85 protein-coding genes, 1 tRNA gene and 2 pseudogenes (1 of these 88 only partly in view) are annotated in these 97,460 nt (G+C 73.0%); 43 read left to right on the top strand and 45 right to left on the bottom strand.

Annotation, left to right across the window (positions count from 1 at the left end; translation table 11 throughout):
• Positions 1–387: 387 nt before the first annotated feature.
• Entirely contained in the window at positions 388–906 is a 519-nt protein-coding gene (locus ACIRG6_RS33385) for an NUDIX hydrolase (RefSeq protein WP_318217879.1), read from the bottom strand.
• Between the two features lie 28 nt (positions 907–934).
• Positions 935–1,828 carry a DMT family transporter gene (locus ACIRG6_RS33380; RefSeq protein ID WP_364676863.1) on the bottom strand — a complete coding sequence of 298 codons (894 nt, stop codon included), beginning with the start codon at positions 1,826–1,828 and terminating at the stop codon, positions 935–937.
• 278 nt (positions 1,829–2,106) lie between these two features.
• Between ACIRG6_RS33380 and ACIRG6_RS33375 the strand changes: the two genes are divergently transcribed.
• Both ACIRG6_RS33375 and ACIRG6_RS33370 read left to right on the top strand, forming a co-directional pair.
• On the top strand, positions 2,107–3,057 hold the full coding sequence (locus ACIRG6_RS33375; protein ID WP_364676861.1) for a hypothetical protein: 951 nt from the start codon (positions 2,107–2,109) through the stop codon (positions 3,055–3,057).
• A 33-nt stretch (positions 3,058–3,090) separates the two neighbouring features.
• Positions 3,091–4,635, top strand: coding sequence for an APC family permease (locus ACIRG6_RS33370; protein WP_364676859.1), 1,545 nt, complete (start codon positions 3,091–3,093; stop codon positions 4,633–4,635).
• An 83-nt stretch (positions 4,636–4,718) separates the two neighbouring features.
• On the opposite strand, the gene ACIRG6_RS33365 is transcribed toward ACIRG6_RS33370, so the two are convergent.
• Together ACIRG6_RS33365 and ACIRG6_RS33360 are read right to left on the bottom strand one after the other, a co-directional pair.
• The gene (locus ACIRG6_RS33365) at positions 4,719–6,116 is read right to left on the bottom strand and encodes a GntP family permease (RefSeq protein ID WP_239769880.1); all 1,398 of its coding nucleotides are present in this window, start codon (positions 6,114–6,116) and stop codon (positions 4,719–4,721) included.
• A gap of 112 nt (positions 6,117–6,228) precedes the next feature.
• Positions 6,229–6,756: a gluconokinase gene (locus ACIRG6_RS33360; protein ID WP_364676857.1), complete on the bottom strand. Its 528-nt coding sequence runs from the start codon at positions 6,754–6,756 to the stop codon at positions 6,229–6,231.
• A gap of 137 nt (positions 6,757–6,893) precedes the next feature.
• On the opposite strand from ACIRG6_RS33360, the gene ACIRG6_RS33355 reads away from it, so the two are divergent.
• On the top strand, positions 6,894–7,595 hold the full coding sequence (locus ACIRG6_RS33355) for a FadR/GntR family transcriptional regulator (RefSeq protein ID WP_318217874.1): 702 nt from the start codon (positions 6,894–6,896) through the stop codon (positions 7,593–7,595).
• A 21-nt stretch (positions 7,596–7,616) separates the two neighbouring features.
• On the opposite strand, the gene ACIRG6_RS33350 is transcribed toward ACIRG6_RS33355, so the two are convergent.
• The gene (locus ACIRG6_RS33350) at positions 7,617–7,991 is read right to left on the bottom strand and encodes a YchJ family protein (protein WP_364819781.1); all 375 of its coding nucleotides are present in this window, start codon (positions 7,989–7,991) and stop codon (positions 7,617–7,619) included.
• Between the two features lie 71 nt (positions 7,992–8,062).
• Positions 8,063–8,150, bottom strand: a tRNA-Leu gene (locus ACIRG6_RS33345).
• Positions 8,151–8,336: 186 nt separating this feature from the next.
• On the opposite strand from ACIRG6_RS33345, the gene ACIRG6_RS33340 reads away from it, so the two are divergent.
• From ACIRG6_RS33340 to ACIRG6_RS33330, 3 genes are all read left to right on the top strand, one after another.
• Complete coding sequence (locus tag ACIRG6_RS33340) at positions 8,337–9,662, top strand: M20/M25/M40 family metallo-hydrolase (RefSeq protein WP_239769886.1); 1,326 nt, start codon at positions 8,337–8,339, stop codon at positions 9,660–9,662.
• 168 nt (positions 9,663–9,830) lie between these two features.
• On the top strand, positions 9,831–10,064 hold the full coding sequence (gene chpH / locus ACIRG6_RS33335) for a chaplin ChpH (protein WP_239769888.1): 234 nt from the start codon (positions 9,831–9,833) through the stop codon (positions 10,062–10,064).
• A 162-nt stretch (positions 10,065–10,226) separates the two neighbouring features.
• Positions 10,227–11,063: a chaplin gene (locus ACIRG6_RS33330; protein WP_403325388.1), complete on the top strand. Its 837-nt coding sequence runs from the start codon at positions 10,227–10,229 to the stop codon at positions 11,061–11,063.
• 92 nt (positions 11,064–11,155) lie between these two features.
• On the opposite strand, the gene ACIRG6_RS33325 is transcribed toward ACIRG6_RS33330, so the two are convergent.
• Positions 11,156–11,344 carry a DUF5703 family protein gene (locus ACIRG6_RS33325; RefSeq protein WP_161163089.1) on the bottom strand — a complete coding sequence of 63 codons (189 nt, stop codon included), beginning with the start codon at positions 11,342–11,344 and terminating at the stop codon, positions 11,156–11,158.
• 47 nt (positions 11,345–11,391) lie between these two features.
• Between ACIRG6_RS33325 and ACIRG6_RS33320 the strand changes: the two genes are divergently transcribed.
• Entirely contained in the window at positions 11,392–12,132 is a 741-nt protein-coding gene (locus ACIRG6_RS33320) for a hypothetical protein (RefSeq protein ID WP_364676852.1), read from the top strand.
• Between the two features lie 90 nt (positions 12,133–12,222).
• On the opposite strand, the gene ACIRG6_RS33315 is transcribed toward ACIRG6_RS33320, so the two are convergent.
• Positions 12,223–14,478 carry a helix-hairpin-helix domain-containing protein gene (locus ACIRG6_RS33315; RefSeq protein ID WP_450152417.1) on the bottom strand — a complete coding sequence of 752 codons (2,256 nt, stop codon included), beginning with the start codon at positions 14,476–14,478 and terminating at the stop codon, positions 12,223–12,225.
• Between the two features lie 95 nt (positions 14,479–14,573).
• The gene (locus tag ACIRG6_RS33310) at positions 14,574–15,560 is read right to left on the bottom strand and encodes an aldo/keto reductase (RefSeq protein WP_364819807.1); all 987 of its coding nucleotides are present in this window, start codon (positions 15,558–15,560) and stop codon (positions 14,574–14,576) included.
• Positions 15,561–15,672: 112 nt separating this feature from the next.
• Here ACIRG6_RS33310 and ACIRG6_RS33305 point away from each other — a divergent pair, with 112 nt between their 5' ends.
• A complete protein-coding gene (locus ACIRG6_RS33305; RefSeq protein ID WP_239769896.1) occupies positions 15,673–16,728 on the top strand; it encodes an LLM class F420-dependent oxidoreductase in 1,056 nt (351 codons plus the stop codon).
• 244 nt (positions 16,729–16,972) lie between these two features.
• Positions 16,973–17,761 (top strand): ferritin-like domain-containing protein, encoded by a 789-nt coding sequence (locus ACIRG6_RS33300; protein WP_403325380.1) that lies wholly within the window; start codon positions 16,973–16,975, stop codon positions 17,759–17,761.
• Positions 17,762–17,902: 141 nt separating this feature from the next.
• Here the strand turns inward: ACIRG6_RS33300 and corA are convergent, their stop codons facing one another.
• The gene (gene corA, locus ACIRG6_RS33295; RefSeq protein ID WP_350718993.1) at positions 17,903–18,898 is read right to left on the bottom strand and encodes a magnesium/cobalt transporter CorA; all 996 of its coding nucleotides are present in this window, start codon (positions 18,896–18,898) and stop codon (positions 17,903–17,905) included.
• Between the two features lie 63 nt (positions 18,899–18,961).
• On the opposite strand from corA, the gene ACIRG6_RS33290 reads away from it, so the two are divergent.
• The 4 genes from ACIRG6_RS33290 to mshC all read left to right on the top strand — a co-directional run bounded on the left by ACIRG6_RS33290 (position 18,962) and on the right by mshC (position 22,447).
• Entirely contained in the window at positions 18,962–19,648 is a 687-nt protein-coding gene (locus ACIRG6_RS33290; protein WP_318217866.1) for a histidine phosphatase family protein, read from the top strand.
• An 81-nt stretch (positions 19,649–19,729) separates the two neighbouring features.
• The gene (locus tag ACIRG6_RS33285; protein WP_364676842.1) at positions 19,730–20,320 is read left to right on the top strand and encodes a DUF3090 domain-containing protein; all 591 of its coding nucleotides are present in this window, start codon (positions 19,730–19,732) and stop codon (positions 20,318–20,320) included.
• On the top strand, positions 20,284–21,114 hold the full coding sequence (locus ACIRG6_RS33280) for an SCO1664 family protein (protein ID WP_364676841.1): 831 nt from the start codon (positions 20,284–20,286) through the stop codon (positions 21,112–21,114). Before ACIRG6_RS33285 ends, ACIRG6_RS33280 begins: the two co-directional genes overlap by 37 nt.
• A 103-nt stretch (positions 21,115–21,217) precedes the next feature.
• Positions 21,218–22,447, top strand: coding sequence for a cysteine--1-D-myo-inosityl 2-amino-2-deoxy-alpha-D-glucopyranoside ligase (mshC, locus tag ACIRG6_RS33275; protein ID WP_318217863.1), 1,230 nt, complete (start codon positions 21,218–21,220; stop codon positions 22,445–22,447).
• Positions 22,448–22,510: 63 nt separating this feature from the next.
• Here the strand turns inward: mshC and ACIRG6_RS33270 are convergent, their stop codons facing one another.
• From ACIRG6_RS33270 to ACIRG6_RS33245, 6 genes are all read right to left on the bottom strand, one after another.
• Complete coding sequence (locus ACIRG6_RS33270; RefSeq protein WP_403325375.1) at positions 22,511–23,497, bottom strand: PAC2 family protein; 987 nt, start codon at positions 23,495–23,497, stop codon at positions 22,511–22,513.
• 142 nt (positions 23,498–23,639) lie between these two features.
• On the bottom strand, positions 23,640–24,311 hold the full coding sequence (locus tag ACIRG6_RS33265) for a FadR/GntR family transcriptional regulator (RefSeq protein WP_403325372.1): 672 nt from the start codon (positions 24,309–24,311) through the stop codon (positions 23,640–23,642).
• Positions 24,312–24,453: 142 nt separating this feature from the next.
• Positions 24,454–26,070 (bottom strand): glycerol-3-phosphate dehydrogenase/oxidase, encoded by a 1,617-nt coding sequence (locus tag ACIRG6_RS33260; RefSeq protein WP_318217861.1) that lies wholly within the window; start codon positions 26,068–26,070, stop codon positions 24,454–24,456.
• Between the two features lie 8 nt (positions 26,071–26,078).
• The gene (gene glpK, locus ACIRG6_RS33255) at positions 26,079–27,617 is read right to left on the bottom strand and encodes a glycerol kinase GlpK (RefSeq protein ID WP_318217860.1); all 1,539 of its coding nucleotides are present in this window, start codon (positions 27,615–27,617) and stop codon (positions 26,079–26,081) included.
• 84 nt (positions 27,618–27,701) lie between these two features.
• Positions 27,702–28,496 (bottom strand): MIP/aquaporin family protein, encoded by a 795-nt coding sequence (locus ACIRG6_RS33250; protein ID WP_364676836.1) that lies wholly within the window; start codon positions 28,494–28,496, stop codon positions 27,702–27,704.
• 343 nt (positions 28,497–28,839) lie between these two features.
• Positions 28,840–29,613: an IclR family transcriptional regulator gene (locus ACIRG6_RS33245; RefSeq protein ID WP_318217858.1), complete on the bottom strand. Its 774-nt coding sequence runs from the start codon at positions 29,611–29,613 to the stop codon at positions 28,840–28,842.
• A gap of 390 nt (positions 29,614–30,003) precedes the next feature.
• On the opposite strand from ACIRG6_RS33245, the gene metH reads away from it, so the two are divergent.
• The 3 genes from metH to ACIRG6_RS33230 all read left to right on the top strand — a co-directional run bounded on the left by metH (position 30,004) and on the right by ACIRG6_RS33230 (position 36,352).
• On the top strand, positions 30,004–33,516 hold the full coding sequence (gene metH / locus ACIRG6_RS33240) for a methionine synthase (RefSeq protein WP_318217857.1): 3,513 nt from the start codon (positions 30,004–30,006) through the stop codon (positions 33,514–33,516).
• Between the two features lie 139 nt (positions 33,517–33,655).
• The gene (locus tag ACIRG6_RS33235; RefSeq protein ID WP_364676834.1) at positions 33,656–34,357 is read left to right on the top strand and encodes an HAD family hydrolase; all 702 of its coding nucleotides are present in this window, start codon (positions 33,656–33,658) and stop codon (positions 34,355–34,357) included.
• A gap of 390 nt (positions 34,358–34,747) precedes the next feature.
• On the top strand, positions 34,748–36,352 hold the full coding sequence (locus tag ACIRG6_RS33230) for an ABC transporter substrate-binding protein (RefSeq protein WP_350719008.1): 1,605 nt from the start codon (positions 34,748–34,750) through the stop codon (positions 36,350–36,352).
• Between the two features lie 123 nt (positions 36,353–36,475).
• Here the strand turns inward: ACIRG6_RS33230 and ACIRG6_RS33225 are convergent, their stop codons facing one another.
• Entirely contained in the window at positions 36,476–37,147 is a 672-nt protein-coding gene (locus tag ACIRG6_RS33225) for a response regulator (protein ID WP_003977171.1), read from the bottom strand.
• Positions 37,148–37,163: 16 nt separating this feature from the next.
• Positions 37,164–38,153, bottom strand: coding sequence for a RecB family exonuclease (locus ACIRG6_RS33220; RefSeq protein ID WP_364676832.1), 990 nt, complete (start codon positions 38,151–38,153; stop codon positions 37,164–37,166).
• Between the two features lie 172 nt (positions 38,154–38,325).
• On the opposite strand from ACIRG6_RS33220, the gene ACIRG6_RS33215 reads away from it, so the two are divergent.
• Positions 38,326–39,927 carry a site-2 protease family protein gene (locus tag ACIRG6_RS33215; protein WP_364676830.1) on the top strand — a complete coding sequence of 534 codons (1,602 nt, stop codon included), beginning with the start codon at positions 38,326–38,328 and terminating at the stop codon, positions 39,925–39,927.
• Positions 39,928–40,037: 110 nt separating this feature from the next.
• Entirely contained in the window at positions 40,038–40,940 is a 903-nt protein-coding gene (locus ACIRG6_RS33210; RefSeq protein WP_318217852.1) for a tRNA (adenine-N1)-methyltransferase, read from the top strand.
• A 113-nt stretch (positions 40,941–41,053) separates the two neighbouring features.
• On the opposite strand, the gene ACIRG6_RS33205 is transcribed toward ACIRG6_RS33210, so the two are convergent.
• The 5 genes from ACIRG6_RS33205 to ACIRG6_RS33185 all read right to left on the bottom strand — a co-directional run bounded on the left by ACIRG6_RS33205 (position 41,054) and on the right by ACIRG6_RS33185 (position 47,745).
• Positions 41,054–43,183, bottom strand: coding sequence for a 3-hydroxyacyl-CoA dehydrogenase NAD-binding domain-containing protein (locus tag ACIRG6_RS33205; RefSeq protein WP_365021284.1), 2,130 nt, complete (start codon positions 43,181–43,183; stop codon positions 41,054–41,056).
• The gene (locus ACIRG6_RS33200; protein WP_318214869.1) at positions 43,180–44,397 is read right to left on the bottom strand and encodes a thiolase family protein; all 1,218 of its coding nucleotides are present in this window, start codon (positions 44,395–44,397) and stop codon (positions 43,180–43,182) included. The genes ACIRG6_RS33205 and ACIRG6_RS33200 overlap by 4 nt, the downstream gene beginning before the upstream one ends.
• Positions 44,398–44,638: 241 nt before the next feature.
• A complete protein-coding gene (locus ACIRG6_RS33195) occupies positions 44,639–45,931 on the bottom strand; it encodes an HRDC domain-containing protein (RefSeq protein WP_403325363.1) in 1,293 nt (430 codons plus the stop codon).
• A 149-nt stretch (positions 45,932–46,080) separates the two neighbouring features.
• Positions 46,081–46,743, bottom strand: a complete 663-nt coding sequence (locus tag ACIRG6_RS33190) for a response regulator transcription factor (protein WP_077797935.1) — start codon at positions 46,741–46,743, stop codon at positions 46,081–46,083.
• Between the two features lie 324 nt (positions 46,744–47,067).
• Complete coding sequence (locus tag ACIRG6_RS33185; RefSeq protein ID WP_403325360.1) at positions 47,068–47,745, bottom strand: DUF3000 domain-containing protein; 678 nt, start codon at positions 47,743–47,745, stop codon at positions 47,068–47,070.
• A gap of 184 nt (positions 47,746–47,929) precedes the next feature.
• Here ACIRG6_RS33185 and hemE point away from each other — a divergent pair, with 184 nt between their 5' ends.
• Positions 47,930–48,997: a uroporphyrinogen decarboxylase gene (hemE, locus tag ACIRG6_RS33180; protein WP_403325357.1), complete on the top strand. Its 1,068-nt coding sequence runs from the start codon at positions 47,930–47,932 to the stop codon at positions 48,995–48,997.
• 95 nt (positions 48,998–49,092) lie between these two features.
• Here the strand turns inward: hemE and ACIRG6_RS33175 are convergent, their stop codons facing one another.
• Both ACIRG6_RS33175 and ACIRG6_RS33170 read right to left on the bottom strand, forming a co-directional pair.
• Entirely contained in the window at positions 49,093–49,515 is a 423-nt protein-coding gene (locus tag ACIRG6_RS33175) for a hypothetical protein (protein ID WP_364682772.1), read from the bottom strand.
• Positions 49,516–50,174: 659 nt separating this feature from the next.
• A complete protein-coding gene (locus ACIRG6_RS33170) occupies positions 50,175–50,993 on the bottom strand; it encodes a rhomboid family intramembrane serine protease (RefSeq protein WP_350715800.1) in 819 nt (272 codons plus the stop codon).
• A 134-nt stretch (positions 50,994–51,127) separates the two neighbouring features.
• Between ACIRG6_RS33170 and ACIRG6_RS33165 the strand changes: the two genes are divergently transcribed.
• Positions 51,128–51,484: a hypothetical protein gene (locus ACIRG6_RS33165; protein ID WP_239763999.1), complete on the top strand. Its 357-nt coding sequence runs from the start codon at positions 51,128–51,130 to the stop codon at positions 51,482–51,484.
• A 6-nt stretch (positions 51,485–51,490) separates the two neighbouring features.
• On the opposite strand, the gene ACIRG6_RS33160 is transcribed toward ACIRG6_RS33165, so the two are convergent.
• Entirely contained in the window at positions 51,491–52,897 is a 1,407-nt protein-coding gene (locus ACIRG6_RS33160) for an FAD-dependent oxidoreductase (RefSeq protein ID WP_403325352.1), read from the bottom strand.
• A 27-nt stretch (positions 52,898–52,924) separates the two neighbouring features.
• Complete coding sequence (locus ACIRG6_RS33155) at positions 52,925–53,899, bottom strand: DUF4349 domain-containing protein (RefSeq protein WP_403325349.1); 975 nt, start codon at positions 53,897–53,899, stop codon at positions 52,925–52,927.
• 164 nt (positions 53,900–54,063) lie between these two features.
• Here ACIRG6_RS33155 and hemG point away from each other — a divergent pair, with 164 nt between their 5' ends.
• Positions 54,064–55,542 (top strand): protoporphyrinogen oxidase, encoded by a 1,479-nt coding sequence (gene hemG / locus ACIRG6_RS33150; protein WP_403325346.1) that lies wholly within the window; start codon positions 54,064–54,066, stop codon positions 55,540–55,542.
• Positions 55,543–55,546: 4 nt separating this feature from the next.
• Entirely contained in the window at positions 55,547–56,278 is a 732-nt protein-coding gene (gene hemQ / locus ACIRG6_RS33145; protein WP_318214878.1) for a hydrogen peroxide-dependent heme synthase, read from the top strand.
• Between the two features lie 213 nt (positions 56,279–56,491).
• Here hemQ and ACIRG6_RS33140 read toward each other — a convergent pair whose 3' ends face one another.
• From ACIRG6_RS33140 to zapE, 12 genes and pseudogenes are all read right to left on the bottom strand, one after another.
• The gene (locus tag ACIRG6_RS33140; RefSeq protein WP_403325344.1) at positions 56,492–57,286 is read right to left on the bottom strand and encodes a TIGR04222 domain-containing membrane protein; all 795 of its coding nucleotides are present in this window, start codon (positions 57,284–57,286) and stop codon (positions 56,492–56,494) included.
• Positions 57,287–57,330: 44 nt separating this feature from the next.
• Positions 57,331–58,695, bottom strand: a complete 1,365-nt coding sequence (locus tag ACIRG6_RS33135; protein ID WP_403325342.1) for a DUF692 domain-containing protein — start codon at positions 58,693–58,695, stop codon at positions 57,331–57,333.
• Positions 58,696–58,811: 116 nt separating this feature from the next.
• Entirely contained in the window at positions 58,812–59,531 is a 720-nt protein-coding gene (locus tag ACIRG6_RS33130) for a peptidyl-tRNA hydrolase (RefSeq protein ID WP_350715788.1), read from the bottom strand.
• 75 nt (positions 59,532–59,606) lie between these two features.
• Positions 59,607–59,793 (bottom strand): annotated as a pseudogene (locus ACIRG6_RS33125) (hypothetical protein).
• A gap of 18 nt (positions 59,794–59,811) precedes the next feature.
• A complete protein-coding gene (locus tag ACIRG6_RS33120; protein ID WP_364682757.1) occupies positions 59,812–60,666 on the bottom strand; it encodes a polysaccharide deacetylase family protein in 855 nt (284 codons plus the stop codon).
• Between the two features lie 122 nt (positions 60,667–60,788).
• Positions 60,789–62,306 carry an FAD-dependent oxidoreductase gene (locus tag ACIRG6_RS33115; protein ID WP_403325339.1) on the bottom strand — a complete coding sequence of 506 codons (1,518 nt, stop codon included), beginning with the start codon at positions 62,304–62,306 and terminating at the stop codon, positions 60,789–60,791.
• A 32-nt stretch (positions 62,307–62,338) separates the two neighbouring features.
• Entirely contained in the window at positions 62,339–63,706 is a 1,368-nt protein-coding gene (locus tag ACIRG6_RS33110; protein WP_403325337.1) for a PhoX family protein, read from the bottom strand.
• Between the two features lie 99 nt (positions 63,707–63,805).
• Positions 63,806–64,582 (bottom strand): slipin family protein, encoded by a 777-nt coding sequence (locus tag ACIRG6_RS33105; RefSeq protein ID WP_318214885.1) that lies wholly within the window; start codon positions 64,580–64,582, stop codon positions 63,806–63,808.
• 136 nt (positions 64,583–64,718) lie between these two features.
• Positions 64,719–66,194 carry a SulP family inorganic anion transporter gene (locus tag ACIRG6_RS33100; RefSeq protein ID WP_403325335.1) on the bottom strand — a complete coding sequence of 492 codons (1,476 nt, stop codon included), beginning with the start codon at positions 66,192–66,194 and terminating at the stop codon, positions 64,719–64,721.
• Between the two features lie 8 nt (positions 66,195–66,202).
• On the bottom strand, positions 66,203–66,784 hold the full coding sequence (locus tag ACIRG6_RS33095; protein ID WP_364682749.1) for a carbonic anhydrase: 582 nt from the start codon (positions 66,782–66,784) through the stop codon (positions 66,203–66,205).
• A 76-nt stretch (positions 66,785–66,860) separates the two neighbouring features.
• Positions 66,861–67,259: a hypothetical protein gene (locus tag ACIRG6_RS33090; protein WP_364819961.1), complete on the bottom strand. Its 399-nt coding sequence runs from the start codon at positions 67,257–67,259 to the stop codon at positions 66,861–66,863.
• A 165-nt stretch (positions 67,260–67,424) separates the two neighbouring features.
• Positions 67,425–68,546, bottom strand: a complete 1,122-nt coding sequence (zapE, locus tag ACIRG6_RS33085; RefSeq protein WP_350715775.1) for a cell division protein ZapE — start codon at positions 68,544–68,546, stop codon at positions 67,425–67,427.
• A gap of 328 nt (positions 68,547–68,874) precedes the next feature.
• Here zapE and ACIRG6_RS33080 point away from each other — a divergent pair, with 328 nt between their 5' ends.
• From ACIRG6_RS33080 to ACIRG6_RS33040, 9 genes and pseudogenes are all read left to right on the top strand, one after another.
• Complete coding sequence (locus tag ACIRG6_RS33080; protein ID WP_364682743.1) at positions 68,875–69,660, top strand: pyrimidine reductase family protein; 786 nt, start codon at positions 68,875–68,877, stop codon at positions 69,658–69,660.
• Positions 69,661–69,862: 202 nt separating this feature from the next.
• Complete coding sequence (locus ACIRG6_RS33075; protein WP_318214891.1) at positions 69,863–70,336, top strand: indole-3-glycerol phosphate synthase; 474 nt, start codon at positions 69,863–69,865, stop codon at positions 70,334–70,336.
• A 76-nt stretch (positions 70,337–70,412) separates the two neighbouring features.
• Complete coding sequence (murC, locus tag ACIRG6_RS33070) at positions 70,413–71,810, top strand: UDP-N-acetylmuramate--L-alanine ligase (protein ID WP_403325331.1); 1,398 nt, start codon at positions 70,413–70,415, stop codon at positions 71,808–71,810.
• Positions 71,811–71,824: 14 nt separating this feature from the next.
• A complete protein-coding gene (msrB, locus tag ACIRG6_RS33065) occupies positions 71,825–72,232 on the top strand; it encodes a peptide-methionine (R)-S-oxide reductase MsrB (RefSeq protein WP_318214893.1) in 408 nt (135 codons plus the stop codon).
• Positions 72,233–72,476: 244 nt separating this feature from the next.
• A pseudogene (locus ACIRG6_RS33060) lies at positions 72,477–72,840 on the top strand (serine hydrolase); the annotation flags it as partial.
• Between the two features lie 220 nt (positions 72,841–73,060).
• Entirely contained in the window at positions 73,061–74,185 is a 1,125-nt protein-coding gene (locus ACIRG6_RS33055) for an ABC transporter ATP-binding protein (RefSeq protein ID WP_364682741.1), read from the top strand.
• A complete protein-coding gene (locus ACIRG6_RS33050) occupies positions 74,182–74,892 on the top strand; it encodes an ABC transporter permease (RefSeq protein WP_318214897.1) in 711 nt (236 codons plus the stop codon). The genes ACIRG6_RS33055 and ACIRG6_RS33050 overlap by 4 nt, the downstream gene beginning before the upstream one ends.
• Complete coding sequence (locus tag ACIRG6_RS33045) at positions 74,889–75,554, top strand: ABC transporter permease (RefSeq protein ID WP_364819956.1); 666 nt, start codon at positions 74,889–74,891, stop codon at positions 75,552–75,554. Before ACIRG6_RS33050 ends, ACIRG6_RS33045 begins: the two co-directional genes overlap by 4 nt.
• Positions 75,555–75,632: 78 nt before the next feature.
• Positions 75,633–76,592 carry an ABC transporter substrate-binding protein gene (locus tag ACIRG6_RS33040; protein WP_350715761.1) on the top strand — a complete coding sequence of 320 codons (960 nt, stop codon included), beginning with the start codon at positions 75,633–75,635 and terminating at the stop codon, positions 76,590–76,592.
• Between the two features lie 60 nt (positions 76,593–76,652).
• Here the strand turns inward: ACIRG6_RS33040 and ACIRG6_RS33035 are convergent, their stop codons facing one another.
• Positions 76,653–77,111, bottom strand: coding sequence for a DUF6114 domain-containing protein (locus ACIRG6_RS33035; RefSeq protein WP_356298121.1), 459 nt, complete (start codon positions 77,109–77,111; stop codon positions 76,653–76,655).
• Complete coding sequence (locus ACIRG6_RS33030; RefSeq protein WP_350715756.1) at positions 77,111–77,806, bottom strand: DUF6230 family protein; 696 nt, start codon at positions 77,804–77,806, stop codon at positions 77,111–77,113. The genes ACIRG6_RS33035 and ACIRG6_RS33030 overlap by 1 nt, the downstream gene beginning before the upstream one ends.
• A 458-nt stretch (positions 77,807–78,264) precedes the next feature.
• On the opposite strand from ACIRG6_RS33030, the gene ACIRG6_RS33025 reads away from it, so the two are divergent.
• The 4 genes from ACIRG6_RS33025 (at position 78,265) to cyc2 (ending at position 83,690) form a co-directional block, all read left to right on the top strand.
• Positions 78,265–78,918 carry a Tat pathway signal sequence domain protein gene (locus ACIRG6_RS33025; protein ID WP_364819953.1) on the top strand — a complete coding sequence of 218 codons (654 nt, stop codon included), beginning with the start codon at positions 78,265–78,267 and terminating at the stop codon, positions 78,916–78,918.
• A gap of 187 nt (positions 78,919–79,105) precedes the next feature.
• A complete protein-coding gene (locus tag ACIRG6_RS33020; RefSeq protein ID WP_318214903.1) occupies positions 79,106–79,753 on the top strand; it encodes a ScbR family autoregulator-binding transcription factor in 648 nt (215 codons plus the stop codon).
• 379 nt (positions 79,754–80,132) lie between these two features.
• Positions 80,133–81,329 (top strand): damage-control phosphatase ARMT1 family protein, encoded by a 1,197-nt coding sequence (locus tag ACIRG6_RS33015; protein WP_403325326.1) that lies wholly within the window; start codon positions 80,133–80,135, stop codon positions 81,327–81,329.
• A gap of 144 nt (positions 81,330–81,473) precedes the next feature.
• Positions 81,474–83,690: a germacradienol/geosmin synthase Cyc2 gene (cyc2, locus tag ACIRG6_RS33010; RefSeq protein ID WP_403325324.1), complete on the top strand. Its 2,217-nt coding sequence runs from the start codon at positions 81,474–81,476 to the stop codon at positions 83,688–83,690.
• An 18-nt stretch (positions 83,691–83,708) separates the two neighbouring features.
• On the opposite strand, the gene ACIRG6_RS33005 is transcribed toward cyc2, so the two are convergent.
• Positions 83,709–84,035 (bottom strand): hypothetical protein, encoded by a 327-nt coding sequence (locus ACIRG6_RS33005; protein ID WP_403325322.1) that lies wholly within the window; start codon positions 84,033–84,035, stop codon positions 83,709–83,711.
• A gap of 153 nt (positions 84,036–84,188) precedes the next feature.
• Here ACIRG6_RS33005 and ACIRG6_RS33000 point away from each other — a divergent pair, with 153 nt between their 5' ends.
• The 3 genes from ACIRG6_RS33000 (at position 84,189) to ACIRG6_RS32990 (ending at position 87,056) form a co-directional block, all read left to right on the top strand.
• On the top strand, positions 84,189–84,773 hold the full coding sequence (locus tag ACIRG6_RS33000; RefSeq protein ID WP_364682728.1) for a PDZ domain-containing protein: 585 nt from the start codon (positions 84,189–84,191) through the stop codon (positions 84,771–84,773).
• 163 nt (positions 84,774–84,936) lie between these two features.
• Positions 84,937–86,067, top strand: coding sequence for an aminopeptidase P family protein (locus tag ACIRG6_RS32995; RefSeq protein ID WP_364682726.1), 1,131 nt, complete (start codon positions 84,937–84,939; stop codon positions 86,065–86,067).
• A gap of 47 nt (positions 86,068–86,114) precedes the next feature.
• Complete coding sequence (locus tag ACIRG6_RS32990) at positions 86,115–87,056, top strand: aminoglycoside phosphotransferase family protein (RefSeq protein WP_403325320.1); 942 nt, start codon at positions 86,115–86,117, stop codon at positions 87,054–87,056.
• A 26-nt stretch (positions 87,057–87,082) separates the two neighbouring features.
• Here ACIRG6_RS32990 and treZ read toward each other — a convergent pair whose 3' ends face one another.
• Positions 87,083–88,828, bottom strand: a complete 1,746-nt coding sequence (gene treZ, locus ACIRG6_RS32985; protein WP_403325318.1) for a malto-oligosyltrehalose trehalohydrolase — start codon at positions 88,826–88,828, stop codon at positions 87,083–87,085.
• 174 nt (positions 88,829–89,002) lie between these two features.
• Between treZ and ACIRG6_RS32980 the strand changes: the two genes are divergently transcribed.
• From ACIRG6_RS32980 to ACIRG6_RS32970, 3 genes are all read left to right on the top strand, one after another.
• The gene (locus ACIRG6_RS32980; protein ID WP_239764072.1) at positions 89,003–89,554 is read left to right on the top strand and encodes a DUF1707 and FHA domain-containing protein; all 552 of its coding nucleotides are present in this window, start codon (positions 89,003–89,005) and stop codon (positions 89,552–89,554) included.
• 191 nt (positions 89,555–89,745) lie between these two features.
• Complete coding sequence (locus ACIRG6_RS32975) at positions 89,746–91,071, top strand: M14 family zinc carboxypeptidase (RefSeq protein WP_364682720.1); 1,326 nt, start codon at positions 89,746–89,748, stop codon at positions 91,069–91,071.
• Positions 91,068–91,496, top strand: a complete 429-nt coding sequence (locus ACIRG6_RS32970) for an SSI family serine proteinase inhibitor (protein ID WP_403325315.1) — start codon at positions 91,068–91,070, stop codon at positions 91,494–91,496. The genes ACIRG6_RS32975 and ACIRG6_RS32970 overlap by 4 nt, the downstream gene beginning before the upstream one ends.
• A 33-nt stretch (positions 91,497–91,529) precedes the next feature.
• Here the strand turns inward: ACIRG6_RS32970 and lpdA are convergent, their stop codons facing one another.
• The gene (gene lpdA / locus ACIRG6_RS32965) at positions 91,530–92,933 is read right to left on the bottom strand and encodes a dihydrolipoyl dehydrogenase (RefSeq protein WP_403325313.1); all 1,404 of its coding nucleotides are present in this window, start codon (positions 92,931–92,933) and stop codon (positions 91,530–91,532) included.
• Between the two features lie 130 nt (positions 92,934–93,063).
• On the opposite strand from lpdA, the gene ACIRG6_RS32960 reads away from it, so the two are divergent.
• Positions 93,064–94,011 carry a LysR family transcriptional regulator gene (locus ACIRG6_RS32960; protein ID WP_403325311.1) on the top strand — a complete coding sequence of 316 codons (948 nt, stop codon included), beginning with the start codon at positions 93,064–93,066 and terminating at the stop codon, positions 94,009–94,011.
• Positions 94,012–94,352: 341 nt separating this feature from the next.
• Here the strand turns inward: ACIRG6_RS32960 and treY are convergent, their stop codons facing one another.
• Entirely contained in the window at positions 94,353–96,752 is a 2,400-nt protein-coding gene (gene treY / locus ACIRG6_RS32955; RefSeq protein WP_403325309.1) for a malto-oligosyltrehalose synthase, read from the bottom strand.
• An 81-nt stretch (positions 96,753–96,833) separates the two neighbouring features.
• Between treY and ACIRG6_RS32950 the strand changes: the two genes are divergently transcribed.
• Positions 96,834–97,460, top strand: partial view of an MFS transporter gene (locus ACIRG6_RS32950; RefSeq protein WP_403325307.1) — the start only. The gene runs 681 nt beyond the window's last position; 627 of the gene's 1,308 nt are visible here — the first part of the coding sequence; its start codon is at positions 96,834–96,836; its stop codon lies beyond the right edge, outside the window.

Raw genomic sequence — 97,460 nt, 5'->3', positions numbered from 1 at the left:
GGCGCGGAATCGGTCGGCCACAGAAGTGCCCGGCGCGGACGCGCCAACCGCTGCGGGCGGACACCCCCCGACACGTCCCCTTCCCGCCGTACGCGTCTGACGGCCCGTCCGCCCCAGCTGCGGGCAGTCGTGCCGCTGGGGCGGCACGGGTGGGCGCCGGGCACCCCGGCAGCGCCGGACCCCGCGACCCGCCTCTGCCTCCGCACGCGCGCCGGGCACCCCGGCAGCGCCGGACCCCGCGACCCGCCTCTGCCTCCGCACGCGCGCCGGGCACCCCGGCAGCGCCGGGTCCCGCGACCCGCCTCTGCCTCCGCACGCGCGCCGGGCTCCGCGACCCGCCCCCGGCCCACAGCAACACCGTGCACCCCCCACCCGCGCCGCGTCACCTCACGCACCCTCCCCCCGCCAGGCCCGCAGCCGCGCATACGCCGCCACCCCGTCCGGCACCCACTCCCACTCCGAAAGCCGCCGCTCCACCTCCGCCTCCTCCAGGAAGGCCCACCACGCCACTTCCTCCACCTGCGGGGCCACCCGCGACGAGACGCGCACCTCGTACACCGCCGACCACCACGTCCGCCCGCCCCCGTCGTCGTACAGGAACTTGAACAGGAACTCCGGCCGCGCCAGCCCCCGCACCCCCAGCTCCTCCTCCGCCTCCCGCAACGCCGCGTCGTCGTAGGACTCGCCCGCGCCCACCACCCCGCCGACGAACATGTCGTACAGGGAGGGGAACACCAGCTTCGTCGGCGTGCGGCGGTGGACGAAGACGCGGCCGCGCGCGTCCCGGGCCCGCACGAACACGCAGCGGTGACGCAGCCCCCGCGCGTACGCGTCACCCCGCCGGGCCTGCCCGGTCACCCGGTCGTTCTCGTCGACGATGTCGAGGATCTCGTCAGCAGCGCTCATGCCCCCATCCAAGCAGCGGCCGACGAGGTCAGCGCCGTTGCAGGTCTCGCGCCGGCCCCCGCTCGCCCGTCCCCTGCGGCATCGCCGGATGCATCCCGAGCAGCACGATGCCCGTCACCACCGCCGCGAGACCACCCGCCTCCCACGCCAGCGCCCCGGCGTCGGTCCGCAGCCGGTCGCCGAGGAAACCGACCCCGCAGGCGATGCCCGCGAGCGGCTGAGCCGCCGTCAGGGCGGGCAGCGACCTGCGCAGCGGCGCCGTCTCGAACGCGCTCTGCACCAGGACGAGGCCGGTGACGCCGAGCACCAGCACCGCGTACGGCTGCCAGCCGGTCAGCAGTTCCGTCGCTCCGCCCGCCGAGAAGCGCTGCCCGCTGACCCGCGTCAGCGCGTCCTGCACCCCGTACACCAGCCCCGCGGCCAGCGCCAGCAGGGCCGGACCCCAGGTCAGCCGCGCCCGCCCGGCGCACGCCGTGAGCAGCAGGGCGAGGCCCAGCACCGCGCCGAAGATCACCCAGTGCCGCACGGGATCGGTCACCGCGCTGCCGCCGCGCGGCTCGCCCGCCACGATGAACGCGCTGACCCCGCCGGCCAGCAGCGCGAGTCCCGCCCAGCCCTGACGGCCCAGCGGCTGCCGGGTCTGTGCGCGGGAGAGGGCCAGGGCGAAGAGCAGGTTCGTCGCGAGCAGCGGCTCGACCAGGGTGATCTCACCACCGGCCAGCGCGATGGCGCCCATCACCATCCCGGCCACCATCAGCCCCGTGCCGCCCAGCCAGCGCGGCACCCGCACCAGGTCGAGCAGCAGCCGTGGGGAGAGGAAGTCACCCAGCGGGGCGCGCTGGGCGGCGTTTTGCTGGAGGACGAAACCGAAGCCCAGGCAGCACGCGGCACTCACGGCGAGAACCAGAACCAGAACCGACACGCTGCGTACCTCGATCGTCAGGCCGGGCCACGGGGTGCGTGAGAAACCGACTCTAGTGCGGGCGGGTCCGGTGTGCCGGGCGAGTGCCCGCATCCGGGTGGCCGGGGGCCTTGGTGCGGCGGTCAGTGCCACAAGTACCGCTGCAATAACGCGAGTTGACGCGTGTAACGACCCGGCGGGCCTTGACGCCAAGCCTTGGCTGCCGCTTTGCTGTGCGTGATCAGTTCATGGCAAACCGGCTACGACGACCTACCGGGTCGCGTGAGGAAGTTCCCGCGGTGCCCCCACCCCCGCCTCCCCTCGGCCGCGGCCGCAGACGCGCGGCACAGTCCTGCGACGAGGCCCTCGACGATGCCGAACTCGTCACCGCGCGGACCGCGTTGGCCCAGGGGCGCTGGCAGTCCGCCCGTTCCCTGCTCGTCCACACGGGTGACGACTGGGACCGTCGCGGTCACCGGGTCACCGTCCTTGCCAAGGAGCCCTACTGCGCCGCCTGGGCTCGCGAGTGGCTGCTCGCCGAGCCCGACTCCGCCGACGCCTCCGTCCTGCTCTCCCTCGCCCTCGTCCACCGCGCCCTGCGCGGAAAGGAGAAGCCCGGCAGGGCGCGGGAGGCCTGCCGGGACGCCGCCGCACTCGTGCCCGCCGATCCCACGCCCTGGCTCGGGCTGCTCCTGCTGGAGCGCGCGCTCGGCGCGGACGAGGAGGTCGTCCGGACCTTCGAGCAGGTGCGGGGCCGGTACGCCGACCACCACCACGCCCATCATCTGATGGTCGCCCGGCTCGCCGAACGCCGCGGCGACGGCGGCCCCGACCCGCTCCACGAGGTCTACGACTTCGCCAACTGGGCCGCCGAACAGGCCCCCGCCGACTCCCCGCTGGCGGTCCTGCCGGTGGTCGCGCACGCCGAGCGCTACCGGGTGCTGGCCGCAGCCGGGCACGAGTCCCCCGACCCGCAGGCGTCCGGCCACTGGGCCGGCCGCCGGGCCCGGCTGGTGATGAAGGCGGCCTTCGACTGGTGGCTTGAGTGGGAGCAGGACGACCACCCGCGCCGCCTGGTCGACCTCAACTTCCTCGCGCACGCCAAGTCCTGCGAGGGCCGCGGCGCCGAGGCCGCCGCCCTGTTCCACCGCATCGGCGAGCACCCCACGCCCGCTCCCTGGTCGTACCCGGACCGCGACCCGTACTCCGCCTTCCGCACCGCCCGCGCCGGCGCGCTGGGCACGACCTGACACCCCGACACCCACAGTGAGGACGGTCCCCCCATGGCCACGGGCAGTTCACGCACGAGCAGATCCACCGGCGACGGCGGCATCAGCACCTTCAAGGGGGAGGAGCGGGCGCTGCGCGCGGACCGGCTGGGCACCGGGGGCCTGCTCCTGTCCGTCCTCGCCGCCACCGCGCCCCTCATGGTGGTCGCCGGGGTCATGCCCACCACGTACGCGGTGATGGGCATCGTCGGGCAGCCGCTGCTCTTCGTGATCCTGGGCGTGGTGCTGATCCTCTTCAGCGTCGGGTACGCCGAGATGAGCCGCCACGTCCACAACGCGGGCGCCTTCTACGCGTACATCTCCCGCGGCCTCGGCGGCACCGCCGGCGCGGGCGCCGCCCTCGTCGCGCTGGTCGCCTACAACGCACTCCAGGTCGGCATCTACGGCATCTTCGGCTTCGAGGTCTCCGGCCTCCTCGCCACCTACGCCGATCTCGAGGTCGCCTGGTGGATCCCCGCGCTGCTGGCCGTGCTCGCGGTCGGCACGCTGGGCTGGCTGAAGATCGACGTCAACGCGCGCGTGCTGGGTGTGCTGCTGCTCATCGAGGTCGTGCTCGTCGTGGTGTTCGACATCGCCGCCGTCGCCGACCCGGGCGCCCAGGGACTGTCGCTGCACGCCTTCGACCCGGACACGCTGACCGGGGCCGGTGTCGGGACCGCGCTGTGCTTCTGCATCGCCGCCTTCCTCGGCTTCGAGCAGGCGCCCGTGTACGCCGAGGAGACCAGCCGCCCGCACGTCCTGGTGCCGCGTGTGATGTTCCTCGCCGTCGGCGGAGTCGCCGTCTTCTTCGCGCTAAGCAGCTGGGCTCTGACCGTCGCCACCGGACCCGACAGGATCGTCGGCACCGCGCAGGAACAGAGCGCGGGACTGCTCTTCTTCCTCACCGAGTCCCGGCTCGGCGGCACCTTCACCGACGTCCTGCACGTGCTCTTCGTGACCGGCATGTTCGCGGCCCTGCTCAGCTTCCACAACGTCGTCGCCCGGTACGCCTTCGCCATGGGCCGGGAGGGTCTGCTGCCCGCCGCCTTCGGACGCACCAGCGGAACCAGCGGCGCGCCCGGCACCGGCTCGCTGCTCCAGACCGCCGTGTCCGCCGTCGTGGTGGCCGGTTTCGCGATCGCCGACGACAAGCCGGCCGGCGACCCGACCGAGCCGGTCCTGCACCTGTTCACCTGGGGCGGCAACATCGGCGCCCTCGGCGTGATCGTGCTGATGGCCGCGGCCTCGTTCTCCGTGGTCGCCTTCTTCGTCCGCCGCGGCGCCGCCGGCGCCCAGGGCGTCCGCCTGGCGACCTCCGCCGTCGCGGGCGTCGCCCTGCTGGTGATCGCGGGGTACACCGTGAAGGACTTCGACGTCCTCGTGGGCGCCGGCCCCGGCTCGGCCCTGAGCTGGGCCCTGCCCGGCATCATCGGCCTCGCCGCGGCCGGCGGCCTCGTGCAGGGCCTGGTCCTGCGCGCCCGCGCCCCCGAGCGGCACGCCCGCATCGGCCTGGGCAACGAGGCCTTCCAGCTGGACAAGGCGGCCGGGGAGACCTCCTGAGCGGTACGGCACGACGACGGCGCCCGCCCCGGTGGACCGGGAAACGGGCGCCGTCGTCGTGCCGTGCGGGGCGCGGCCGGCCGCTATATCACCAGTGAGAGCAGCAGGACCAGACCGCCCGCGACCACCGAGATGATCGTCTCCATGACGGACCAGGTCTTGATGGTCTGGCCGACGTTCAGGCCGAAGTACTCCTTCACCAGCCAGAAGCCGGCGTCGTTGACATGGCTGAAGAAGAGCGAACCGGCGCCGATGGCCAGGACCAGCAGGGCCGCGTGGGTCGTCGACATGTCGGCCGCCAGCGGCGCGACCAGACCGGCCGCCGAGACGGTCGCCACCGTCGCCGAACCGGTCGCCAGCCGGATCGCCACCGCGATCAGCCAGGCCAGCAGCAGCGCCGGGATCGACCAGTCCTTGGAGATCTCCAGGATCATCTGGCCCACGCCGCAGTCGATCAGCGTCTGCTTGAAGCCGCCGCCCGCGCCGACGATCAGGAGGATGCCCGCGATGGGCGCGAGGCCCTTCTCCACCAGGCCCGAGACCCGGTCCTTGGCGAATCCGGCGGGCCGCAGCAGCGTGAAGATGCCCACGATCACGGCGGCGAGCAGGGCGATCAGCGGCGAACCGACGACGTCGAAGACGCGCTGCACCAGGTGGTCGGGGTCGTCGACGATGATGTCGACGAGCGCCTTGGCGAGCATCAGCACGACCGGGAGCAGGATCGTGGCGAGGGTGGCGCCGAAGCTCGGGCGCTTCTCCAGCGTCTCGGAGGCGCGCTGCGGGATCATGCGGTCGGGGGCGGGGACGTCCACCCAGCGGGCCGCGTACTTCGAGAACACCGGGCCGGCGATGATCACCGTCGGGATCGCGATCAGGACGCCGAGCGCCAGGGTCACACCGAGGTTGGCGCCGACCGCGTCGATCGCGACCAGCGGGCCGGGGTGCGGCGGGACCAGGCCGTGCATCACGGACAGACCGGCCAGCGCCGGGATGCCGATGCGCATCAGGGAGTAGTTGCCGCGCTTGGCGACCATCAGGACGACCGGGATCAGCAGCACGATGCCGACCTCGAAGAACAGCGGCAGCCCGACGACGGAGGCGATCAGGACCATCGCCCACGGCATCGACCGGATGCTCGCCTTGGCCAGGATGGTGTCCACGATCTGGTCGGCGCCGCCGGAGTCGGCGAGCATCTTGCCGAGGATCGCGCCGAGGGCGATCAGGACGCCGACGCCCGCGACCGTCGAGCCGAGCCCGGTGGTGAAGCTGGCGATGACCTTGTCAAGCGGAGCCCCGGCGAACGCGCCGAGCGCCAGCGTCCCGATGGTCAGGGACAGGAAGGCGTGCAGCTTGAACTTGGTGATGAGCAGGACGATGACGGCGATGCCCAACAGCACGGCGATGCCCAGCTGGGCATGGCCGGCCGAGGTGATGGGCTCGGCGGTGTCCGCTGCCAGCATCTCGACGCTGAGTCTGGTCACGGTGTTTCCCTTGCGGTGATGGGGATTCAGGGGGAGGCGAAGCCGTGCGCACCACGGGTGGCACGGCCCCGGGGGAGGTCGTGGGGGGTCGGCCCGCTACCGGGCCACGGGGTTACAGGACCGGATCGGGGAGGGCCTTCAGGGCGTTCGCCGCCCGTTCGGTGATCTCCTCGGGGCTGCCGGCGACGTCCACCGCGACCCCCGCCTCGTCCGGCTCCAGCGGCTGGAGCGTGGCGAACTGGGAGTCGAGCAGGGCCGTCGGCATGAAGTGCCCCTCGCGGTGCGACATCCGGTCCTCGATCAGCTCGCGGCTGCCCGTGAGGTGGACGAAGACGACACCGGGAGCTGCCGCCCGCAGCCGGTCGCGGTACGACCGCTTCAGCGCGGAACTGCTCACCACCCCGCCGAGCCCGGCCCGCCCGTGCGCCCAGCCGCCGATGGCGTCCAGCCACGGCCAGCGGTCCTCGTCGGTGAGCGGGGTCCCGGCCGTCATCTTGGCGATGTTGGCCGGCGGGTGGAAGTCGTCGCCCTCGGCGTAGGGAACGCCGAGCCGGGCCGCGAGCAGGGGACCGATGGTGGTCTTCCCGGTGCCCGCTACGCCCATGACCACGACGACATGGGGGGTGTGCAGTTGCTGCATCGCACTCTCGCTGTCTGCTGTCTTCGTCGACACGTGATGTCGACGCCACTGAAACTCATTAGGTACGACAAATTCAAGAGTCTGTGACATATAAGTCTGACTTTTTGTTCCCGTGACGCGCCCCGTACGCTGAGTGCATGAGCACACCGGGCCGGGGGCTGCACGGCCGCGTACTGGACACCCTCGGCCCCGCGATCACCGCGGGTGAATACCCTGCGGGCAGCGTCCTGCGCACGGACGAGATGGCACAGCGCTTCGAGGTGTCGCGCTCCGTGATGCGCGAGGCCGTCCGCGTGCTGGAGTCCATGCATCTGGTCGAGTCGCGGCGCCGCGTGGGCGTGACCGTCCTACCCGAGTGCGAGTGGAACGTCTACGACCCGCAGGTCATCCGCTGGCGCCTGGCCGGCGCCGACCGCCCGCGCCAGCTGCGCTCGCTGACCGTGCTGCGGTCGGCGGTCGAACCGGTCGCGGCGGGACTGGCCGCCAGGCACGCCACCGCGGAGCAGTGCGCGGAGCTCACCGAGTGCGCGCTGGGCATGGTGGCCAACTCACGCGGCCACAAGCTGGAGGGGTACCTCTTCCACGACGTGGCCTTCCACCGCGTCATCCTGACCGCGTCCGGCAACGAGATGTTCGCCCGCCTCGGCGGCGTCGTCGCCGAGGTCCTGGCCGGACGCACGCACCACGACGTGATGTTCGAGGACCCCGACCCGGCCGCCGTCACCCTGCACGTCCGGGTCGCCGAGGCCGTCCGTGCCCGGGACGCCGAACGCGCCGAGCAGCTGACCCGCGAGATCACGGTGGGCGCGCTCCAGGAACTGGACATCCTGGCGCCGTAGCAGGCCCCGGGCCGACACGGTCTACGCGAGGAACTCCCCGTCGACGTACACCCACGCCCCGTCGACCCGCTCGAACCGGCTCCGTTCGTGCAGCGAGCCGCCGCGGTACGAGGCGCGGAAGGTGACCGTGCCGGTGGAGTGGAACGCGGACCCGTCGGTCGTGTCCAGGATCTCCAGCCCGGTCCACCGCATCCCCGGGTCCAGGTCGAGACGCGCCGGCCGCGTCCTCGGATGCCACGTCCGCAGCAGGTACCCCGCGTCGCCCCGCACGAAGGCGCTGTACCGCGAACGCATCAACGCCTCGGCACTCGGCGTGGACGCCGCCCCCGCATGGAAACGGCCGCAGCACTTCTCGTACGCCTCGGGCAGCCCGCACGGGCAGGAACGCGTGGTCATGGCGGCCATTGTGCCCGCTCGGGGCGCTGTCCCGGAAAAGCAGAAGACCCCTGCTCGACAGGGGTCTCAGCTGGTGTCCGAGGGGGGACTTGAACCCCCACGCCCGATAAAGGGCACTAGCACCTCAAGCTAGCGCGTCTGCCATTCCGCCACCCGGACAAGGTGTCTGTCGCGCGGGGTGTTCCCCGTGGCGACGACGTAAACATTACCAGGCTTTCGTGGGTGTCCGATCACCCCCCGCTCCGGCGTGAACGGCGTGTGACGGGCCGGGTCCGGTCTTGGGCCCGGACGGCCGGAGGGGGAGGATGAGGGAGACCCACCAGCAGTGACAGCGGGAGGAAGCACGTGAGCGACTCGGGCACGGCCAGGAGCGTCACCGGCGAGGACGAGGTCGTCGACCTCTGCCGCGAGCTGATCCGGATCGACACCAGCAACTACGGCGACCACTCGGGCCCCGGTGAGCGCAAGGCGGCCGAGTACGTCGCCGAGAAGCTCGCCGAGGTGGGACTGGAGCCGCAGATCTTCGAGTCCCACCCGGGACGCGCCTCCACGGTGGCCCGGATCGAGGGCGAGGACCCGTCACGGCCCGCGCTGCTCATCCACGGCCACACCGACGTCGTCCCGGCCAACGCGGACGACTGGACCCACCACCCCTTCTCCGGCGAGGTCGCCGACGGGTGCGTGTGGGGGCGGGGCGCGGTCGACATGAAGGACATGGACGCGATGACCCTCGCGGTCGTCCGCGACCGGATGCGCAGCGGGCGCAAGCCGCCCCGGGACATCGTCCTCGCGTTCCTCGCCGACGAGGAGGCCGGCGGGACGTACGGCGCCCGCCACCTCGTCGATCACCACCCGCACCTCTTCGAGGGCGTCACCGAGGCGATCAGCGAGGTCGGCGGCTTCTCCTTCACCGTCAGCGAGCAGCGCCGGCTGTATCTGATCCAGACGGCCGAGAAGGGCATGCACTGGATGAAGCTGACCGTGGCCGGCACCGCCGGGCACGGGTCGATGATCCACCGCGACAACGCCATCACCGAGCTGTCGGAGGCCGTCGCGCGCCTCGGCCGGCACACGTTCCCCGTCCGGGTCACCAAGACGACCCGGGCCTTCCTCGACGAACTGGGCGACGCCCTCGGCACCGAGCTCGACCCGGAGAACATGGAGGGGACCCTCGCCAAGCTCGGCGGCATCGCCAAGCTCATCGGCGCGACCCTGAGCAACACCGCCAACCCCACACAGCTGGGCGCGGGCTACAAGGTCAACGTCATCCCGGGCGAGGCGACCGCGCACGTCGACGGCCGGTTCCTGCCCGGACACGAGGAGGAGTTCCTCGCCGACCTCGACCGGATCCTCGGTCCGAAGGTGCGGCGCGAGGACGTCCACTCCGACAAGGCCGTCGAGACCACGTTCGACGGGGCCCTGGTGGACGCGATGCAGTCCGCGCTGGTGGCCGAGGACCCGGCCGCGAAGGCCATCCCGTACATGCTCTCCGGCGGGACGGACGCCAAGTCCTTCGACGACCTCGGCATCCGGGGCTTCGGCTTCGCGCCCCTCAAGCTGCCGCCGGAGCTGGACTTCGCGGGCATGTTCCACGGCGTCGACGAGCGCGTGCCGGTGGACGGCCTGCAGTTCGGCGTGCGGGTGCTCGACCGGTTCATCGACGCGTCCTGATTCGGCCCGCTGAAACGAGACTTCACCCTTCCCCGATATTCGACCGCGCGTGCGGGAGGTTACCGGGAAGGGTGAATGCGCTCATAAGCTCGTAGCCTCATTACTCCGTCCTCGTTACAGGTGATGCGATCGGCAATTTCGGATCGCCTTTGTCAACTAGGAGGAATAATGCTCAAGAAGGTCGTCGCCGCTGCGGTTGCCACCGGTGGTCTGGTCCTCGCGGGTGCGGGCATGGCCGCCGCCGACTCCGGTGCCCAGGGCGTCGCCGCCCACTCCCCGGGCGTCGTTTCCGGCAATGTCGTCCAGGTGCCCGTGCACGTCCCGGTGAACGTCTGCGGCAACACGATCTCCGTGATCGGCCTGCTGAACCCCGCCTTCGGCAACGTCTGCATCAACAAGTGACGTTGCGTCTCGCCCCGTGAGGGTCTGAGTCCGTCGGCCCCGGAGCGCGCCACGCGCTCCGGGGCCGACCGCCTTCGAGGCAAAGAACATCAGCGTGCATCAGCGTCGGAGACGACGGAATTCCCGGCGCTACGGGACTAGGGCAAGGCAGGGATTTCGAACATGCGACAGGTCACCCGCAAGGGCCTGATGACGATGGCGGCCGCCACCGGTGTGCTCGCCGCCGCGGGCGGTGTCGCCCACGCCGACTCGGGGGCACACGGATCCACTTCGAATTCGCCCGGCGTACTCTCCGGCAACACGGTGCAGGCGCCCGTGCACGTGCCGGTCAACGTCTGCGGCAACACGGTCGACGTCATCGGCGTCCTCAACCCGGCCATGGGCAACGCGTGCGCCAACCGGGGCGGCGACTCGTCCGGCGGATACGGCGACTCCGGCGGCCACGGCGGTGCGCACGCCGGCGGACACGCCACCGACTCGCCCGGGGTCGGCTCCGGCAACGCGGTGCAGGTGCCCGTGCACGTGCCGGTGAACGTCTGCGGCAACACCATCAACGTGGTGGGCGCCCTCAACCCGGCCACGGGCAACGACTGCGTCAACGGGGGCGGCGGCGACCACTCCACCCCGCCGGGTGAGCCGGGTAACCCCGGTGAGCCGGGCAACCCGGGCGAGCCCGGCAACCCCGGTAACCCCGGTAACCCGGGTGAGCCGGGAAACCCGGGCAACCCCGGCAACCCGGGCAACCCGGGTGAGCCCGGTACCCCGGGCAACCCCGGCGAGCCTGGCACCCCGGGCAACCCCGGCACCCCGGGTGACGAGACGCCGGGCGGCTCCTCGCACGTCAACCAGCCGGGCACCCAGACCGTCACCCAACCGCGGGGTGGCGCGCAGCTCGCCGAGACCGGCAGCGAGCTGCCGCTGGGCCTCGCCCTCCCGGTGGGCGCGGGCGCGCTGCTCGCGGGCACGGTGCTCTACCGCAAGGCGCGCGCCTCGGCCTGACGCGGCGGACCGGCACACGGAGCGGGCCCCGCACACCGGCGGGGCCCGCTCCGCTTCCGTCACCGGCGCCGGGTCGCCCCGGGCGCCGCCGGTCACCAGGTGGCCCGCACCTGGCGGATGATCCGCCGCCGCAGCCGCACCTTGCGACTGCCGTCGCGCAGCAGGCTCAGGCGGTACAACTCCCAGTGTCCGTACTCGGCGTGGTCGGTCAGCAGACGTGTCGTCTCCTTGCGGGAAACCCCGCGTGGCACGTACACGTCGACAAATTCGTATTCCGGCATCGCATCTATTGTGCGGGCTGGGGCCCGGTACGGATAGCGTCTGCACTATGTCTGATGCTGCGCAGCCCACCGCTGCCGAGGTACGCGCCGCCGCCGAGGCGGTCAAGACCGCGCTCGACCGCCACCTGGCCGCGGTCGAACGCCGGTCGGGGGAGGACGACCCGGCCGTCTACCAGGCGTTCAACGAGCTGGCCGCGGCCGCGGAGGTGTACGACGAACTGCTCTACGACCGTTACGACGAGGTGACCCCCTTCGAGATCCCCGGCGCGGACGAGACGCCGCCCTACACGGGCCCCGAGGAACCGAACGCGCTGAGCGTGCTCATCCGCCGCGACTACGCCGTGGCGGAACCGCAGCGGCTGATGGCACAGGCGCGGCGGATCGAGGCGGCCGACGACGTGGCGGCCGTGGGCGCGGACGTGGCCGGTACGGTCCACGGGGCGCTCGGCATCCTGTTCGGCGAGTTCGAGGCGGACGAGATCGCTTCCCGGCACAAGGAGTTCGGCCTGGAGGAGGGCGACTCCACGCTCTGGGTGACCGCCGCGGACGAGAGCGCCGAACCGGGCGAGTGGCTGGACGCACCGTTCGACCAGGTCGATCCCCAGCGAGTGGTCTGCCGCTTCGACGTCAGCGCGGTCTTCGACGACGAGTTCGACGACGATGACGATGACGAGGACGACGTCCCGGAACTCGTGGAGGACCTCGACACGGACCTGGACGAGGAACCGGACGACGAGACGGACGAGGAAGAGGACGGCGAGCCGCAGCGGCTGCGGGCGGACCGCTGAGCGGCGCCCCCACGCACGGCGGCGGTCACGGGGTACGTCCCCGCGACCGCCGCCGTCGCATGTGCCGCCGGGCGACCGCGCCCGGCCGGCTCAGCCGCTCACCGGGACCTGCGGAGCGAGCAGCGCCGGCAGCCGGGTCGTGCGCGGCTTGGCCTGCACCTCGGCAACGGCACGGGGCAGCGCCTGGTCCACGCCGTGCACCACGGACAGATGCCGGGCGGCCCGGCCGAACGCCGTGTAGACCCACGGGCGGCTCAGCGCCTGCGCGGCGTCGCCGGGCAGGACCACGACCACCGCGGGCCACCGGCCGCCGACCGCCTGGTGCGCGGTCAGCGCCCAGCCGTGCCGCACGGTCCGCTCCAGCCGCTCCTTCGGGACCACGACGGTCTCGCCCGCGCAGGACAGGTGCAGTCCGTCGGCGTCGGCCCTCACCACGCGGCCCGGCAGCGTACGGCCCGGCACGGGGGAGTGGACGACACGGTCGCCGGGGTCGAAGCCGCCGAAGCGGCCGGGGCCCGGGTTCAGCCGCTCCTTCAGCGCCGCGTTGAGCACGCGCGTGCCCGCGGCACCGCCGTGGCCCGGCGTGATCACCTGGGTCTCCTCGGCGGGGACGCCGATCGCGCGCGGCACCGAGTCCGCGACGAGCTGCACGGTGCGGTGCACGGCCTCGCCCGCGTCCCGCACGGGCACGATCACGACCTCCTTGCCGGGAGCCGCCACCTGGCTCAGCTCACCGATGCCGATGCCGGAGACCAGCTCGCCCAGCGGGCCCGGGTCCGGACGCCGCGAGGCGATCTGGGGACAGATCCGCGCCGCCAGCAGATCCGCGAAGACCCGCCCCGGACCCACGGACCACAGCACCCCCGGGTCGCCGGCCAGCACCAGCCGTGCCCCGTCGGGCAGTGACTCCGCCAGCAGGGCGCCCGTCTCGACGTCCACCTGCGGCGCGTCGAGTACGACGAGCAGATCCAGGTCCAGCGCGCCGTCCGCGTCCCGCCCGGGCCCCTCGGCGCCGGCCAGCAGCCCGGCCAGGGTGACGACGGGGGTGCCGTCCGGGACCGGGCCGTCCGGTGCGGGGGAGTCCGGGCGCGCCGCCGGGCGGTCGGCCGACAGGGCGGCGAAGCGGTCGCGGCCGAGCGGGCCGTGCGCGGCGGCCCAGGCACGCAGCCCGAGGCCCCGCGCGGCACGCAGCAGGGCCGCGGGTTCGGCCAGGGACGCCTCCCCGCCGGTGTGCAGGACCAGCCCGTGCCCCGCGACCGCCCGGATCAGGTCGGCGGCGGAACCCTGCGCGGACGCGGCGGCCCGCTCCCAGTCCTCCGCCGCCCCGTCCTGCTTCGGCACCGAGTTGACCAGCCGGGCCAGGCCGTCGGCGAGACTCTCCTCCGCGAGCGCGTACCGCTCCAGACCGACCAGGACCCGGACCGGACGTTCCTCGGCCTCGTCCGCGCCCTCCGTCCCCGCATCCACCGTGCCCGGGCGGGCGCCGGTCTCCTCCAGGGCGTCCTGGAAGACCAGGGCCTCACCCTCGGCGAGGGTGCTCTGTACGGCGGCGTCGGGATCCGGCACGCCCCGCTGGGCCAGCGCGGCCGTGAGCCGTGGCAGCTCCAGGGCCGTGTGGCCGGTCAGGGCCGCCTGCTCCAGCAGCCAGACGGTGATCGCACGTCCCCGCCGCTCGTCGTCCGGGCCGCACTCCGCGCCGAGCAGCGCCCGGGCGAACCCGTCGGCCTGCTCCGGCCGGACCCTGGCGACCCGGAGCAGCTGCCAGGGGTCGGCGCGCAGCGACTCCTCCGCCGCCTCGCCGAGCAGCGCGGCGGTCTGCGGCGCGAGCGTCTCGGGGGCGCCGCCCTCGGTCAGGACGCGCCGCACGGCCTGGACGCTCTCCGGCGCGGGTCCCGCGGGCACGGCGGCGGGCTCGGCCGGCGCCGGCTGCGAGCGCCGTACCGGCTCGGGGGCCGGGCGGCGGGGCGCGGGCCGGGGCTCGCCGAAGACCGTGGCGGCCGGCTTCTCGCCGCTCTCCACGGCGCGCACGGCGGCGAGCAGCTCGGCCGCCGTGCCGCTGAGCTTGGCCCCGCTGTCGATCCGCTGCTGCTTCTCAGCCTTCCGCCGCTCGATCCGCTCCCGCTCCAGCCGCTGGGCGGCCAGCTCGGCCTCGGCCTCCGACATCTGAGCCGCGGTGCCCTCCCCCGCCGCACCGGCGCCGTCCCCGGCCGGCTGCGCGTCTTCAGCGGCCGGCGGCTCGCCCGCCCCGGCGATCTCCCCGGCACTCGCCTCGGCCCCGGCGTCGTCGGGCTCCGGGGCCCGCGGCTCCTCGGCGGTCTCCGCGTCGGCGGACGGGACCCCGTCCATGGCGTCGTCGCGCTCGGCCTCCTGCGCGGTGCCCGGCGCTCCCGGCTCGGTGTCCACGGCGTCCGCGGTGTCCTCGGCGGGTTCGGGCTGCGTGCTCACAGCGTGCTCCAGTCGTGATCGGGATAGCGGTGCACGGGCGCCGACACGTCGTCGAGCGCCCGGCAGATCTCGTCAGGAAGACTAAGGGTCTCCACTGACAACGCCGCCGTGAGCTGCTGCGCGTTGCGCGGGCCGATGATCGGGGCGACCACCCCGGGCCGGTCCCGGACCCAGGCGAGGGCGACCTGCAGCGGGGTCACCGCGAGCCCGTCCGCCGCCGTCGCCACCGCGTCCACGATGTGACCGGCCGTGTCGTCCAGGTAGGGCTCGACGAAGGGGGCCAGGTGGTCCGAGGCGCCCCGCGAGTCCGGCGGCGTCGCGTCCTTGCGGTACTTGCCCGTGAGGACGCCCCGGCCCAGCGGCGATGAGGGGAGCAGACCGATGCCCAGGTCCAGCGCGGCCGGCAGCACCTCGCGCTCGACGCCGCGCTGCAGCAGCGAGTACTCCATCTGCGTGCTCGCCAGGCGGTTGCGCACACCCGGCGCCGCCAGCTGCCAGGTCGCCGCCTTGGCCAGCTGCCAGCCGCAGAAGTTGGAGACCCCGGCGTAGCGGGCGCGGCCGCTGCTGACCGCCACGTCGAGGGCGTGCAGCGTCTCCTCCAGCGGCGTGTGCGGGTCGAAGGCGTGCAGGTGCCACACGTCGACGTGGTCCGTGCCCAGCCGGGCCAGGGAGGCGTCCAGCGCGGAGAGCAGATGGCCGCGCGAGCCGTCGAAGCGGCGGTCGGGGTCCGGCACGCTGCCCGCCTTGGTCGAGATCACCAGGTCCCGGCGCGGCACCAGGCCCTCCATGAGCCGGCCGAGGAGATACTCGGCCTCTCCGTCGCCGTACACGTCGGCGGTGTCGACGAGGGTCCCGCCGGCTTCCCAGAAGGTCTTCAGGAGGTCAGCCGCGTCGTGCTCGTCGGTGTCCCTGCCCCAGGTGAGGGTGCCCAGCCCGATGCGGGACACACGCAGGCCGGTGCGGCCGAGATGCCTCTGCTCCATGAACGCCGACATTACTGGCCACGGCTTGCGCTGTGGGGGCCTGTGGACAACCGAATGCACACGCTAGGGTCGGGGCACAACAGACGTTACTGATCGGTAAGGGGAATCGGCCATGCAGCTCGGGATCAACCTCGGCTACTGGGGTGCCGGAATGGACGCGGACAACCTGGCCGTCGCCAAGGAGGCCGACCGGCTCGGCTACGCCGTGTGCTGGGCCGCCGAGGCCTACGGCTCGGACGCCGCGACGGTGCTGACCTGGGTCGCCGCCCAGACCGAGCGCATCGACGTCGGCTCGGCCATCTTCCAGATCCCCGCCCGTCAGCCGGCCATGACCGCGATGACGGCCGCCACCCTCGACTCGCTCTCCGGCGGCCGGTTCCGCCTCGGCCTCGGCGTCTCCGGGCCGCAGGTCTCCGAGGGCTGGTACGGCGTGAAGTTCGACAAGCCGCTCGCCCGCACCCGCGAGTACGTCGAGATCGTGCGCAAGGCGATGACCCGGGAACGGCTGTCGTACGAGGGGCAGCACTGGACGCTGCCGCTGCCGGGCGGCCCCGGCAAGCCGATCAAGCTGACCGTGCACCCGCAGCGCGAGCACATTCCGCTGTACATCGCCGCGATCGGCCCGAAGAACCTGGAGCAGACCGGCGAGATCGCCGACGGCGCCCTGCTGATCTTCCCGTCCGCCGACCACCTGGAGGAGACCGCGATCCGGCATCTGCGCGCCGGGCGCGAGAAGGCCGGGAAGACCCTCGAGGGCTTCGACATCGTCCCCACCCTGCCGCTCGCCCTCGGCGACGACAAGGACGTCACCACGCTCGCCGACACCTTCCGCCCCTACACCGCGCTCTACGTCGGCGGCATGGGCAGCCGCAAGCAGAACTTCTACAACCAGCTCGCCCAGCGCATGGGGTACGAGCGCGAGGCCGCCGAGATCCAGGACAAGTACCTGTCCGGCGACAAGCAGGGCGCCGCCGCGGCCGTGCCGCACGACCTGATCGACCGGACGACCCTGCTCGGCAGCGTCGACCGGATCGCGGACCGGATGAAGGCCTACGCCGCCGCCGGTGTGACCACGCTGACCCTCGCTCCCGCGGGCTTCACCCTGGACGAGCGGATCGCCTCGCTCCGCGCCGGCACCGAGGCCCTGGAGCGCGCCGGGCTCGCCTGACGCGCGACCGGTCGGCGACGTTCTGCGGCCGTGGTGGGGGCTCGGGGGGTCTTCCCCGCCACGGCCGTCACGCGGAACAACGCGTCCGCGCGCGTGGGGTTACGCACGCTCACGCGCGAGCCCTCCTTCTTTCGGCGGAGTTCCCCGTCGCACCTGTTGCCGTGTTCCGCGTCCCGCACTTGACTCGTTCTTTGCGGAACCCGCGGAACCCGCGGAGCCCTGCGGAGGCAGAGAGGTGCCAGCGATGCTTTCGGCCAAGAGTCTGTTCCAGGAGATCCTCGACAACGACGAGTCGTTCCGTCTGTTCTGCTCCATCGCCGCCAGCGGCGAGTCGCAGGGCGGCTGGGAGAACGCGCGCATCGCGGCGCTGGTACCGGAGAGCGAGCGCCGGCTCGCGCCCAAGATCACCCGGCACGGGGCGGACGAGGACAAGCACGGGCGGATCTTCACCGCCCTGCTGAAGAAGCGCGGCCTCGAACCCGTCGACGTGCCCCCCGACACCGACTACACGATGCTCCTGGAGCGGCACGGCATCGGCCTCGCCCACGAGAAGCTCAGGGCCGACCGGCCCCTGACCGTGCGGGACGTCATCACCTACCTCGCGCACAGCAGGGTCACCGAGCAGCGCGCGGCCGAGCAGATGGCGATGCTCCTCAAGCACTTCGCGGACTACCCCGACCTGGGGCGGGCCGTGCGCATGATCTCGGCCGACGAGGACAACCACCTCGCCTACTCCCACGAGGAACTGCTGCGCTACGCCGCCGCCGGACACGGCCGCTACATCCAGCGGACGCTGCGCGAGTGCGCGCACGCCGAGATCCGCGTCCACCGGGACGTCAGCCTCGCGGTGATGGCCCGCATGGGCCGTCTGCTCGGCTGGTCCCGGGCGAGGTCGGCGCTGCTCGCGGCGGGCATCCACGCGGTGTACGCCTACGAGCGGCTGGCCGGCTGGCGCCGGATGGTGACCCTGCGGACACCCGAGCGGCGCGACGCCCTCGGCGGACCCGCGACCGCGGCCCCCGAGCTCGCCTGAGGGTCCGGTACCAGGGGTGCCGCTCGGATCATGCCGCAGACGCGGGGTCTGCCACGCCCACCTGCGGCGTTGTCGTCACCGGCGCTGACGAAGAACCGCCGATGTGCTGCGTCCTGATCCGAACGACACCCCCTGGCCGCGCTACAGCCACCCCCGCCGCTTGAACGTCCGGTACAACAGCACTTCCAGCACGGCCATCACGACGATCACCGCCGGGTAGCCCCATACCCAGCGCAGTTCCGGCATGTGCTCGAAGTTCATGCCGTAGATCCCCGCGAGCATCGTCGGCACCGCGGCCATGGCCGCCCACGCGGAGATCTTCCGCATGTCGTCGTTCTGCCGGACGCCCGTCTGCGCCAGGTGCGCCGACAGGATGTCCGAGACCAGCCGGTCCAGGCCCTCCACCGACTCGTTCACGCGCGTGAGGTGGTCGTTCACGTCCCGGAAGAAGGGCCGGGCCTTGTCGTTCACGAACGGCACGGCGGCGCCGAACGCCCCCGTGCCGGCCAGCCGGGCCATCGGCGGCGCCAGCGGCCCGGTGGCGCGGCGGAACTCCAGGACCTGCCGCTTGAAGTTGTAGATCCGGGACGCGGTGTGCCGCGAGCCGCCGCCGTCCGGTGAGAAGACCTCCGCCTCCAGCTCCTCCAGGTCGGTCTGCAGCTCGACCGCCACGTCCAGGTAGTGGTCGACGGCGGCGTCCGCTATCGCGTACAGCACGGCGGTGGGGCCCTTGCCGAGCAGTTCCGGCTCGTGCTCCAGGCGCTGCCGCACGGCCTTCAGTGGGGAGCCCTCGCCGTGCCGGACGACGACCACGAACGCGTCGCCCAGGAACAGCATGAGTTCGCCGGTGGACACGATGTCGCTCTCCGGCTCGTACACCACCGGCTTGAGGACGACGAAGAGCGAGTCCTCGTACACCTCCAGCTTGGGCCGCTGGTGTGCCTTCAGGGCGTCCTCCACGGCCAGGGGATGGAGCCCGAATTCCTGTGCGACCAGGTCGAACTCCTCCTCCGTCGGCTCGTGCAGCCCGATCCAGACGAAGCCGCCCGCCTGCCGCGCCTCGCCGAGCGCGTCGGAGAAGTCCTCGGGCCCGTCCGTCCGGTGCCCGCCCCGGTAGATGGCACAGTCGACGATCACCGAACGCCTTCTCCCCTCGCCCCCGTCGCACCTCGCACCATGTCGTGCGCCTACCCTGGCCGCATGCCCACGCTGATCCTGGTTAGGCACGGACGTTCCACCGCCAACACCGAGGGGCTGCTCGCCGGCTGGACGCCTGGCGTCGCCCTCGACGAACGCGGGGCCGCGCAGGCCGCCGCGCTGCCCGGGCGGCTCGCCGGCCTGCCGCTCGCCGAGGTCGTCGCCAGCCCGCTGCAGCGCTGTCAGGAGACGATCCGGCCCCTGCTCGACGCCCGCCCCGGACTGCGGGCGCACACCGACGAACGTATCGGGGAGTGCCACTACGGCGACTGGTCCGGCCGCAAACTCGCCGAACTCAAGGACGAGCCCCTGATGGAGGTCGTGCAGGCGCACCCCTCCGCGGCGGCGTTCCCCGGCGGCGAGTCGATGCGCGCCATGCAGACCCGCGCCGCCGAGGCGGTACGCGAGTGGAACGCACGCGTGGAGCGCGACCACGGCGCCGACGCCGTCTACCTCATGTGCTCCCACGGCGACATCATCAAGTCCCTCGTGGCGGACGCGCTCGGCCTCCATCTCGACCTCTTCCAGCGCATCTCCGTCGAACCCTGCTCCGTCACCGCGATCCGCTACACCCGGCTGCGGCCGTACCTCCTCCGCCTCGGCGACACCGGTGACTTCGCCTCCCTGGCGCCGCGCGAGGAGCCCGCGGAGGGTGACGCCCCGGTCGGTGGTGGTGCGGGCGCACCGTGATCGTCGGCCGCAGTAGGGTGAAGCGATCGCAGTGCCCGCCCCCCGAATCCCGCTTCCCCCGACTTCCCATGGAGACAGGACGTGTCCCGTCAGGTGTTCCTCTACGACCAACCGGATCGTTTCGTGGCCGGCACGGTCGGGCTGCCCGGACGCCGTACGTTCTTCCTCCAGGCCATCGCCGGCCCCCGGGTGACCAGCGTGGCTCTGGAGAAGACGCAGGTCGCCGCGCTCGCCGAACGCATGGACGAGCTCCTCGACGAGGTCGTACGGCGTAGCGGCGGCAGCACCGTCGTCCCCGCCGTGGCCCCCGCCGAGACCGCCGACACGGCGCCGCTGGACACCCCCATCGAGGAGGAGTTCCGGGTCGGCACCATGGCGCTCGCCTGGGACGGCGAGGACCAGTGCATGATCGTCGAGGCGCAGGCCCTCGTCGAGCTCGAGGCCGAGTCCGAGGAGGACCTGGCGGAGGCCGAGGAGCGGCTCCTCCAGGACGAGGAGAACGGCCCCCCGATGCTCCGGGTCCGCCTCACCGGCGCGCAGGCCAGGGCCTTCGCCAAGCGCGCCCTCGACGTCGTCAACGCCGGGCGGCCGCCGTGCCCGCTGTGCAGCCTCCCGCTCGACCCGGAAGGACACGTATGTCCGCGCCAGAACGGATACCGCCGCGGAGCGTGACCACCGACGCGGCGGCCGCCGAGCTGCTCGCCCGCGGCGAGCTGACCGTGCGCGGACGCATCCGTGAAGCGTCCAACGCGGCGCTGTACTGCACGGTGGTGCACGAGGGACGCGAGGCGGCCTGCATCTACAAACCCGTGGCGGGGGAGCGCCCCCTGTGGGACTTCCCGGACGGCACGCTCGCCCAGCGCGAGGTCGCCGCGTACGAGGTCTCCGAGGCGACCGGCTGGGGCCTGGTACCGCCCACCGTGCTGCGCGACGGCCCGTACGGCGAGGGCATGGTCCAGCTGTGGATCGACACCGCCCCCGAGTCGGAGCTGCTGGCCCTGGTGGACGCCGAGGAGCCCGGGCCCGGCTGGAAGGCCGTCGCGTTCGCCGAGGTCGACGAGGGCCGCACCGCGCTGCTCGTGCACGCCGACGACGAGCGGCTGCGCCGGCTCGCCGTTCTGGACGCCGTCGTCAACAACGCCGACCGCAAGGGCGGCCACCTGCTGCCCGCGGCCGGGGAGCGGCTCTACGGCATCGACCACGGGGTGACCTTCCACGCCGAGAACAAGCTGCGCACGCTCCTGTGGGGCTGGGCGGGCGACCCGCTGACCGCGGAGGCCCTGGCGGCGCTCGACGCCCTCCGGGAGGCCCTCGAGGACGGCGCACCGCTGGCGGCCCGGCTCGGCGAGCTGATCACCCCCGCCGAACTGGACGCCACGCGCGCGCGTGTCGGGGCCCTCCTGGAGTCCGGCAAGCACCCGGAACCGAGCGGGGAATGGCCGGCCATCCCCTGGCCGCCGGTGTAGGTGCCCGACCCGCACAACGGCCGGTATCGCGCAAGAGCGCCTTACCGGCCATCCGGTCCGGTCCGGTTCGTGGACGGAACATCCCTCCGGTTAGGCTCATGACATGCATGCCTGGCCCGCTTCCGAGGTCCCCGCCCTGCCTGGTCAGGGCCGCGACCTGAGGATCCACGACACCGCGACCGGCGGCCTCGTCACCCTCGACCCCGGTCCCGTCGCCCGTATCTACGTCTGCGGCATCACCCCGTACGACGCCACCCACATGGGGCACGCGGCGACCTACAACGCGTTCGACCTCGTGCAGCGCGTGTGGCTCGACACCAAGCGGCAGGTTCACTACGTCCAGAACGTCACCGACGTCGACGACCCCCTCCTGGAGCGGGCCGAGCGGGACGGCGTCGACTGGACCGCCCTCGCCGAGAAGGAGACCGCGCTCTTCCGCGAGGACATGACCGCGCTGCGCATGCTCCCGCCGCAGCACTACATAGGCGCCGTGGAGGCCATACCCGGCATCGTCCCGCTCGTCGAGCGGCTGCGCGACGCCGGCGCCGCCTACGAACTCGAGGGGGACATCTACTTCTCCGTCGAGTCCGACCCCCACTTCGGCGGTGTCTCCCACCTCGACGCGGCCGCCATGCGGCTGCTGTCCGCCGAGCGGGGCGGCGACCCCGACCGGCCGGGCAAGAAGAACCCGCTCGACCCGATGCTGTGGATGGCGGCCCGCGAGGGCGAGCCCAGCTGGGACGGCGCCTCCCTCGGCCGCGGACGCCCCGGCTGGCACATCGAGTGCGTGGCCATCGCCCTCGACCACCTCGGCATGGGCTTCGACGTCCAGGGCGGCGGCTCCGACCTGGCCTTCCCGCACCACGAGATGGGTGCCTCGCACGCCCAGGTGCTCACCGGCGAGTTCCCCATGGCCAAGGCGTACGTGCACGCCGGGATGGTCGCTCTCGACGGCGAGAAGATGTCCAAGTCCAAGGGCAACCTGGTCTTCGTCTCCCGGCTGCGCCGCGACGGCGTCGACCCGGCCGCCATCCGGCTCACGCTGCTCGCCCACCACTACCGCTCCGACTGGGAGTGGACCGACCAGGTGCTGCGGGAGGCCGTCGCCCGGCTGGAGCGGTGGCGCGCCGCCGTGTCCCGGCCCGACGGCCCGCCCGCCGAGGCCCTGGTCGAGGAGATCCGCGAGGCCCTGGCGAACGACCTGGACTCCCCGGCCGCGCTCGACGCCGTCGACCGCTGGGCGGCACTCCAGCAGGAGACCGGCGGCACGGACATCGGCGCGCCCGGTGTCGTCTCCCGCGCCGTCGACGCCCTGCTCGGCGTGGCGCTGTAACCACCCGTACGAACGACGGAGGGGGCGCTTCCCGCGGGAAGCGCCCCCTCCGTCGTTCTTCGCTCAGTCCTCCGACGACTCCTCGTCGTCCCCGCCCGCCTTCGGCGGTTTCGGCGGGCGCGCGCGGCCGCTCGGGTTGTCCCGCAGATACGGTGTCCCGGGCGTGCCCTCGCCGCCGTCCGCCGTGGCGTGCCCGCCCGGCCCGGAGCCGCCGTCCCGGCGCCGCAGGTACCGCTCGAACTCGCGGGCGATCGCCTCGCCCGAGGCCTCCGGCAGCTCCGCGGTGTCCCGGGCCTCCTCCAGCGACTGCACGTACTCCGCGACCTCGCTGTCCTCCGCGGCCAGCTGGTCCACGCCGACCTGCCACGCGCGCGCGTCCTCGGGCAGCTCGCCCAGCGGGATGCGCACGTCGATCAGGTCCTCCAGCCGGTTCAGCAGGGCCAGCGTGGCCTTCGGGTTCGGCGGCTGCGACACGTAGTGCGGCACCGCCGCCCACAGCGACACGGCCGGCACGCCCGCATGCGTGCACGCCTCCTGGAGGATGCCGACGATCCCCGTGGGGCCCTCGTACTTGGTCTCCTCCAGGTCCATGCGGCGGGCCAGGTCGGCGTCCGACGTGGTCCCGCTGATCGGCACCGGACGGGTGTGCGGGGTGTCGCCCAGCAGGGCGCCCAGGACGACGACCAGCTCCACGCCCAGCTCGTGGGCGAAGCCGAGCAGTTCGTTGCAGAACGAGCGCCAGCGCATGGACGGCTCGATGCCGCGGACGAGGACGAGATCACGCGGCTTGTCGCCGCCGACGCGGATCACCGACAGCCGGGTCGTCGGCCATGTGATCTTGCGGACACCGCCGTCCATGAAGACCGTGGGGCGGTTCACCTGGAAGTCGTAGTAGTCCTCGGCGTCCAGCGCCGCGAACACCTCGCCCTTCCACTCCTTGTCCAGGTGCGCGACCGCGGCGGAGGCGGCGTCACCGGCATCGTTCCAGCCCTCGAACGCGGCCACCATGACCGGGTCGATCAGCTCGGGAACCCCCTCGAGCTCGATCACCCAGCGCCTCCTTCCGACGTGCCCTCGCGTACCCCCCAACCTTACGGCGTGCCGAGGGGCCGCCCGCAGCCCCCTTGCACGGGGCGGTGAACGGATCACTGCCCCGATCCCGGCGGCCGGACACCCCGCCGCCCGGGCCGGATCAGAGGGTGGAACGCAGCCACCGCTCCACGGACGCGATGTGCACCGTCGCCCACGAGCGTGCCGCCTCCGCGTCCCGGTCGCGCAGCGCGGCGAGGATCGCGCGGTGCTCGTCCAGGGCGCGGCCGACCGCGCCCTCCTCGGTCAGTCCGCGCAGGACACGGGCCCGGGCGGTCGGCCCCGACAGGCCCTCGAGCAGGGAGCGGAGCACCGCGTTGCCCGAGGCCCCCACGACCGCCCGGTGGAACTCCAGATCGGCGGCGACCAGCTCCTCCACCGACGGATCGTCACCGAGGGCGTCCAGCCGTTCGCCGAGCTCGTCCAGTTCGCGCTCGCCGATCCGCGAGGCCGCCATGGCGGTCGCGGCCGGCTCCAGGATGCGGCGCACCGCGAGGAACTCCAGCACCGTGTCGTCGCGGTGGAAGTCGACGACGAAACCGAGGGCCTCCAGCAGCAGGGGCGGGTCCAGGCTGGTGACGTACGTGCCGTCGCCCTGCCGTACGTCCAGGATCCGGATCAGCGACAGGGCGCGTACGGCTTCGCGCAGGGAGTTGCGGGACAGCCCGAGGCCGGCGGCGAGCTCGCTCTCCTTGGGCAGCCGGTCGCCGGGCCGCAGCGCGCCGGAGACGATCATGCCCTTGATCTTCTCGATCGCCTCGTCGGTGACTGCCACGGCCGGCCTCCCGGTGTCTCGAGGATGCCGCCCGGACATCCGAGGTCTCACGGAGACTATCGGGGTCACCGTGCGGCGATACGCGCACCGGGAGGGGCGGCTCCGTCGGTGCGCGGTCGCCGCCTCCCGGTACGCCGGGGCCCTACTTCCGGTCGAGCAGATCCTGGACCCTGGCCCGGATCTCGTCGGTGGCCAGGCCGCGGATGGTCAGCGTGGTCCGGCGGCGCAGCACGTCGTCCTGCGTCTCGGCCCACTCGTGGTCGCGGGCCCACACGACCTGCGCCCAGATCTCCGGTGCGTCGGGGTGGACGCGCTGGGCCAGCTCCGGGTTCTCGTTGGCGAGCCGGGCGATGTCGAAGGCCAGCGAACCGTAGTGCGTGGCCAGGTGCTTGGCGGTGTCCGCCGCCATGCGCGGGCCGGGTGCCGGACCGTCCACCAGCAGCCGGTGGGCGACCGCGCGCGGGTTGGCGACGCCGGGCAGCGGCAGCTTCTTCGGCAGTGAGGCGATCGGCTCGAAGTCGTCGCCGAGCGGGTGGCCCGGCAGCGCCTCCAGCTTCTTCATCACCGTGCGGCCGATGTGGCGGAAGGTGGTCCACTTGCCGCCCGCGACGGACAGCATGCCGCCCCGGCCCTCGGTGACGACCGTCTCGCGCTTGGCCTTCGCCGTGTCACCGGGCCCGCCCGGCAGCACGCGCAGACCCGCGAACGAGTAGGTGATCAGATCCCGGTCGAGCTGCTGGTCGCGGATGGAGAACGCGGCCTCGTCCAGGATCTGGGCTATGTCCTTGTCGTTGACCGCCACGTCCGCGGGGTCGCCCTCGTACTCCTCGTCCGTGGTGCCGAGCAGCAGCATGTCCTCCCAGGGGAGGGCGAAGGTGATCCGGTACTTGTCGATCGGGGTGGCGAGCGCGGCCTTCCAGGGCGCGGTGCGCTTGAGCACCAGGTGCGCGCCCTTGGACAGGCGGATGGACGGCGCCGCGTTCGGGTCCTCCATCCGGCGCAGGTGGTCGACCCAGGGGCCGGTGGCGTTGAGCACCAGGCGCGCGTTCACGCCGAACTCGTCGCCCGAGAGCCGGTCCTTCAGCTCGGCGCCGGTCACCCGGCCCTTGGTGAAGCGCAGACCGGTGACCTCGGCGTGGTTCAGGACGACCGCGCCCGAGTCGACCGCGGCGCGGACGGTCATCAGCGCCATGCGGGCGTCGTTCATCTGGTCGTCGCCGTACACGGCCACGGCCTTGAGGTTGTCGGTGCGCAGCTCCGGCACGTCCTGGGCGGCCTTGGCCGGGGAGAGCAGATGGCCGACGCCGTCACCGAAGGCGGACAGCGCCGAGTACGCGAAGACACCGGCGCCGAGCTTCGCCGCGCCGTGCGGCCCGCCCTTGTACACGGGGAGGTAGAAGGTGAGCGGGTTCGCCAGGTGGGGGGCCACCTGGCGGGAGACCGCACGGCGCTCGAAGTGGTTCTCCGCGACCAGCTTCACCGCGCCGGTCTGCAGGTAGCGCAGACCGCCGTGGAGCAGCTTGGAGGAGGCGGAGGAGGTGGCGCCGGCGAAGTCGCCGGCGTCGACCACGGCCACCCTGAGGCCGGACTGCGCGGCGTGCCAGGCGGTGGAGATGCCCAGGATGCCGCCGCCGATCACGAGAAGGTCGTACGACGCCTTGGAGAGCTGCTCCCGGGTCTCGGCCCGGCTCGGGTTGGAGCCGGAGGCCGGGTGCGTCCCCAGGGCAGGCACGGACTGCAGGGTGGACTGAGTGGTCATTGCGCTTCTTACTCCTCGTCCTCGAGCCAGCCCATGGTCCGCTCGACGGCCTTGAGCCAGCTCTTGTACTCACGGTCGCGGGTCTCCGCGTCCATGCGGGGGGTCCACTCGGCGGCCCGCCGCCAGTTGGCGCGCAGGTCGTCGGTGCTGTTCCAGAAGCCGACGGCGAGGCCGGCGGCGTAGGCGGCGCCGAGGCAGGTGGTCTCGGCGACCATCGGGCGCACCACGGGGGCGTCCACGAAGTCGGCGAGGGTCTGCATCAGCAGGTTGTTGGAGGTCATGCCGCCGTCGACCTTGAGGGCCGAGAGCTCGACGCCGGAGTCCTTCGTCATGGCGTCGGCGATCTCGCGGGTCTGCCAGGCGGTGGCCTCCAGGACGGCCCGCGCGAGGTGCGCCTTGGTGACGTACCGGGTCAGACCGGCGATCACTCCGCGGGCGTCGGAGCGCCAGTACGGGGCGAACAGGCCGGAGAAGGCCGGCACGAAGTAGGCGCCGCCGTTGTCCTCGACCGACAGGGCCAGGGTCTCGATCTCGGCGGCGGTGGAGATGAGGCCCATCTGGTCGCGCATCCACTGCACCAGCGAACCGGTGACGGCGATCGAGCCCTCCAGGGCGTAGACCGTGTCCTGGTCGCCGATCTTGTAGCCGACCGTGGTCAGCAGACCCGAGTACGAGTTGATGATCTTGTCACCGGTGTTCATCACCATGAAGGTGCCGGTGCCGTACGTCGACTTCGTCTCGCCCTCGGAGAAACAGGTCTGGCCGAACAGGGCCGCCTGCTGGTCGCCGAGCGCGGAGGCGACGGGGATGCCGCCGAGCAGGTCGCCGAGCTTGCCGCCCGTGATCTCGCCGTAGACCTCGGCGGAGGAGCGGATCTCGGGGAGCATCTCCATCGGCACGCCGATGGACTCGCAGATGCGCGGGTCCCACTCCATGGTGTGCAGGTTCATCAGCATGGTGCGGGAGGCGTTGGTGACGTCGGTGACGTGCTTGCCGCCGTTCACACCACCGGTCAGGTTCCAGATGACCCAGGTGTCCATGGTGCCGAAGAGCAGATCGCCCGCCTCGGCGCGCTCGCGCAGGCCGTCGACGTTGTCGAGCAGCCAGCGGGCCTTGGGACCGGCGAAGTAGGAGGCGAGGGGAAGGCCGGTCTCGCGGCGGAAGCGGTCCTGGCCGACGTTGCGGCCGAGCTCGCGGCACAGGGCGTCGGTGCGGGTGTCCTGCCAGACGATGGCGTTGTGGACCGGCTCACCGGTGTTCTTGTCCCAGACCACCGTCGTCTCGCGCTGGTTGGTGATGCCGATGGCCTTGATGTCGTCCCGGGTGATGCCGGCCTTCTCGACCGCCCCGGCGACGACCTCCTCGACGTTGGTCCAGATCTCGGTGGCGTTGTGCTCGACCCAGCCCGGCTTCGGGAAGATCTGCTCGTGCTCCTTCTGGTCGACGGCGACGATGCGTCCGTCGCGGTCGAAGACGATGCAGCGGGAGGAGGTGGTGCCCTGGTCGATGGCGGCGATGAAGGGGCCTGCGGTGTGGGCGTCGGTCACTGTGTGCTCCTGGGATTCCGTGATGGGGTGGCCGGTGCGTACGGCGCGTTGCTGCGACTCGATGCTCGCCGAGCGGGGGACCGCTCAGGCGAACGCGACGTTGTAGACACCTGCGGCGATCGCGGCGCCGATCAGCGGACCGGCGATCGGGACCCAGGCGTAGGACCAGTCGGAGCCGCCCTTGTTGGGCAGGGGCAGCAGGGCGTGCACGATGCGCGGGCCGAGGTCACGGGCCGGGTTGATCGCGTACCCGGTCGGGCCGCCGAGGGACAGACCGATCGAGACGACCACCAGCGCGGTGATCAGGCCGCCCAGGATGCCGAGGCCGTTGCCCTCGTCGTTCAGGCCCTGGGTGAGGACGGCGAGCACCAGGACGAAGGTGCCGATGACCTCCGTGGCGAGGTTCTGGACGGCGTTGCGGACCTCGGGGCCGGTGGCGAAGACGCCCAGCACGGGGCCGGCGCCCTTCTCCTGGGCCTCGACGGCCTTCGCCGTGGTGTCCTGCGCGCCCGGCCCGCCGACGATCTCCCGGTCGGTGAGGTGGGCGGCGAACTGCCCGTAGTAGGCGACCCAGACCAGCGCCGCGCCGATCATCGCGCCGAGGATCTGCCCGGCGAAGTACGTCGGGACGTTGCCCCACTCGCCGTCCTTGATCGCGATGCCGACCGTCACGGCGGGGTTCAGATGGGCGCCGGAGAGCGGACCCGAGATGTACACCGCCGTCAGGACGGCGAAGCCCCAGCCGAAGGCGATGGCGAGCCAGCCGGCGTTGCGGGCCTTGGAGGCCTTGAGCGTCACGGCGGCGCAGACGCCGCCGCCGAGCAGGATGAGTATGGCGGTACCGATGGTCTCGCCGATGAAGATGTCGGAGCTGGACACCCGCGACTCCTTTGTCCTTCGTCCAGGGGAAGCCGAACCCCGGGTCCCTCCGGGTGTTCCGGCGCCCTCGGTGTGAGAGCGATGGCGGCCCTTGGCGTTGTCACACTCTAACGCGTATTGCCGGTAGGTGTTCGACAATGCCGACCGATGGACGGGAGTCTTGCTTCGGCGTCACGCGTGCGTCAAGAGTTCTGTTATCGAAAGCACGATCGTTATTGATCGCCGCGGATTATCGATCTCCCGCGCGGCGGGTTCACGGACCGCGGTGCCATATGTCCGTTTCAGGGTATGGCGAGGGCCGGAACGCCACCCGGCGTCCCGGCCCCGTCCGCGTGTCCGCGCCTCAGAACCGCCCGGCGCCCAGGTCCCGCGACACCGCGCGGGCACAGTCCCGTACCGCCGCGATGAGCTCCGGCCGCAGCGCTCCCTCTTCGTCGGACCGGCACAGCCGCTCCACGGCGCCGGTGATGCCGACCGCGCCGACCGGCATGCGGCGCCGGTCGTGGATGGGGGCGGCGATGGACGCGACGCCCTCCCAGGTCTCCTCCACGTCGGCCGCGTAGCCACGCGCGCGCGTGATGTCGAGGATGTGCTCGAACCCGTCCGGCTCGCAGACGGTCCGGTCGGTGAACGCCGTGCGCTCGGCCTCCAGGGCCTCGCTGTGCGCCACCGGGTCGTACGCCGAAAGGACCTTGCCCAGGGCGGTGGAGTGCAGCGGCTGCATGGCCCCGATCTCCAGGACCTGCCGGCTGTCGTCGGGCCGGAAGACGTGGTGGACGATCAGCACGCCCTGCTGGTGCAGGACGCCGAGGTGGACGCTCTCACCGCTGGACCGGGCGAGGTCGTCCGTCCACACCAGGGCGCGCGCCCGCAGTTCGTGCACGTCGAGGTAGGTCGTGCCCAGGCGCAGCAGTTCGGCGCCCAGCTGATAGCGCCCCGAGGCCTCGTCCTGCTCCACGAAGCCCTCCTGCTGGAGGGTGCGCAGGATGCCGTGGGCGGTGCCCTTGGCCAGACCCAGCGACGAGGCGATGTCCGACAGGCCGAGCCGCCGCTCGCCGCCCGCGAGCAGGCGCAGCATCGCGGCCGCCCGCTCGAGCGACTGGATGTTCCGTGCCATCGACGTACTGCCTCCGTCCCCTTCGACTGCCGACCTCGGCGTCGCTGACGTCGTTCGGCAATGCCGAACACTACCGGTCCATGCCGACCTCCCGCCAATGGTCGGCGGGCAACTGTTGCACTCGGACCGCGATCCGGAGGGGTCCCGGGCGACCGCTGCCCGGCCGTATCCCGACAGCGCACGGGCGCCGGGGGTTCGCCCCTTCGGGTGCCGGTGTCACCCCTGGGGGAGGGCGTCCGGCCCTCCATCCTCGTCCGTCACGTGGACGCCCAGGCCACCGGCCCCGCCTCCCGGCTACCCTGGCGACGTGCGTTCTTCCCCGGGACGTTCTGGACGGACGGCACCGGGAAGCGCAAAGCCGACAGCCGTCGCATCCTAGGGAGCCCCTTCATGGCCTCGTCGCCGTCCACCCCGTCCGCCGACATCCGGACCCGCGTGTCCGCCCTCCGCGAGGCACTCGCCACCCGTGTGGTGGTCGCCGACGGGGCGATGGGCACCATGCTCCAGGCGCAGAACCCCACGCTCGACGACTTCCAGCAGCTGGAAGGGTGCAACGAGGTCCTCAACCTGACCCGGCCCGACATCGTCCGCTCGGTGCACGAGGAGTACTTCGCCGCCGGCGTCGACTGCGTGGAGACCAACACCTTCGGCGCGAACCACTCCGCCCTCGGCGAGTACGACATCCCCGAGCGCGTCCACGAGCTGTCCGAGGCCGGCGCCCGGGTCGCCCGCGAGGTCGCCGACGAGTTCGCCGCCCGGGACGGCCGGCAGCGCTGGGTGCTGGGCTCCATGGGCCCCGGCACCAAGCTCCCCACCCTCGGCCACGCCCCGTACACCACCCTGCGCGACGCCTACCAGCGCAACGCCGAGGGCCTGGTCGCCGGCGGCGCCGACGCCCTCCTGGTGGAGACCACCCAGGACCTGCTGCAGACCAAGGCCTCCGTGCTCGGCGCCCGGCGCGCGCTGGACGCCCTGGGCCTCGACCTCCCCGTGATCGTGTCGGTGACCGTCGAGACCACCGGCACCATGCTGCTCGGCTCGGAGATCGGCGCCGCGCTCACCGCGCTGGAGCCGCTGGGCATCGACATGATCGGCCTGAACTGCGCCACCGGCCCGGCCGAGATGAGCGAGCACCTGCGCTACCTGGCCCGGCACTCCCGCATCCCGCTGTCCTGCATGCCCAACGCCGGCCTGCCCGTCCTCGGCAAGGACGGCGCCCACTACCCGCTGAGCGCGCCCGAGCTGGCCGACGCGCAGGAGACCTTCGTCCGCGAGTACGGCCTGTCCCTGGTCGGCGGCTGCTGCGGCACCACCCCCGAGCATCTGCGGCAGGTCGTGGAGCGCGTCCGCGACCTCACCCCCGGCGAGCGCGACCCGCGCCCCGAGCCCGGCGCCGCCTCCCTCTACCAGACGGTGCCCTTCCGCCAGGACACCTCCTACCTGGCGATCGGCGAGCGCACCAACGCCAACGGCTCGAAGAAGTTCCGCGAGGCCATGCTGGCCGGCCGCTGGGACGACTGCGTGGAGATGGCCCGCGACCAGATCCGCGAGGGCGCCCACATGCTGGACCTGTGCGTGGACTACGTCGGCCGGGACGGCGTCGCCGACATGGAGGAGCTGGCCGGACGGTTCGCGACCGCCTCGACGCTGCCGATCGTGCTGGACTCCACCGAGGTCGACGTCCTGCGGGCCGGGCTGGAGAAGCTCGGCGGCCGCGCGGTGATCAACTCGGTCAACTACGAGGACGGCGCCGGCCCCGAGTCCCGCTTCGCCAAGGTCGCGCAGCTGGCCCGGGAGCACGGCGCCGCGCTGATCGCGCTGACCATCGACGAGGAGGGCCAGGCCCGCACCGCCGAGAAGAAGGTCGAGATCGCCGAGCGGCTGATCGAGGACCTCACCGGCAACTGGGGCATCCACGAGTCGGACATCCTCGTCGACTGTCTGACCTTCACCATCTGCACCGGCCAGGAGGAGTCCCGCAAGGACGGCCTGGCCACCATCGAGGGCATCCGCGAGCTGAAGAAGCGGCACCCGGACGTGCAGACCACGCTCGGCCTGTCCAACATCTCCTTCGGCCTCAACCCGGCCGCCCGCATCCTGCTCAACTCCGTCTTCCTGGACGAGTGTGTCAAGGCGGGCCTGGACTCGGCGATCGTGCACGCCTCCAAGATCCTGCCGATCGCCCGCTTCGACGAGGAGCAGGTCACCACCGCCCTCGACCTGATCTACGACCGCCGCCGCGAGGGCTACGACCCGCTGCAGAAGCTGATGCAGCTCTTCGAGGGCGCCACCGCCAAGTCGCTGAAGGCGTCCAAGGCCGAGGAACTGGCCGCCCTCCCGCTGGAGGAGCGCCTCAAGCGCCGCATCATCGACGGCGAGAAGAACGGCCTCGAACAGGACCTGGACGACGCCCTGACGGAGCGCCCGGCCCTCGACATCGTCAACGAGACCCTCCTGGACGGCATGAAGGTCGTCGGCGAGCTCTTCGGCTCCGGCCAGATGCAGCTGCCGTTCGTGCTCCAGTCCGCCGAGGTCATGAAGACCGCGGTCGCCTACCTCGAACCGCACATGGAGAAGACCGACGACGAGGGCAAGGGCACGATCGTGCTGGCCACCGTCCGCGGCGACGTCCACGACATCGGCAAGAACCTCGTCGACATCATCCTGTCCAACAACGGCTACACCGTCGTCAACCTCGGCATCAAGCAGCCGGTCTCCGCGATCCTGGAGGCCGCCGACGAGCACCGGGCCGACGTCATCGGCATGTCCGGGCTCCTGGTCAAGTCCACGGTGATCATGAAGGAGAACTTGGAGGAGCTCAACCAGCGGGGCCTGGCCGCCGACTACCCCGTCATCCTCGGCGGCGCCGCCCTCACCAGGGCGTACGTCGAGCAGGACCTCCACGAGATCTACGACGGCGAGGTCCGCTACGCCCGCGACGCCTTCGAGGGCCTGCGCCTGATGGACGCCCTGATCGGCATCAAGCGGGGCGTGCCCGGGGCCAAGCTGCCCGAACTGCGGCAGCGCCGGGTGCGCGCCGCCACCGTCGAGGTCGAGGAGCGGCCGGAGGAGGGCCACGTCCGCTCCGACGTCGCCACCGACAACCCCGTCCCCACCCCGCCCTTCCAGGGCACCCGCGTCGTCAAGGGCATCCAGCTCAAGGAGTACGCCTCCTGGCTCGACGAGGGCGCCCTCTTCAAGGGCCAGTGGGGCCTGAAGCAGGCCCGCACCGGCGAGGGACCCTCGTACGAGGAGCTCGTCGAGAGCGAGGGCCGGCCCCGGCTGCGCGGTCTGCTGGACCGGCTCCAGACGGACAACTTGCTGGAGGCGGCCGTGGTCTACGGCTACTTCCCCTGCGTCTCCAAGGACGACGACCTGATCGTCCTGGACGAGGCCGGCAACGAGCGCACCCGCTTCACCTTCCCCCGCCAGCGGCGCGGCCGGCGCCTGTGCCTGGCCGACTTCTTCCGCCCGGAGGAGTCCGGCGAGACCGACGTCGTCGGCTTCCAGGTCGTCACCGTCGGCTCCCGGATCGGCGAGGAGACGGCCCGGATGTTCCAGGCCAACGCCTACCGCGACTACCTGGAACTGCACGGACTGTCCGTCCAGCTCGCCGAGGCCCTCGCCGAGTACTGGCACGCACGCGTGCGCTCCGAGCTCGGCTTCGCCGGTGAGGACCCGGCCGAGATGGAGGACATGTTCGCCCTGAAGTACCGGGGCGCCCGTTTCTCCCTCGGCTACGGCGCCTGCCCCGACCTGGAGGACCGCGCCAAGATCGCCGACCTGCTCCAGCCGGAGCGCATCGGCGTCCACCTGTCGGAGGAGTTCCAGCTCCACCCCGAGCAGTCCACCGACGCCATCGTGATCCACCACCCGGAGGCCAAGTACTTCAACGCCCGCTGAGGCCGGTACGGACTTCCTCCGTACCGCTCCAGGCGTCGCACCAGGCGTTCTCGTCCCGCACGACGTAGACTGGTCGGTCCACTGCAGGCCGGTTCCCTTCGTGGGAACCGGCCTGATCGTCCCTCAAGGAGGTATGTGGATGACCAGTACGGTCCCCGCACTCGGCACCCGTACGGCCGAAGGCTCCGCCCTGCAAGCCGTGCTCCTCGACATGGACGGCACCCTGGTGGACACCGAGGGCTTCTGGTGGGACGTCGAGAAGGAGGTCTTCGCCTCCCTCGGCCACACCCTCGACGACTCCTGGCGCCACGTGGTGGTGGGCGGTCCCATGACCCGCAGTGCGGGCTTCCTCATCGAGGCCACCGGCGCCGACATCTCGCTCGCCGAGCTCAGCGTGCTGCTCAACGACGGTTTCGAGGAGCGCATCGGACGCCACCTGCCGCTCATGCCGGGCGCGGCCCGGCTGCTCGCGGAGCTGTCCGAGCACGAGATCCCCACGGCCCTGGTCTCCGCCTCGCACCGGCGCATCATCGACCGTGTCCTGGCCTCGCTCGGCCGCGACCACTTCGCGCTCACCGTCGCCGGCGACGAGGTACCGCGCACCAAGCCGTACCCCGACCCCTATCTGGCCGCCGCCGCCGGACTCGCCGTGGACCCGGCCCGGTGCGCCGTCGTCGAGGACACCGCGACCGGAGTCGCCGCCGCGGAGGCCGCCGGCTGCCACGTCGTGGCCGTCCCCTCGATCGCCCCCATCACTCCGGCCGTCCGGCGCACCGTGGTCGGGTCACTGGAAGAGGTCGACCTGACCTTCCTGCGCGGCCTCATCACCCACGTGGGCTGAGCGTTCACACAGCGTGCGGCACCGTCGTGCCCGGCACCGTGCGCGAACGCCCTCCGGCGGAACCCCCGGTCGCGCTCACCTGTGACGTTCGCCACGCCGTCAGGGGTCGACAGACCGGTGCGGCTGTGCTGGATCCGGCCGGGAGAACGTTGTCGGCACGCCCATGTGTCCCGATTGGTGAAGCGCTGCACTAATCCTTCCGCTGTCGGGTTTTCGGTGTGTCCACGCCCGGTTTCGCTCTGTGATGAGCCCTCAACTCCGGGGGCTGCGGGCCCTCGTACGGGCGCGGACTAATCTCGTCGCGAGAACCTCAGCCACTACCCCCGTGATCGGCCCGCGACACCCCTGCATGCCGCATACACGGACCGACAGCTCTGGAGAATTTCGAGCATGAACCGCAAGACTTTGGTGCTGCCGGCCGTCGTCGGCCTGCTCGCCCCGGTACTCGCCGCCTGCGGCGGGTCCGACGGCGGCAGCGGCGGCGGGGACGCGATCGTCGTCGGCACCACGGACCGGTTCACCGCCTCGGAGGAGGCTCCCGCGCCCCTCGACCCGGCGTACGCCTACGACGTCGGCTCCTGGAACCTGCTGCGCCAGACCGTGCAGACGCTGATGATCCAGCCGCGCGGCGACGGCGAACCGGTGCCCGAGGCGGCCGAGAAGTGCGGCTTCACCGACACCGGCAACGAGCGCTACGCCTGCACCCTGCGTGACGGTCTGAAGTTCGCCAACGGCGACGCCGTCACGGCGGCCGACGTGAAGTTCTCCATCGAACGCGCCCTGTCCCTGAAGGCCGACAGCGGTGTGTCCGGCCTGCTGTCCACCGTCGACACCGTGGAGACCCAGGGCGACCGCGAGGTCATCTTCCACCTCAACACCGCCGACGCGACCTTCCCGTTCAAGCTGTCGACCCCGGTCGCCGGCATCGTCGACCCCGACGACTACGACAAGGGCAAGCTGCGCGAGGGCTTCGAGGTGGACGGCTCCGGTCCGTACACCATGAAGGCCGAGGTGAAGGACGGCGCGCTGACCAAGGCCGTGTTCACCAAGAACCCCCACTACAAGGGGGTCCTCACGGTGAACAACGACAAGGCCGAGGTCGTCTCCTTCGCCGACGCCGACGCCATGGGCACGGCGCTCGCAAAGGGCGACATCGACCTGATGACCCGTGCGATGACGCCGGACCAGATCCGCAAGCTCTCCAACGACACGGGCGGCGACGTCGACCTGATCGAGATGGCCGGTCTCGAGATCCGCTACCTGGCCTTCAACACCAAGGCGCAGACCGTGGAGACGAAGGCCGTCCGGCAGGCGATGGCCCAGCTCATCAACCGCAGCGAACTGATCTCGAACGTCTACGGCTCGCAGGCCGAACCGCTGTACTCGCTGGTGCCCGCCACCATCACCGGCCACTCGAACTCGTTCTTCAACAAGTACGGCGACCCGAGCGTCGCCAAGGCCAAGTCGATGCTGGAGTCCGCCAACGTCTCCACGCCGGTGAAGCTGACCCTGCACTACACCACCGACCACTACGGTGCGGCCACCAAGCAGGAGTTCGAGCAGCTCCAGAAGCAGCTCAACGACAGCGGCCTGTTCCAGGTCGACATCGAGGGCACGCCCTGGGAGAAGTTCCGCCCGGCCGAGCTGAAGGGCCAGTACGACGTCTTCGGCATGGGCTGGTTCCCGGACTTCCCGGACGCCGACAACTTCCTGGCGCCGTTCCTCGACAAGGAGAACTTCCTCAACTCGCCGTACGTGAACCCGGAGATCAACAACAACCTGATCCCGGCGTCCCGTCGCGAGGCCGACCGGCTGTCCGCCGTGGACAGCCTGACCGACATCCAGGACGCCGTCGCCACCGACGTGCCGATGATCCCGCTGTGGCAGGGCAAGCAGTACGTCGCCGCCCGGGACGACGTCACCGGCACCGCCTACGCGCTCAACTCCGCCTCTTCGCTGCAGCTGTGGGAGCTGGCCCGCGGTGTGAGCGGCTGACGCACCCCGTCACCCACCGCGCCCCGTCCAAGCCGAAGGGCGCCCTCCTCCCAGAAGGAAGAGGGCGCCCTTCGCGCTTCCCGGCGAACGCGGCCGGGAGGCCGCGGCGACAGGGACGGCGGACTACTGCGCGCCGGGGCGCACCAGCCCGCTCTCGTACGCGTACACCGCGGCCTGCACCCGGTCGCGCAGCCCCAGCTTGGTCAGCACATGCCCGACGTGCGTCTTGACGGTGGTCTCACTGACGAACAGGTCGGCGGCGATCTCCGCGTTGGACAGACCACGCGCCACCAGCTTCAGGACCTCCACCTCACGGTCGGTCAGCGTGTGCAGGGTGTCCGGCACCGGCTCGTCGCCGGAGGGCAGGTGCGTGGCGTACTTGTCGAGCAGCCGCCTGGTGATGCTCGGCGCGAGCATCGCCTCGCCGTTCGCCACCACGCGGATCGCCTGCACCAGTTCGTTGGCCGGGGCGTCCTTGAGCAGGAACCCGCTGGCACCCGCCTTCAGCGCCTCGACCACGTACTCGTCGAGGTCGAAGGTGGTCAGCACCAGCACCTTGGCCGGACCGTCCCGCTCCGGGCCGGTGATCTGCCGGGTCGCCTCCACACCGTCCATCCGCGGCATGCGGATGTCCATCAGCACCACGTCGGGCTGCAACGCCCGCACCTGGTCGAGAGCCTGGAGGCCGTCTCCGGCCTCGCCGACGACCGCGAGGTCCTGCTCCGCCTCCAGAATCATCCGGAAGCCCGTGCGCAGCAGCGGCTGGTCGTCGACCAGTAGGACGCGGATGGCCACGTAAGTCTCCTTCTCGCTAGTCCGGCCCCATTCTGCCCTGCTCGGTGGTGCCCGACTCGGCCGCCCTCACCGGCAGCGGATACGGCGGGGGAGTGCCGCCGAACTCCGGGCAGTGCGCCTGGTGGTCGCACCAGCCGCACAGCTTGGTGGGGCGCGGCCGCCAGTCACCGGTCTCGGTCGCCAGCCGGATGGCCTCCCACAGGGCCAGCAGCTTGCGCTCGACCCGCTCCAGGTCGGCGAGGACCGGGTCGTACGTGAGCACGTCACCGCTGCCGAGATAGACGAGCTGCAGCCGCCGCGGGACGACCTTCTTCAGCCGCCACACCACCAGCGCGTAGAACTTCATCTGGAACAGCGCGCCCTCCGCGTACTGCGGCCGGGGAGCCTTGCCCGTCTTGTAGTCGACGATCCGCACCTCGCCGGTGGGGGCCACGTCGACCCGGTCGATGATGCCGCGCAGCCGAAGCCCGGAGTCCAGCTCGGCCTCGACGAACAGCTCCCGCTCGGCGGGCTCCAGCCGGCTCGGGTCCTCCAGGGTGAACCAGCGCTCGACGAGCCCCTCCGCCTCGGCGAGCCAGCGTGCCATCCGCTCGCCCTCCGGGTCGTCCGCGAACAGCTCCCCGACCTCGGGCCTGGTCTCCCGCAGCCGGTCCCACTGCCCGGGGATCAGCGCCTTGGCCCGCGGCGGCGTGCGCTCGGCCGCCGGCGCGTCGAAGAGCCGCTCGAGCACCGCGTGCACCAGGGTGCCCCGGGTCGCCGCCTCGCTGGGCTTCTCCGGCAGCCGGTCGATCACCCGGAACCGGTACAGCAGCGGGCACTGCATGAAGTCGCCGGCCCGCGACGGCGAGAGCGAGGCGGGCGCCAGGGCGACGGGCACGGGTGCGGGTGGCTGTGGGCCGGTGGTGGCCGGCGCGCCCTCGGCCGCTTCGGCTGCCTCCGCCGCTGCCGCCGCCGGCGAGGCGGAGCCGCCGGCGTCCTCCGCGACATCCTCGATGCTCGTCTCCATGCCCACAGACCTTACGGCCCACCACTGACAGTGACCCAGTCGCGGCCGTGACCCGTGCGACGGACCGGAAGCACCGGGTGCCGGGGCGGAACGGGCCGCGACGGCCGCATACCATCGACACCAGACCCTCCCGCACCGCAGGCGCGGGAAACGCTTCGAACGAGGGGACACCGTGGACGTGAGCGGCGGGAGCGGGCACCCGCGGTCCGGCAACGACGAGTCGGCCGGCCCCCACGCGGGGTCCCCGGCCCCGGACCCCGTGCACCCGGAGCCCACGGCTGCCGACACGCCCGGGGAACAGCCCGCGGAACAGCCCCCCAGCACCGAAGAGGACCCCGGGGGGCAGTCACCGACAGTAGGCGAGACCACCGGGGGACGGACGGACGCCCCAGGGGCCGAGCCGCCGGAGGAGCCCCCCGCCGGGGACGCCGCCCCCGCGCCGAACGAGACGGGGAAGGACACCCCTCCCGAGCCCACACCGCAGCCCCCCGCACCGCAGGACGCCGGGACCGACCGCCCCGCGGGCGCCGGCGTCCCGCCGGCCGGACAGGCCCCCGGCCACCACGCCCGGACCGAGGCCCACACCGGCGGCGGCCCGGGGCGGCCACCGCAGCGTCGCCCCGAGCCCGGAGGCGGGCTGCTGATGGGGCGGCCCTTCGGCGTGCCCGTGTACGTCGCGCCCAGCTGGTTCCTGGTCGCCGCCCTGATCACCTGGGTGTTCGGCGGCCAGCTCGACCGGGTCCTGCCCGAGCTCGGCGCCGCGCGCTACCTGGTCTCCCTCTTCTTCGCGGTCGCCTTCTACGCCTCCGTCCTCGTCCACGAACTCGCCCACACCGTCGCCGCCCTGCGCTTCAAGCTCCCCGTGCGCCGCATCCAGCTCCAGTTCTTCGGCGGCGTCTCCGAGATCGAGAAGGAGGCCGAGACCCCCGGCCGCGAGTTCGTGCTGGCCTTCGTCGGCCCGCTGCTCTCCCTCGTCCTCGCCGGCGTCTTCTACCTCGCCCTGCTGACCGTCGAGCCGGGCACCGTCCCCGGCGTCCTGCTCGCCGGCCTGATGGTCTCCAACCTCATCGTGGCCGTCTTCAACCTGCTCCCCGGCCTCCCCCTCGACGGCGGCCGGATGCTCCGCGCCGTCGTCTGGAAAGTCACCGGCAAGCCGATGACCGGCACGGTCGCCGCCGCCTGGGTCGGCCGGGCACTCGCCGTCTCCGTCCTGATCGGGCTGCCGCTGCTCACCCAGTCCGGAGCGCTCGGCTCCGGCGCCGTGGACAACGTCGGCATGGACACCCTGATGGACGCCCTGCTCGCCGCCATCCTGGCCGCGATCATCTGGACCGGCGCCGGCAACAGCCTGCGCATGGCCCGCCTGCGCGAGCACCTGCCCGAGCTGCGCGCCCGCGCCCTCACCCGGCGCGCGGTCCCCGTCCCCGCGGACACCCCGCTCTCCGAGGCCCTGCGCCGTGCCAACGCCTCCGGAGCCCGCGCGCTGGTCGTCGTCGACACCGAGGGCAGGCCGGTCTCCCTGGTCCGCGAGGCCGCCATCGTCGGCGTACCCGAGCACCGCCGCCCCTGGGTCCCGGTCAGCGGGCTCGCGCAGGACCTCACCGACGGCATGCGGGTCTCGGCCGAGCTGTCCGGCGAGGAACTCCTCGACGCGCTGCGGGCGTCCCCGGCGACCGAGTACCTGGTGGTCGAGGACACCGGCGAGATCTACGGCGTCCTGTCCGCGGCCGACGTCGAGCGCGCCTTCGTCAAGGCCATGGCCCGCCCCAGCTGAACGCGGCCCGACAGGGCGCGGGAGCTGCGCGAGCGACCCCGCACGGCCCGCACCGTCCGTACGCCCCTGCGCCGGTAAAGCCCCCGGCAGGAAACCGGTAGGCTGGTCACATGTCCGAACCGACCGGTGCCGCCCGCAGGCGCGGGCCCTTCAAGGTCGGGGACCAGGTTCAGCTGACCGACCCCAAGGGCCGCCACTACACGTTCACGCTCGAGGCCGGGAAGAACTTCCACACCCACAAGGGTTCCTTCCCCCACGACGAACTGATCGGTGCTCCCGAGGGCAGCGTTGTCCGCACCACCGGAAACGTCGCCTACCTCGCGCTGCGCCCCCTGCTCCCCGACTACGTCCTGTCCATGCCCCGCGGCGCCGCCGTGGTCTACCCCAAGGACGCGGGGCAGATCCTGGCCTTCGCCGACATCTTCCCCGGCGCCCGCGTCGTGGAGGCGGGGGTGGGCTCAGGCTCGCTCAGCAGCTTCCTGCTGCGCGCCATCGGCGACCAGGGCATGCTGCACTCCTACGAGCGCCGCGAGGACTTCGCCGAGATCGCCCAGCAGAACGTGGAGCGCTACTTCGGCGGCCCGCACCCCGCCTGGCAGCTCACCGTCGGCGACCTCCAGGACAACCTGTCCGACGCCGACGTCGACCGGGTCATCCTCGACATGCTCGCCCCGTGGGAGTGCCTGGAGGCCGTCTCCAAGGCGCTCGTGCCCGGCGGCATCCTGTGCTGCTACGTCGCGACCACCACCCAGCTCGCGCGGACCGTCGAGTCCATCCGCGAGATCGGCTGCTTCAACGAGCCGACCTCCTGGGAGACGATGATCCGCAACTGGCACGTCGAGGGCCTGGCCGTCCGCCCGGACCACCGGATGATCGGCCACACCGGCTTCCTGCTCACCGCCCGCCGCCTCGCCGACGGCGTCGAGCCGCCCATGCGCCGCCGCCGCCCCGCCAAGGGCGCCTACGGCGAGGACTACGACGGCCCCAACGCCGGCGGAGGCTCCGGCCGCTGAGACGGCCCGTGCCGCACACAACATATCGGCGTCGGGGGGGGGGGGGGGGGGCCCCCCCCCCCCCCCCCCCCCCCCCCCCCCCCCACGCCCCTCAGGCGCACGGGACAGAGCGCTTACGCGGGCACGCTCGCCACACCCGGCTCCAGGAACCGCTTCCCGTTCACCCGCTCGGACACGCCCTCGCGGTCCAGGTACGGCGTGATGCCGCCCAGGTGGAAGGGCCAGCCGGCGCCGGTGATCAGGCAGAGGTCGATGTCCTGGGCCTCGGCGACGACGCCCTCGTCGAGCATCAGGCCGATCTCCTGCGCCACCGCGTCCAGGACGCGGGCGCGGACCTGCTCCTCCGTCAGGACCGTGTCGCCCTGCTTCAGCAGCGCGGCGACCTCCGGGTCCAGCTCCGGCTTGCCGCTGTCGTAGACGTAGAAGCCGCGCTTGCCCGCCTCGACGACCGCCTTCAGGTTCGGGGAGACCGTGAAGCGGTCCGGGAAGGCCCGGTTGAGGGTCTCCGAGACGTGCAGGCCGATGGCCGGGCCGACCAGCTCCAGGAGGACGAGCGGAGACATCGGCAGGCCGAGCGGCTCCACCGCCTTCTCCGCCACCTCGACGGGCGTGCCCTCGTCGATGACGTTCTGGATCTCGCCCATGAAGCGGGTCAGGATGCGGTTCACGACGAACGCCGGGGCGTCCTTCACGAGGACCGCGGTCTTCTTCAGCTTCTTGGCGACGCCGAACGCCGTGGCCAGCGCCGCGTCGTCGGTCTGCTCGCCGCGGACGATCTCCAGCAGCGGGAGGATCGCGACCGGGTTGAAGAAGTGGAAGCCGACGACCCGCTCGGGGTGCTTCAGCTTCGACGCCATCTCCGACACGGAGAGCGACGAGGTGTTGGTGGCCAGGACGGCGTGCGCGGGCGCCACCGCCTCGACCTCCGCGAACACCTTCTGCTTGACGCCCATCTCCTCGAAGACCGCTTCGATGATGAAGTCGGCGTCCGCGAAGCCCTCGGCCTTGTCCAGGACACCCGTCACCAGGGCCTTGAGGCGGTTGGCCTTGTCCTGGTTGACACGGCCCTTGCCGAGCAGCTTGTCGATCTCGGCGTGGACGTAGCCCACACCCTTGTCGACGCGCTCCTGGTCGATGTCGGTCAGGACGACCGGGACCTCCAGGCGGCGCAGGAAGAGCAGCGCCAGCTGCGACGCCATCAGGCCGGCGCCGACGACGCCCACCTTGGTGACGGGGCGGGCCAGCGACTTGTCCGGGGCACCGGCGGGGCGCTTGCCGCGCTTCTGCACCAGGTTGAAGGCGTAGATGCCGGAGCGCAGTTCGCCGCCCATGATCAGGTCGGCGAGCGCCCGGTCCTCGGCGTCGTAGCCCTGCTGCAGGTCGCCGTTCTTGGCGGCGGCGATGATGTCCAGCGCGCGGTAGGCGGCCGGGGCGGCGCCGTGCACCTTGCCGTCGGCGATGAACCGGCCGCGCGCGACGGCCTGGTCCCAGGCCTCGCCGCGGTCGATCGCCGGACGCTCGACGGCGATCTCGCCCTTGAGGACGGACGCCGTCCAGATCAGCGACTGCTCGAGGAAGTCCGCGCCCTCGAAGATCGCGTCCGCGATCCCGAGCTCGTAGACCTGCTTGCCCTTGAGCTGCTTGTTCTGGTTCATGCTGTTCTCGATGATCACCGAGACGGCCTTGTCGGCGCCGATCAGGTTCGGCAGCAGCGTGCAGCCGCCCCAGCCGGGGACCAGGCCGAGGAAGACCTCGGGGAGCGAGAACGCCGGGAGCGCCGCCGACACCGTGCGGTAGGTGCAGTGCAGGCCGATCTCGACGCCGCCGCCCATGGCCGCGCCGTTGTAGTACGCGAAGGACGGCACCGCGAGGTTCGCGAGGCGCTTGAGGACGTCGTGGCCGCCCTTGCCGATGGCCAGCGCGTCCTCGTGCCGCTTCAGCAGCTCGACACCCTTGAGGTCCGCGCCGACCGCGAAGATGAACGGCTTGCCGGTGACGCCGACACCGACGATGTCGCCGTCCGTGGCCTCCTTCTCGACCTGGTCGATCGCGGCGTCGATGTTCGCCAGCGACTGCGGGCCGAGGGTGGTCGGCTTGGTGTGGTCGTGACCGTTGTCCAGGGTGATCAGGGCGAAGCGCCCGGCGCCCAGGGGCAGGTCGAAGTGGCGTACGTGCGCCTGCGTGACGACCTCGCCGGGGAACAGCTCGGCCGCACCCTTCAGCAGCTCTGCGGTGGTGCTCACTTGTCCCCCTCGAAGTGCGGGTTCTCCCAGATGACCGTCGCGCCCATGCCGAAGCCGACGCACATGGTGGTCAGGCCGTAGCGGACGTGCGGCTGCTCCTCGAACTGGCGGGCCAGTTGCGTCATCAGACGGACGCCGGAGGAGGCGAGCGGGTGGCCGAAGGCGATGGCGCCGCCGTACTGGTTGACGCGCGCGTCGTCGTCGGCGATGCCGTAGTGCTCCAGGAACGCGAGGACCTGGACGGCGAAGGCCTCGTTGATCTCGAACAGGCCGATGTCGGAGATCGACAGACCCGCCTGCGCGAGGGCCTTCTCGGTGGCCGGGATCGGGCCGTAGCCCATGACCTCGGGCTCGACGCCCGCGAAGGCGTACGAGACGAGGCGCATCTTGACCGGCAGGTCGTTCTCGCGGGCGAAGTCCTCGCTCGCGATGAGGGACGCGGTGGCACCGTCGTTCAGACCGGCCGCGTTGCCCGCGGTGACCCGGCCGTGGACGCGGAACGGCGTCTTCAGGCCCGCCAGGTTCTCCAGGGTGGTGCCCGGGCGCATCGGCTCGTCGGCGGTGACCAGGCCCCAGCCCGTCTCGCCGGCTTCCGCGTTGGTGCGGCGCACCGAGATCGGCACCAGGTCGGCCTGGATCTGGCCGTTGGCGTACGCCTTGGCGGCCTTCTCCTGCGAGCGCACGGCGTACTCGTCGGCGCGCTGCTTGGTGATGCTCGGGTAGCGGTCGTGCAGGTTCTCGGCGGTCATGCCCATGAACAGGGCGGACTCGTCGACCAGCTTCTCGCTGACGAACCGCGGGTTCGGGTCCACGCCCTCGCCCATCGGGTGGCGGCCCATGTGCTCGACACCGCCCGCGATGGCGACGTCGTACGCGCCGAAGGCGACCGAGCCGGCCACTGTGGTGACGGCGGTCAGCGCGCCCGCGCACATGCGGTCGATGGAGTAGCCCGGGACCGAGGTGGGCAGGCCCGCCAGGATGCCGGCGGTGCGGCCGATGGTCAGGCCCTGGTCACCGATCTGCGTGGTCGCGGCGACGGCGACCTCGTCGATCTTCTTGGGGTCGAGACCGGGGTTGCGGCGCAGCAGCTCCCGGATCGCCTTCACGACCAGGTCGTCGGCGCGGGTCTCGTGGTAGATGCCCTTGGGGCCCGCCTTGCCGAACGGGGTGCGGACGCCGTCTACGAAGACGACGTCCCTGACGGTACGAGGCACGATGGCTCTCCTCCAGGGTGCGGGATGGCACTGCACTGCTGCGGCACGCTGAGCGTGCGCTCAGGCCCATGCTACTTATGAGTAACGTAGCTGCCCAGTCCCCCCGGCCCAAGCGGCGAAGGTCACACCCCGAGCCGGGCGGACATCACCCCTTCGGCGGCGCCGGCACCCGCGGCGCCACCGTCACGGCCGGCCGGCGGCGGGGCGCCGCGGAGCGGTCCGCGCCCCGTCCCCGCGTCCGTCAGGCAGGCTCCGCCTCCTGGTTCAGGGCCGTCACCAGCACCGGCGTCACCTGTTCCACCTGCCACGGCCGGGCGCCGTGTCCCGCGAGGGCCGCGGCCACCGTCTCCCGGTCGGCCGGCTTCGGCGGCTCCCAGCAGACCCTGCGCACGGTGTCCGGGGTGATCAGGTTCTCCTGCGGCATGTTCAGCTGTTCGGCCAGCGCCGTCACCCCCGCCCGCGCCGCGGCGAGCCGGGCGGCGGCGGCCGGGTCCTTGTCGGCCCAGGCGCGCGGCGGCGGGGGACCGGTCACCGGCTGACCCGGCTGCGGCAGCTGCGACTCGGTGAGGCTCTTGGCCCGGTCGACCGCGGCCTGCCACTGCTCCAGCTGCCGGCGGTTCACCCGCCCGAAGCCGCCGAGCGTCCCGAGCGCGTGCGCGTTGGCCGGCAGGGCGAGCGCGGCCTCCACGATGGCCGCGTCCCCGAGCACCTTGCCGGGGGAGACGTCCCGGCGCTGCGCGATGCGGTCCCGGGTCTGCCACAGCTCCCGGACGACGGCGAGCTGCCGGCGCCGGCGCACCTTGTGCATGCCGGACGTGCGGCGCCAGGGCTCCTTGCGGGGCTCGGCCGGCGGCGCCGAGGCGATCGCGTCGAACTCCTGCCGGGCCCACTCCAGCTTGCCCTGCCGGTCCAGCTCCTTCTCCAGCGAGTCGCGCAGGTCGACGAGGAGCTCGACGTCGAGGGCGGCGTAGCGCAGCCACGGATCGGGCAGCGGGCGGGTCGACCAGTCGACGGCCGAGTGGCCCTTCTCCAGGACGAAGCCCAGCACGTTCTCGACCATCGCGCCGAGGCCGACCCGGGGGAAGCCGGCGAGCCGGCCTGCCAGCTCGGTGTCGAACAGGCGGGTGGGCACCATCCCTATGTCCCGCAGACACGGCAGGTCCTGGGTGGCCGCGTGCAGCACCCACTCGACGCCGGAGATCGCCGCGCCCAGCTCCGACAGGTCGGGGCAGGCCACGGGGTCGATGAGCGCGGTGCCGGCGCCCTGGCGGCGCAACTGCACCAGGTAGGCGCGCTGGCCGTAGCGGTAGCCGGAGGCGCGCTCGGCGTCGACGGCGACGGGGCCGCTGCCGGCGGCGAAGGCGGCGGTCACTTCGGCGAGGGCGGCGGCGTCGGCGATCACCGGCGGAACACCCTCGCGTGGTTCGAGCAAGGGGATCGGCGCCTGACTCGCAGAAGATCCGGCGTCGTCCGGAGGGGCGCCTCCGGTGGTTCGCAGTGAACGGTCTGCTGCGGTTTCGTGGGCGTCGGTCACCGGTCAAGGGTATCGGTGTATGCGCGGAACCCGCCGACGGAACGTTCCGTCGGCGGGCTCCGGGGGGTCGCAATCCAGACAGGTCAGTGAAAGATCGGGCTCATGGAGGAGGGGGGAAGCGGTCGGGGAGCGGATGGGAGTCGGGTCGGTCAGTGGATGATGCCGGTCCGCAGCGCCACCGCCACCATGCCGGCGCGGTCGCCCGTGCCGAGCTTGCGGGCGATGCGGGCGAGGTGGCTCTTGACGGTCAGGGCGGACAGGCCCATGGAGACGCCGATCGCCTTGTTCGACTGGCCCTCCGCGACCAGTCGCAGCACCTCGACCTCGCGGCCGGAGAGCTCGCGGTAGCCGCCCGGGTGGCTCGGGGCACCCGGGGGGCGGCGGTGCAGTCGGGCGGCGGCGCCGCCGATGGGGGCGGCACCGGGCCGGGTGGGGAGCCCGATGTTGGTACGGGTGCCGGTGACGACGTAGCCCTTGACACCGCCGGCGAGGGCGTTGCGGACGGCGCCGATGTCGTCGGCGGCGGACAGGGCGAGCCCGTTGGGCCAGCCCGCGGCGCGGGTCTCGGACAGCAGGGTGAGGCCGGAGCCGTCGGGGAGATGGACGTCTGCGACGCAGATGTCGCGGGGGTTGCCGATGCGGGGACGAGCCTCCGCGACGGACGAGGCCTCGATGACGTCGCGCACACCGAGCGCCCACAGATGGCGGGTGACGGTGGAACGGACGCGCGGGTCGGCCACGACCACCATGGCGGTCGGCTTGTTCGGGCGGTAGGCGACCAGGCTTGCGGGCTGCTCGAGGAGAACGGACACCAGGCCTCCTGGGGTGGCGGGACGGGACCGGCTCCTGGGGGACGAAGCCGGGACGAACCGTGCTTTCAAGGTCACAGTCGTCTTCGGCACCGAACGCGTCCGCCTTTAGAGAATGATCACGATCTGGTGAGTAACAATCCGAGCAATTCGGACACGCGGTCGATCATTCGAAGATCGAACGGTTTCATTCTCTGTCGAGATCTTTGTCGATACGAGGCCGAAAGTGGCCGTATCGACAAAGTGACCGATGGTCCGGCGAGCGTGGGCATGCGTCGAGCGCATGGGGCGCCAGGTGTCCAGGGGTGATCGGGCGTGCGTGGGCTGCTAGCGGGACTGCGGTCCGCGCCGCTGGGGCAGGGTGACGATCGACGCGTCGCCCGGGCCGGCCGGCGGCAGACCCGCGACCTGGGCCAGCAGGTCGCACCACGAGGCGAGGTGGGCGGCGGTGTCCGGCACCCCGTTCAGGCCCTCGCGGGGCGTCCAGGACGCGCGGATCTCGATCTGCGACGCGGACGGACGCGCCGACAGCCCGCCGAAGTAGTGCGAACTCGCCCGCGTGACGGTGCCGCTGGGCTCGCCGTAGGCAAGGCCGCGGGCCTGCAGGGCACCCGTGAGCCAGGACCAGCACACGTCAGGCAGCAGCGGGTCGGCGGCCATCTCCGGCTCCAGCTCGGCACGCACCAGGGTGACCAGCCGGAAGGTTCCCTGCCAGGCGTCGTGGCCGGCCGGATCGTGCAGCAGCACCAGACGCCCGTCGGCCAGATCCTCGTCGCCGTCGACGACCGCGGCCTCCAGCGCGTACGCGTACGGCGCGAGGCGCTGCGGCGCGCGGGTCGGCTCCACCTCGACCTGCGGCCGCAGCCGCGCGGTCTGGAGCGCGTCGACGGCGGCCGTGAACGGCGGCGGTGCCGCACCGCCCGGTTGCCGCCCGCCCTCCTTGGTGTCCTTCGGTTCGTCCATTCCGCCAGCGTCGTCCGACACTCGTCCCTGAGCCGCAGCCATGCGGGGAAGATTAAGCGGAACGGCGCCCCGGCGCAGGGAGAGACACCCGCGTGCGGGCGCGATGTCCGGATCACGCGGTGCCGCGAGGGCGCACCGGAGCCCCCGTGCGGGTGCGCGCGCCCCGGCCCGGGATGCCCGCACCCGAGGGCGGGCGCTGCCCGGGGGACATGCGAGACTTGCCGCTGTGAGTGCCAACCAGAGCCCCGCGGGCAAGCAGCCGACCGCCACGTACGACTCCGCCTTCCTCAGGGCGTGCCGGCGTGAGCCGGTGCCGCACACACCCGTGTGGTTCATGCGCCAGGCCGGCCGCTCACTGCCGGAGTACCGCAAGGTGCGCGAGGGCATCCCGATGCTCGAGTCCTGCATGCGGCCGGAACTGGTCACCGAGATCACCCTGCAGCCGGTGCGCCGGCACGGTGTGGACGCGGCGATCTACTTCAGCGACATCGTGGTCCCGCTCAAGGCCATCGGCATCGACCTCGACATCAAGCCGGGCATCGGCCCGGTCGTCGAGAAGCCGGTCCGCACCCGCGAGGACCTGGCCCGGCTGCGTGACCTGACCCCCGAGGACGTCTCGTACGTCACCGATGCGTACGGCCTGCTCACCCGCGAGCTCGGCGCCACCCCGCTGATCGGCTTCGCGGGCGCCCCGTTCACCCTCGCGAGCTACCTCGTGGAGGGCGGCCCGTCCCGCAACCACGAGCACACCAAGGCGCTCATGTACGGCGACCCGCAGCTGTGGGCCGACCTGCTGGACCGGCTCGCCGACATCACCGCCGCCTTCCTCAAGGTGCAGATCGAGGCCGGCGCGAGCGCCGTCCAGCTCTTCGACTCCTGGGTCGGCGCCCTCGCCCCCGCCGACTACCGCCGCTTCGTGCAGCCCGCCTCCCGCAAGGTCTTCGACGCCGTCGCCGGGTACGGCGTGCCGCGCATCCACTTCGGCGTGGGCACCGGTGAGCTCCTCGGCGACATGGGCGAGGCCGGCGCGGACGTCGTCGGCGTCGACTGGCGCGTCCCGCTGGACGAGGCCGCCCGCCGCGTCGGCCCCGGCAAGGCGCTCCAGGGGAACCTGGACCCCGCCGTCCTCTTCTCCTCCCCGCAGGCGGTCGAGGCCAAGACCCGCGAGGTCCTCGACGCGGCGGCGGGCCTGGAGGGCCACATCTTCAACCTCGGCCACGGTGTCCTGCCGTCCACCGAGCCGGACGCGCTGACCCGGCTCGTCGAGTACGTCCACACCCGGACCGCCCGCTGACCCCACGCACGACCCCCGCGCGGCGCGCGTCCCGGCCCCGAGAGGCCGGCGGCGGGCGCCGCGCGCGCAGGTGAGCAACCGTCCCCGCCCGTGGGTCAGGCGGCGACCAGCAGAGCGAAGACCTGGGCGACGAGAAGTCCCCCGTAGAAGCAGACCGGGGTGGGCGAGAACGCCGCCTTCGCCACTCCCGCGCGTTCCCGGCCCGGCTCCACGTCCATCGCGAACGGCTCCACCGCCACCTCCGGACGCCTGACCCGGTCGTACAGGCGCCGGTACAGGCGCTCCCGGTACATGAAGCAGCCGTCGAGGAGCCAGAACGCCAGGACCGGCGCCAGGCTGACCGCCGCGACGGCCCGGTCGTCGGCGCGGACGGCGAACGCGAGCAGCGCGCCGGTGACCGTCAGCGACCAGCCCTTGATCAGGAACGAGTTGTTGCCCATCCGGGCCACGACCATCTGGATCAGCTCAAGATGCTTGATCCGGCCCTCGTCCAGCACCGGACCGTCCCCCGCCGCCATCGGTTGCCCCCAAGCCGTCGACCAGTTCGATCCGGAGCATACCCACCCCTGCGGGGACGGCAGTTGACGTTTCCCTGACGCTTACCGGCATGCAGGCCACCGCCAACACTGCCGGGAACCGGCAATGCGCCGACGGGGACCGCCCGGGCAGCATGGCCGCGGGGAGCACATCGGATGGTCCCGGTGCCGGGCACGGGGGTGGCCGGCACCGGAACCCGAGGGGGCCGAGCGATGCGGACACTGTTCACGGCCGCCGTCGGCCTGCCCACCCTCGTGCTGACCGCGGCCCTCGTCGTGGTGGTGTGTTTCTGGCTGCTGGTCGCGGTGGGCGTGGCCCGCGCCGGCGCCTTCGACACGGACGTGGATCTCCGCAGGTGGCGCATGGACGGGGTGCCCGTGTCGGTCGCGCTGTCCCTGCTGACGCTGTTCGCCTGGTGCGCGAGCGTCGGCGCCGGCGTCCTTTTGGCCCTCGCCCTGCCGCCGGGGCCCGGCACCGGACTGCCGCGTCTGCTCGTCCCCTTCGCGGCGCCGTTCGCCGCCTGGCCGGCCACCCGTCTGCTCGTACGCCGGCTGGACCGGCTCCGCCCCGCCGGGCCCGCACCCGAAGACGCCGACGGCCGGGAAGCGGACCCTCGCCCGGTCGTCGCGCCCGGGCCCCGCTACCAGCCCGGCCGGGCCCGTCGGCCGAAGAGCAGCCCGCGCGGCTCCGGCGGGGGAGGGGTGCCGCGCCGCAGCGGCCAGGCGATCAGCATGCCGGCCAGGAAGCCGACGACATGGGCCACGTACGCCACGGTGCCCGCGGCGGAGACGGCCCCGCCGGACGAGTAGACCGCCTGGAGCCCGAACCAGAAGCCCAGCACGATCCAGGCCGGCAGGCGCAGCGGCAGGAAGATCAGGAAGGGGACGAGGACCCAGACCCGGGCCTTCGGATACAGCACCAGGTAGGCGCCCAGCACCCCGGCGATCGCGCCCGACGCGCCGATCAGCGGGTCGCCCGAGTCCGCGTTGAGGAGGGCGAAACCGTAGGTCGCCGCATAGCCGCAGACCCCGTAGAACAGCAGGAACCGCACATGGCCCATGCGGTCCTCGACGTTGTTGCCGAAGATCCACAGGAAGAGCATGTTGCCCAGCAGATGCAGCCAGCTGCCGTGCAGGAACATCGCCGTCAGGACGCTCAGCTCCGGCGACTTGTCGTAGTCCGGCGGGCCGATCACACACCCCGGCCCCCGCGGGCCCACCCCGGTCTCACCGGTCGGCACCAGCCGCGGCAACCGGTGCTGCAGCAGCTCCTGGGGCACGGCCGCGTAGTGGTCCAGGAACGCCTGGAGATGGCACAGCTGCGCGAGACTGCTCCCGCCCGTCACGGAACCGGTCATGCCGGGGGTGAACAGGAACACCAGGACGTTCGCGATGATCAGGGCATACGTCACCCAGGGCGTGCGGCGCGCCGGGTTCACGTCATGGACGGGGATGACCACGGGACACTACTGCCCGCCTGACGGACGGTGAATCGGCCCGCCCCCTGAACGCCCCCGTCCGTGGACGCGTATGTCCTCTCAACCGCCCGCGGCCCGGGGAAGGCGGGACGCGGGGACGACGTGAGGATCAGGCGATGAACGAACGGGTCACACCGGTTCCGGCGATGCACGCCCTGCCCGACGGCGAGGCCGAGGTCGCCCTCGTGCTGCGCCTGCCCTGGGAGGACGTCGCCCGGCTCGGGCAGGAGGCCGGGCGGCTGGCCGCGCAGAGGCAACGGCCCGTCACACTGGACGAGGCGGTGAGCCACCGGCTGCGCTCCACCCGCACCGCCGCGCACGCCAAGCCGGCCGGTGAGCAGCCGCCCGCCGTCACCTCACCGGTGACGGCCCCGGCCTCCATGACCGCCCCGGCGTCCGTGTCGTCCCTGCCCTCGCGGCCACCGGCCGAGCAGGCGCGGCAGGCCATCGACCGGATCAACGGCACGGCGTAGGGGCCGTCAGCGCCGCTCCTCGACAGCCCTCGCCGCCTTGCGGGCCGCCACCAGCACGGGGTCCCACACCGGGGAGAACGGCGGCGCGTACCCCAGGTCCAGGGCCGTCATCTGTTCCACCGTCATCCCGGCCGTGAGGGCCACCGCGGCGATGTCGACGCGCTTGCCCGCGCCCTCACGGCCGACGATCTGCACGCCGAGCAGCCGTCCGGTGCGCCGCTCGGCGAGCATCTTCACCGTCATGGGGGAGGCGCCCGGGTAGTACCCGGCGCGGCTGGTGGACTCGACGGTGACCGCCACGAACCGCAGCCCCGCCCGCAGCGCGTCCTTCTCGCGCAGTCCCGTCCGCGCGATCTCCAGGTCGCAGACCTTGCTGACCGCCGTGCCGACCACACCCGGGAAGGTGGCGTAACCGCCGCCCGCGTTGGTGCCGATGACCTGCCCGTGCTTGTTGGCGTGCGTGCCCAGCGGAATGTGCCGCTCCTGGCCGGAGACCAGGTCGAGCACCTCCACGCAGTCGCCGCCCGCCCAGATGTTCTCGTGCCCGCGCACGCGCATCGCCAGGTCGGTCAGCAGCCCGCCGTGGGCGCCGATCGGCAGACCGGCCCGGGCGGCGAGCGCGGTCTCGGGTCGCACGCCGATGCCGAGCACCACCACGTCCGCCGGGTACTCGGCGTCCTCGGTGGCCACCGCGCGGACCCGGCCGTCGTCACCCGTCAGCACCTTGGTGACCTCGGCGTCGTTCACCATGGTGATGCCGAGGCCCTCCATGGCCTCGTGCACCATCCGGCCCATGTCCGGGTCGAGCGTGGACATCGGCTCCCGGCCGCGGTTGACGACGGTCACCTCGTAGCCGCGGTTGATCAGCGCCTCGGCCATCTCCACGCCGATGTAACCGGCCCCGACGACCACCGCGTGCCGCCCGCGCGTGCGGGCCAGCGTGTCGAGCAGCGCCTGCCCGTCGTCGAGGGTCTGCACCCCATGCACACCGGGCGCGTCGGCCCCGGGCATGTCGGGCCGGATCGGGCGGGCGCCGGTCGCGATCACGAGCTTGTCGTACGCCGTCCAGGACTCCGCGCCCGAATCGACGTCACGCGCGCGCACCCGCCCGCCGGCCACGTCGATCTCCGTCACCTCGGTGCGCATCCGCAGGTCGATGCCACGCGCACGGTGCTCCTCGGGCGTACGGGCGATGAGGTCCTCCCGTTCGGTGACCTCACCGCCGACCCAGTAGGGGATGCCGCATGCCGAGTACGAGCTGAAGTGCCCGCGTTCGAACGCCACGATCTCCAGCTCGTCCGGGCCGTTCAGCCGGCGCGCCTGCGACGCCGCGGACATCCCCGCGGCGTCACCGCCGACCACGACCAGCCGTTCCCGCGTACCCCGCGCACCGCTCGCACCGCTCATGCTCATGCGAACACGCTACGTGGACGCGGCATTTCAGTCCCGCTCGCCCGTCCCTTCGGCAGGCGTGTTCCCCGGCACCGGCCGGGCCGTCGGCAGCGGGCCGGCCCCCGTCGTCACCGGCGGGGCGGCCGGGCGGCGCGGCAGCCGGGGCCGCACCACCCGCAGCCACAGCAGCACCAGCAGCGCCGCCACCGCGGCGAACGGCAGGACGGCGCCGAACACCATCGCCACCCAGCGCAGCATCGTCACGAACGCGTCCCAGCCGCCCGCCAGCGCGTCCGTGAACCCAGGGTCGTCGTCCCCGGCGACCTCCTTCTTCACCGGCGTCCCGGACAGGGAGAGGGTGATGGTGGCCAGGCTGGTGCGGTCCTTCAGAGAAGCCTGCCGGGCGAGCAGCGACTCCAGCTCGGCCTGACGGGAGCTCAGCTCGCCCTCCAGCGTCACCACGTCGCTCAGCTTGGTCGCGCGGTCCATCAGCTCGCGCACCCGGGCCACGCTGGCGCGCTGCGACGCTATGCGGCTCTGAACGTCCACGACCTGGTCGGTGACGTCCTCCGCCTTCGCGTCGCGCTCCAGGAGCTTGCCGGCGCCCTCCAGTTCGGACAGGACGTCCTGGTACGCGTCGACGGGCACGCGCAGGACGAGCCGGGTCCGTTCGTGACCGTCCTCGTCCCGGTTGGTGGTCTCGTCGCCGACGTAGCCGCCCGCGTTCTCGGCCGCGGCGCGGGCCCCGTCGAGGGCCTTGGGGACGTCCTTGACCTGGACCGTCAAGGAGGCGGTGCGGATGATGTGGCTCGCGGCGGCCTTCGGCGGCGCGGTCGCCACGGAACGGTCGGACTCCGCGCCGGCCGCGCCCTTGCCGCCGTCCGCCGGGGCGGCCGCCTTGGCGTCGCTCGCGCTGCCGGAGTCGGCGCCGCCGCCCGCACTGCATCCGGTGAGCGCGAGGGTCGCGGCCAGCAGGACGGCGGCCGCGGCCGGAACGGCTCGCAGGGAAGGTGGTGTACGCACAGGGCCCCCCGGGGTCGGTGTCGACTGTCGTTCCTAGGACGTGGCGAGGAGCTCGGGCGACGGCGCGGAACGGTCCCGAAGAGGTCACGGTCCGGACTCGCCGGCGATCACTCGCCACCCGGCCTGGCGGCCGCGCCGCCGGCGGGGTCTGAGAGGCTTGGGACATGTGCGCAAGCGAGATCCCGGCGGGCACGACACCCGCGGACACGGGGCACGTCGTCGTCATCGGGGCCGGCATCGCCGGACTGGCCGCCGCCCACCGGCTGCTGGAGCGCGGGGCCCGCGTGACCGTGCTGGAGGCCTCGGACCGCGTCGGCGGCAAGCTGCTGCCCGGCGAGATCGCGGGGGTCCGGGTCGACCTGGGCGCCGAGTCGATGCTGGCCCGCCGCCCCGAGGCCGTCGGCCTCGCCCGCGCGGCCGGACTCGCCGACCGCCTCCAGCCGCCCGCCACCGCGTCGGCCTCCCTGTGGACCCGCGGCGCCCTGCGCCCCATGCCCAAGGGCCACGTCATGGGCGTCCCCGGCACCGCCGCCGCCCTGTCCGGCGTGCTCTCGCCCGAGGGCCTCGCCCGCATCGGGCGCGACGCCGAGCTGCCCCGTACCGAGGTCGGCGACGACGTGGCGGTCGGGGAGTACGTGGCGGCGCGGCTGGGCCGCGAGGTCGTCGACCGGCTCGTCGAGCCACTGCTGGGCGGGGTCTACGCGGGCGACGCGTACCGCATCTCGCTGCGCTCGGCCGTGCCCCAGCTCTTCGAGGCCGCCCGCACCCACACCTCCCTGACCGAGGCGGTGCGCGCCCTCCAGGGCCGCACGGCCACCTCCCCGCCGAGCGGCCCCGTGTTCATGGGCATCGAGGGCGGCATCGGCACCCTCCCGCTCGCGGTCGCGTGGTCGGTGCGGGCCCGCGGCGGCGAGATCGTCACCGGGGCACCCGTGACGGAGCTGCGCCGCACCGCCCCGCACGGCTGGCGGATCGTCGCCGGCGACCGGGTGCTGCACGCCGGGGCGGTCGTCGTCGCCGTGCCCGCCCGCCCCGCCGCCGAGCTGCTGCGCGCCGAGGCTCCCGCGGCCGCGGCCGAGCTGGCGGCGGTGGAGTACGCCTCGATGGCCCTGATCACCCTCGCCTACCGCCGCTCCGACACCGCCGCGCTCCCCGAGGGCAGCGGCTTCCTCGTGCCGCCGGTCGACGGGCGCACCATCAAGGCGTCCACCTTCGCCTCCCGCAAGTGGGGCTGGATCGGCGACGAGGACCGGGACCTGGTGGTCCTGCGCACCTCCGTCGGCCGGTACGGCGAGACGGAGATCCTCGGCCGCGACGACGACGGGCTCGTCGCCGTGTCCCGGCACGATCTGGAGGAGGCCACCGGCCTGGCCGCCGCGCCGGTCGCCACCCGCGTCACCCGCTGGCAGGACGGCCTGCCCCAGTACCCCGTCGGCCACCACGCGCGCGTGGCCCGCGTCCGCGCCCACGTCGCGAAACTCCCGGGCCTCGCCGTGTGCGGGGCGGCCTACGACGGCGTCGGTATCCCGGCGAGCATCGCGAGCGCGTACGCGGCCGCCGACCAGATCCACGGGGACCTGCGCGGTGTGGACGAGCTCACCGCCCACCCGGTGCAGAGCCTGCACGGCGGAGCGGGAGAATAGGGCCATGAGTGACGACGCCTCCACCCCTGCCGCCGACCGGATCCCCAACAAGGGCAAGCTGGCCAAGGACCTCAACGAGGTCATCCGCTACACCCTCTGGTCCGTGTTCAAGCTCAAGGACGTGCTCCCCGAGGACCGCGCGGGCTACGCCGACGAGGTCCAGGAGCTGTTCGACCAGCTCGCCGCCAAGGACGTGACGGTCCGCGGCACCTACGACCTCTCCGGGATGCGCGCCGACGCCGACCTCATGATCTGGTGGCACGCCGAGACCAGCGACCAGCTCCAGGAGGCGTACAACCTCTTCCGCCGCACGAAGCTGGGCCGCGCGCTGGAGCCGGTCTGGTCGAACATGGCGCTGCACCGCCCCGCCGAGTTCAACCGCTCGCACATCCCGGCGTTCCTCGCCGACGAGACGCCGCGCGACTACGTCAGCGTCTACCCGTTCGTGCGCTCCTACGACTGGTACCTGCTGCCCGACGAGGACCGCCGCCGCATGCTCGCCGACCACGGCAAGATGGCCCGCGGCTACCCGGACGTGCGCGCCAACACGGTCGCCTCCTTCTCGCTCGGCGACTACGAGTGGATCCTCGCCTTCGAGGCCGACGAGCTGTACCGCATCGTCGACCTCATGCGCCACCTGCGCGCCTCCGAGGCCCGCCGGCACGTGCGCGAGGAGATCCCGTTCTACACGGGGCGCCGCAAGGACATCGCGGAGCTGGTGGCTGGGCTGGCCTGACCGGGTTCCCGGCCGGAAGGCCGGGGATCAGGTCCGGGGTTCGGGTCCCGTGTTCGGGTCTCGACCGCCCAGCGCGGCCCGCACGACGTCCAGGTCGCGGGCGTCGTGGAGGGAGTGGTCGTGGCGCAGCGCCTCGCCAGTCCGGAGACCGGGCGAGGCAAGCACCGCCCGCGGGTGTTGGCGCCGGGCGCGGCTCCGCGGGTGCTGCCCGGCTCAGCCCTGTCGCTCGCGGTGCTCCCCGAGGTAGTCCTCCCGGTGGGCGAAGGCCGCCCGCAGGTCGGGTTCACCGATGGCGTGGATGCCGCGCACGGCGACGGACGTGAGGTACGTACGCTCGTCCGCCGTGCCGTCGGCGTCCCGGGCGAGCGTGCCGAGCAGCCGCTGTCCGGCAGGGGACGCCCAGTGCGAGTACGGGTGGACCTCCATCCGCGCGATCGCCAGGGAGCTGAGGGTCAGGACGAGCGGCAGCGCGAACCACAGGGCGATCAGGTGGCGCGGCAGGTCCGCCGGGACGGGCAGCGCCAGTGCGGCGGCGCCCAGCGCGCACACGGTCAGCGCGGCGAGCCGCACCCGCCGGACCCCGGCCGCGACGCTGCGCGCACCGTCCGGCACGGCGAGTCCCGCGCCGACCAGCCGGTCCGCCAGGCCCCGTACCGCGTCGGCGGTGGCGGCGGCCGCCCGCACCGGCGCTATCCGGGACTGCTCCTCCGGTCCTATGGCCCCGAGGACCGACCGCTCCATGTCGTCCCGGCCGCGCGGATCGACGACCGTCGCCCAGCCGGTGTGCGCGAGCAGCAGGCGACGCTGGCGCGCCATGGACACCAGCGTCAGGTCGGCGACCCGCCGTGGGCCGCCGGAGAGGAACGCCGCCTCGTACAGCGTCAGCGCGTGCGCGTGGCCCGCGGTCGTGGTGTCGGTGGCCGCCGCGCGCACGGCGGCCAGGCACAGCCGCGTGCACGCCAGACCGGCGACGACCCAGGCCGGCAGCAGGAGAAGGACCCAGAACATGCCGTACTTCTATGCCAAGGGCTTACGCCGGCGCCATGCCCTTTTCACATTCCGGGACGCAGTGTTGTCGGTGTGTGACGTTCCGCCAGGCCGCCTCGGCGGCGCAGCAGCACCCGCCGGGTCGCGCGGGCCCACCGGACCCCGGGCCGCTCCGGTCGCGGCGCCGGCCCCGACCGCTCCAGCCACCACTCCCGCAACTCCCGCCGCGCGGAGGCGTCCTGGGGCCGGCCGTCCCGCAGCAGCTGCCCGGCGAACTCCAGTGCGTCCCGCCGGTACCCGCCGGTCATCGGACGGCCCTGGGCGTAGGCGAGGAAGGCGGTCCGGTACTCCGTGCCGAGGATCACCGGCAGTTCCGGCGCGACCTTCGCGACCACGTCCGCCCGCTTCCCGGCGAGCGCCCGTGCCTGCACACCGAGCCGCGCCCGGTCGAATCCCTCGGGCACGGGCGTGCCGGCGACCAGCGCGGACAGCAGCGCGGCCTGGGCGAGGGCGAGGCGCTGACGGGCGGCGTCGGTGACGGCGGGCTCCGTCTCCTCCCGCGACGCGGCGTCGGCGCCGGTGAGCACCGGGTCCGGCGCCGACGCCCGGCCCTTGGCCACCGCGGTCCGGATCGCCTCCACCTCGCCCCGCAGCTCGTCCTCCTCCGGGAAGTTCTCGTCGCGTTCCAGCAGTACGCCCGGCGGTGCGACGCGCGAGGCGAGGTCGGTGAGGATGTCGAGCACCGGCCGCGGTACGGGGTGGGCGTGGCTGTCGTGCCAGACGCCGTCGCGCTCGAAGCCGCCCGCGACATGGACGTAGGCGATGGCCTCCAGGGGCAGTTCGCGCAGCGCCTCGGCCGGGTCCTCGCCGCGGTTGACGTGGTTGGTGTACAGGTTCGCCACGTCGATGAGCAGCCGCACCCCCGTCCGGTCGGCCAGCTCGTAGAGGAACTGTCCCTCCGTCATCTCCTCGCCCGGCCAGGCGATCAGCGCGGCGATGTTCTCGACGGCGAGGGGTACGGGCAGCGCGTCCTGGGCGACGCGCACGTTCTCGCACAGCACGTCGAGGGCGTCGCGGGTGCGGGGCACCGGCAGCAGGTGACCGGCCTCGAGGCGCGGGGAGGCGGACAGCGGCCCGCCGGCCCGGACGAACGCGATGTGCTCGGTGACCAGCGGCGAACCCAGCACCTCCGCCCGTTCGGCGAGCGCTGCCAGCCTGCCCGCGTCGGGCCGTTCGGCGCCTCCGAGGCCGAGCGAGACGCCGTGCGGCACGACGGTGACGCCGCGCTCGCGCAGCCGCAGCAGGGAATCCGGCAGATGGCCGGGGCAGAGGTTCTCGGCCACGGCCTCGACCCAGTCGATGCCGGGCATGCGCTCCACGACGTCCGCGATCTCCGGCCGCCATCCGATGCCGGTCCCCAGTCGCTCCATGGTCCGTCCCTCCCCGTCGGTTCGACGGGGATATGGCCCGGGGCGCCCGGCCCGAACCCCGGGCCGGGCATGTTCAGAGCAACACTTGAGGTTCGTGCCCCCGGCGCCTCGGAGCGCTACCGCAGCGCCGGGTGGTCCGCCACCACCGTGCACGAGCCCGGTGCGATCTCCGTGAACCCGGCGTCGCGGACCACCGGCAGGCCGCTGGTGGTGAGGCCGGCCCAGCGGGCCGGGTCCGCGGTGCGCGCCGCCAGCGGGAAGCCCGCGTCGCGCCAGGCGGCCCGTGCCGCGTCGTCCAGCTCCCACCAGGCGAGCTGGGCACCGTGGCCGGCCTGGGCCATCGCCTTGCCGGCCGACATGCCGAGGTCCGGGTTCAGCCACAGCACGGGGGCCGACGGGTCGGCGTCGACCGGGGGCTCGGGGTCGTCGAGGTCGGTGCCGGAGACCTGGAGGCGGGCCAGGTCCTTGGGCCAGCCGTCCAGCGGGACCGGCGGGAAGACCCGTACCTCGGCCGTCTTCCCGCTGACCGTGATGCCGGGCAGCGCCTCGGCCCGCCGCCACTCGGCGCCACGCGCCCGCCGCACCACCTTGCGGATACGGGCGTCCTGCCAGTCGCGCACGGCCTCGGCCCACTCGCCGTCGCCCGTCGACCGCTCGTCCGCGAGCATCACCAGCACCGCGCGGGCCGCGGTCTCCAGGGCGTCCGTACGGGCCGGCGGCGCCGCCCGCTCGATGCGGACGACCAGCGGCAGGACGAACTGCGGCGCGAGGTCGCGGTCGCCGGGCTCGGGGCGGAAGGGACTGTCGGGGACGGGCGTCGTCGGCTCATTGCTCACGCCCCCAGTCTGCCAACCCGCCCGCACGCGACAGGACGGCCCCCGTGTCACGCCCCGCCGGGGCCCGCGCCGAGGTCACCCCGAGCAGGCGGTCCGCTGGGCCTCCTGCCATTCACACCGCGGGCAGAGGATGATCCCCTTGTACGACTCGGGGTGCTCCGTCGGCTCACGGCACAGCACGCTCCCCCACGGCGTACGGCGGGCCGTCGGCCACGGACGGCCGGGCCACGTCGATCGGACAGTGGTCCTCGTCGCTGCTCATGCCTCCGGCGTAGGACGGTCAGCGCCGTCCGTCCGCCGCGCCGATCAGCTCGGACACCTTCACGAAGCGGTAGCCCCGCTCGCGCAGTTCGGGCACGACCGTGCGCACCGCCCGTTCGGTCACCGGGGCGGCGCTGCGGGTGCAGTGCATGACGACCACCGAACCGGGCCGTACGCCGTCCAGCACCTGCCGGGCCACCGCGTCGGCGTCCGTCGCGAACGCGTCCCCGCTCACCACGTCCCACTGCACGACGGTGACGCCCGCGGGGGTCAGTTCCCCGAGGGCCGTCTTGTCGTAACAGCCGCCGGGGAAACGGAAGTAGGGCATCGGGTTCGGCACTCCGGCCTTGTCGAACGCCGTGTACGCCCGCTCCAGGTCCGACCGCATCCGCTCCCGGGGCACGGTCGGCAGGCCGTAGCAGTCGTCCGTGTAGGCGTAGTGGCTGTAGGAGTGGTTGGCGATCTCGAACTGCGGGTCCAGGCCGAGGGAGCGGGCCTCGTCCGGGTACTCCTCGGCCCACCGCCCGGTCATGAAGACCGTGGCCGGCACCTTCAGCCTCCGCAGGGTCGCGATCAGCTGCGGGTTGTCGAACCGTTCGCCCGCCGCCGCCCGGGGCCCCTCGTCCGCCGTCATGTCGGCGTCGAAGGTGAGGGCGACGATCCTGGCGGCGCGCGGGCCGTGCTCGAAGACGGGGGTGAGGCCCGAGGGGCCGGGGGCGAGGGTGGGCGGCCGGGAGGGGGCGGCCTTCGAGGGACCGGCGGACGGTGCCGGGCGGGGGACCTTCCCCGCATCCGAGTTCCCGCAGGCGGCGAGCGCGACGGAGGCGGCGGCGACAGCGCACAGTGCGGTGGTGCGTCGTACGAGAGTCATCACCGTACGAACGTATGAGTATGTTGTTCGTTTTATACGACTATCTGTCGTGTCGGGCCCGAGGGGTCACCCTCCCGGGTCAGAACGGGTCACAACGGGTCACGACGGCTCAGGACCGAGCAGAGTCAGATGTCCCGCCGCTCCAGCGGTGTGGTCGCCGGGCCCTGGATCACCTTGCCGTCCGTGGCGAAACGCGAGCCGTGGCAGGGGCACTCCCACGCGCACTCCGCCGCGTTGAAGCTGACCAGGCAGCCCAGGTGGGTGCAGCGCGGCGAGAGCGCGTGCAGCGCACCCGCCTCGTCCCGGTAGACCGCGAGCCGGTCGCCGCCCGCCCGGACCACGGCGCCCTCGCCCGGAGGCAGGGCGTCCACCGGGGGCGCGGGCTTCAGCCGGTCCCCGACGAAGTGGCCGGCCACCTGTGCCTGCGTCTTGAGGAACTGGGGCATCTCGCGCGCCTGCGTCTTCAGCCGGCGCGGGTCGTACAGCCCGCTCCAGGCGCACTCCCGGCCGGTGATCTGCGCCGTCAGCAACAGGCCCGCCATGACGCCGCCGCTCATGCCCCAGCCGCCGAACCCGGTGGCCACGTACGCGTGCCGCGTGCCCTGGTGCAGCGGGCCCACCATGGGCACGGTGTCGGTGGGGTCGATGTCCTGAGTGGCCCAGGCGTGGGTGACGTCCACGCCGGGGAAGTGGTCGCGGGCCCAGGCCGAGAGCCGGTCGAAGCGCTCCCGGGTGTCTCCGGTGCCGGGCGTGAAGTGCTCACCGGTGACGATCAGCAGCCGTCGGCCGTCGTCGAGGGGTGCCGTGCGCACCGACCGGGTGCCTTCGTCCGGCGTGATGTACATGCCGGCGACGTCCCGGTCCGCCTCGACCGGCCCCGCCACGACCAGTTCCCGGCGCGGCGAGAGCCGGGCGAACAGCAGCGCCCGGTCGAAGATCGGGTAGTGGGTGGCGACCACGACGTCCCGGGCGGTGACCGTCGCTCCCGTCCCGGTCGACACCCGGCACGGCTCGCCCTCGTCCAGACCGTGGACGGTGGTGTCCTCGAAGATCCGCCCGCCGCGCGCCTCCAGGTCCTCGGCGAGGGCCAGCAGGTACTTGCGCGGGTGGAACTGGGCCTGCCCGGTCACCCGGACGGCGCCCGCGACCGGGAACGGCAGCCCGGTCTCCGTCACGAACGACGCCGGCAGCCCCGCCTCCTTCGCGGCGGACGCCTCGGCCCGCAGCTCGTCCACGCGGCCCGCATCGCACACGTAGGTGTAGGAGTCGCGGGTCTCCCACTCGCAGTCGATGCCCAGCTCGTCCACCAGGGCGGCGGCGTGCTCGATGGCCTCCGTCTGCGAGCGCGCGTACAGCCGGGCGCCCTCGGGGCCCCGGGTGCGCCGCAGCTTGTCGTAGACCAGCGTGTGCAGGACGGACACCTTGGCGGTGGTGTGGCCGGTGACGCTCGCGGCGATCCGGCCGGCCTCCAGCACCGCCACGCTCCGTCCGGCCCGCGCCAGCTCCGACGCCGTGCTGAGTCCGGCGATCCCGCCGCCGATCACCGCGACGTCGGCCTCGATGTCCTCCGTCAGGGGCGGACGGGGGGCACCCGGTGCCGTTTCCAGCCAGTACGAGCCGCTGAGCCGCGCGTTGTCCGTCATGCGGCGCCGGGTACCCCGTGTCTACACGGTCCTCACCCGCGCCAGGGGCCGGTCACGGCGAAGGTCGTCCCCGGGGTGTAGCAGTTGACGTACATGGTGTCGCCGTCGGGCGAGAAGGTGACCCCGGCGAACTCGCCCCACTCGGGCTCCTCGGCCGTGCCGATGTTCTGCCGGCCGCGGGCCATCGCGTACACCTCGCCGCGCCGGGTCACCCCGTAGACGTGCTGGGCGCCGTTGCCGTCCTCGCAGACCATGAGGCCGCCGCTCGGTGCCAGGCAGATGTTGTCCGGGGACTCGCCGGGCAGCTGGACGTCGGTGTCCGGGCCGAAGACGATCACCAGGGTCAGGCGGCGCCGGTCCGGGTCGTAGCGCCAGATCTGGCCGTAGTGGTCGGCCGCCGAGCCCTCGGCGCTGTGGGCGAAGGACGACACGAAGTACACGCTGCGCCCGCCCCAGTAGCAGCCCTCCAGCTTCTGCGCGTGGGTGATGCCGCCCCGGCCGAAGTCCTGGTGGCAGATCGGCGTCGTGGTGGCCAGCGGGTCGGGTACGTCGACCCACTCGATGCCGTCGAACTCGGCGCCCGTCTCCTGGATCGAGGACAGGTCGGGTACGCCGGGCACCCGCATCGCCTGGAGCCGGCCGCCCGCGCGCAGCGAGCCCGTGCCGCCCAGCGGCTTCTCGGGCAGGAAGCGGTAGAAGAGCCCGAAGGGCCGCTCGAAGGCGTCCTCCGTCTCGTACACGACGCCCCGCCGCGGGTCCACGGCGATCGCCTCGTGCTGGAAGCGGCCCATCGCGGTCAGCGGGACCGCGCCGGTGCGGTGCGGGTCGACGGGGTCGACCTCGAAGATGAAGCCGTGGTCCTTGGTGTAGCCGTTGGTGCCCGCCTTGTCCTCGGTCTCCTCGCAGGTCAGCCACGTGTGCCAGGGGGTGGGGCCGCCCGCGCAGTTGACGGCCGTACCGGCGATCGCCACCCGCTCGGACAGGACGCGGTTGTGGGAGTCCAGGGTCAGCGCCGTACAACCGCCCTTGCCCGCCGGGTCGTACGTCAGGCCCTCGACCGTGGGGACCGGGATCCGGCCGTTGGCGCGGTTCTCGTGGTTGCGTACCAGGTGGGTACGGCCGTGTCGGCCAGGGAAGGCCGACATGCCGTCGTGGTTGGACGGGACCCGGCCCTCGCCGGAGCGCAGCCGGTCGCCCTCACGGGACAGGACCCGGTAGCGGAATCCTTTCGGCAGATCGAGCAGACCGTCGGGGTCGGGCACCAGGGGTCCGTAGCCGGCGTGGCCGAGGGACTGTGCGGCGGCGGTGCCCGCGAAGAGTTCGGAGAGGGCTCCGGTGAAGGCGATGCCGGCTCCGAGCGCACCGGAGCGGGCCAGCACCTGACGTCGTGTTGCGGACATGGGGCAACCTTCCTGCTGGCGGACAGGACTGTGACCCCGCTGTGTCTATCACCTGCCAGGAGCCCCGGGAACCACGCGTGTAGCACGTGTCACCGTTCGTCACCGCTCCACGGGCCGTTCCTGGGCCTTCTCCAGGAACCGCAGCAGCTCCACCGGGAAGGGCAGGACCAGTGTCGAGTTCTTCTCCGCGGCGACGGCCACCACGGTCTGCAGCAGGCGCAGTTGCAGGGCGGCGGGCTGCTCGGACATCTGCTCCGCCGCCTCGGCGAGCTTCCGGGACGCCTGGAGCTCGGCGTCGGCGTTGATGATCCGGGCCCGCCGCTCCCGGTCGGCCTCGGCCTGCCGCGCCATGGAGCGCTTCATCGTGTCGGGCAGGGAGACGTCCTTGATCTCGACCCGGTCGATCTGCACGCCCCAGCCGACCGCCGGGCTGTCGATCATCAGCTCCAGGCCCTGGTTGAGCTTCTCCCGGTCGGAGAGCAGGTCGTCCAGCTCGCTCTTGCCGATGATGGACCGCAGCGAGGTCTGCGCCATCTGGGAGACGGCGAACCGGTAGTCCTCGACCTTGACGAGCGCGTTGGCCGCGTCGACCACCTTGAAGTAGACGACGGCGTCGACCCGCACGGTCACGTTGTCGCGGGTGATGCCCTCCTGCGCGGGCACCGGCAGCGTGACGATCTGCATGTTGACCTTGTGCAGCCGGTCCACGAACGGGACCACCATCGTGAACCCGGGCGAGCGCACGTCCCCCGCCAGCCGCCCGAGCCGGAAGACCACCCCGCGCTCGTACTGCTTGACGACCCGTGCCGCCGAGACGACGTAGAGGACCCCGGCACTTCCGACGGCGGCCACCGCGGTCAGCAGCTCCTGGAGCATGACGACCTCCTCGCCCAGAGGGCCGATTCGCCTGCTCCTGCAACGATATGCCCGGTGCCCGCTCCGGGGCCATGCCCGCAGGCAACGCCCGGAACGGGCACCGGTGCAGGCGCCGGGTACGGGCGCCCGCCAGGCGTTACGCCGCGGCTCCGGCCGGTTCCGTGACCTTCACCGGGTCCGTGCCGGCCGCACTGTGCCGCTCGGCCCAGTTCTCCAGCGCGGTGCGGCAGGCGTGGTCCAAGTGGTGCAGCCCGGACAGGTCCAGCTCGACCGGGCGGTCCTGCGGGAGTGCCTCCAGGCTCTCCAGCATCTTCGGCAGCCGCAGGAAGGTCGCGTTGCCCGACAGGTGTGCCTGGACGGGACCCGCGCCCTTGTCGACGATCTCCAGCTTGAGGTGCGAGGCCTCCCAGGCGGTCTTGGCCACGGACAGGGCCAGACCGATCAGCACGCCCTCGAACATGTTCACCGCGACGATCGACACGGCCGTGACCACCAGGATCAGGGCCTCGCCCCGGTGCCCGCGCCACAGCGACACGATGCCGCGGAACGGGATCAGCTTCCAGCCCGCGTGGACCAGGATGCCCGCCAGCGCGGGCAGCGGGATCAGCGCCAGCGCGGACGGCAGCAGCGCGGCGAACAGCAGCAGCCACACGCCGTGCAGCACCCGGGACGCCTTGGTCCGCGCGCCGGCGCCGACGTTCGCGGAACTGCGCACGATGACCGCGGTCATCGGCAGCGCGCCGAGCAGACCGCACACCGAGTTGCCGGCGCCCTGCGCCATCAGCTCCCTGTCGTACTCGGTGCGCGGACCGTTGTGCAGCCGGTCCACCGCGGCGGCGCTGAACAGGCTCTCCGCCGAGGCGATCAGGGTGAAGGCGACGATCGTGCCGAGGAGGCCCACGTTCGCCAGCTCGCCGAAGGCGTCGGCTCCGGGCGGCTGGATCGAGTCCAGGAGGCCGTTCACCTCGACGGTCGCCACCGACAGTCCGAAGACCGCCGTGACCGCCGTGGCCAGTCCGACCGCGGCCAGCGCGCCCGGCACGGTCTGGACCCCCTTCGGCAGCCGCTTCCACAGCACCATCACCGCGACGGTGCCCGCGCCGAGCGCGAGGGAGGTCAGGGCTCCGGTGCTGCCCAGGGCGTCGGCGGCGGCACCGGGCAGCCCGATGATCTTGTCGAGGCCGGAGGCGGGGGCCTCCAGACCGGCCGCCGAGTACAGCTGGCCGGCGATGAGCACGAGGCCGATGCCGGCCAGCATGCCCTCGACGACCGAGAGGGAGATCGCGCGGAACCAGCGCCCGAGCTTCAGGGCGCCCATCGCGAGCTGGAGCAGCCCGGCGGCCAGCACGATCACGCCGAGCGCGGGCAGTCCGTAGGCGTCGACCGCGCCGAAGACCAGCACGGTCAGGCCGGCGGCCGGACCGGACACCTGGAGGCTGCTGCCCGGCAGGAGGCCGGTGACCACGCCGCCCACGATGCCGGTGACGAGGCCGAGTTCGGCCGGGACACCGGAGGCGACGGCGACGCCGACGCACAGCGGGAGGGCGACCAGGAACACGACGAGCGAGGCGGTGAGGTCCTGCCGCCAGTGCGGGAACTTGGATATGTTCACGACGCCGCTCACAGGGTCTCGAACGCGTCGGTGTCCGCGTGGTGCTGACGCACGGTGCCGGTGTGGACCTCGTAGTACCAGCCGCGCAGGCGCAGCCGGCCCTCGGTCAGCCGCCGCTCGACGCACGGGTAGGAGCGCAGCCGCAGCAACTGGGCCAGGACGTGGTGCTGGACGGCGTCGGCGACCGTGGGGTCGGCGGGGTCGCAGGGCTTCGGCTCGTCCGCGGCCTCGGCGAGCCAGTCGCGCACGGCGGGTACGGCGGTCAGGTCGTCGCCGCGCACCAGCGCGCCGACGGCACCGCAGTGCGAATGGCCGCAGACCACGATGTCCGTGACGCCGAGGACCTCGACGGCGTACTCGATGGTGGCCGCCTCGCCGCTGGGGCGCTCGGCGCCGTAGGGCGGGACGATGTTGCCCGCGGTGCGCAGCTCGAAGAGCTGGCCGGGCCGGGCGCCCGTGATCAGGGCCGGTACGACCCGGGAGTCGGAGCAGGTGATGAACAGGACTTCGGGCGACTGGCCTGCGGCGTGCCCGGCGAACTCCTCAGGGCGCTGTCCGAACGTACGGGCGTTGTCGATGAGGGGCTGCATGATGCGGTGATTCCTCCTGGCGCGCTGTGGGGGCGCGTCGGACGGGTGTGGACGGAGTGGGGGGGTGCTCCGTCGCTCAGCAGCGGAAGACCTGGAGGGCCGCGGGGGAGCGGTCCGTGGCGGGTCTCGAGCGGCGCTCGTGCGCGCGGCCGGGCGGCACCTGCTCGGGTGCGGCCGTGCGCTGCCGGGACAGCGGGGGCTCGGGGGCCTCGGGCTCGGGCGCCGCGGTGGCGCGGTGCCGGTCGCGGACGCGCGCCGGGCCGTGCGTGTTGCCGGAGCGGCCGGGCTCGTGACAGGTGACGGTCTCGTCGGGGGACGCCGTCGCGCCGAGGGTGAACCCTGACGGGGCGTTGGCCACGGCATCACGGCTCGTGTGCGCGGATGCGAAGGACGGCGCGGGTGCGAAGAACTGAAGGGCGAACAGGACGGCGGCGAGGAGCGGAAGCAGGGCCCGGGGCGTCCCACCTCGGAACATGCGCCCCCCTCCGGTCGTTTCACGCCTCTTGTGCACGCCAGCACTTGGTCAATGCTTGGTCAAGAAACACATTAACCCCGCAAAGTCATTTGCAGGGTTAACGTGGCGTTACGAGGCGAAGAGAGCCTGAAAATCGTGGTCGGTCGGCGTGAAACGGACGATGGGTCAGTCCGCGTCGACGAGGCGTCCCGCGTCCCGGGCGAGGGCGGTGAGCCGGGAGATCGCCCGGAAGTACTTCTTGCGGTAGCCGCCCTTCAGCATCTCCTCGCTGAACAGCCGGTCGAAGGGCAGCCCCGAGGCCAGCACGGGCACCTCGCGGTCGTAGAGCCGGTCCGCGAGGACGACCAGCCGCAGCGCCGTCGACTGGTCCGGCACCGCCCTGACCCCGGTGAGGCACACGGCCTCGAGGCCGTCGGTCAGAGCGCCGTAGCGGCTGGGGTGGACGCGGGCGAGGTGGTCGAGGAGCGCCGGGAACTCGTCCAGGGACGCGCCGTCCGTCTCCTGCGCCGCCCGGGTCACCTGCTCGTCGGAGTACGGCGCGGGTGCCTCGGGCAGGCCCCGGTGGCGGTAGTCCTCGCCGTCGATGCGCAGGGCGCGGAAGTGGGCGGACAGGCCCTGGATCTCGCGCAGGAAGTCGGCCGCCGCGAAGCGGCCCTCGCCGAGCTTGCCCGGCAGTGTGTTGGAGGTGGCGGCGAGCGCGACGCCGGCCTCCACGAGCCGGGCGAGCAGGCTGGAGACGAGGACGGTGTCGCCCGGGTCGTCCAGCTCGAACTCGTCGATGCACAGGAGGCGGTGCCCGGAGAGGGTCTGCACGGTCTGCTGGAAGCCGAGGGCGCCGACCAGGTTGGTCAGCTCCACGAAGGTGCCGAAGGCCTTGCGGGAGGGCTCGGCGGGGGTGGCGTGCCACAGGGAGGCCAGCAGGTGCGTCTTGCCGACGCCGTAGCCGCCGTCGAGGTAGACGCCGCGCGGGCCGGCGGGGGGCTTGGGGGCCTTGCTCCGGCCGAGGCCGAAGAAGCCGCGCTTGCCGGTGGCCGTGCCGGGGGCTTCGCCCAGTCCGGCGGCGAAGCCCTCCAGGACCTGGACGGCCTCGCTCTGGCTGGGCTGGTTCGGGTCCGGGATGTACGTGCTGAAGCGGACGGAGTCGAAGCGCGGGGGCGGCACCATCTCGGCGACCAGGCGGTCCGCCGGGACGTGCGGCTCACGGGCGCACAGGGACAGCGGGGTCGCCCCGGCTATCGGGGTGGGGCCGGAGGAGGCGGAACCGGGGGCGGCGGAGGAGGACGACACGGTGGTCAATGGTAGGGCCTGTGCGGTGGGTGCCTCGTGCGGTGGCCTGCGGCTGGGGGCCTGGGTGGTGGTCTCCGGATGCCCGGTGTTGTCCGCGGGGCGGGGGTGGGGCGCGCGGCCCGGCGCTTGCGGGGTGCCGCCGCGCCCACCCGTGCCGCCCTAGCGGCACGATTGCCCGCGGCTGCGGCGGCTGCGGCGGCTGCGGCGGCTGCGGCGGGGCGGGACTGTCCGCGGCTGCGTGGGTCGGCTGCGGGGCGGGGCTCGGCTTGGCTGTGCGGGGCGGTGGCGGCCGGGGTTCGCTCGTGGGTGGCGTGGAACACTGCACCGCATGCGACGTCTGTTCCCTGTGACCGATCCGACAGCAGAGGGCGATTCCGCCGGGGGCGACCGGGAGTGGAGTCTCGCCGAGCTGGCCGACGCCTACGCGTACCCCGAGCCGGACGCGCGGACGGGGGCCTGGCTGCGGGCCAACATGGTCTCCACCCTCGACGGGGCCGCTCAGCACGACGGCCGCTCCCAGCCCATCTCCAGCGCGGCCGACATGCGGATCTTCGGCACTCTGCGGGCGCTCGCGGACGTGGTGATCGCCGGCGCCGAGACCGTACGCCAGGAGGGGTACCGGCCCGCACGCGCGCGTGCGGAGTTCGCGGAGCTGCGGCAGGCGGCCGGACAGGGCCCGGCGCCGGTGATCGCGGTGGTCAGCGCGAGCCTGGAGCTGGACTTCTCCCTGCCGCTGTTCACCTCGCCGCTGGTGCCCACCCTGATCCTCACCGGCGCCGCGGCGGCCCCGGACCGCGTCGCGGCCGCCGAGAAGGCCGGCGCCCGGGTGGTGATCGCCGGCGACGGCGTCGGCGTGGACCCGGCCCGGGCCGTCCACGCGCTCGCCGGGCTCGGTCACACCCGGCTGCTGACCGAGGGCGGCCCGCGGCTGCTGGGGCAGTTCGTCGCGGCCGGCGTCCTCGACGAGCTGTGCCTGACCGTCTCCCCGATGCTCACCGCGGGCGACGCGCAGCGCATCGCGGGCGGGCCCTCGGTCGAGGTGCCGCGGCGTTTCGCCCTGGCGTCCCTCTTGGAGGAGGAAGGTTTCCTCTTCAGCCGGTACCGCCGCGACTGAACCGCGGCGGCGAACCGTACCGACGTCCGGCCGTTGGCGCGCCGCCGCGAACCTCATACGGAATCACTCGTTCCGATTAGTCCGTGCCGGGCACACTGAATCCGGCAGTACCCGTGCGATCACGGGGCAGGATGGTTTCCGCAGGGCTCGGCACGCCTGCGGAGGGTGGGCCCGCGGGCCCTCGAAGGAGAAGGGGCGCCTGGTGTTCACAAGCGTTTTGATGATCGAGAAGGCCCTGACGTCCGCCGACGTGGAGTTCGTCACCACCTTGCACGGCGACGAACCGGTCGCCTTCCACGTGCTGCTCCAGCCGCGCGGCGACCAGGCCGACCGGCTGCTGCGGGCCATCGACGACGTCGCCCTCGGCGAACTCGACGACGCGGTCCGCGAGGGCGAGACCCCGGAGGGGGAGGAGGCGCTGACCGTCGGGCAGCGGGCGCTGGAGGTGTCCCTCACGGCCCTGCGCGCGTCCGGCGCCGGCGCCGAGGGCCGCCTGGTCGAGGCGCACCCGCTGGACGCGCTCAGGTCGCTCGTCCAGGAGATCGGCGCGGACGAGGTGATCGTCCTGACCGACCCGCACTACGTGGAGGAGTTCTTCCACCGGGACTGGGCCTCGCGGGCCCGGCACAAGGTCGGCGTACCGGTCCTGAAGCTGTTCTCCCACAGCAAGGCATAGGCTGGGGCCGCGCTCCCGGGCCCCGCGCCGGGGGCGCGCCCACCAGCACGCACCGCACCCCTGGGGAGAACAGCGCATGGCACCCGGCCTTCCTACCGCCATGGACCGACCGCACTTCATCGGCATCGGCGGCGCCGGGATGTCGGGCATCGCGAAGATCCTCGCCCAGCGCGGGGCCGCGGTGGCGGGCAGCGACGCGAAGGACTCCGCGACCGCCGAGGCGCTGCGCGCCCTGGGCGCGACCGTGCACATCGGGCACGCGGCGGAGCACCTCGCCGACGACGCGAGCTGCGTGGTCGTCTCGTCGGCGATCCGCGAGGACAACCCGGAGCTGGCCCGCGCGGCCGAACTGGGCATCCCGGTCGTGCACCGCTCCGACGCCCTCGCCGCCCTGATGGACGGGCTGCGCCCGATCGCGGTCGCCGGCACCCACGGCAAGACCACGACCACCTCCATGCTCGCGGTCTCCCTGTCCGAGCTGGGCCGCGGCCCGTCGTACGCGATCGGCGGCGACCTGGACGCGCCCGGCTCCAACGCCCTGCACGGCGACGGCGAGATCTTCGTCGCCGAGGCGGACGAGAGCGACCGCAGCTTCCACAAGTACGCGCCCGAGGTCGCCATCGTCCTCAACGTCGAGCTCGACCACCACGCCAACTACGCGTCGATGGACGAGATCTACGAGTCCTTCGAGACCTTCGCCGGGAAGATCGTGCCCGGCGGCACGCTGGTGATCGCCGCCGACCACGAGGGCGCCCGGGAACTGACGCGCCGGCTGGCCGGTTCGGTGCGGACGGTGACGTACGGCGAGTCCGAGGACGCCGACGTGCGCATCCTGTCGGTCGTCCCGCAGGGCCTCAAGAGCGAGGTCACCGTGCTCATGGACGGCACCGAGCTGACCTTCGGGGTCTCCGTCCCCGGCCGCCACTACGCCCACAACGCGGTCGCCGCCCTCGCCGCCGGCGTGGCCCTGGGCATCCCCGCCACCGAGCTGGCCCCCGCCCTGGCCGCCTACACAGGCGTCAAGCGGCGCCTCCAGCTCAAGGGCGAGGCGGCCGGTGTGCAGGTCGTCGACTCCTACGCGCACCACCCCACCGAGATGACGGCGGACCTGGAGGCCATGCGCGCCGCGGTCGGCGACGCCCGCATCCTGGTCCTCTTCCAGCCGCACCTGTTCTCCCGCACCCAGGAGCTCGGCAAGGAGATGGGCCAGGCGCTCGCCCTGGCCGACGCGTCGGTGGTCCTCGACATCTACCCCGCCCGCGAGGACCCGATCCCCGGTGTCACCAGCGAGCTGATCATCGAGGCCGCGCGGGCGGCTGGCGCCGACGTCACGCCGGTCCACGACAAGGACGCGGCGCCCGCGGCGGTCGCGGGAATGGCGAAGGCCGGTGATCTCGTTCTCACCATGGGAGCGGGCGACGTCACCGACCTCGGACCCCGCATCCTGGACCAGCTGTCGAGCACGGGCAAGTGAGGGGCTGAGAACTCATGGCGTACGACGTCGAGAAGCCGGACGAGCAGTGGCGCGCGGAGCTGGACCCGGCCGAGTACGCCGTCCTGCGCCAGGCCGCCACGGAACCCGCCTTCACCGGTGAGTACACCGACACCAAGACCGAGGGCGTCTACTCCTGCCGCGCCTGCGGCGCCGAGCTGTTCACCTCGGAGACGAAGTTCGCCTCGCACTGCGGCTGGCCGTCCTTCTTCGACCCGAAGGACACCGACGCGGTCGAGCTGATCGAGGACCGGTCCCACGGGATGGTGCGCACGGAGGTGCGCTGCGCCCGCTGCGGCTCCCACCTCGGGCACGTCTTCGAGGGCGAGGGGTATCCGACCCCGACCGACCAGCGGTACTGCATCAACAGCGTCGCGCTGCGGCTGGCGCCCACCGAGGGCTGACGCCGCCCGTCGTACACCGTCCGGACGGGGCGCCCGGACCCACGGTCGGCTCCGTGGGCCCGCGCCCCGGTCACCTCGGGTGCGCGCTGACGCCGGGCGAGCCTGGTGAGGAGCTACCGCACGGGACGCTTCGGCCACCACGAACACACCCCCCCTCGGCAGCGCGCTGGTGGGGACACCCAGGGGTGCCTCCGATCGCGGTCCGGTAGGGGCGGCCGGAGGACCGCCGATGGACGGGCCTCCCGGGCCCTCGGCCTCGCTGATATCGACCGTCGCGGACCTCAACCGCTTCTACGGCATGCTGCTCGCCGGGGAGATCGTCGCCCCGGCGTCGCTGGCCAGATGCAGCGCACCGTCCCGGTCGTCTCCCAGGAGGGAAGGACGATCGACTACGGCCTCGGCCTGCACCCGATGGAGGGGCCGGCCAGGGCACCTTCCGGGGCCACGGCGGCACGGTCTGGGGCGGTGGGGCGCTGGCCATGACCCGCGCCGACGGCAAGCGGCAGATGGCGGTCGCGGTGAACCTGCGGAGGTGGAACAGGCTGGACTCCTCCGGTACGCCGCAGCCGCACCCCATCGACGACGCGCCCGCGGCCCTGTACCGCTAGGCGATGTACGGCTGACCGGGCCGGGCGGCGCCGACCGCAGCCGGTGGCCGGCCGGGGAAGGCACGGGGCGAACGCCGGTGTGAACGCCCCGACACGGGGAAGGTGTCGCCCCGAACCGAAGGGCCCCGCGACACCCCCCGTCTACACTCGACCGGCGACGGCCCCACCGACCGCGGCCGGAGCGGGCAGCTTCTGCCAGACCCGAAGGGCATTCGGCGCTTTGATACGGATGGAATCAGTCACCAAGCGGTATCCGGACGGCACGGTGGCGGTCGACCGGCTGTCGCTGGAGATCCCCGACCGGTCGATCACGGTCCTCGTCGGCCCCTCGGGCTGCGGCAAGACGACGACCCTGCGGATGATCAACAGGATGGTCGAGCCGACCGAGGGCACCATCCTCCTCGACGGCGCGGACATCCAGGGCCGGCCGGTCACCACGCTGCGCCGGTCCATGGGCTACGTCATCCAGAACGCCGGCCTCTTCCAGCACCGGACGATCCTCGACAACATCGCCACCGTGCCCCGCATGCTCGGCTGGGGCAAGCAGAAGTCCCGTGCCCGGGCGGCGGAGCTGATGGAACGGGTCGGGCTCGACACCTCCCTCGGCAAGCGGTACCCGTACCAGCTCTCCGGCGGACAGCAGCAGCGCGTCGGCGTGGCGCGGGCGCTCGCCGCCGATCCGCCGGTGCTGCTCATGGACGAGCCGTTCTCGGCCGTCGACCCCGTGGTGCGCAAGGGCCTCCAGGACGAACTGCTGCGCATCCAGGACGAACTGGGCAAGACCATCGTGTTCGTCACGCACGACATCGACGAGGCCGTCAAACTCGGCACCATGGTCGCGGTGATGCGCACCGGAGGCCGGCTCGCCCAGTTCGCGACCCCCGCCGAGCTGCTGTCCGACCCGGCGGACGCCTTCGTGGAGGACTTCCTCGGCGCCGACCGCGGCATCCGCCGGCTGTCCTTCTTCCCGTCCGCCACGCTGGAGCTGACGACCGACGCCGTCGTGCCGCTCGACGCCGGCGCCGAACGCCTCGCCGCGCCGGACGCCCCCTACCTCCTCGTCACCGACACCGACGGCAGACCCCTCGGCTGGGGCGAGCCGCACGACCTGACCGCCGGGGACATCGCGCCGGACGCCCTCCTGCCGTACGGGCGGCCGTTCGTCCCCGGCACCGACTCGCTGCGGGCCGCCCTCGACTGCGCCGTGCTCTCGCCCACCGGCTGGGCCGTCGCCGTGGACGCCGACGGCCGGGTGGCCGGGGTCGTCTCCCAGCAGACGATCGGCGAGGCCATCCGCACCGCTCACGCGGCCGGGCGCTCCGATGCCGCCAAGGTCGCCTCGTGAACGGCTTCTTCGACATCCCGAGCGACCTGCAGAACACCTACTCCGGCCTGATCGGCCTGCATCTGCGCGAGGCGCTGCTGCCGGTCCTGGCCGGGCTGCTGCTCGCGCTTCCCGTCGCCCAGCTCTGTGTGCGCTTCCGCTGGCTCTATCCGCCCGTGCTCGGCGTGACGACCGTGTTCTACGCCATCCCGTCGCTGGCCGTCTTCGTCGTCCTCATCGACTACACCGGCCAGACCGAGCTGACGGTGATGATCCCGCTGGCCGTCTACAGCCTGGTGGTACTGGTCCCCGCCATCGTCGACGGCGTGCGGTCGGTGCCGCAGGAGACGCTGGCCGCCGCGACCGCCATGGGCTTCGGGCCCGTACGGCGCTACCTCCAGGTGCAGTTGCCGATCGCCGTGCCCGCGATCCTCGCCGGGCTCCGGGTGGCCACCGCCTCCAGCATCTCCCTGGTCAGCGTCGGCGCCCTCATCGGCAACCAGGGCGCCCTCGGCAACCTGCTCGCGGACGCGCAGAAGTACGACCGTCCCGAGCTCGCGGTCAACTCCGTGGTCACGACGGCCGTCCTGGCCATCCTGTGCGACGCGGCGCTGGTCCTGGCGCGGACCCTGCTGACTCCCTGGATGCCGCGCGGCACCCGCCGGCGCGGCAGGAACGGCACGACCCCGCCGGCCGAGCAGCCCGCGGCGACGGAGGCGGCCCGGTGAACGTACTGAACTTCGTCAACGCCTTCTTCAGCGACAGCGCCCACTGGCACGGCTACGACGGCATCCCGCAACGCCTCTCGGAGCACGTCCAGTACACGCTGCTCGCCCTCGTCCTGGCCGCCGCGATCGGCCTGCCCGTAGGGCTGCTCACCGGGCACACCGGGCGGGGCGGCAACGCCGTCGCCTTCATCGCCACCGCGGCCCGGGCCCTGCCGAGCTTCGGCCTGCTGGTGCTGATCGCCGTCGTGATGGGCATCGGCCTGCTGCCGGTGATGATCCCGCTGGTCGTCCTCGCCGTACCGCCGATCCTGGTCACCACCTACGAGGCGGTCCGTTCCGTCGACCCCGCCCCGGTGGACGCCGCACGCGGCCTGGGCATGCACGAGACGCGCATCCTGTTCCGGGTCGAACTGCCGGTCGCCCTCCCGCTGGTCCTCAGCGGACTGCGCTCGGCGGCCATCCAGGTCGTGTCGACGGCCACCATCGCCGCCTACGTCAGCCTGGGCGGGCTCGGCCGGTACATCATCGACGGGCTCTACCAGCGCGACTACGAGAAGGTGGTGGGCGGCGCCACCCTGGTGGCACTGCTGGCCCTGGTCACGCTCGCCCTGTTCTGGGCGGCGGGCAGGTTCGCGGTGTCGCCGGGGGTGCGCAGGCGCTGACGTCCGGGCACGGACGTACGGAAAACCGTGACCCGGCCGTGGTTGACTGACCGACAAGCGGCTGGTTTGGATCAGTGGATGACTTCTACCGCGAAGAGCAGCAGGTCCAGGACGAGGCACACCGGCGCGGCGGCCGTCGCGCTCACCGCCGCGGCGGCGCTGCTCGCGGGCTGTTCCTCCTCCGACGACACCTCCGACAACCCCCTGGCCGGCGAGAAGGCGAAGGCCGGCACCGTCGTCGTCGGCTCCAACAACTTCGCCGAGAGCACCCTGCTCGCCGACATCTACGGCGAGGCGCTCAGGGCCAAGGGCCTCAAGGTCACCTACAAGCACAACATCGGCAGCCGCGAGACGACGTACGGCCTGATGAAGAACGGCTCGGTCACGGTGCTGCCCGAGTACAACGGCTCGCTGCTGGCCTACCTCGACTCGAAGGCCGAGCAGAAGTCCGCCGACGCCGTGAACGCCGCGGTGAAGGCCAAGCTCGACAAGAGCCTGACGCTGCTGGAGTCGTCGCCGGCCGAGGACAAGGACTCGGTCAGCGTCAACGCCGGGACCGCCGCGAAGTACGGCCTCACCGCGGAGTCCACCCTCGCCGATCTCAAGGAGGCGGCACCCGAGCTGACGATCGGCGGCTCGCCCGAGTTCCAGACCAGGCAGCAGGGCCTCAAGGGCCTGGAGTCCGTCTACGGCCTGAAGTTCAAGTCCTTCAAGGCGCTCGACGCGGGCGGCCCGCTGACCCAGTCGGCGCTGGCGAAGAACACCGTGCAGGCCGCGGACGTCTTCACCACGGACCCGACCATCGTCAAGGAGAAGTTCGTCGTCCTGAAGGACCCGCAGAACCTCTTCGGGTTCGCCAACGTGACCCCGCTGGTCAACAAGGAGGGGCTGTCCCCGGAGGGCGTCGCCGCGCTGAACGCGGTCTCCGCCAAGCTGGACACCAAGACCCTCCTCGACCTGGACGCGCAGGTCCAGCTGGACAAGAAGGACCCGCTGGACGTGGCCAAGGAGTGGCTGAAGTCCGCGGGCCTCGCCTGACGGTCTCGCCCGACGGCCTCGACGCCGCGGCCCGGTCGCGGCGTCGAGGCCCGGTCGCTCTCAGGCGGGTCCGCCGGCCCGCTGCTCCAGCGGCTGCGCGGAGGACCGCGCGGCACGGGCCTGTTTCCTGCGCCGCCGCCGTTCGCGGCGGGACTCCTGGTCCGGCAGCCACCCGAAGACGAGGCAGCTGCCGACGCAGCCGAGGAGCAGGCCGACGAGGAAGCCGCCCAGATTGGACGTGAGCCACGTGCCCAGGGAGGCCAGCACGCCGATGAGCGAGTAGAAGAGGCGCTGGGCCGGGGTGACGAGGGTGAGCAGTCCGCACAGCAGCATGACGACCGGCAGGAGATAGCCGGCCACGCCCTGCATGCCGACGTGCAGGACGACCTTCAGCGACGCCTTCATGGTGAACAGGACCTCCGCCCCGCCCAGGGCGAGCAGCAGCCCGCCCCAGAACGGCCGGCCGGACCGCCAGTCGCGGAAGGCGGTCCTGAAGCCCCTGCGCCGGTCGCCGGGCATCAGCAGCCCGAGTCGCTGAAGCGCATCTTCAGCCCGGGAAGCTTGAACACGCCCGCCGTCGTGGCGTAGTTGGTCTGCCGCAGGTTCTTGATGTGCACGGTGTCCGCCTGCTGGCTGAAGACGCCCTTGGGACCGCGGCCCTTCGGCCCGGCCTTGTCCAGCGTGCCGGCGTCGTTGCCGATCTCGATGTTGTTGAAGGCGGCGTCGCCGGACAGCAGTGTCGAGTCGGTGGTCAGGTCGCTGGCGGCCACCTTGGTGTCCCCGCCGCCGGCGGTGATGAGCAGGTTGGTGCCGCCCAGATCGACGCTCTGGCACAGCTTGGTGAGCGTCGCGTCCTTGATCACGGAGGTGACGACCAGTACCTGGCCGCCGGTGTCGCCCGCGTTGGGGCTGTCCTCGGCCATGTTGTCGAGGCCGCCGAACTGGGCGAATCCGGTGCCGTCGAGCTCCGTAGCGGTGACGGTGAAGGGCATGCCGGAGATCGCGAACTGCACACCCAGGGCGCCCTGGGCGGTGAGGATCGCCAGCCCCGCGGTGACCAGTGCGGCCGGCACCGCGAGCACGGCGGCCCGGCGCAGCCTGACCCGCCCGCGTCTCGTGCCGTCCGCTCCCTGGGGCGCGGAACCGCTGTCCGGTCTGCTGTCGGGTTCGGGGGTGTTGCCGGCGGACGGGGTGACGTCCGAGGACGAGGCCATGTCTGCTCCCAGAGGCATAGTCAATGCGGATCGGGCTTCAGCGGCGCGTTGTCCTGGCGCGGACAGCGGCTGGTGCGCACGCCTCCCGGCAACTCCCGGCGGCTGCAAGGGCTTTCACGTTACGCACCAGTAGCCATTCGGGAAGTTACCGGTGGTTACACGCAGGGGTCAAGCACGTTGTGCGTAAAGAGTGGGGATCGTGTGCCGCTCAGGGGACAGGGACCAATCTCCGTACTGACGCTTGACTCTGACGAAGTATCAGCTCTACAAACGGAAGAGTTTCCCGGATCCGTGGCGCCGGATCCGTTCCCGCGGCACCATCCGCGTTCCCGGCCCCGAAAGGGCTTCACCGCACCTCCCGGGCGCAGCCCGGAATCTCGTCGCATCGGCCCGGCCGCATCCCCGCGGCCGGCCCACCCCTGCTTCACCGAACCCCACTTCCGAGAAGAGGCAGCCGCATGCGTACTCGTACTCTGCTCACCCTCACCGCAGCCGTCGCCGCGCTGACGCTCCCCACGGCACTGCCCGCCGCCGCGGCCGACACACCCGTGCTGACCACGGGCGCCGCCGGCGGTACCCCCGTCGCCGTCGGCGACACGCTCACCGCCTCCCTGGCGAGCGGCACCAGCGCCACGTTCTACTCCAGCGCCACCGGCAGCAGCGGAGTCTCCTGCACGGCCTCGCAGTTCACCGTCTCCGTCACCGACAACCCGACCGCCCCCGGCACGGCCACCGAGTCGCTCACCGCCCACACGTTCGACAGCGGCAGCTGCACCAGCAACGTCACGGGCGTCCTCGGCGTCACCGGGGTCAAGGTCGCCAACCTGCCGTACACCACCACCGTCTCCTCCGGCGGAACCGTCGCCGTCACCCCGCCCAGCGGCTCCGCCGTCCGGACCACGGTCACGCTGCGCACCCTCCTCGGCAGCGTCAACTGCGTCTACGAGGCGCCCGGCCTGTCCGGCACGGCCCGCAACGCGGACAACGGAATCGCCTTCACCGACCAGCACTTCACGAAGGTGTCCGGTTCCGGACTCTGCTTCGCCAACGGGTACTTCACCGCCACCTACGCCCCGGTCACCGACGGGGGCGCCACGGTCTTCGTCAACTGAGCGGGCGTACGCCGTGAAGCGGTGGGCCGGCCGGTGCGCGGGACGCGCCGGCCGGCCCACCGCCATGCGGTGGCGCGTCCCGTTCCACGGGGCGCGAAGGGCGGGCGCCGGACCGTGAGTTATCGTGTACTGGGGGTTAAGGCAGACGGCATGACCCGTCGAGTTCCAGCCCAGGAGAGTTCAACCGATGGCGAGGCAGCTACGCGCCGAACAGACCCGCGCGACCATCCTCCAAGCCGCCGCCGACCTGTTCGACCGTCACGGTTACGAGGCGACCAGCCTGGCCGAGATCGTCGAGCACGCCGGCGTCACCAAAGGTGCCCTGTACTTCCACTTCGCGGCGAAGGAAGACCTGGCCCAGGCCATCATGGAGCTCCAGTCCAGAACCTGGCGCCGCCTGGCGACGGAGCTGGACGGCCGGGGCTACACCGCCCTGGAGGCCCTGATGCGCCTGACGTTCGTCATGGCCCGGCTGTCCGTCGAGGGGCCGGTCCTGCGGGCCGGGCTGCGGCTCGCCACCGCCGGAGCGCCGGTACGGCCGCCGCTGCCGCACCCCTTCACGGAATGGGTGGACATCGCCTCCTCCCGGCTCCTCGACGCCGTCGGACAGGCCGACCTCCATCCGGAGATCGACGTCGAATCGGTCGCCCACACCATCGTCTGCTCCTTCGTGGGGTCCCGTGTCGTGGGACTCACCCTCGAACCGGCCGCCCGGCAGCCCCGCCGGATGGCGGAGATGTGGCACGTCCTGATCCGCGGCATGGTGCCGGTGACCCGCCGCGCCCGCTACCTCAGCCTCGCCGCCCGCCTGGAACGCGAGGCGAGCGCGGCCTGAGCGACGTGACCCCGTCGGGTGACGTGCGGGGCGCGGACCCGCCGGGGGGCCTGTGTGGTGCGGCCTCGCGGGAGCGGCTCGACCGGCGTGGTCCCGCTGGGAGGTTCACGGCGGCGCGGTCCTGGGGCCGCGTGGCGAGCTTTCCGGGAGTGGGGCCTGCGGGGCGCGGTCTGCCTTGCGGTGTGGGGTCGCCGGACGGTTGCGCGGCGCGAATCCGCCGGGCGGAACACGGCCGCAGACCCCGTCGGGGCCACAACCGGTGGGCGTGCGCGCGGCCCGGTGGCGTCCCGCGCGGGTTGAGCGGCCGGGGCGCGACACCCGCGCGAGCCCGGTCCGTGTCCCGGCGGGGACGTGCGGGCCGCGCGCTACGGTGAGGCGCATGCCCGACACCCCCTCCGAGACCGCTCCCGTCATCCTCGGTGACGAGCCCGGATCCTTCCCCCACGGCGTGCTGGCCGACCGGCATCCCGCCATCATCCGGCAGGTCCGGGAGGCGTTCCCCTACGACCCCGCCCGGCAGCGTGCCCTGGACGCGCTGCTGGCGAACTGCACCGAGGGCGTGATCGAGCCCCTGCCCGCCGACGCCCACGACCGGGACCGCTGGGCGGGCTGGGGACTGGACGAGTACGTCGGCCGCTCCTGGTTCGACGTGCCCTGGCTGTGGGCCGAGAGCCACTTCTACCGCCGGCTCCTCGACGCCGTCGGCTACTTCGCCCCCGGCGCCTGGCAGGGCATCGACCCCTTCCGGCCCGCCAAGCTCGCCGAGCTCGACGCCCCCGAGACGGCCGAGGAACTCACCGCGCTCGACGGCCTCGCCGCCCTGCCCGCCGACGAACAGCTCCGGGCACTGCTGCACGGCTCCCTCTGGGGCAACCGCGCCGACCTGAGCTTCCGCCTCTCCACGGCCGGCGCCGGTCCCGAAGGCGCCGCGCGGGCGCTGGTCGCCGACGACGGCGACGCGCTCCTGTCCCTGCTGCCGCCCGGCGGACGGGACGGGACGGCGGGGACACTCTGCCTCGTCGCCGACAACGCCGGCCGCGAACTCGTCCCCGACCTGCTCCTCGTCTCCCACCTCCTCGGGCACGGCCGCATCGGCCGAGCGGTCCTGCACGTCAAGCCGTACCCGTACTACGTCTCCGACGCCACGACCGCCGACGTGCTCGACGCGCTGCGCCGGCTGATCGCGGCGGGCGGGGCGGCCCGGGAGTACGGCCGCACCCTGTGGTCCGCGCTGACCGACGGCCGCGTCACCGTCCGCGCCCACCCCTTCTCCGGCGCCCCGCTGCCCTACGCGGACATGCCCGACGACCTGCGCGCGGACTTCGCCGCGGCCACGGTCACCGTCCTCAAGGGCGACCTGAACTACCGTCGCCTGGTGGGCGACCGATGGTGGCCCCCCACCACACCCTTCGCGGACGTCACCGCGTACTTCCCCGGCCCGGTCGCCGCACTGCGCACCCTGAAGTCCGACGTGATCACCGGCCTGGACGCGGACACGGAGGCCGCTCTGGTGGCGAGCGAGGGGCAGCGCTGGCGGACGAGCGGGACACACGCGCTGATCCAGGTCAGGAGCTGAGCCACCGGGGGCCGGTGGCGGACGGCACGCGCCGCGGGACGCGGCATCGGCGAAAGTTCCCGCGTTTCCGTCCCGATTCACGCGATGGTGTGATCATGTCCTGGCCGGTGGATGCCTCCGAAGACCCCTGGGTAGGGCCGGGCCATGACGCAACAGCCCTTCGAACTCCCGCACTTCTACATGCCGCATCCCGCGCGGCTCAATCCGCATCTCGACGAGGCCCGCGCCCACTCGACGGCATGGGCGCGCGAGATGGGCATGCTGGAGGGCTCCGGGGTCTGGGAGCGGTCCGACCTCGACGCACACGACTACGGCCTGCTCTGCGCCTACACCCACCCGGACTGCGACGGACCCGCGCTCTCCCTCATCACCGACTGGTACGTGTGGGTCTTCTTCTTCGACGACCACTTCCTGGAGAAGTTCAAGCGCAGCCAGGACCGCGTCGGCGGCAAGGCCCACCTGGACCGGCTGCCCCAGTTCATGCCGCTCGACCCGGCCACCGAGATGCCCGAGCCGCAGAACCCGGTCGAGGCCGGCCTCGCCGACCTGTGGACGCGCACGGTGCCCGCCATGTCGGCCGACTGGCGCCGCCGCTTCGCCGTCGCCACCGAGCACCTGCTCAACGAGTCCCTTTGGGAGCTGTCCAACATCAACGAGGGGCGGATCGCCAACCCCGTCGAGTACATCGAGATGCGCCGCAAGGTGGGCGGCGCCCCCTGGTCGGCCGGACTCGTCGAGTACGCGACCGCCGAAGTGCCCGCCGCCGTCGCCGGAAGCCGGCCGCTGAGGGTGCTGATGGAGACGTTCTCCGACGCCGTGCACCTGCGCAACGACCTGTTCTCCTACCAGCGGGAGGTCGAGGACGAGGGCGAACTCAGCAACGGCGTACTCGTCCTGGAGACCTTCTTCGGCTGCACCACCCAGCAGGCCGCCGACATGGTCAACGACGTCCTCACCTCCCGGCTCCATCAGTTCGAGCACACCGCGTTCACCGAAGTGCCCGCGGTGGCCCTCGAGAACGGGCTCACCCCGCACGAGGTCGCGGCCGTCGGGGCGTACGCGAAGGGCCTGCAGGACTGGCAGTCCGGCGGCCACGAATGGCACATGCGCTCCAGCCGCTACATGAACAAGGGCGCCCGGCCCGCCAACCCGTGGGAGACCCTGACCGGACCCGGCACCTCCGCCGCCGACGTGGGCGCGCTGCTCGCGACGGCGGGTGCCAAGGGGGCACCTCCCGCGCCCTTCCGGCAGCGGGGGAGGATGCGCGCCTATACGCACGTGCCGTACGAGAAGGTCGGCCCGTCGGTGATCCCCGACATCCGCATGCCGTTCGAACTGGAGCTCAGCCCCCACCTGAACGCCGCCCGGCGGCACCTGTTCGAGTGGTCGCAGGCGATCGGCATCCTCGGCGAGGGGGTCTGGGACGAGGACAAGCTCGCGAGCTGCGACCTCCCCCTGTGCGCCGCGGGCCTCGACCCGGACGCCACCCAGGAGCAACTCGACCTCGCCTCCGACTGGCTGGCCTTCGGCACCTACGGCGACGACTACTACCCGCTCGTCTACGGCCGCCGCCGCGACCTGGCCGCCGCCCGGCTGACCACGGCACGCCTGTCGGCCTGCATGCCGCTGGACGGCGAGCCGGTGCCGCCGCCCGCCAACGCCATGGAACGCGCCCTGATCGACCTGTGGGTGCGCACCACGGCGCACATGACGCCGGAGGAGCGGCGCCCCCTCAAGTCGGCCGTCGACACGATGACCGAGGCCTGGGTCTGGGAACTGTCCAACCAGATCCAGAACCGCGTCCCCGACCCGGTCGACTACCTGGAGATGCGCCGCGCCACCTTCGGCTCCGACCTCACCCTGGGCCTGTGCCGCGCCGGACACGGCCCGGCCGTGCCGCCCGAGGTGTACCGCAGCGGCCCCGTCCGCTCCCTGGAGAACGCGGCGATCGACTACGCCTGCCTCCTCAACGACGTCTTCTCGTACCAGAAGGAGATCGAGTACGAGGGCGAGATCCACAACGCGGTCCTCGTCGTGCAGAACTTCTTCGGCATCGACTATCCGACCGCGCTCCCCGTCGTACAGGACCTGATGAACCAGCGCATGCGCCAGTTCGAACACGTCGTCGCGCATGAACTGCCCGTCGTCTACGACGACTTCCAGCTGTCGGACGAGGCGCGGGCCATCATGCGCGGCTATGTGACCGACCTGCAGAACTGGATGGCCGGCATCCTCAACTGGCACCGGAACGTCCCGCGCTACAAGGCCGAGTACCTCGGCGGACGCACCCACGGCTTCCTCCCGGACCGGGCCCCGGCCGTGCCCGTCCCGCGGAGCGCCCCGCTTCCCGTGCTCGGCTGACCCGACCGGGGGAAGCGGTCAGCCGGACGGCACGTGGTCGGTCAGGACACAACCCTCGACAGCCCCGGGCTTCGTCCCGTAGCCACTCGGCACGGTGAAGTCCGGGCCGCAGGTCAGGAACGCGTACTTGTTGAGGTAGTACTCGATGGACGCCATGTCGGCTGCCTGCGGCAGATCACCGGCAGCCGGCTGTCCTCCCTCGGAGCCCGCGCCCGCACCGCTCCCCGCATCATGGCTGCTGCTGTCGGCGGCGGCGCGACCGTCTCCGTCTCCGTTCTGGCACGCGCCGAGGGCGCCCCACGCGATGAGGGCAACGCCGATGGTGAGCGCTCGCCGGTTACGCATGATGTTCTCCCCCGTGTGGTCCCGCACTGTGGTGATCATTCCCGCTGGACATGGACACGACAGAAAAGGAGGGTGCCGGCTGTCGGTCAGTCTCACTCGTTCGTGGCTCGTCACGGGCCTGGGCGCCGGGTAGAGCCCTGCCGGAGGCGATCCATGGAACAGACTGCGCTGCGACCCAAGCCGATGCCCGGCCGGGAACCCGGGTCCGGCATCACGCCCGGCCCGGTACGGCGCCCGCACGCCGCGCGCGGGCGCCGTCGGCGGCTCACCACCCTGCTGTGCGGCCTGCTCGCCGCGACGGTCCTGGTCCTGGCGGGGGTCGGGCTCGGCACGGTGGGCGCCACGGTGATCGGCATGAGCAGACTCGCCGACCTGCAACGCCAGGCGGGCGCGCCGGGACCGGGAACACCGCCCGGCAGCCGGGCCGCCCCCGCTCATCCGGCGGCCACCCCCGAGCCGTCCCCGGCACGGGCGGGCGTGACCATCGGCGTGGAGGCCGTGGACGACGAGAAGCCGGGCGCCCTGGTCGTGGGCGTCCACGTGCCCGGCCCCGGGTACACGGCGGGTCTGGTCAGGGGCGACGTACTCCTGGCGTTCGGCACCACCCGCGTCGACTCGGCCGGAGACCTCGCACACGCCGTCGCCCGCGCCCGGCCCGGCGAGGAGGTCGAGCTGACCGTGCGCCACGAGAGCGGCGGCTTGCAGCAGCTGACGGCCGTACCAGGGGTCGTCACGTGACCGCACGCAAGCGGCCGAAGCAGTGGTCGATCAGTGCGCGGCGACTAGGATCGGTGCCGGTGGGGGCGATGCCCGCCGAAGCGGTCGGACGACCGGCTCGCGTCGCCACCTCGCCCCGGGCAGGATGCTGCCCGAGACCCCTTCGTCCGCCCGGGAGGCCCGGATGACCGGCACTGCGCCCGCTGCTTCCTTCACCGCCGACGACTACCGGGCCCGCATGGAGCGCGCCGCGCGGACGGCCGCCGACGCCGGACTGGCCGGGCTGCTGGTGGCCCCTGGCCCGGACCTCGTGTGGCTCACCGGCTACGCGCCCACCGCGGCCACCGAACGCCTCACCCTGCTCGTCCTCGCCGCGGGCCAGGACCCCGTCCTCGTCGTGCCGACGCTCGAGGCCCCCGACGCCGAGAAGGCCGTCGGCGCGCCCGCCCTGACCCTGCGCGACTGGACCGACGGCAAGGATCCCTACGCCGTCACCGCCGCACTCCTCGACGGCTCGGGGCGGTTCGGCATCAGCGACAACGCCTGGGCGATGCACCTGCTCGCCCTCCAGCGGACGCTGCCCGGCACGTCGTACGCCTCCCTCACCGAGGCGCTGCCGATGCTGCGCGCCGTCAAGGACGCGGCAGAGCTGGAGCTGCTCGCGGCGGCCGGCGCGGCGGCGGACGCGGCCTTCGAGGAGATCCGCACGGTCTCCTTCGGCGGGCGCCGGGAGTCCGACGTCGCCGCGGACCTCGCCGCCCTGCTGCGGCGCTTCGGCCACTCCCAGGTCGACTTCACGATCGTCGCCTCCGGACCGAACGGCGCCAACCCGCACCACGAGGTCGGCGACCGCGTCATCGAGGACGGCGACATGATCGTCCTCGACTTCGGCGGCCTCAAGGACGGCTACGGCTCCGACACCTCCCGCACGGTCCACGTCGGCGAACCCACCGAGGAGGAGCGCCGGGTGCACGACCTGGTCCGCGAGGCCCAGGAAGCCGGTTTCCGCGCGGTGCGGCCCGGCGTCGCCTGCCAGGAGGTCGACCGGGCCGCGCGCTCCGTCATCGCCGACGCCGGATACGGGGAGTACTTCATCCACCGCACCGGGCACGGCATCGGCGTCACCACGCACGAGCCGCCCTACATGATCGAGGGCGAGGAGCAGCCCCTCGTGCCCGGCATGTGCTTCTCCGTCGAGCCCGGCGTCTACCTGCCCGGCCGGTTCGGAGTGCGGATCGAGGACATCGTCACGGTCACCGAGGACGGCGGCCGGCGCCTCAACGACACGACCCGGGAGATGGTCATAGTGGAGTGAGCCTCCACGTACGGACCCGAAACCCCCTGGAAGACGACGGCGCGACCATGACCCAGGCACCGACACCGACCGCGGACACGGTCCGCCGACTCGTCCGTACCCTGCTCAGCGAGGGCGCGGCACCGGAGGTCCGGCCCGTCGCGGAGGGCGCCGAGCCCGCCACCTGGTGGGTCGGCACCCGCCACGTACTGCGGCTCGCCCCCGACCATGAGACCGCCGTGCGCCAGCGCCGCGAGCTGCGCCTGCGCGACCTGGTCCGTCCGTACCTCCCCGTCGCGGTGCCGACGAGCGTGGCGCACGGCGAGTGGGCGCCGGGGCTGACGTACACGCTGGACGCCAAGATGCCCGGCGGGTCGGGCGAGCAGCACGACGTGTCCGCCGTCGGCGAGGCCGACCTGGCGGCGCTGCTCACCGGGCTGCGCGAGGTGCCGGTCCGCCAGGCCGAGACCCTCGGCGTGCCGCGGGCCACCCCGCGACCCCTGGAGACGCTGCGCCGGGCCGCCGAACGCGCCGCCCGGCGACTCGCCGGGGCCGACGAGTTCGACCCGGCCCGGCCGGAGCGGCTGACGGCGGCGGCGGCGGCCCAGCTCGGCGCCCAGCCCGGCGCCGCGGTCCTCGTCCACCACGGCCTGGCGGGCGAGCACCTCGTCGTCGGCGCCGACGGACGGGTGCGCGGGGTCCTCGGCTGGACGGACGCGGTCCTCGGCGACCCGGCCGAGGACATCGCCGGGCTCGCGCTCTCCGTCGGCTCTCCCGCCGCCGTGCGCGCCGCCACCCTGGCCGGCTACGGCGCCCGGCCCTGCCTGCGCGGCCTGTGGCTGGCGCGCTGCGACACCGTCGTCCACCTCACCGACGCCCTCGCCGGACGGTCGGACACGCCCCTGCCCCTGCTGCGGACCCGGCTGCGCCGCGCCTGGGAGCCGATCCTGCTGGAACGGGTGACGGAGTTCCGCGAGGACGGCGAGAACGGCGCGGCCGGTACCGCCTAGAACTCCCCGGGCGAGCCGCCGGCACGTCACTCCTGCACGAGCACCACGCTCGACTCGCCCGGCACGCGCAGCACCCCGTCCGCGCCCGGCCCCTGCACCGGCTCCCACGCCGCGAGCACGCGCGCGGGACGGGAGCCCAGCGGGATCGCCGCGGGTTCGGTGCCCAGGTTGACGGCCACCCGGATGTCGCCGCGCCGGAAGGCCAGCCACCGCCCCTCGCGGTCGTGGGCCACCCTGGTGTCGGCGAGATCGGGGTCGGTCAGGTCCGGCTGCTCGTGCCGCAGGGCGATCAGCCGTCGGTACCAGGCCAGCACGCGCGCGTGCGGATCACGTTCCGGCTCGGTCCAGTCGAGGCAGGAGCGGTCCCGTGTCGCCGGGTCCTGCGGGTCGGGCACCTCCTCCTCCTTCCAGCCGTGCGCGGCGAACTCCCGCCGCCTGCCGCGCCGTACGGCCTCCGCGAGGTCCGGGTCGGTGTGGTCGGTGAAGAACTGCCACGGCGTGCCCGCCGCCCACTCCTCGCCCATGAACAGCATCGGCGTGAACGGCGCCGTCAGCGTCAGCGTGGCCGCGCACGCCGCGAGACCGGGGGAGACCAGGGACGACAGCCGGTCCCCCTGGGCGCGGTTGCCGACCTGGTCGTGGGTCTGGCTGTAGCCGGTCAGCCGGTGCGCCGCCGTGCGCTGCCGGTCCAGGGGCCGGCCGTGACCGCGGCCCCGGAAACTGGAGTAGGTGCCGTCGTGGAAGTAGCCCCGCGTGAGCGTCTTGGCGAGCGCCGCCAGCGGGTCGCGCGCGAAGTCGGCGTAGTAGCCCTGCGACTCCCCGGTCAGCGCGGTGTGCAGGGCGTGGTGGAAGTCGTCGTTCCACTGCGCGTGCACGCCCAGGCCGCCCTCCGCGCGCGGGGTGATGATCCGCGGATCGTTCAGGTCGGTCTCCGCGATCAGGAACAGCGGCCGCTCCAGGTCGGCGGCCAGGTCGTCCACGGCCGTCGACAACTGCTCCAGGAAGTGGCACGCGCGCGTGTCGACCAGGGCGTGCACCGCGTCCAGACGCAGGCCGTCGATCCGGTAGTCGCGCAGCCACGCCAGCGCGCTGTCCACCAGATACGCCCGCACCTCGTCGGATCCGGGCGCGTCCAGGTTGATCGCGTCGCCCCAGGGCGTGTGGTGGGTGTCCGTGAGGTACGGGCCGAAGGCGGGCAGGTAATTGCCGGACGGACCCAGGTGGTTGTGCACCACGTCCAGGACGACGCCCAGACCGAGTTCGTGGGCCCGGTCGACGAACCGCTTCAGCGCGTCGGGCCCGCCGTACGGTTCGTGCACCGCCCACAGCGACACGCCCTCGTATCCCCAGCCGTGCCGGCCGGGGAAGGGACACAGCGGCATCAACTCGACATGGGTGACGCCCAGTTCGGCCAGGTGCTCCAACCGCTCGGCGGCGGCGTCGAGGGTCCCCTCGCGCGTGTACGTGCCCACGTGCAGCTCGTACAGCACCGCGCCGGGCAGCGGGCGGCCGGCCCACTCGGCGCGCCACGCATAACGCCCGTGGTCGACGACCGCGCTCAGCCCGTCCGGGCCGTCCGGCTGCCGCCGTGAGCGCGGGTCCGGCAGCACCGGCCCGTCGTCCACCGCGAAGCCGTAGCGCGAGCCTTCCCCGGCCTCGGCCCGACCGCTCCACCACCCCTGCCGCTCCGGATCGCGCTCCATCGCGCGCGTGACGCCGTCGCACGTCAGCGTCACGCGCCCGGCCTGCGGTGCCCACACCTCGAACTGCACGGACGGTTCCCCTTCGTCTGCTCACCGTGACGTAGCTCGTCCATGGTCCTGCAAAATCGATCAATCCGCTGGTGAACGTCCCCGTTCGCGACGGGTGTCGTGAACCCGCGCGTCCGCGGCGGCCGTTTCCCGGTTTTCTGGACACCCCGGCCCGGCTGACCGACAATCACCTGCGTGACGTCGTCCTTCGAGTTCCCCACATACCCCGCGCGGTTGTCCGACGCGGAGCGCGACAAGGCGCTGAAGGTGCTCCGGGACGGCGTCGCCCTGGGCCGCCTGTCGCACGACACCTTCGTGCGCCGCATGGAACTGGCGCTGGCCGCCCACCACTCCCACGAACTGGCCGCGCTCACCGCCGACCTGCCCACGGAGGGCAGGGTCTCGCGCCTGGTGTTCGGCACCGTCGAGGCGGTGTCCGGCTTCGGTGTCCGGCTGCGCCGGGCCTGGCAGGCGGAGCGGCTGCCCAAGCTGCTGCTGCCGCACCCCGGCACCGGCCATCCGCTGCGCATAGGGCGGGACCCGGCGAGCGGGCTGCGGCTGACCCACGAGACGGTCTCCCGCGTGCACGCCGAACTCGTCCGCCAGGGCGGCATGTGGGTGCTGCGCGACCTCGGCTCGACCAACGGCACCACGGTCAACGGACGACGGGTGATCGGCGCGGCCGTGGTCCGCGAGGGCGACCAGATCGGCTTCGGCCAGATGGCGTTCCGTCTGGCTGTGAACTGACCCCGGACACAGCTCTGGCCTGGGCTTCACGTCGCGTCGTGTGTCTCGGCGTGGCCTGAATCCCTTTGCTTTTCCTGGTGTTGACGTACCCCTGAAGTCGTGACTGACTGTGCGTACACCGCGCACGTCAGGTGAACCGACGGCTCCCATCGTGGAGGTGTGCCCTGCCGCCCCTCCTGCGCTACCCGACCGTGGACGAGCTGGGCGCCCGGGCCGCCGCACTCGTCGCCCGCCACCCCCGGGGCGCACGGCTGCGCCGCGTCGGCACCTCCCGCGCGGGCACCCCGCTGCTGCTGCTCTCCGTCGGTCACGGCACCCGCCAGGCCCTCGTCGTCGCCGGTCCGCACGCCAACGAGCCCGTGGGCGGCGCCACCGTGCTGCGACTGGCCGAGCGGGCCCTGGCCGACCCGCGGCTCACCGAGGGCGCCGACGCCACCTGGAACCTGCTGCTGTGCGCCGACCCCGACGGCCTGCGCCGCAACGAGGGCTGGCTGTCCGGCCCGTACACCCTCGGCCGCTACGCCCGGAACTTCTTCCGGCCGGGCTTCCTGGAGCAGCCCGAGTGGCTGCCCGACGGCCCCGACCGCGCCGTGCTGCCGGAGACCCGCACCCTGCTCGCCCTCCAGGACGAACTGCGGCCCTTCCTGCACTGCTCCCTGCACGGCGTCGACGTCGGCGGCGGCTTCGCCGAACTGACCCACGACCTGCCGGGCCTCGCCCAGCGCATGGCCCACACCGCGGCCCGCCTCGGCATCCCCCGCGAGCTCGGCGCCTACGACACCCTGTACTGGCCCGGCCTCGGTCCCGCCCTCTACCGGATACCGTCGCCCCGCCACGGCGACCTGACGCAGGCCATCACCGAGGCGGCCGTCGACTCGACCTGGTGCCACCCGCGGCGGTACGGCACCGTCACCGCGGTCGTCGAGGCACCCATGTGGGGCGTGGCAGCCGTGGAGGACGGCTCGCCCCCGGCCGACCGGGACGCGGTGCTGCGCTCCGTGAGCCGGATCCTGCGCCACGACACAGGCCGGCTGCACCGCCTCCTCGCCCGGCTCCGGCCGTACGCCGCGGGCAGCCCCGACGCGGCCCGCCTGCTCGCGCCGGTCGACGACTACCTGCTGGTCTGCCCCAGGCTCGCCGACGCGTGGGACCCCGACGCCGACGACGGAACGGGCCGTCCCCTGCCGCCGATGAGCACCGCCCACCTGGTCGCCCTGCGCATCGCGGGCCGGCGTCTCGCCCTGCGCACGGCGGGCCTGCTGCACCAGCTGGTGACCCGCGGCGGAAACGATCCGGCAGGCGTGCTGCCGGAGCTGGACCGGCTCGTCGACGAGTGGTGCGCCGACTACCGCGACGGCTGCGCGGCCCACTGGATACCGGTCGCCCGCCAGGTGGAGTACCAGACCCGCGTCGTGATCGCCGCGTTCGAACTGGCCGGGCGGCACACGAGCGCGGTATCCCGTTCGGGTGAGCCGGGCTGGGGCTCCGAGCCCGCCGTGCCGATGCACCAGGAATGACCCACATCATCACGGCCGCGGCAGCCCGGACGGGCCTTCTCCTGACCGCCGCCCTCCTCGCATTCGGTGCGGCCCCCGCGACGGCGGCCGCACAGCCGGAACCCGGGAACGACTGGCTCGAGGTCACGGTCACCCGGGGCGACGCCTCCACCGGCACGCCCCGCCGCGCCATGCTCCGGTGCGATCCGCCCCGCGGCCACGCCCGCGCGGCCGAGGCGTGCGCGGAGCTGGAAGCGGCGGACGGAGACCTCGACCGCATCCCGCTGCGGGACACGTACTGCCCGATGGTCTACGCACCGGTGACCGCGCAGGCCCGGGGGCAGTGGCGGGGACGGGCCGTGGAGTACACGCGGACCTTCCCCAACACCTGTGTCATGACGGCGCGGACGGGGGCGGTCTTCGCCCTGGACGACGCGCAGGGGTGAGCCGGGCGGGCCGGTGACCGGGCGGGCCCGCCGTCACTGCTGGTGCAGCCCGCGGCCCGCCAGGGTCAGGAACGCCTCGCCGACCGCCTCCGACAGGGTGGGGTGGGCGTGCACGTGCCGGGCCACGTCGGCGGGCTCGGCGTCCCAGCCGACGATCAGCTGGCTCTCGGCGATCATCTCCGACACGTGCGGGCCCACCAGGTGCACCCCGAGCACCCGGCCGCCCCCGGCCTCGGCGACGACCTTCACCATCCCGCCCTGCCCGTGCACCATTCCCTTGGCCACGGCCGTCAGCGGCATCACGTTGACGGCCGGCTCGTACCCACGCGCGCGTGCCTCCGCCTCGCTCAGCCCCACGGCGGCGGTCTGCGGCGCCGAGTACGTCACCCGGGGCACGGCCGCGTAGTCGACGGGCGCGGACGGCACGCCCGCCAGCGTCTCGGCCACCAGCAGGCCCTCCGCGAAGGACGCGTGGGCCAGCCCGAGCGACGGCGGCGGCAGCAGGTCGCCCACCACGTGGACACCGGGCACGGCCGTCTCCAGCCGGTCCCAGTCCGCCGGTACGACGAAGCCGCGCTCGTCGGTGCCGAGACCCGCCGCGCCCAGGTCCAGCCCGTCGGTGACCGGTGCCCGGCCGACGGCCACCAGCAGCCGCTCGGCCTCCACCACGAGGGCCTCGCCGCGCGCCGTGCGCACGCGCGCGCGGGCGCCGTCGTCCAGCACCTGCGCGTCCAGCAGCCGCGCACCCACCCGCACGTCGACGCCGCGCTTCTTCAGACCCCGCGTCAGATGACGGCTCACGTCGGCGTCCTCCAGCGGCACGATCCGGTCCGCGGCCTCCACCAGGGTGACCTCCGCGCCCATCGAACGGTGGAACGAGGCGTACTCGACGCCGATCGCGCCCCCGCCCAGCACCAGGACGGACGCCGGCAGCCCGGGCGCGAAGAGCGCGTCGTCGCTCGTCACCACGCGCCGCCCGTCCGGGTCGAGCCCCGGGAGCGTGCGCGGGCGTGAACCGGTGGCCAGCACGATGCCGCGGCGCGCGGTGAGGCCGGGGCCGCCGTCCACGCGTACGGAACGCGGTCCCGTGAGCCGCGCGCTGCCCCGCAGCACCGTCACGCCCGCGTGCGCCAGATGCGCCTCCACGCCCCGGTGGTTGCGCGCCACGATGTCGTCGCGGGTGGCGACCAGGGCCGGCCAGTCGACGCCGTCCAGGCTCGCCTTCACCCCCCAGCGCTCACGCGCCTCGGCGACGCCGTCGACCAGTTCGGCGGCGTGCAGCATCGCCTTGCTCGGGATGCAGCCGCGGTGCAGGCACGTGCCGCCGACCTTGTCGCGTTCGACCAGGGCGACGTCGAGACCCAGGGCCGCGGCACGCAGCGCGGTGCTGTAACCGCCGGTGCCGCCGCCGATGACGATCACGTCGTGTGTGTTCATGGCCTCAGCCTCCGCCCGGCCCTTGCCATGAGTCCAAGGCAATGTTCTTGTGGGTTCGATGCAGGACGTTCATGACGTGCGGCAGGCCGGCGCGGCTCGCGGGGCCGGGTCCGGAACGGGGGAGCGGGAAATGAGTCTGCGCCAGATGGAGTACTTCATGGCCGTCGTCGACGAGGCGTCGTTCACCCGGGCGGCCGAGACCCTGCATGTCACGCAGTCCGCGCTCTCTCACCAGATCAAGGCACTGGAGAGGTCGGTCGGCGGTCCCCTGCTGGAGCGCATGCCGCGCGGGGTGCGCCTGACGCCGATGGGCCGCGCCTTCCGGCCGCACGCCGAACTCGCCGTCCGCAGCGCCGCCCAGGCCCGCCGCGCGGCCCGCGCGGCCGCCGGGGCCGAGGGCGGGGAACTGCACGTCGCGGCCGTGCACTCGGTCGCCGTCGGCATCCTGCCCGACGTCTTCGCCCGCTGGCGCGCCGCGCACCCCGGGGTCCTGCTGCACCTCCACGAGTACGCGACGACCGAGGCGCTGGAGGAGGAGGTCGAGCGCGGCACCGCGGACCTCGCCGTCGGCCCGGCGCCCCGCGACTGGCCCGGCACGGTCGTCCCGGTCGGCGAGGAGGAGATCGTCCTGGTGGTGCCCTTCGACGACCGTTTCGCGGGCCGTACGACGGTGACGCTGCCGGAACTCGCGGACCGGCCCTGGGTGCGGTGCGCCATGGAACCCGTCGTCGAGGGCGAGCGCTTCCTCGACCTGGTGTGCGGACGGGCGGGATTCCGGCCGCTCACCGCCGTCTTCACCGAGCACACGTCGACGGCCGTGCGGATGGCCGCCGCCGGCGTCGGGGTGTGCACCGCGCCCTCGCACATCGTGGGCGGGGCGGTCGGCGAGGACTGCGTGGTCCTGACGCCCGACCCGCCGTGGCGGCGGCCGCTGACGGTCTTCGCCCGCGTCCCCCCGACCGGCGCCGCCGAGGCATTCGTCGACCTGCTCCGCACGACGTGGCCCGCCCCGGGCGCCCCTGCGGCGCCGGCACAGCCGCAGGACGCCTGCGGCTCCGTGGGCGGAGCGGCGGCTTGAGTCCGGCCGTACGTCCTGCGGCAGTCCGGCGTCGGGGCGTTCGTCCTCCTGATGCACGCGACGTGGCCCGGCCGGGACCCCGGCGGGCTGAGTCCCACCCCGACCCGCCCTCCGGGACGGTCGTGTCGGGTACGGCTGTGCGCGCCGTTACGCGCCCGGCGTCCGCGGAACGGGTGTCCGCCGCACGGCACGCGCGTGGGGAGCAGGGCACCGTGCTCCGGCTTCGCCTCCGCCCGGCGCGGACCCTGGCCCACGGCCGCCGTCGGGCCGCGTCGCGCCCGGCCGTCGTGGGTCGCGGCGTGTACCCACCGTGCCGGGAGCCACCGTCGCGGCGCGCCCCGTCAGCCCGTCTCCGTCGGCGTCCCGGTCCGTTCCAGCAGGGCCACCGGCAGGTCCGCGAACAGCTCCTCCACGCGTACGTGCCCCTCGAACTCACGGCCGGGGCACAGTGCGTCGGCCCAGCGGCCCGGCGGCAGAGCGAGCGTCGTCCCGTGCCAGCCGCCCGACTCGGCCAGCCGCAGGGACAGCCGGGTCACGGCCGTCAGGACCTGGCCGGAGCGCACGAACGCCACGCAGTGCGCCGCCGCGGGGCCGTCGGCGGGCAGCGCCTCGTACGTCGCCGTGTCGCCGAACGCGTCGGGCCGCCGTGCCCGCACCGCCAGCGCCGCCCGGGTCACCGCGTCCTTGTCCCCGGGGCCGGCGGGCGGGAAGCCGACGGGCCGCCGGTTGTCGGGGTCCACCAGCGCCCGGTACTCGCCCTCGGTGCCCTGGTAGAGGTCGGGCACGCCCGGCATCGTGAGGTGGGTCAGGGCCGTGCCGAGGACATTGGCCCGGATGTGGGGCTCCAGCCCGGCCCGGAAGGCGGCCACCCGCTCGCCGGGCGCGCCGCACGGCCCCTTCGCCACGAACCGGGCGACCGCCTCCTCGTACGCCGGCTCCTGCTCGGTCCAGCTGGTGTACATCCCCGCCTCGCGCACATGCTTCAGCAGCGCCTGCCCCACGCGCTCCCCGTCCGCCGGTCCCAGCCCGAACACCGTCTGCCAGGCCGCCCACCCAAGCTGCCCGTCCGGCGCCCCCTCGCCGGCGCCGGCGACCTCCGCGAGGAGGTCCGCCCAGCGCTCCGGGCACTCGGTGAGCACCGCCAGCGCGGCGCGCACGTCGGCGCTGCGCTTGGTGTCGTGGGTCGACACGACCGTGCCGGTCGTGGGCCAGTCGCGCTGCACACGCGCGCAGTACGCGTGGAACAGCTCCGGAGACACCGCCGGACTCCCCGGGTTCCCGCCCACCTCGGTGGCCGACAGCAGCGGCACATAGCGGTAGAACGCCGTGTCCTCGACCGACTTGGCGCGCAGCGCCGACGCCGTCTGGGCGAACCGCGTCCGGAACTCCACGTGGTCCGGCCCGTCACCGAACCGCCCCAGCACCAGGTCGCGCACCACGTCCACCGCACCGGCCTCCTCCGGCACCGCGAACGCCCGCCGCGCCTCGGCCGCCGCCTCCTCGGTGACGACCGACGCCGCGTCCACCGATGCGTAGGGCCGGTACACCTCCAGCCGTACCAGCAGCTCCCGCAGCGCGGTGCGCAGCGCCCACGGCGCCCGGTCGCGCAGCGCGGCGTACGGCGAGGCGACGCACAGCCGGTGCGCCACCCGGGTCAGCCGGTCCGTCTCGGTGGCCAACTCGTGCGTGAGCACCTTGTACGCCGCCCGCCGCACCGTGGCCGCCCAGTCCCCGCCCCGGTCCGGCTGCGGGGCGGCGAACCCGCGGTACCGCCCGAGGAGTTCCCCGTACCCCGTCGGGTCGGTGAACAGCCCGTCGATGTGCCGCAGGGCGTCGTAGCCGGTCGTGCCCGCGACGGGCCACGCCGCGGGCAGCCGCTCCCCGTCCGCCAGGATCTTCTCCACGACCGTCCACCGGCCGCCGCTCGCCTCGTGCAGCCGCCGCAGGTAGCCGTCGGGGTCCGCGAGGCCGTCGGGGTGGTCGACGCGCAGCCCGTCGATCACGCCCTCGCGCAGCAGCCGCAGGACCGTGGCGTGCGTGGCCTCGAACACCTCCGGGTCCTCCACCCGCACCCCGATCAGCTCGGAGATGCTGAAGAAGCGCCGGTAGTTCAGCTCCGTGCGGGCCAGCCGCCACCACACCGGCCGGTACCACTGCGCGTCCAGCAGCTGGGGCAGCGGCAGGTCCCCGGTGCCCTCCCGGAGGGGGAAGACGTGGTCGTGGTAGCGCAGCACGTCGCCGTCGGCCCGCAGGTCGTCCAGCACCTCGCCGACGGGCGCGCCCAGCACGGGCAGCAGCACCTGGCCGCCCTGCGCCTGCCAGTCGATGTCGAACCACCGCGCGTACGGCGACTTCGGCCCCTCCCGCAGCACCTCCCACAGGGCGCGGTTGTGACGGGGGGACATCGCCATGTGGTTCGGCACGATGTCCACCACCAGCCCGAGACCGTGCTCCCGCGCGGTGCGTGCCAGGGCCCGCAGTCCCTCCTCGCCGCCCAGCTCCTCGCGCACCCGCTCGGGGTCGACCACGTCGTAGCCGTGCAGCGAGCCCGGGACGGCCTCCAGGACGGGGGACAGGTGCAGATGGGTCACACCGAGCGAGGCCAGGTACGGCACGGCCGCCGCGGCGGCCCCGAAGGGGAACTCGGGCTGGAGCTGCAGCCGGTACGTGGCGAGGGGAGCCTGGGGGGCGGTCTGGGCCGGGAGGGACGTGGGCACCGGGTCGGGTCGCTCAGGTGTCATGGAAAGCTACGTACCCGCCTCGCCGCCTTTCGTGTCATCAGCCCATCCCCGGGCGCACCCGCGCGTGGCTAGCTTCGAGCGATGGGCAGCACACGGAGTACGGCGGACACGGAGCGACGGCACCGCACGCTGCGGACGTACCGGGAGGTCGTCGGGCTGTCCGGCCCACTGCTGCCCGTGGTCTCGTTCCTGGGGCGGCTGCCGACGGCCACCATCCAGTTCGGCAGCGTGCTGCTCGTCGCCCGCACCAGCGGCTCCCTGGCCGCCGCCGGACTGACCGGCGGTGCGCTCGCCGTCGGGCAGGTGGCGTGCGGCCCGCTGGTGGGCCGGCTCGCGGACCGGCACGGCCAGCGCACGGTCGTCCTCCTCTTCAGCCTGGCCAACGCCCTGGCGATCGCCGCGCTCGTGGCCGGCGCGCTGGCCCGCCTGCCGACGCCCGCGCTGGCCGCCCTGGGCGCGGTGGCGGGCGCCAGTGTGCCGCTGATCGGTCCGCTGGCCCGGGTCCGGCTGGTGGCCCTCGCCCGGCGCGCGGGGGCCTGCGAACCGACCGTGGGCGCCGCCCTGTCCTTCGAGAGCACCCTCGACGAGATCTCCTTCGTGCTCGGCCCGGCCCTGGTCGGCCTGGCGGCGGTGCTGGCCCACCCCGCCCACGCCCTGGGCGCCGCCGCCCTGCTGGTGGTCGTGTGCGGCACGGGCTTCGCGCTGCAC

It is taken from the genome of Streptomyces flaveolus, assembly GCF_044765825.1.
Taxonomy (GTDB): domain Bacteria; phylum Actinomycetota; class Actinomycetes; order Streptomycetales; family Streptomycetaceae; genus Streptomyces; species Streptomyces flaveolus.
The sequence above is the reverse complement of the archived record's forward strand: the minus strand, read 5'-3'. Positions and strand labels throughout refer to the sequence as shown.

Excerpts from the sequence above, each read along its gene's own strand:
- ACIRG6_RS33385 (WP_318217879.1), bottom strand. The coding sequence starts at position 906 with ATGAGCGCTGCTGACGAGATCCTCGACATCGTCGACGAGAACGACCGG.
- ACIRG6_RS33370 (WP_364676859.1), top strand. The coding sequence starts at position 3,091 with ATGGCCACGGGCAGTTCACGCACGAGCAGATCCACCGGCGACGGCGGC.
- ACIRG6_RS33360 (WP_364676857.1), bottom strand. The coding sequence starts at position 6,756 with ATGCAGCAACTGCACACCCCCCATGTCGTCGTGGTCATGGGCGTAGCG.
- ACIRG6_RS33355 (WP_318217874.1), top strand. The coding sequence starts at position 6,894 with ATGAGCACACCGGGCCGGGGGCTGCACGGCCGCGTACTGGACACCCTC.
- ACIRG6_RS33350 (WP_364819781.1), bottom strand. The coding sequence starts at position 7,991 with ATGACCACGCGTTCCTGCCCGTGCGGGCTGCCCGAGGCGTACGAGAAG.
- chpH (WP_239769888.1), top strand. The coding sequence starts at position 9,831 with ATGCTCAAGAAGGTCGTCGCCGCTGCGGTTGCCACCGGTGGTCTGGTC.
- ACIRG6_RS33330 (WP_403325388.1), top strand. The coding sequence starts at position 10,227 with ATGCGACAGGTCACCCGCAAGGGCCTGATGACGATGGCGGCCGCCACC.
- ACIRG6_RS33325 (WP_161163089.1), bottom strand. The coding sequence starts at position 11,344 with ATGCCGGAATACGAATTTGTCGACGTGTACGTGCCACGCGGGGTTTCC.
- ACIRG6_RS33320 (WP_364676852.1), top strand. The coding sequence starts at position 11,392 with ATGTCTGATGCTGCGCAGCCCACCGCTGCCGAGGTACGCGCCGCCGCC.
- ACIRG6_RS33315 (WP_450152417.1), bottom strand. The coding sequence starts at position 14,478 with ATGGACGGGGTCCCGTCCGCCGACGCGGAGACCGCCGAGGAGCCGCGG.
- ACIRG6_RS33310 (WP_364819807.1), bottom strand. The coding sequence starts at position 15,560 with ATGGAGCAGAGGCATCTCGGCCGCACCGGCCTGCGTGTGTCCCGCATC.
- ACIRG6_RS33305 (WP_239769896.1), top strand. The coding sequence starts at position 15,673 with ATGCAGCTCGGGATCAACCTCGGCTACTGGGGTGCCGGAATGGACGCG.
- ACIRG6_RS33300 (WP_403325380.1), top strand. The coding sequence starts at position 16,973 with ATGCTTTCGGCCAAGAGTCTGTTCCAGGAGATCCTCGACAACGACGAG.
- ACIRG6_RS33290 (WP_318217866.1), top strand. The coding sequence starts at position 18,962 with ATGCCCACGCTGATCCTGGTTAGGCACGGACGTTCCACCGCCAACACC.
- ACIRG6_RS33280 (WP_364676841.1), top strand. The coding sequence starts at position 20,284 with ATGTCCGCGCCAGAACGGATACCGCCGCGGAGCGTGACCACCGACGCG.
- mshC (WP_318217863.1), top strand. The coding sequence starts at position 21,218 with ATGCATGCCTGGCCCGCTTCCGAGGTCCCCGCCCTGCCTGGTCAGGGC.
- ACIRG6_RS33260 (WP_318217861.1), bottom strand. The coding sequence starts at position 26,070 with ATGACCACTCAGTCCACCCTGCAGTCCGTGCCTGCCCTGGGGACGCAC.
- ACIRG6_RS33245 (WP_318217858.1), bottom strand. The coding sequence starts at position 29,613 with ATGGCACGGAACATCCAGTCGCTCGAGCGGGCGGCCGCGATGCTGCGC.
- metH (WP_318217857.1), top strand. The coding sequence starts at position 30,004 with ATGGCCTCGTCGCCGTCCACCCCGTCCGCCGACATCCGGACCCGCGTG.
- ACIRG6_RS33235 (WP_364676834.1), top strand. The coding sequence starts at position 33,656 with ATGACCAGTACGGTCCCCGCACTCGGCACCCGTACGGCCGAAGGCTCC.
- ACIRG6_RS33230 (WP_350719008.1), top strand. The coding sequence starts at position 34,748 with ATGAACCGCAAGACTTTGGTGCTGCCGGCCGTCGTCGGCCTGCTCGCC.
- ACIRG6_RS33220 (WP_364676832.1), bottom strand. The coding sequence starts at position 38,153 with ATGGAGACGAGCATCGAGGATGTCGCGGAGGACGCCGGCGGCTCCGCC.
- ACIRG6_RS33210 (WP_318217852.1), top strand. The coding sequence starts at position 40,038 with ATGTCCGAACCGACCGGTGCCGCCCGCAGGCGCGGGCCCTTCAAGGTC.
- ACIRG6_RS33185 (WP_403325360.1), bottom strand. The coding sequence starts at position 47,745 with ATGGCTGCGGCTCAGGGACGAGTGTCGGACGACGCTGGCGGAATGGAC.
- ACIRG6_RS33175 (WP_364682772.1), bottom strand. The coding sequence starts at position 49,515 with ATGGCGGCGGGGGACGGTCCGGTGCTGGACGAGGGCCGGATCAAGCAT.
- ACIRG6_RS33165 (WP_239763999.1), top strand. The coding sequence starts at position 51,128 with ATGAACGAACGGGTCACACCGGTTCCGGCGATGCACGCCCTGCCCGAC.
- ACIRG6_RS33160 (WP_403325352.1), bottom strand. The coding sequence starts at position 52,897 with ATGAGCATGAGCGGTGCGAGCGGTGCGCGGGGTACGCGGGAACGGCTG.
- hemG (WP_403325346.1), top strand. The coding sequence starts at position 54,064 with ATGTGCGCAAGCGAGATCCCGGCGGGCACGACACCCGCGGACACGGGG.
- hemQ (WP_318214878.1), top strand. The coding sequence starts at position 55,547 with ATGAGTGACGACGCCTCCACCCCTGCCGCCGACCGGATCCCCAACAAG.
- ACIRG6_RS33140 (WP_403325344.1), bottom strand. The coding sequence starts at position 57,286 with ATGTTCTGGGTCCTTCTCCTGCTGCCGGCCTGGGTCGTCGCCGGTCTG.
- ACIRG6_RS33135 (WP_403325342.1), bottom strand. The coding sequence starts at position 58,695 with ATGGAGCGACTGGGGACCGGCATCGGATGGCGGCCGGAGATCGCGGAC.
- ACIRG6_RS33115 (WP_403325339.1), bottom strand. The coding sequence starts at position 62,306 with ATGACGGACAACGCGCGGCTCAGCGGCTCGTACTGGCTGGAAACGGCA.
- ACIRG6_RS33110 (WP_403325337.1), bottom strand. The coding sequence starts at position 63,706 with ATGTCCGCAACACGACGTCAGGTGCTGGCCCGCTCCGGTGCGCTCGGA.
- ACIRG6_RS33105 (WP_318214885.1), bottom strand. The coding sequence starts at position 64,582 with ATGCTCCAGGAGCTGCTGACCGCGGTGGCCGCCGTCGGAAGTGCCGGG.
- ACIRG6_RS33095 (WP_364682749.1), bottom strand. The coding sequence starts at position 66,784 with ATGCAGCCCCTCATCGACAACGCCCGTACGTTCGGACAGCGCCCTGAG.
- ACIRG6_RS33090 (WP_364819961.1), bottom strand. The coding sequence starts at position 67,259 with ATGTTCCGAGGTGGGACGCCCCGGGCCCTGCTTCCGCTCCTCGCCGCC.
- ACIRG6_RS33080 (WP_364682743.1), top strand. The coding sequence starts at position 68,875 with ATGCGACGTCTGTTCCCTGTGACCGATCCGACAGCAGAGGGCGATTCC.
- murC (WP_403325331.1), top strand. The coding sequence starts at position 70,413 with ATGGCACCCGGCCTTCCTACCGCCATGGACCGACCGCACTTCATCGGC.
- msrB (WP_318214893.1), top strand. The coding sequence starts at position 71,825 with ATGGCGTACGACGTCGAGAAGCCGGACGAGCAGTGGCGCGCGGAGCTG.
- ACIRG6_RS33040 (WP_350715761.1), top strand. The coding sequence starts at position 75,633 with ATGACTTCTACCGCGAAGAGCAGCAGGTCCAGGACGAGGCACACCGGC.
- ACIRG6_RS33035 (WP_356298121.1), bottom strand. The coding sequence starts at position 77,111 with ATGCCCGGCGACCGGCGCAGGGGCTTCAGGACCGCCTTCCGCGACTGG.
- ACIRG6_RS33030 (WP_350715756.1), bottom strand. The coding sequence starts at position 77,806 with ATGGCCTCGTCCTCGGACGTCACCCCGTCCGCCGGCAACACCCCCGAA.
- ACIRG6_RS33025 (WP_364819953.1), top strand. The coding sequence starts at position 78,265 with ATGCGTACTCGTACTCTGCTCACCCTCACCGCAGCCGTCGCCGCGCTG.
- ACIRG6_RS33020 (WP_318214903.1), top strand. The coding sequence starts at position 79,106 with ATGGCGAGGCAGCTACGCGCCGAACAGACCCGCGCGACCATCCTCCAA.
- ACIRG6_RS33015 (WP_403325326.1), top strand. The coding sequence starts at position 80,133 with ATGCCCGACACCCCCTCCGAGACCGCTCCCGTCATCCTCGGTGACGAG.
- cyc2 (WP_403325324.1), top strand. The coding sequence starts at position 81,474 with ATGACGCAACAGCCCTTCGAACTCCCGCACTTCTACATGCCGCATCCC.
- ACIRG6_RS33005 (WP_403325322.1), bottom strand. The coding sequence starts at position 84,035 with ATGCGTAACCGGCGAGCGCTCACCATCGGCGTTGCCCTCATCGCGTGG.
- ACIRG6_RS33000 (WP_364682728.1), top strand. The coding sequence starts at position 84,189 with ATGGAACAGACTGCGCTGCGACCCAAGCCGATGCCCGGCCGGGAACCC.
- ACIRG6_RS32995 (WP_364682726.1), top strand. The coding sequence starts at position 84,937 with ATGACCGGCACTGCGCCCGCTGCTTCCTTCACCGCCGACGACTACCGG.
- ACIRG6_RS32990 (WP_403325320.1), top strand. The coding sequence starts at position 86,115 with ATGACCCAGGCACCGACACCGACCGCGGACACGGTCCGCCGACTCGTC.
- ACIRG6_RS32970 (WP_403325315.1), top strand. The coding sequence starts at position 91,068 with ATGACCCACATCATCACGGCCGCGGCAGCCCGGACGGGCCTTCTCCTG.
- lpdA (WP_403325313.1), bottom strand. The coding sequence starts at position 92,933 with ATGAACACACACGACGTGATCGTCATCGGCGGCGGCACCGGCGGTTAC.
- ACIRG6_RS32960 (WP_403325311.1), top strand. The coding sequence starts at position 93,064 with ATGAGTCTGCGCCAGATGGAGTACTTCATGGCCGTCGTCGACGAGGCG.
- treY (WP_403325309.1), bottom strand. The coding sequence starts at position 96,752 with ATGACACCTGAGCGACCCGACCCGGTGCCCACGTCCCTCCCGGCCCAG.